Origin of the sequence: Salinicola lusitanus (genome assembly GCF_038648475.1) — a bacterium.
In the GTDB taxonomy this organism is placed as follows: domain Bacteria; phylum Pseudomonadota; class Gammaproteobacteria; order Pseudomonadales; family Halomonadaceae; genus Salinicola; species Salinicola lusitanus.
Map to the genome: position 1 here is coordinate 1,371,850 of NZ_CP151919.1, position 115,343 is coordinate 1,487,192.

The following is a 115,343-nucleotide window of genomic DNA, read 5'->3' on the forward strand; positions in this document are numbered from 1 at the left end:
TTGCGATGCGGGTAGCGCCCGAAGCGCTCGATGATCTCGCGATGACGGTGCTCGTAGTCGAGCTGCGTCTCCATGCCGGGAACGTCGAACAGCGCGACCGCACGGGCATGGATCGCCAGCGACTCGCTGTGCATGAACGGCATGTAGGCGAAGATGCGCTGCGCGACGGGCAGCTCGGTATCCTCCCCGCGGGCGATCAGCTCCTGGGCCAGCGCCAGGGCCAGCGGGTCCTGGGCAAAGGCGCCCGGGGTGTCGCGATGAACGTTGCGCGAGAACTGGTCCAGCACGATGATCTCCGCCAGTCGGCCGGTCGGCGTCTCCCGCCACTGCCAGCATTCGCAATGCGCGGCGGCGGCCAGGGTGTCGCCGAAGCGCTCAGCGATGGTGCGGTCGAGATCGGCGTCCTTGCGGAACCACTCCTTGGGGGTCAGCGTCTCGAACCAGAAGTCGAGAACCTGTTGCGGCGTGGCGATGGTCATGAAGTCGGTCTCCGGGCCGGCGGATGGTGGCATCGAGTCTGGCAGCTTATCGCACTGTGGCCCGGGGCTATAACCGGTGGTCAGCGCGAAGGTCAGGTTGGCACCAGTGCCCGGTCGCGCCGACGGATCTGCCAGGCGAAGCCGAAGCCGACCGGCAGTACGGCGACGGCGGCGAGCGCCAGGGTCGGCGTGGTGCCGGACAGCGCGATGATCCCGCCGCCGACGGCGGTGCCCAGCGACTGTCCGGTGAAGAAGGCGGTGGCGAACAGCGAGACCGCCGCGCCACGCCGCTCCGGCGCCATCTGGGTGGCGGTGGTCTGCAACGTGTTGTGGAGCATGTAGAAGCCCAGCCCGAACAGGTAGCAGCCGATGACGCCGACGCCGGGGGTCGGTCTCAGGCAGATGGCAGCCAGCGCGATCGCGATCAGCACGCAGCCCAGCTGGCACAGCCCGCTCTCGCCGAGTTTCGGCACCAGCCGCCGCGCCAGCAGGGCGAAACTCAAGCCTCCGAGGGCGAACACCGCCAGGATCAGTCCGGCCTCGGTCAGCGGCAGCCCCCCGACGACATGAAGGTGACTGGCGACGAAGGCGAAACCGCAGAATACCGCGGCGCCTTCGCAGAACACCGCAACCAGCACCACCCTCGGCCAGGACTTCTGCAATACGTAGCGCAGGCTCACGCCGAGCGACTCCGGCTTGCGCCCCTGGGGCCGCTCGTGACGCCCGGCGCGGTACCACAGCAGCCCGCTGGCGGCGGCGAACAGTAAGGTGTAGACCAGAAACGGCCACTGCCACCAATCCTGTTCCGCGGCCAGCCCGCCGAACGTCTGACCGCAGGCGAGGCCGCAGATCTGGCCGATCAGAAAGCGCGCCAGCACCGCCTGGCGCTGCTCGTAGGGGACGTTGTCGCCGATCCACGCCATCGCCAGCGGGATGACCGCTGCGCACCCCACCCCCGCCAGCATGCGCGCCGCGATCAGTGTCGCCAGCGTCCCCGACAGCGCACAGAGCAGACTGGCCACGGCGGCGAGCAGCGAGAACAGCGAGATCACGCGTAGCTTGCCGTAGCGATCACCGCTGGGGCCCAGCACCAGCTGCAGGCAGCCGTAGACGATGGCGAAGGCGGTGATGGCCCAGGAGGCGGCGCTCAGGGTGGTGGTGTAGACCTCGGCGAGGCGCGGCAGCATCGGATCGAGGATTCGCTGGGTGGCGGAGGCGCAGAAGGCGGTCATCGCCAGCAGAACGATGGTGGGCCAGGGCGTGGGCGCTGCGGAGGGGGAGGTGGTCGCTGACACGGGCGGCAAGTCCGGGTGAAGGGTGAGGGTTCTGCGATATTAGCATGCTAATTGAGATTCGCCGCCGTTCGCGGTTGGACTCCCTTGCATGTCACCCGCGTCGCCAGGGCAGTCCGTTGGAATGCACAATTCGTGAACACTGTTTTCTTATTGGCCTTTCATGCTGGAAGCATCTCGCCATCGATGGCCATGAGAGGAGAGTCCCATGAAACACCGTATCGTCACCGCCGGTCTCCTGATCGCCGCGCTGAGTGCCGCCGGAATCGCCCAGGCCCATCCGGGCGGCGGCCCCGGCCCCGGAGGGGCGCCGGGCCACGCGCGCCAGCATGACCGCCACCACGGGCCGGCTCACCACCATCATCATTACGACCGGGAGCGCCACCGGGCGCCGCGGGGGTGGCACCCCGGCGGACGGATTGCCGATCGCTACTACCGCGACGACCGCTACTGGGTGCGTGACTGGCACGCGCGGCATCTGCGGGAACCGCCACGCGGGCACCGCTGGCTGAACATCGACGGCGATTACGTGCTCGCTGCGGTCGCCACCGGGGTGATCACGGCGATCATTCTGAACCATTGATCTCGTCGGCCGCCCCGTGCTGGCCGCCCGATGCGTCGTCACCGGCTTTGACCAAAGCGGCAGTGTCTCTGTCCGGGCTTCTGGTAGGCTCGTCGATCCGATGGCCTGGCAAAGTCGACTTCCCATGAATCTCAAGGCGCTCCGACTGTTCCGATTGACCGTGCTGCACGGCTCGCTGTCGGCGGCGGCGCAGGCGGCCAACCTGAGCCAGCCCGCCGCCAGTCGGTTGATCGCCTCGCTGGAGGCGGAGCTCAAGCTGACGCTGTTCGAGCGTACCCACCAGAAGCTGCTGCTGACCCAGGAGGGGGAACGCTTCTACCGCGAGGCCGAGCATATCCTCAACGGCGTCGAGGAGATTCCCACCATCGCCGGCGAGATACGCCAGCAGACGGTCGAGGCGTTGCGCATCATCACCTCCGCCCCCATCGGCGCCACGCTGCTGCCGGCGGCGATCGCCGACCTGCGCGAGCGCTGCCGCGAACTCAACTGCAAGATCGATATCGGCAGCCGCTTCGATGTCGAGCGCCAGGTCGGGTCGCGGCGCTACAACGTCGGCTTGCTGTCGCTGCCGGTGGAGAACACCATCGTCGAGCTGGCGGTGGAGCCTCTGCTGCAGGCGACCACCCAGGTGCTGATGCCGGCCGACCATCCGCTGGCAACCCTCGAGCGGGTGCCGGTCGAGGCGCTGCTGGAGTCACCCTTCGTCACCCTCAAGCCGCAGCAGATCTGGCGTCAGCGACTGGAGCGGCTGTTCGATGGAGTCGGGCGCAAGCCCCGGATCGCGCTGGAAGTCGGTTCGACGCAGCTGGTGCCGCGCTTCGTCGAGGCCGGCTTCGGGCTGGGGCTGCTCGATCTGGCCTGTTGCGGTGCCGCCGTCGGATCGGGCGCAGGAACGGCCGGCACGGTGATGCGGCCGGTCACGCCTGCCACCGAGCTGACCTATGCCTGCATTCTGCCGCCGGCAGGGCAGCGCCCCATCGCGCGGCGCTTCATCGAGACCCTGCGCGAGACGCTCGAGTCGCGCGGCCGGCAGGACCGCGCGTTCCGGGACGGTGTCACCCTGCTCCCCTGAGTCGGAAAGGGCTGCCTGGCGGTGACGGTGTTGGCCGCGTCAGAGCTTCAGGGTATAGCCGAGCAGGATGCGGTTCTCGATGTCGACATCCCGCTCCCACTCCCGCGCCTCGCCGTCGAAGCCGCGGACGCTGGCCTGGTCGCCGGTCGCATACCGGAGCATGAAGGTCAGCCCGGGCAGGCCGAGATCGCTGAAGTCGTAGTCGTAGCGGGCGTGCCAGACCCGCTCGCCGGTCTCGGTGAAGTTGCTGATCTGGTACTGGGAGAACAGGTAGACGTTGGTACCGCTCAGATAGGTGAAAGGGGTATCGCCGAACTGGGACTGGTAGCCGCCACTCCAGGTATGTGCGCCCAGCCGATAGCGCAGCCGCGTGCTGACGGCGCGGTTGTCCACCTCGCCGGCCTCGGCGGCGCCCTGCTCGCTGGCGTCGAAATAGCGGATGTCGGCGCCCAGCCGCCCCGACCCGAGATCGATGCCGTCGCTCAGCCCCACATAGTGCTGGCGGTAGATATCCTCCAACTGCGCATAGTGATAGCCGAGGCGGGCGCGCTTGCCGAGATGGTACTCCCCGCCGATGAACTGGAAGCGGTTACTGGTGGCCCTGCCGTAGGCGCCGCTCTTGCGATTCAGCGCCATCGGCTCGTGCTCGGTCTCGTCGCGCTGGCGGGTGCGGTTGAGCTGGCCTGCCGTCAGCTCCAGGCCCTCGATGTCGGTGGAGGTGATCTGGGTGCCGAGGAACGACTGCGTGAACAGCCGGCTGGCATTGGGCCGCAGCGACGGCAGGCTCGGCTCGAGATAGCCGTAGCGCAAGATGCTCTCACCGGCGCGGATCTTGGCGGTGGCGCCGAACTTGGTGTAGTCGTCCTCGGCGCGGCCGTCGTCGTCGATCTTTAGCAGACCGGTGCCGGCCCGGGACGGGCTCGAGTCGAGCTTCACGCCCAGCATGCTGATGGTGTCGACGCCGAACCCGATCGGGCCCTCGGTGAAGCCGGAGTCGGCCCGGAACAGAAAGCCCTGGGCCCACTCCTCGCGCTTGTTGTCGTCCCGGTTGCCCTCGAGGTAGTCGCGGGTGATGAAGTAGTTCTTGAGCTCCAGCGAGGCGGTGCTGTCCGCCAGGAAATCGGCCTGGGCCGGGGTGGCGATGGCCAGGGCCGATGCCACAGTGCAGGCGCCCGCGAAAGTCGTTATCGATAAAGGTGTCGTCATCGCTAAAGGCGCCGTTATCGACAGAGGCAAGCGTGCGCGTGCGAGTCGGGATCGCCGGGACGTGTGGTGGTGGCGGGGCGTGATCATGGTGAACTCCTGTCGTTTTTCATGTTGTAGGGGAGCTGCTGGCGCGGCCGCTCGAGGCGCGACGTTGGCCCTCGAGCGGACGCAGGTTCCCTGCCTCGCCCGCTGAGCGGACGAGGGGTAGTGGTCGAAAGGGTGAAAGGCGAGTATCGGAAAGACGGACGGAAGCCTAGTCAGGCGTGCTCTCCGGCGCGGTCTCCGGGGTCACGACATCGAAGGCGCCATCGCGCTCGAAGGCGGCGAACTGCTTGGCGGCGAAGGGCGCGATGCCGGCGTTGTCGTGGCCGACACCGGGCACGGTCTGGAACGCCCAGTGGAAGTCGAAGCCGTAGCGGTTGGCCTTCTGCTCGGCGGTCTTGTAGTAGACCCAGGCGCGCTCGACCCGGTTGTTGCCCTGGGCCATCGCCTGATAGCTGCGGCGCAGATACTTGTGCCAGGGATCGGTGTCCTCGGCGCCGACCGTCACCAGCAGGTCGAGACCGGCAAGCTGGCGCTGGGCATCACGATCGACTGCGACCGGCGCATCCTTGAGTCCGTAGGGCCATTCATTGTCGGTATCGGGCAGCGTCCACCATCCCGCCGCCGAGCAGATCGCCGCCTGGATTCGCGACTGTGGCACGAAGGTCAGCATGCGGTGGACGAACTGACAGCCGGCGCTGTGGCCGAACAGGTAGTAGCGCTGGCGCTCGGTCTGGCCGGACTGCTCGAGATCGCTGAAGAGATCGTCGATGACGGTGTAGGACCACGCCTCGGGCGGGTTGGGCTGGCCATCTTTCGCGACCAGATTGCCCAGGTTGTAGCCGGCGACGCCGGGATAGTCCTGCTTGGAGAAACGTGGCACCACGATGGTGAAGCCGTATTCGTCGGCGGCCTTGATCCAGGCGTCGCGATAATCCTCGGCGTTGCGCTTGAGGCCGGTCAGCACGAACACGATCGGCGTCTTGGCATCGGCCCCCTTGGGCACGTAGCTGGCCACCTCGATCTGGCGCTGGCTCTGCGGCAGGGTGAAGGTCGATTCATGGCTGCCCGTGGCCAGGGGTGGGGCGGTCTGGGGCGTCTGTGACTGTGCCAGCGGCGACAGGGCGAGGCCGCCCAGCGCGAGCAGGAGGCCGAGATAGCGTCTTGGTGTTGTTGGCATGATCCTTCCTCTTTTTCTTGTCGATGCGTTCTTGTCGATGCGGCGTTGTGCCACCGATGCGCTTGGCGCATCGGTGGGGTGGTTCTCTTTCCGGGCTGTCAGCGCGCCGACGCGGGTATTTCCGTGAGTTCCCGAGCCAGGCGTGCGGCGAGGTCGCGGGCGGAGGCGGCCATCGCCAGCGCGATCTGGCGGCTCTGGCCGGTGTAGTGCTCGGGGCTGAGCGCACGTTCGAGCGCGTCCCGGTCGCCATAGTGACGGCGCACGGTGTCGTCCTCGAACAGCGCCTCGGCAAAGGTGCGAGCCCCGTCGCGACTGGCGACGATGGCGTCATGGACGAGGTCATGGGCGCGCTGGCGGCCGATCTCGTCGCTCAGTTCGAGCATGATGTGTTCGGACATCAGCGGTGCGGCGTTCGCCATCAGGATCTCGCGCATCCGCTCGGGGTGGGGGACCAGCCGGGTCAGCAGCGTGCGCTGGGTGGCGGCAACGCGATAGGCGAGCGCACCGGCCTGGTCGAGCAGCTTGTAGAGGCGGAAGTTGCACGCCGCATCGCCCTCGTGGGAGGGGCGCGCGGTCTCCAGCGCCGGTGCCACCAGACTGCGCAGCTCGCCGGCCTCGGCCAGCAGGTTGACGGCATACTTGGGGTTGAACTTGTGCGGCATGGTGCTGCTGCCGACCACCTCCTCGCCCTGGTTCTCGCTGACCTCCTCGAACTCGTTGGCCATCAGCGTGTAGAGCTCCTGGCCCAGGCGCTCGCAGCCGGCGGCGTAGAGCCCCAGCGTGGTGATGTACTCGACCAGGCCGTCGACGGCGGCGCGGGAGTGGACCCGCGACACGCCGAGGCCGAGCCGGGCGGCCAGCGCCTGGGCCAGTGCCTGCCCCTCGTCGCCGTAGCTGTGCATGGCGCCGCTGGCGCCGCCGAAGGTGAGCACGAAGGCGCGGGGCTCGACCGCCTCCAGCCGCTCGACGTTGCGCTCCAGCTCCTCGATCCAGCCGGCGACCTTGTAGCCGAAGGTGATCGGCAGGGCGTGGCGGCGATTGGTGCGCGAGACGCAGGGCCACTCGGCGCCGCGCTCGGCGAGATCCGCCAGACACTCGAGCTGGGCGGCGAGCTGCGCCTTGAGCCAGCGATGCGAGCGTGCGAGCTGCAGCATCTTGCCGGTGAGGATGATGTTCTGGGTGGTGGCACCGAGGTGGACATAGCCGCCGGCGTCGCCGTCGCAGCGCGCGGCCAGCGCCCGCACCAGCGACATCACCGGCGACAGGGTGCGTTCGATATCCGCCGCCAGCGCCTCGCGGTCGAGCTGGTCGAGGGTCGCGCAGCGCGCGATCTCGGCGGCGGCGGCGGCAGGGATCATGCCCTGCTCGGCCTGGGTCAGGGCCAGCGCACGCTCGACCTCCAGCCACGCCTGCCAGGTGGCGTCACGCGAGAAGATAGGGTCGGTCGACTCGGGAAGCGGGTCGGTCTTCATGTGGGGTTCCTTGGTCCGGTGCCTGGGCGATCGGGAATCAATTGACGCCGACGAACAGCGCGGTATAGACGAACAGCACCACCAGGCCGCCGATCAGCGGAATCGCGGTGCGCTTGACGATATCGATGGGCGAGCAGCCGGCGGCCTCGCTGACGGCGATGATCACCCCGGAAACCGGCGACAACGAGCGCGCGATCCCGGCGGTGAACTGCAGCGGCAGCAGCAGTGCTACCGGGCCGGCAGCCGTGGCGGCAGCGACGTTGGGCGCCAGGCCGGCGAAGGAGAAGAACGCCGCGTTGCCGGAGCCGGTGAGAATCGCGGTCACCGCCACCAGCAGACAGGTGACCAGGGTCATCCCGAACAGGCCGAAGCCCGCACCCTGGGCGGCGCCGATCATGAAGTCGATGGCGCCGATGGCGGTGAGTCCGGCGGCGAAGAACTCGGCACAGATGATCAGCGAGATGATCGAGGAGAACATCTGGCCCATGCCCTGGAAGAAGGTCATGAAGCCCTTGAACACCGCCTGCAGCTCGCGACGCTTGCGCACCATCTCGCAGAACAGGCCCAGCACCGCACCGATGATCATCGCCGTCACCACGCCGATCTCGATCTGATGGATCAGCAGCTTGCTGAAGACCAGGATCAGCGTCAGCGGCAGGATCGGCAGCAGCGCGTAGAAGCCGGGCACGCGCTGGGCCTGCGTCTCGCCATCGGCGATGGCATGGGCGGTCGGATCGGGGTCGACCACGTGGCCGCTGCGACGATCGAAATACTTGGCGCTGACATAGGTCAGCACGCAGATCACCGGCACGATGAACAGCGACGCCGGGATCTGGTACTGGGCGAAGTAGATCGCCACATCCATGTTGGCGGTATGCGCCGCCAGGTTGGCGGTGCCGGAGGCCGGCCCCAGGTCGAGCACCGAGGTCATGCCGATCATCGCGGCGGCGGAGGCCTTGCTGACGCCGAGGCGCACCAGGGTGGGATAGAGCGTGACCAGCAGCAGCATGGCCAGCCCCGCCGCGCTGGGGATGAAGATATTGAGCACCTGGCCCACCGCATAGCCGAGCGCCAGCACCAGGTAGGGCGCACGCATCCGGGCCAGCGGCCGGGTGCCGATATTGACCATCGCCTGAGTGGCGCCGATATGGTCCATGTACTTGGCGAAGCCGCCAGCGGCCATGATGATCAGCCCCAGCCCGGCCAGGCGGTAGGACATGATCTGGTGGATGAACTCGAAGATATCGAAGCCGGCCCAGCCGCTGGTCTGGGTCTCCTTGAACAGGATCGACTGGGCGGGGAAGAACAGCGCCGTGGCGACGAACAGGGCCAGGCCGGCCAGCAGCAGCACGGTCTGTGGTTGGTATTTCTTGATGACCAGCGTGCCGGCGAAAGCCGTTACCGCCATGGCGATGAGAAACGCGACCATGATCGAATCCCTTGGTGGTTGGAGTCGACACGGTAGTCAGCGGCGACGGCGCGAGACTATTGCGTTGTTGCTATGTCCGCATCGCGTTTTTGCATGATCCTGTAAGATTCTGATTTTACGAGTTTTTATGGATTGCTAAAAAGCGGCGGTAGGGGTCGTTACGACCAAAGCACGACGCCCCGCCCCCTTTGCCAAGGGGGCGGGGCGCCGGGATGGGCGCACCCGTGTGAGGCGAGCGTCGGCGCTGCCGACACCGGCTCAGACCTCGACGTTGAGCGTCACGTCGATATTGCCGCGGGTGGCGTTGGAGTAGGGGCAGACCTGATGGGCCTTCTCCACCAGCGCTTCGGCCTGCTCGCGCGCCATGCCCGGCAGCTTCACCGTCAGCGTGGCTTCGATGCCGAAGCCGTCACCCTTGGGGCCGATGCCGACTTCACCCTGGATCCGGGTGTCTTCAGGCAGCTTGGCTTTCTCTTGCGATGCCACCAGCTTGAGCGCGCCGATGAAGCAGGCGGAGTAGCCAGCGGCGAACAGCTGCTCGGGGTTGGTGCCGTCACCGCCGGCGCCGCCCAGCTCCTTGGGGGTCGACAGCTTGAGGTCGATGGCACCGTCGGCGGCGGTGGCACGGCCGTCGCGGCCGCCAGTGACGGTGGCTTCGGCGCGGTAGAGGACTTTATCGAGTGACATGGAACTGCTCCTTCGGGTTAAAGATCGTCAGCAATTGAATCGTGCACGATCTATTGGGATAAAAAGGGTCTGCGCCAATCGGGCAAACGCTTCACTGAGTGTCGAGTCGCCGACGCAGCCCATGCAGAGCATCGCGCAGTTCGGCGGCTTCTTCGGGCGTGCACTGGCCCGCGCAGCCGGCGGCATGCGGGACCGACTTGGCCCGCTCCCGCAGCGCACGGCCCTTGGCGGTCAAGGCGATCTCCACCTGGCGTTCATCCTGGCGCGAGCGCTGGCGCGTCACCAGCCCGGCCGCTGCCAGGCGCTTCAGCAGTGGCGTCAGCGTGGCCGAATCCAGATACAGGTGTTCGCCGATCTCCGACACCGTCTGCCGATCCCGCTGCCATAGCACCAGCAGGGTCAGATACTGGGGGTAGGTCAGGTCGAGCTCGCTCAGCAGGGCGCGGTAGAGCTTGTTCATCGCCAATTGCGTCGAATAGATCGCGAAGCAGAGCTGCGATTCGAGCGCCAGGGCGTTGTCGGTGTCATCGGGTGTCGTCATGCCGCCAAGATAGATCGCGCACGATTCAATCGCTAATTAGCTTTATCTATGGTCGTTCGAGAGGCCGCCTATGCCTTCATGCCACCGGTCCCATGCCGGCCGTGGCCCCAGCGATTCGCGTAGATAGTCGAGAAAGGCGCGCACCTTGCGCGTGCGCAGGCGGCGTTCGGTGGTCAGCACGTGGATATCGCGGCGACCCGGCATCACCTCGCCGCGCCACGCCTCCAGCAGCGGCACCAGTTCCCCGCGTGCAAGCGCGTCGCCGATCAGCCAGGTGGGAAACAGCACCAGCCCCTGCCCCAGCAGGGCGGCGCGCAGCAGGCTTTCGGCATCGTTGCTGTAGAGGTTGCCGCTGACCTCAAACGGGGTCGAGCCGCTCTGGTCCGGCGCCTGAAAATACCAGCGCTGGCGGCCCATCTCGCCCTGGTAGAGCAGGCAGTTGTGATCGGCCAGCGCCTCGGGGGTCCGGGGTTCACCGTGCGCTTCGAGATAGCTCGGTGCGGCGGCCACCACGTAGTTCATCGGTGCCAGGCGGCGCGCCACCAGCGAGGAGTCGGCCAGGTCGCCGACCCGAAAGGTGATGTCCTGGCCCTCGCGCACCGGGTCGACGACCTGGTCGCTCAGCTGCAGTTCGGCGGTGATGCCTGAATGTTGGCGCTGGAAAGCATGCAGCAGCGGCACGATCTGGCGCTGGCCGAAGGCGACGGGGGCATTGATGCGCAGCACGCCGCTGGGGTCGGCGTCGGGGTAGGCCAGCGCCTCCGTGGCGAGATCGAGCCGCTCCAGAATCTCGCGGATCTCCTCGTAGTAGCGCCAGCCCGCGTCGGTGAGCGCGACGGCGCGGGTGTGCCGGTAGAGCAGCGGCTGGCCGAGCGCCTCTTCCAGCCCGCGAATCTGACGCGAGACCGAGGAGACCGCGCGGTGAAAATGCCGAGCGGCGGCGGTGAAGCTGCCGGTCGCGGCGACGCGCTCGAAGACGCGCAGGGCGTTGAGGTCCAGCGCGTCGAGAGCCAGCGCCTGCCGCGTTGTCGGTCTGCCCGTCATCAAGTTGCGCCTCATGCAATAAAGATTTGCGATGCTTTCGATTGTAGCAACGATCAGGCGCTACCAGACTGCGTTCATCGATCCGGCGCGCCGCCGGATCTTCCTGATTCGATTCCCTGACTGGAAAGGAGGTCATCGACCATGCGTAAAGGAACTGCACTCGTCGTCGGCGCCACCGGCATCACCGGCGGCAATCTGGCGTCTTATCTGGTCGCCAGCGGCTGGACCGTCTACGGCCTGTCACGTCGTGCCACCGAGCAGAGCGGCGTGATTCCCGTCGCCGCGGACCTGCTGGACAAGCCCGCCACCGAGCAGGCGCTGGCCGGCCTGCCGATCACCCACGTCTTCTACTGCACCTGGATTCGTCGCGACAACGAGCGCGCCAATGTCGAGGCCAACAGTCAGATGATGCGCAACCTGTTCGCCGCGCTCGAAGCGGCGCCGCTCGCGCATGCCTCGCTGGTCACTGGCACCAAGCAGTATCTGGGGTCGTTCGAGGCCTACGGCAGCGGGCGGATCGAGACGCCGTTCCGCGAATCCGAGCCACGCGTCCCCGGCGATAACTTCTACTACGCGCTGGAAGACGTGCTGTTCGAGGCCGCCGAGCGCCAGGGTTTTGCCTGGAACGTGCATCGCCCGCACACCGTGATCGGTTATGCCCGTGGCAACGCCATGAACATGGGCACGACGCTGGCGGTCTACGCTTCGATCTGCCGCGAGACCGGGCGGCCGTTCGTCTTCCCCGGCTCTCAGACCCAGTGGAACGCGCTGACCGACATGACCGATGCGCTGGTGCTGGCACGTCAGATGGCGTGGGCGGCGACCACGCCGGGCGCGGCCAATCAGGCCTTCAACACCGTCAACGGAGACGTGTTCCGCTGGCGCCGGATGTGGCGCGAGATCGGTGAGTATTTTGGTCTAGACAGTCAGGGGCCCGAAGCCTCGGACGATCCGGAGACGATGCAGCCGCTGGAGAAGCAGATGGCCGGTGCCGAATCGATCTGGCGCGAGATCGCCGCCAAGCACGATCTGGTCGAGCCGGACGTCGCCAAGCTCGCCTCCTGGTGGCACACCGATGCCGATCTCGGCCGCGACCAGGAGTGCGTCAACGACACCACCAAGTCGCGGGACTTCGGCTTCGACCACTTCCGCGAGACGCGCAGCGCCTTCTTCGACCTGTTCGATCGCCTGCGCGCCGAGAAGATCATTCCCTGATCCGGCCTAGGTGATCATTTTTTGATCGGCCGCGGGTCTTTATCGACAGCTAGACGTTGTCGACGATGGGTCCGTTTCGATCAAAGCAAGAAGACCGGCGCCTTCTCGGCGCCGGTCTTCGTCGTTGAAAACGCCTGGAGCGTGTTCAGACCAGAAAGCTGAACTTCTCGCGCAGCTGCTCCCAATGCGCCCGCGAGCTGGCGGCCAGCACCGTGCCCTGATGAATCGTCGGCCGGTAGGGCGTGCCATCGAGCAGCGCCGAATAGCCACCGGCTTCGGCGTGGATCATCAGCCCGGCGGCGTGATCCCACGGCATCAGCTTGCCGGTGAGCATGAAGTCGACGAAGCCGAACGCCATGGTGCGGTACTCGTGGCAGGCGCAGCCGAACGCCATCATGCGCTGGAAGTCGGGGAAGGTCGCCGCCAGCTGATACTGCTGCGGCTTGGGGAACAGCCGGATCGAGGTCGAGCCGACCATCTCGTCGAACTTGTCGGTATCCGACACCTGCAGCCGGCGCTGGGTGCCGTCGGGGCGGCCAAACCAGGCTCCCTCGCCGTGGCGCGCGACGATCCAGTCGTCCGCCATGGGGTCGTAGAGCAGCCCGAAGATCGTCTCGCCGAAGCTGGTGGCAGCCAGGATCACGCCAAACTGGTTGAGCCCGCGGGCGAAGTTCCAGGTGCCGTCGACCGGGTCGATGATCAGCGCCAGTTCGGCGCCGGCGATATCGTCGAGATTGGCGCTGCCGTCGGCCACCGCCTCCTCGCCGATCACCGTCGCCTCCGGCAGCAGCTCGCGAATCGCCGCCGTCATCATCCGCTCCGCCCCCTGGTCGGCATCGGTGACCAGATCGTCCGGCGCGCTCTTCGCGCGGATCGCCTCTTCGGAGAGGTTGCGAAAACGAGGCAGGATCTCGGTCTTGGCGGCGTCGCGCACGATCTCGATCAACTGCTGTTGCTGCTCGAGGCTGATGGCTCTGGCGGGCATGCGAATCTCCTGGGTCGTGGGTCTCGTCTCTAGGGTAACCGATTCCGGCGGCCCGGTTCGTCGGCGTGTCCGCTTTGCGCCGTCAGCCCACGTCGTCAATCCACACCCTGGGTCGAGGCCACCTGGCGATCGCGGCCGGCACCCAGCGCCATGACCAGGGCGCCCAGCGCAATCGCGCTCACCAGAATGCCCACCACGTTCCAGCCACCGCTCCAGTCGTGCAGCACGCCGACCAGCAACGGCCCCATTGCCGCCAGGGTATAGCCGATGCCCTGGGCCATCGCCGAGAGGCTGGCCGCGGTGATGGCGTCCGGCGCGCGCAGCGCCAACAGGGTCAACGCCATGCTGAAGGTGCCGCCCTGGCCCAACCCCAGGATCACGATCCACAGCCATACGCTACCGATCGGCGCATAGAGACAGCCCAGCAGGCCGACCAGGGTGAGCGCCATCACCCCGACCAGTACCGCCCGCTGATCGCGCATGCGGCTGCCGATCCACGGCGCCAGGATCGCCGTGATCACCTGCAGCAGGATCGACACCGATAGCGCCAGCCCTGCGGCGACCGCCGTCAGCCCGCGATCCTGCAGGATCGTCGGCAGCCAGCCGAACACGATGTACGCCAGCGACGACTGCAGCCCCATGAACAGCGATACCTGCCACGCCAGCGGATCGTGACGCAGGCGCGCACCCCGACGGACGGGTACGCGAACGGGTTTGGTGCCCTTGAGCTGCGGCAGCCAGAACAGGGCAGCGATCACCGCCGGCAGCAGCCAGAACGCCAGCGCGCCCTGCCAGGAGCCATGAGACACCCCTTGAGAAGCACCCTGCCAGATGCCGCCGAGCTGCTGACGCAGCGGCTCGGTGGTGCCCGCGGCAGCGGAGGCGCCGAGATTGAGCGCCACGGTGTAGAGGCCGGTCATGATGCTGACGCGGCGGGGGAAGTCCCGCTTGACGATGCCCGGCAGCAACACCCCGATGATGCCGATGCAGCTTCCGGCCACCGCCGTACCCAGGAACAGCCCCGCCGAGCCGACCGTTGTAACGACATAGGGCCGCGCCAGCAGCGCCACCGCCAATACCAGAAGCGCGGCGAACACGCTGCGTTCCGGGCCGATGCGACGCACCAGTTTGGGCGCCAGTGGCGCCGCCAGACCCAGAAACAGCACCGGCAGGGTGGTCAGGATGCCCTGCCAGCTGGGAGAGAGCGCGAGCGCCTCGGCAATGCTGCCGAGCACCGGCGAGACGCTGGTCAGGGCCGGGCGGAGATTGATCGCTACCAGCAGCAGTGCGACGAGAGTCAGCACGCTCCGGCGGGGCATCGCGGAAGTCGACAAGAGAACCATCCTTGGAAATCGAAAGATATTGCTGCACGGCGGCAAGCCAGGGGAGCAAGGGTAGCCGATCGCGGTCAATATCGGGCGGTTCTACGCCAATAGTCGAGGGTGGTAGTGGTTTTGACTTCTGGAACGGGGAGCTCAAAGACGCCTCGGCAAGGAGGGCTTTCCCGCTCCGTGTACCGAGCTGCCCCATTTTTCATGGTAGGGGATAGATCGTGACATGCCGCTCCAGGTCGGCCGTCTGATGCTGGTATTGGCGTGGCGTCATGCCCTTCTGCTCGCGGAAGTGGCGATTGAAATTGGAGAGATTGTTGTAGCCGACCTGGAAGCAGATATCGGCAACGGAGTGTTCACCCTCCAGCAGTAGTCGGCAGGCGTGGCCGATACGAATACGTCTGAGGAAAGCCACGAAGGTGTCGCCGGTGGCGTGCTTGAAGAAGCGTGAAAACGTGGAGGGAGTCATGCCGTACCGCTCGGCCAGTCTCGACATGCGCAACTCTTCGTGGGAATGGTCGTGGATATAGCGCAGTACCGCATCGACCTGCGCCGAGGAGACACCGCTGGCACCGGGGCCATAGCCACGCCCGGAGAGCGTTCGATAATCGCTCTGCGACAGGCTACGCAGAATCGCCAGCATGCTGAGCAGCCTGCCGGCATTGTCCTGCTCGCCCATGGTGATCAGCAACTCGCTGCAGCGCGCCGCTTCCTCCCCTTCGAACTCCACACCCAGAGCCGAGTCCTCGATCAGCGTCGACAGGCAGTTGAGCTCCGGGCAGAGCTCCATCATGTGCTCCAGCCATTCGCCCTTGAACTGGAGCACGACATCGCGCCCCTCGATGACCGGCCTTGCCTCGTCGGGGTCGCTGAACCAGGCGTGAGGAATGTTCGGCCCTACCAGTACCAGGTTGCCGGGTCCGAAGCGGCCAATGTAATCGCCCACGAACGCATGCCCCTCCGAGTAACGGATGAGATGCAGCTCGTACTCTGGATGATAATTCCAGCGGGCAATGGGCGCGGGAAAATCATGGCAGTGCCAGTAGAAGCTGAATTTCGGGTCCTGGGTGACGCTTTCGAAGACAGGCGCACCAAGACGAGTATCGTTGAGCTGCGCAGCGATCATGAGTTATCGGAGCCTCTTTATATCAGGTCCATCGGGCCTGGATGAGGTCTAGGCTCTACCCGAAAAGCGACTGCACCGGTCCTCCTTTCCAGAGCCACTATATATCCTGGAATAGAGCGAAACAGTGGGCTTTTATACCTTGGTATCAGGGTAGACTTTGGTCCTGCCAAGCCTATTGGATAAGCAGAATATTTTTTCTTATCCCCATGAATATCGATACAAAACAACGGGTTGTAAATTGACCCGGTAAAGTCTGCAAAAAAGTATCACTGCCTCGAAAATTACAGCCTAGCCGCTTTTCCGGCGCGGGGCGTAGGTTCATTGCCACGCCGATAGCGAGGGTGTGGTCGCGCATCGACCGCCTCTCGACCCATGCCAATATCTCCCGGGAAACGCGCCATGAAAGCCAGAGCCCTGGTGCTGGAAAAGCAACGCGAGCTGTCGCTACGCGAGATAGATCTGCCGGACCGACTCGGGCCCGACGATGTTCGCGTCCGCATACATACCGTCGGGATATGCGGCAGCGACGTGCACTACTACACCCATGGCCGGATTGGCCCTTTCGTGGTTCGAGAGCCGATGGTGCTCGGTCATGAAGCGTCCGGCGTGGTCACCGAGGTCGGCGGCAACGTCAACCACCTGCGGGTAGGCACGCGGGTGTGCATGGAGCCCGGCATCCCCGATCTCACCTCGCGTGCCGCCAGGCTGGGCGTCTACAACGTCGACCCCAGCGTGCGCTTCTGGGCCACGCCGCCGGTGCATGGCTGCCTGACCCCCGAGGTCATTCATCCGGCAGCCTTCACCTTCGCGCTGCCCGATTCGGTCTCCTTCGCCGAGGGGGCGATGATCGAGCCGTTCGCCATCGGCATGCAGGCGGTGGTCAAGGCGCGCATGCAGCCGGGCGACGTCTGCGTCGTCACCGGCGCCGGGCCGATCGGCCTGATGGTCGCGCTGGCGGCACTGGCGGGGGGCGCCAGCGAGGTGCTGGTCTCCGATCTGGTCGAGGAGAAGCTGGCGATCGCCGGGCGCTACGCCGGCATTACCCCCGTCAACGTCTCGCGGGAGTCGCTGCGCGAAGCCGTCGACCGGCGCTGCGGCGAGGAGTGGGGCGCCGACGTGGTGTTCGAAGCCAGTGGCAGCCCCCGGGTCTATGACGACGTGCTGGCCTGTGCCCGACCCGCCGGCACGATCGTGCTGGTCGGCATGCCGGTGGAGCCGGTCACCTTCGATATCGTCTCGGCCCAGGCCAAGGAGCTGCGCATCGAGACGGTGTTCCGCTACGCCAATGTCTATGACCGGGCGATCGACTTGATCGCCTCGGGCAAGGTCGATCTCGAGCCGCTGATCAGCGAGACCTTCGATTTCGAGCAGAGCATCGCCGCGTTCGAACGCGCCGCGAGCGCACGACCTGATGACGTCAAGTTGCAGATCACGCTCGATACCTGAATGACACCTAATACCAGCACGCAATCCACCAGAGGCAAACAACAATGACCCAGTTCAAGCGTCGCGACATATTGAAGGGAATGGGCGGGCTCGCCGGCCTGTCGCTGATGGGCGCCGGCGCGCTGCGCACGGCCCTTGCCCAGGGGATGGCCAGCGACGAAGCCTGGAAACAGGCCAGCGGCACCACTATCCAGTTCATCTCCGAGAACACCCCGCCGACGACGGCGATCGCCGCCAACCTGGCGTCGTTCAAGGCGCTCACCGGGATCACCGTCAACATCACCGAGATGCAGCTGGGCGCCCTGGTCCAGAAGGTCGCGCTGGACTTCGGCGCCGGCCGCAGCGCCTTCGACGTGATCTATGCCGACCCCTACCAGGTGCTGGCGCCCTACCATCGCGGCCTGGTGGATCTCAATAAGTTCATCAAGGACGGCCAGCAACCGGTCGTCCCCAAGGGCATCGAGGACTTCATTCCCTCGCAGCTGGCCGCCGCCGGCCGGTTCGAGAACGCGGATGCCCTGTATGCCTTGCCCTACGACTGCCCGACGATGATCTGGATCTACCGCCGCGATCTGTTCGAGAAGTACCGCGACCAGATGCAGCAGGATCTCGGCTTCGACCCGATGCCCACGGACGACACCACCTGGGAACAGTACTATCAGATCGCCGCGTGGTTCAGTGACGGCAACGCCAGCGAGGTCAAGTACGGCACCGGCCATCAGGCCCAGCAGTACGATTCGCTGATGTGCGACTTCTCCAACGTGCTGTTCGCCTACGGCGGTAGCTACTTCGCCAACGGCGAGCAGGTCGGCCTTTACGGCACCGACTCCCCCGGCGCCTGCCAGTTGACCAGCGACGCCTCGCTGGAAGCGGCGCGCTTCTACCAGAAACTGCTCAAGGTCGCCCACCCCGGCAGCACCAGCTGGGACTGGACCGGCGTCGCCAACGCCTTCCAGAACGGCGAGTTCGCGATGATGCCGGAGTGGCACGAATTCGCCGGCTCGTTGGAAGGTTCGGACCTGAAGGGCAAGATCGGCTATGCCCCACTGCCCAAGGGCCCGGCGCGCAGCGCCAACCTGTGGGGCGGCACGGGCATCGGCATCAACGCCAACGCCTCGCCCGAGAAGCAGAAGGCAGCGTGGCTGTTCCTGGTCTGGGCGACCTCGCCGCAGACCCAGTTAATGGGGCTGAAAAGCCAGGTCGGCGGCGGCACCCCGACCCGCCAGTCGGTCTACGATATGCCGGAGGTCAAGGCCGCCAGCAAACCGCCCACCGACATGCCCAACATGCTCACCGCGGATACCATGCTGACCGCATGGCAAGACGATCACATCGGCCTGCGACCCAAGATCCCCCAGTGGAACGAGGTCGACACGGTGATCTTTACCGAACTCTCCAAGATGCTGGCGGGGCAGATGTCCCCCGAGGAAACCATGCAGAGCGCCAAACAGCGCATCGATCGCATCGTGGGGGCGTGAGGCATGGCGCTGCTGACCGGAAAGCCCTCGGCGCGACGACAGGGATTCGAGCTGGCGATGATGTCGCCAGCCCTTTTTCTGCTCGCCCTGATCACGCTGGTTCCGTTCTTCTCGATCATCTGGATGAGCTTCAACGACGTCAGCCTGATGGGCGGGCTGACCTTCGAGTTCTCGGGCCTCGATAACTGGCAGCGGGTGTTCACCGACCCGGACATCCGCTCCAGCTGGCTGATCAGCCTGTTCTACTTCCTGGCCACGGTGGGCCTGGAGATGATCCTCGGCACGATGATGGCACTGCTGGTCTACAGCCTGAGGCGAGGCAGCAACCTCATCATCTCGCTGCTGTTGATCCCGATGTTCATCGCCCCGGTGATCGTCGGGCTGCTCGGGCGCTTCATGCTCGACCCCAGCCACGGCCTGTATGCCTGGCTGCTCAATGAAACCGGCCTGTTCGACGGCAACATCCTCGGCAGCGTCGGCTCGGCGATGGTTGCGGTCATCCTCATGGACGTCTGGGAGTGGACCCCGCTGGTGGCGCTGATCGTGCTCGCCGGCCTCGCCTCGGTCCCCGAGGATATCCTGGAAGCGGCCGAAATGGACGGCGCCAAGTATGGCCAGAAACTGCTCTACATCATCCTGCCATCGATCTCCAACATCCTGCTGGTGGCACTGCTGATCCGCGCCATGGACGCGATCCGCTTCTTCGCGATCATCTTCATCACCACCAACGGCGGTCCGGCGGACTCCACCAAGATCATCCCCATCAGGCTCTACGACATCGCCTTTCGATTCTTCGACCTGGGCTATGCCGCCGCCGTGGGTATCACCATGCTGGCGTTCTCGATCCTGGTCGCCAATGCGTTCATGAAGCTACTCAAGCGTCAGGAGAAGCGCTCATGACCGCTCCCAAGCGCTGGTTCTTCCTCACCGTCAAGCTCGTCCTGCTGACGCTGTTGCTACTGTGGACGCTGGTGCCGATCGGGTGGATGGTGCTCTCCTCGTTCAAGCCGAACAGTGTCATCACGGCCAACACGCCACGGGTCTTCTTCACACCCACCCTGGAGCACTACGTCTCGCTGTTCAGCGGCGGTAACAGCCTCTGGCCCTATCTGACGAACAGCCTGCTGATCGCCGGCACCTCGACGTTGATCGCCGTGGTCCTGGGCTGCATGGCGGGCTTCGGGCTGTCGCGGATCCGGATCAAGGGCAAGCAGCACCTGGCATTCTGGATCATCAGTACCCGCATGGCGCCGATCGCGGCGGTGATCGTGCCGCTGTACCTGCTGTTCCGCTATCTCTACCTGCTCGATACCCACGTCGGCCTGATCGTCGCCTATCTGAGCTTCAACCTGCCCTTCGCCATCTGGCTGATGACCGCCTTCTTCGACGACCTGCCGCCCGATCTGGAAGAGGCGGCGATGATCGATGGTGCCACCAAGTTCCAGGCGTTCCGCTACGTGGTACTGCCGCTGATGACCCCCGGGCTGGTGACCACCGCCATCCTGTGCTTCATCTTTGCCTGGAACGATTACGCCTTCGCCCAGACCTTCTCCGGGCCCAGCACCCAGACCATCCCCATCGCCGCGGCACAGCTGCTGACCCAGACCGGTATCGACTGGGGCAAGCTGCTGGCGATCGGCACCATCGTGGTCTGCCCGATGGCGATCGCCGGGCTGCTGGTCAAGCGCTGGCTGGTCCAGGGGCTGACCATGGGCGCCGTGAAATGACGCCCTGGCAGGCGAGTCCACACTTCAGCAGAGGGAGGAGACCAGCATGAACGTGATGTCGCAGTTCGACCTGAGCGGCAAGGTCGCCGTGGTCACCGGTGGCAACGGCGGGCTCGGCGAGGCGTTCGCCCACGCTCTGGCCGAGGCCGGCGCGAAGGTCGCCATCGCCGCCCGCGGACACGCCCGCAGCCTGGAAGTGGTCAAGGCCCTGACCGATGCCGGGCACCGCGCCATGGCGGTGGAGGTCGACGTTACCCAACCCGAGGCGGCGGACGCCCTGCTCGACGAGGTCGAAGCCGGCCTCGGCCCGGTCGATATCTTCCTCAACAACGCCGGCGCCTGCCAGCATGCGCCAGCACTGGAGGTCACCCCCGCACGCTGGCGCGATATCTTCGATATCAATGTCCACGGCCTGTGGTACTGCGCCCAGGCCGCCGGCCGGCGAATGCAGTCGCGCGGTGGCGTGATCATCAACATCGGCTCGATCTCGGCGATGATCGTCAATCGTCCGCAGATGCAGCCCGCCTACAACGCCTCCAAGGCTGCCGTGCACCAATTGACCAAGTCGTTGGCCGCCGAGTGGGCGCCGTACGGAATTCGTGTCAACGCGCTGGCCCCCGGCTACGTCAAGACCGCGATGGCGCCGGTCGACGATCCCCGCTTCAAGCCGCGCTGGATAGACGACGCGCCCATGCAGCGTGCTGCCACACCCGCCGAGCTCGGCCCCACCATCGTCTACATGGCCAGCAACGCTTCGAGTTTCATGACCGGCTCCATCGTCGTGGTGGATGGCGGCTACACCCTCTGGTAGCGGCGATTCGCATGACCGCCCGCGGGCAGGGGCCGCGCTTCCAGAGTGAGGCGCTCTTCCGGCACATGCGTATCGCGGACGACATGGCTCCAGTCCGCGCGAGCCCACCGCGCCTCGTAAGAGGCGCCTACCTTTCTTCGCCGCTGTAATGCCGCTCTCCCAGCCATACCACCCACGCATGCACTACCACGTAACGGCATTGGGCAGGCGACCCGGCGCGGCGTTACCTTACGCCCAGCGGCGCCGGCAACCCGGTGCCCAGGCCGTTCGAACCCCCTGACTGAAGACGATACCCACCATGATGGCGACCCCGGATCTCGGCACTGACGCCGACGCGATCCCCACCCGTGAAGAGAAGGACCTGCTGGGCGTGCTGCCCGTGCCCCAGAGCGCCTATTACGGCATCCAGACCCAGCGCGCGGTGGAGAACTTCCACCTGAGCGGCGTGCCCCTGGCGCATTACCCCAAGTTGGTGATCGCGCTGGCCATGGTCAAGCAGGCCGCGGCGGAGGCCAATCACGAGCTGGGCTATCTCGACGCCACCCGGCTGGAGGCGATCCGCCACGCCTGCCAGACGCTGATTGCCGGCGAGCACCACGATCAGTTCGTGGTCGATATGATCCAGGGCGGGGCGGGTACCTCGACCAACATGAACGCCAACGAGGTGATCGCCAATCTGGCACTCGAACATCTCGGCCACGCCAAGGGCGACTACGCGCACCTGCACCCCAACAACCACGTCAACATGGCGCAGTCGACCAACGACGCTTACCCCACCGCGATCCGCCTCGGTCTGCTGCTGGGCCACGATGCGCTGCTGGGCAGCCTGGCGCAGCTGCGCGACGCGCTGGCGGACAAGGGCGCGGCCTTCGCCGACGTGCTCAAGATGGGCCGTACCCAGTTGCAGGACGCGGTGCCGATGACGCTAGGTCAGGAGTTCAACGCCTTCGCCACCACCCTGGGCGAGGACCTGGGCCACCTGGAGGCGCAGATTCCGCGCCTGCTGTGCGAGGTCAACCTGGGCGGCACCGCCATCGGCACCGGGATCAACTCCGACCCGCGCTACCAGCGCCTGGCGGTGGCGCGCCTCGGCGCGATCAGCGGCCAGCCGCTGGTGCCGGCCCAGGACCTGATCGAGGCCACCTCCGACATGGGCGCGTTCGTGCTCTTCTCGGGCATGTTGAAGCGCCTGGCGGTGAAGCTCTCCAAGATCTGCAACGACCTGCGCCTGCTCTCCAGCGGCCCGCGCGCCGGCTTCAACGAGATCAACCTGCCGCCGCGCCAACCCGGCAGTTCGATCATGCCCGGCAAGGTCAATCCGGTGATTCCCGAGGCGGTCAACCAGGTGGCGTTCGAGGTGATCGGCAACGACCTGGCGCTGACCATGGCCGCCGAGGGCGGGCAGCTCCAGCTCAACGTGATGGAGCCGTTGATCGCCTACAAGCTGTTCGACTCCATCCGCCTGCTGACCCGCGCCATGCACATGCTGCGCGAGCACTGCATCGAGGGCATCACCGCCAACGAGGCCCACTGCCGCGAGATGGTGGAGCGTTCGATCGGGCTGGTCACCGCGCTCAACCCGCATATCGGCTACGACAACGCCACGCGCATCGCCCGCGAGGCGCTGGTCTCCGGCCGTGGCGTGCTGGAGCTGGTGCTGGAGGAGAATTTGCTCGATCAAGCCTCGCTCGCCGATATCCTGCGCCCGGAGAACATGATCGCCCCCAGGCTCGCGCCGCTGGTGGTATGAATCGCTATCGACGTCCGATCGCGCCTCGGCCCGGGAAACCGGGCCGAGGCGTTCTTTAGAAAGCGGCCTTGCCGATCGAGGCGCCGCCGTCGATGAAGAGCGTCTGTCCGGTAATGAAGCTGGCGTCTTCCGAGAGGAAGAACTCGATACCGGCGGCGATCTCTTCGGGCTTGCCGAAGCGACCCATGGGAACGCCGGAGAGGTAGCGGCGCTCCCCATCGCTGCCAGGCGGGTTGTTGACGCGGAAGAGTTCGGTTTCGGTCGGGCCGGGGGCGATGGCATTGACGGTGATACCGGTGTCGGCGAGTTCGAGCGCCCACGAGCGGCTGAAGCTGACGAGGCCGGCCTTCGCTGCGGCGTAGGCGGTGCGATCGGTGATCCCGAGAATCGTCAGGCTCGAGATATTGACGATCCGCCCCCAGCCTTGCCGGCGCATGGCGGGCAGTGCCGCCTGGGCCACCTGCACGGCGGCGTGCAGATTCACGGAAAACACCGCGTCCATGTCGTCATGCCGGATCTCGCCCAGCCGTTGCGGACGCACCAGGCCGACGTTGTTGATCACGCCATCGAATGCATGACGTTCGGTCAGGTCATCGAGCACCCGTGCCGTCTGTGACCGGTCCGCGAGATCGGTGGTGACGAGTTCGCCGGGGAAATCGGCATCGCTGCGCGCCAATCCCACGACGCGGTGCCCGGCCGAGACGAGCCGACGGGATAGCGCGAGCCCGATACCTTTGGTCGCGCCGGTGATGAGAAACGTGCGTGGGTTCATGACGAACTCCCGTGAGAACGACCCTTGCCAGGGCCGTCATTTCAGGTGGTGGTATCAGGCACTGGTGGGCTGGTGCGCTTCCAGCACGGCGATCAGCGCTTCGGGCTCGGGCCGCCGGGTATAGTCCGGGTTCACGTCCGCGTAGAGGATGGTCCCGTCCTGTCCGATCAGATAGCGCGCCGGCATCGGCAGGGACCAACTGGGATCGTCGTTGAACGTCGGCAGGTCGTTTTTCAGCGTCTTGTAGAGGTCGACCAGATCGGGAGGAAGCGAGAAGCGCAGGCCGAAGGCGGCGCCAATGTCGCCCCGGGTATCCGACAGGATCGGAAACGTCAGCCGGTTCTGCCGCACTGACTTGCGGCTGTTGGGGGCCGTCTGGGGCGAGATGGCGACGAGCGAGGCGCCCAGGCGCTCGAATGCCGGCTTGGCGGCCTCGAGTGCCTGTAGCTCCATGTTGCAGTAAGGGCACCATACCCCGCGGTAGAAGCTCACGATCAGCGGCCCGTACTCCAGCAGATCCTCTGACCTGACGACCCTGCCTTCCGGGTCCTTGAGTTCGAACGAGGGGGCCTTGTCGCCGACCTGCCTGGCGTTTTCGGCAGCGCCGGACTCGATCAGGGCGGCGGTCGCGCGATGCATCGTCGCGATCATCGCCGGTGACATGTTGTAGGGCGGGTTACCGGCTTCGAAGTCCGCCTTGAAAGCGTCCAGTCTGGCTTGAAGTGACATGAGGTTCTCCTGGGTAGTGCGGCGCGTTGTCGTCAGGTCGAGTTGCAGAGGGCGCCGAGTTCAGGCGCCGGCGGTGCCGGGCTTGGTCCACTCGTTGCCTTTCATGAAGTCATCGAGCTGGGTATGGGCGATATGGTTCGTGTAGTTGCTCATCACCTTGGTCGCGACACCGAGAATCACCTCGAACACATTGCGGCGGGTATAACCGGCGGCGAGGAAGGCCTCGGTATCGTCATCGGAGACCCAGCCGCGATGGCGTACCACCAGCGTGGCGAACCGATGCAGGGCTTCGAGCCTGGCGTCCGGCAGGGCGGTGCCGGCGCGCAGCGCTTCGATGACCGCAGGGTCCATTTTCTGCATCTTGGCCAGGGTGCTGTGACCGGCCATGCAGTAGTGGCATTCGTTCTCGAAGTTCGAGCTCATGTAGACGACCTGCTGTTCGTGGGGCGTGAGCGTCGTCTTGCCGAACAGGTCCCACAGGGTGGCGTAGCCCGCCAGCAGTTCCGGCGATTCGGCCATGTTGCCCTGCAGGTTCGGGACGAAGCCGAAAGCGGCTTTGGTGGCAGCCAGCCCTGACCGGGAAGCTTCCGGAGCGGTGTCGGCGGTATACGTGGTAAATGTCGTCATGGGGATTCCTCGCTGTCGTGGCAGACCTATGGGATGCGACAGGTGCAGATTCGAGGATTTGCCCGATGCCAGGTAGACAGGGAGTTGGACTATCGTTTATTCCTCTCAGGAATAGGCCGCTCGTTTGGTCAGGGCCGTTCTCCTGCATCGTCACGAGCCGGATAGCGCCTTACCGGACATCGAGCGGCGCGGCCTTGCACACTTCTGGGGCATGATCATGAATCGCTTTACCGCGATGGAAACCTTCGTGAAGGTCTACGAGTCGGGCTCGTTCTCCAGCGCCGCCCGGCTGTTGCATGTCGGACAGCCGGCAGTCTCGAAGGCTGTGGCGCAGCTGGAAACGCGGCTCGGGGTGCGGTTGCTGCTGCGCTCGACCCAGGGGCTGACGCCGACCCAGGCCGGGCATGACTTCTACGAGCATGCCAGGCTCGCGCTGGAACAGGCCGACGAAGCGGAACGCGTCGCCCAGGGAGACAAGGCCGCCATATCCGGCCGGGTCAGAGTCTGCATGGCGGTCACGTTCGCGCGCTTGCACGTGATTCCTCGATTGCCGCTCTTCTTTGCCCGCCATCCGGATATCGAAGTCGATATCGTGCTCAATGACGGCAATATCGATCTGATCGAGAACGGGATCGACCTCGCCCTGCGGATGGGCGAACTGGCGGACTCCTCGCTGACGGTGCGCAAGATCAGTCAATGCCCTCGCTGGGCGGTAGGCACGCCCGGCTATTTCGAGCGCGCTGGGACTCCCGAACACCCCTCCGCGCTCACCGAACACGATGTCGTGATCCATGACCTTTCCGGTCGTGACCATCAGTGGACGTTCGAACGAGATGGCCAGCGTGTGAACGTTTCCGTGAGTGGGCGGTTGAGAACGAATGCCGCCGAGGGCGTGCGCGAGAGCGTCCTGGCCGGGATGGGGATGGCCATTGCCTCCGAGTGGATGTTTGCGCCGGAATTGTCGGCGGGTACGGTCGTCCCTGTGCTGACCGACTGGCGTCTGCCATCGATCGACCTGTGGGCCGTCTTCCCCAGTGGCCGTCAGAGCAACGCCCGCACCCGAGCGTTCGTCGACTTCATCGAAACCGAGTTTGCCGGCGCCCGTTCCGAGCCGCGGTGAACGGCCTCGGCCAGACGGGTGAACAAGCTCGACGGGGCGTCCACCAGCGCGAAACTGATCAGGCACCTGGAGACCTGATCGTATGCGTCCCATTGAGTCACCGCTACGCATTGGGCGGGGCGTCGTGGAGTCTTTCGTCCCTCACTCCTCGTTTCCGCCCGTGCCAGCATGTCGGCCCATGGGCAGTCAGCCATTGACGTCCACCACGAGCCGGCCGCGCACGGTTCCTGCCAGGAGCCGTTCGGCCGCCTCCAGGGTTTCGCTCAAGCGGATGTCACGTGAGATTTCGTCGAGCAGGGCGGGCTCGATATCCCCGGCGAGTCGTGCCCAGGCGTGCCGGCGCTCCTCGGCAGGGCGGGTGACGCTGTTGATACCGAGCAGGCTGACGCCACGCAGAATGAAGGGGGCCACGGTGGCGGGGAAATCCATGCCCTGGGCGAGGCCGCAGGCGGCGATCAGGCCGTCGGGGCAGGTTCGGGCGCAGACGTTGGCCAGGGTATGGCTGCCCACCGAGTCGATGGCGGCAAACCACTGCGCCTTGGCCAGGGGCTTTCCGGGGCCTGACAGTTCGCTGCGATCGATGATCTCGGCGGCACCCAGCCGCTCGAGAAAGGTCGACTCCTGAGGGCGGCCGGTCGCCGCGACGACGCGGTAGCCGCGTGCCGCCAGCAGGGCGATGGCGTAGCTGCCGACGCCCCCGTTGGCGCCGGTCACCAGTACCTCGCCGCGATCCGGCGTCAGGCCGTGGCGCTCCAGCGCCAGCAGGCTCAGCATGGCGGTGTAGCCGGCGGTGCCGATGGCCATCGCCTGATGCGTGTTCAGCGAGGGCGGCAGCCGGGTGAGCCAGTCGCCGTCGACGCGAGCGTACTGGGCCAGGCCGCCCCAGTGCGCCTCGCCGATGCCCCAGCCGTTGAGCAGGACGCGATCGCCTACTGTCCATTCGGGATGCTCGCTGTGCTCGACGACTCCGGCAAGGTCGATGCCCGGCACCATGGGAAAACGGCGCACGACGGCCCCTTTGCCGGTGATCGCCAGCGCGTCCTTGTAGTTGAGCGTGCTCCATTCGACACGCACCAGGACGTCGCCCGGAGGCAGTGATTCGGGGTCGAGCTGCGTCAGCGCGGCGTGGCTCCGCCGATCGGCTTCGGTCTGCTGCACGACAATGGCGTTGAACACGTGAACCTCCTGAGCATTGAACGGTGATTCGGAGAGGGCGTTTGACGGTGGTGAGATCGATCTCAACGGGGCAATCGAGCGAAGAACTCCTGGCTGAAGAGCTCCAAGGGGGTCGGCTCGCACTTCAGACGAGCTCGCTGTACGGCGCCTTCCCAGCCGATCCAGAAGAAAGCGGCGAGGGTATCGCAATCCGTATCGGCGGCCAGTTCGCCGTGCGCCTGGGCTAGCCGCAGGCAGTCGGCGACCCGGCGTTGCCAGTCCTGGAGGATGGCTTCCAGCCGCTCGTCGAATCCTGCGGGTAACAGGGTGACTTCCTGGCCCAGATTGCCCACCAGGCAGCCTCGCCGATAGTGGTGGCGCGCCATCCCCTCCTGGGCGTCCTGGGTGAACCGGCGGAGCCGTTCAAGGGGCGGCAGCTCGGAAGAGAGCAGCCAGCGGTCGAGCTTGCGCGCGAAATAGTCGGCGTATCGTGACAGCACGGCGTGACCGAACGCCTCCTTGCTGTCGAAGTAGTGATAGAACGAGCCCTTTGGCACGCCGACCCGTTTCAGCACGCCATCGATTCCGGTCGAGACGAATCCCTGCTCGGTGAGCACTTCGACGCCACACCGAATCAGGGCGTCCCGGGTGTCCGGGTTGGTACGCGCCACCTTCGGTGGGCGGCCGCGGCGTCTGCTGGGGGTCGTTGGTGTCTGCATGGACTCCAATTTAGACCGATCGTCTCCAAATATCAAAATCGGATTGTCATCGACATCTGGCGTCTCGCCATGGCTTCCTTGTGCCGGCGCATCGAGACACGCCGATCCCGGCGTGGACTTCTTTCGCCCGGAGGCCGCTGGCGTGAAACCGGTCACCGGACGCTTGAACGGCGGGCTGCCCGAGACCAGGTCCGGGCAGACAGGGGTAACCATCCAGCATCGAGCGTTGGAGGGCGTGATTCTCAGGTTTGATGCAGCACGGGAGAAGAGCGCGTTTCGCCGGTCGAGCGTAGGCCCAGCAGACCAAGATCACGATAGATCTCGTTTTTCATGATCTGAACCGCGCCGCCCAGACTCTCTTCGCCCCCGATGGTGGAGGCGTAGAGAAAGGGACGTCCGATGAAGACGAAGTCGGCGCCGAGCGCCAGGGCTTTGACGACATCCGTGCCGCGCCGAATGCCGCCGTCGACCATGATGACCATGTGGCCGGCCTCGGCTTTGGCCCGCGGTAGCGCTCGGATCGCGGAGATGGCGTGATCGAGCTGTCGGCCGCCATGATTGGACAGCACGACGCCGTCGCAACCGATGTCTCGGGCTAGCGCGACATCGAGATGGGAGAGCACTCCCTTCACGACCAGCTTGCCTTTCCACTGGTCTCGAATTCGACGGACGTGGTCCCAGTTCAGGTGATCCTTGCGACCGAAGTCCCGCGCCGCCTGGCGAGAGACGATGGGCGCGCCGCGCTGGGCGTGGGAGTTCTCGAAATGTGGCATGCCCCGGCGCCGGAGCGTCGGCAGGAAAGTGGTGAGCAGCCAGCGGGGCTTGATGCCGAAATCCCACAACAGTCGGGGCGTGAAGCGCAGCGGAGTGGAGAAGCCGGCACGCAGGTTGTTCTCCCGGTTGGCCAGCACGGCCGTATCCGCGGTCAGGACCAGGGTTCGGTAGCCTGCCGCCGCGACTCGCGCCACCAGCGCCTCGATCCGGTCCTCTTCGCCGGGCACGTAAGCCTGAAACCAGGCTCGGGGGTTGGTCTCGATGACCTCTTCCAGGCGGGTAAGAGACGAACCGCTCAGAACGTAGGGGATGCCTTCACGGTCGGCAACTCGCGCGGCGACGTTGTCGCCGTCAAGCGCCATCAGCGCGCTGATGCCCATCGGCGCAATGCCGAAGGGCGCCGCCCACTCTTCTCCCAGCAGCCGCTGCCGCAGGGTCCGGCCCTCCACGCCGCGAAGCACCCTCGGCACCAGCTTCAGTTCGTCGAGCGCGGCGCGGTTGTCCTCGCGTGCCGCGGCAGTCTCCGACGCACCTGCGACATATTGGAATAGCGGGCGCGGGAGGCGGCGTCGGGCCGCGATTTCATAGTCGTCGAGATTGAGGATCATCGCGCTGGGATCGACCTGTACAGATAGGCTATGGGCATGCGGGCGGGCGCTACTGCCCCCAGCCTGAAGCCATGGGAAGACCGGAAACCGGCAACTCGGCGCACAGAATCGAACCGGAATCCGATTCCGTGATGTAGAGCGTCCGGCCCTCGGGGCCGCCGAAGGCACAGTTGGTGGTGCCCAGCCCCTTCGGCGACCTGACCACGGCGACGGGAACGCCGAGCGCATCGTGAACCCAGACCAGCCCCATGCCGGTCTGGCACACCACGACGCCGTTGTCGCTCGTCAGCGCCAGCCCATCCGGGCCGGCGCGGCCACCGGAGAATTGCAGGAACAGGCCGGCCTTGACCACGCGCTGACTCCGGGAGATCGGCAGTCGCCATACCGCATTGGCTCGGGTGACGGCGACGTAGAGCGTGTGGCCGGACTTGTCCAGCACCAGGCCGTTGGGGCTGGGAACCTTGTCGATCAGACAGTCCAGTCGGCCGCTGTCGGGGTCCCAGCGATAAACGCGGCCACTGGGGTCCTGCAGCCCGGTCTGGCCCTGGTCGGTGAAGTAGAGCATGCCGTCGGGGCCGAAATGGAGATCGTTGCAGCCCTTGAACCCTTCCGAATCGGCGTCTCCCAGTGCGGTTGTGACACTGCCCGTGTCAGGATCGAGCATCAGGATGCCGTGCTGAAAATCGGCGATGAAAATCCGACCCTTGGCATCGATCTTCAAGCCGTTGGGTTGTCCCTCGTACTGCGCGATCAGTTCGATTTCACCCCTGGGGGAGGCACGAAAGATGCGCCCGAAGGGGATGTCGACGAACCAGAGATTGCCCGCCAGATCGAAAGAGGGGCCTTCGATGAAACTGTCCACTGCCGCGCCGCGCCGGTTCTTGTCGGCCCAGGGCGAGGGCTTCCCGGTCTGGCGAAGCGCGGGCGGCAGCGTGGTGAAGACGTCCGCTTCGATCAGGATGGGATCGGGGTGGGGGAACGCCATGGATCAACCTCCGGCAGTCAGATTGGGTAGCCACAGTGCGATATCGGGGAACCCGATCAGCAGGACGAGAAACGCCAGGATGATGGCGAAGAAGGGCAGCACGCCCATGACGACGTCCTCGACCCGGGTTTTCGAATCCGAACTGGCCACCACGAAGAGAATGACCCCGAGCGGCGGCGTCAACTGGCCCAGCTCGACCAGGATCACCACGAAGACGCCGAACCAGACCGGGTCGACACCCATCGCCATGAGGGTGGGGAATATCACCGGCACGATGATGGCGATCATGCCGAGCCCTTCCATGAAGCAGCCCAGAATGGCGAACACCACCATCAGGATCAGCAGCAGCGAGAACTGGGACAGACCCGCGTCGGCGACACGATCGACCAGCGCCTCTCCCACGCCGGAGAGCGCGGTGGCATAGGCAAACAGCATGGAGATGAAGACGATGAACAGGACGTTGCCGCTCATCGTCAGCGTGCGTGACAGCGCCGACTTCAGCATCGCGACGTTGAGTTTGCCGTAGAGCGCGGAGATCAGCGCTGCGCCGATGACGCCCAGCGCACCGGCTTCGGTCGGCGTGGCGACACCGGCATAGATGCTTCCCAGCACGAAGGCGATCAGTAGTGTGAACGGGAAGACGTCGGAGGCGGCCCGCAGGTAATCCTTGAACTGGCGCTGCTGGGTATCCTTGGGAACGAGATTCGGCTTCGCCAGTGCGCGCGCGATGATCAGCAGGCTGTAGCAAGCGCCGAGCAGGATACCGGGCACCAGGCCCGCCGCGAACAGTTTGGCAATCGAGGTCTCGGTGAAGGTGGCGTAGATGATCATGGTGATCGACGGCGGAATCAGGATCCCCAGCGTGCCACCCGCCGCGAGAGAGCCGGCGACCAGGCGTCGGTCGTAACCGCGTGCGGTCAGCGCCGGCAGGGCGACGGTGGACATGGCCGCGGCCGTCGGTGCGCTGCCGCCGGCCACGGCGGCGAAGACACCGCTGCCGACGATATTGGTGTGCAGCAAGCCTCCGGGCAGGCGCTTCATGAATGGCGCGATACCGTTGTAGAGGCGTCCACTCAGGCCGCTGGCCAGCAGGATTTCCGCCATCAGAATGAACAGGGGGATCGCCGCCAGGGTGAAGCTGTTGGCGGCGCCCCAGCTCACCAGCCCGAGCGCCTTCCACCCGGCGGCACCTTTCATCAGCCAGAGATAGATCAGCGAGGCGGCGCCAACGGCAAACTGAACCCACAACCCGCCGACGATCAGAATCAGTAGCACGCCAAAGGCGATGAGCGCGTCCATCAGTCACGTCCCCCGTTGCGCAAGGCGACCAGCCCGCGCTCGACGATGAAGACGGCAACGAAGAGGAGCCCGACTGGCATTACCAGTTGGGGGATCCAGAGTGGCGTCATCAGGAAGGTGGGTGCCACGTTGCCGCGCTGGTAGGAACTCATCACCAGTTGGGCGGTGTACCAGATCAACACGCTGCAAACGGCAAACGAGAGCGTCAGATAGAACAGGTTCAACCCGTGGCGCAGGGCCCGCGGGAGCGCATCGAACAGAAAACCGACCTGGAACAGACTGTTCTTCCTCACGGCCAGGCTCGCGCCGAACAGTGTCAGCCCAACGACGAGATAGCCGGCAAGCTCTTCGACGATTCGCAGCGAATAGCTGAAGAAGAAGCGCGAAACGATCTCCGCGGCGACCAGCGCCACGAGTGCAACCAGCGCGACGCCCGCAATCGCTCGGACGAGAGACGCCACGATGTCGAAAACGGAGCCGGCCGATGCCGGCCCGGGCGGCGTCCGAGAAGAGGGCGCTTGCGAAGAGATTTCTTGCGGATGGGCTTCGCTCATCGTCATGACTCCTGGGTTCACTTACCGAGTGCTTTCAACACCTCGGCCAAGGCCTTCTCATGGTCAGGTCCCGCTTTTTTGGCCCACTCGTGCCACCAGGGCACCATGGCCTCCTGCGCCCGGCGAATATCCGCGGGATCCGCCTCGACGATCGTCATGCCCGCCTGTGCCTGGTTCTGCTTCTGGACCTTTTCGTCCGCGATGAAATCGCGAGTGATCTGCCGGGTCTCTTCATCGACGATCCTGTCGAGGGTGTCGCGAGTCGCCGGATCGAGGTCGTCGTGAGACGAGGTGTTGGCGATGATGGCGCTGAAGGCGTAATTGACCGGCAGGCGGTAGTTGTAGGGCAGAAATTCATGCCAGTTCTTTGCCCCACCGGCGCTGGCGGTCAGCACACCATCGATGACGCCGCGCTCCAGCGCCGTCGGGACCTCCGAACCGGAGAGCGTGATCGGCGACCCGCCGAAAGCCTCGACGAAGGCGCCCTGCTCCGGCGAGGTGACGCGGATCTTGTGGCCCGAGAGATCGTCGAGTGAATCGACCTCGAAGCTCGTGAAGATGACCTGTTGCGGATAGCGGTAGCTGCCGAGATACGTGACGCCCTGTTGCGCGAATCCCTCTTTCAGGTAGGGCTTCATCACGGCGTAGGCCTTGTTCCACTCTTCATCGTCGTTGATGAGCAGCGGCAGGCTGAGAATGCGGGCGATTGGCACGTTGCCCGAGGAGTAGAGGTCCGCGGCGAAGTCGACGATGCCATCACCGGTGGCCTGGGTGATGTCGCTGGAGGCGATCTGCAGGGTCTTTCCCAGGTGGAGGGTGATCGACAGATCATCGTCGGTCTCTTTCTCGACACGGTCGGCGATCCGCTCCATCCCCTTGACGGCGGCCGTGGTGGAAACGGAGGAGTAGGTGTATCCGGTCCAATTGGTGGCGTGGGCCGTGCCGGCTGCCGCGAGTCCCAGCAGTATCAAGCTCGATAGCAGGCGATTCTTGAGAGATTTCATGAGTTGTCCTTCCTGGTGTCGGTCGGCGCTCTTTGAGGGAAAGCCGGGTGGCGAGTTTCCAGCGGCGGCCAGGAAATAGGTTCTGGCCGCGAGCGTGATCGAGGCGAATTTCAGGGAGAGATGACTCGCTTTGAACGCCTCCACTTTTTCAAAGTGAACATGAAATCCTGATGGCACTAAAGCGCGTTTTTCTGGTTGTCGTGATTAGTTATTTTTCACTTAAATCGCTGCTTATAAAGGAGAATTGTCTATAGAACTTTGGTCTCGAGACGAGAGTCGACAGGGCCGATGGAAACCGTGATGCCTGCAGACCCGAGACGAAATGTCCGGTATGTCGTCGTCGGATCGAATGCCATTCCAGGCTGCTGAAATCGATCCGAACGGCGACGCTAGGTGCTGTCTGAAAAGTCGACGAGCGAAGGCCAGGCAAGGCAAAAATCGGCGAAAACGCGGAGTTTGCGGGGTGTAAATGAGTATTTTGAGCCGATTTTTAACGCCGCATGGGCGAGCACAGTACTTTTCAGGCAGTGCCTAGAATCGATAAAGAGCGGCAGGATTACTCGAAAAGCAGGCTTCGAATTGAGCGCTGGTCAACTCACGCTCGAGAAATCTGATCATGGCCGAAGAGCTGGGCAGCGGTGGCGCCGTCATCACATGAGGCCAGTCGCTGCCCCAGAGACACCGATCGGGGTAGCGCCCTGCCAGGTGATGCACCAGTGGGGCGAGATCGTCGTAGCGATCCGGGGACTGGCTGACGCGCGTCGGCGCAAGCTTGACCCAGACGCGGCCGGTGTCGAGCAGGCGGCTCAGGCCGGCGAGATGCTCGATGTCGTGTGGCGATACATGACCCAAGTGGTCGAGTACCAGGGGCTGGTCTGCCGGCAAACTGGCCATCAGTGCCTGCAGCCTGCCATAACGTGCAGGCTCGGTATTGAGCTCGACGTGCCAATCCATGGTCGCCGCCCGTCGAGCGAGCACCGGCAACCGGTCGAGATCGTTCCGACCCAGGCGGGTCCTGTCCTGCACGCGGATAGCGCGCACGCCGGCGGCGGCAAGATCGTCGAGGCCCTCGGTCTGCTCGTCGATGACCGCCACGCCCCTCAGCTCGATGCCGGCCTGGGCACGCAGCGTCTCGACCAGATAGCGATTATCCGTACCATCGATGGAGGCCTGTATCAGCACCGCCCGGCCGATTCCCCGCACCATGCCCTCGGCGCGGAACGCCTCGATGCCCTTGCCGGGAGGCTGGTAGGTCGAGGAGGCGTAGGACTTGTCCCGGTCGAAGACGTGAATATGGCAGTCGCATCGAAGCGGCGTCGACGAGTGGTTCGGCATGGGTCAGTTTCCTTGGCGTCGATGGCGAAGACGCTGTAACGAGGCGCCCAGCGCACAGAGCGCCGTGACACCCAGAAGCCCCAGGGCGATTGGCGAGTCCAGAAAGATATCGACGCTGCCACCGCTGGTCAGTAGTGCCTGCCGCAGGCTCTCCTCGAGAGGGGGGCCGAGGATCAGTCCGATCAGCAGCGGCGGCAGCGGGAAACCGCAGCGACGGAACAGGAAGCCGATCACACCGGCGCCGAGCATGACGCCAACGTCGAACAGCGAATTGTTGACGGAAAACGCACCGAAGATGGCCAGAATCGCGATGGCCGGAAACAGGTGGCGAGGCTGGAGCTTGATCACGTGAACGGCGCCCTTGAACATCATCAGGCCGAACAGGACGCAGGGGATCGACAGCAGGATCAGTGCCTCGAAGATCGCGTAGACCTCGACGCCGTGGTGCTGGAACAGGAACGGCCCGGGCGTCAGTCCCTGCAGCATGAAGGCGCCCAGGATGACGGCCGTGACCGCGTCTCCGGGGATGCCCAGGGAGAGCATCGGCACCAGCGCCCCGCCAGTGACGGCGTTGTTGGCCGCCTCGGGAGCCGCGACCCCCTCTGGCTCGCCCTGCCCGAAGGTCTCCTTGTGTCTCGAACGCGAGCGCGCGAAGCCGTAGCTGACGAAGGCGGGTACCGTCGAGCCGATCCCGGGCAGGATGCCGACGAAGGTGCCAATGAGCGATGACACAAGCAGTGTCACCCGCATCCGCCACATCGCCAGTATTCCGACATGGCCGGAAACGCTGCCCACCTCGGCCGGCGGGCGCGACTGTCGATGGCCGCCGAAGGCCTGCTGCAGCACTTCCGACATCGCGAACAGGCCGATCAAGACCGGGATCAGCTGCAAGCCATCCTCGGCGGCGAAACTGCCGAAGGTGAACCGGGGCAGACCCTCGATCGGATCCAGCCCCACGATGCCGGCGGTGATACCGACGAGCGTCATGAGTGCCGAATCGAGGATGGAGCCGCCGCCGAACAGCACGATGATGGCGAGCGCGAAGAGCATCAGCTCCGCCATCTGGGCGGGGCCGAAATCGAGGGCGAGGGAGGCCAGCGGTTGTGCCAGGAGCATCAGCACGAGACAGCTGAAGACATTGCCGAAGACGCTGGCATAGAGCGCGATGCGCAGCGCCTCGCCCGCCTTGCCCCGGCGCGCCATCGCATGGCCATCCAGTGCGGTTGCGGCCGACGACGGGGTGCCCGGTACGTTGAGCAGTATCGCCGAGATGGAGCCACCGAAGATTGCCCCCTGGTAGACCCCGAGGAGCAGGATGAGGGCAGGAATCGGCGACATCGTGAATGTCACCGGAATCAGCAGCGCGATGGCCATGGTGGGCCCCAGTCCGGGGATCGCGCCGATCACGATCCCCGCGATGACGCCGACCACGGCGGCGATCAAGACCCACACATCGAGCAGTGCGTAGAAGGCGTCCAGCAGCATGACGGGTTCTCTTCGAATGGCCTGAATTCAGGGGAGCGGAAGGTTCAAGAGCTGACGGGCAGATAGCGTGACGAGCGCGGCGACGACCAGCGGCAGGACCACGCTCAGCGAAAGCCGCCGCTCGCCCAGCAGCCAGGAGAGCAGGATGCCGACCATCGCGGCACTGGCGAGAAAGCCGACCAGGTTCATCGCCGCGATGGCGACGCCGATCAGCACGACCGCGAACAGCGTCCGACTCCAGTCTCTGGCTGAACCCAGGGCGGTCTCCAGCGCGTGACGGTGGCGCCATAGCCGCAAGCCGGCCATCAGGGCCAGCAGCGCAAGGACCAGCCTAGGGAAGAAGCGGGCATCCGGGCCGCTGTCGCCGAAATCGAAGACAGTGACCTGGGAAGAGAGCGTGAACAGTCCAGCCAGGGCGACGAGCAATAGCCCCGACGTGATCAGCGTCTGCACTCCGACGCGGCGATCGGCGTTCTCCTGAGATGACTCGATGCCGGGCTTCATTTTTTCAGCTCGCTGGCCAGTTCGCGGTAGTCGGCCAGGTTTTTCTCGATGACCGCTTCCAGGGCCTCGCCGGACATGAGTCGCACCGGCTGGTTCAGCTTCTTCATGACCTTGGCGAAGGCATCCGATGATGCAGCCTGGGTGAAGGCGTCGCGGAGCGTATCGATGCGCCCGGCTGGCGTCCCCCGCGGTGCCATCAGCGCGACGATGGAGGGAAACTCGATATCGTGACCACTCTGCGCGAGTGTCGGAATCGAGGGGAAATCCGGATCCCGCTCGTCATCCAGCACCGCCAGCAGCCGGAGCCGCCCATCGTTGACCAGGTCGCGGTAGGCGGGGACCAGGGCGATGTCGACATGATGACCCAGCAGCGCCGCCGTGGCGCTGGAGGCGCCGTCGAACGGGACATGTTGGAGATCGGCGTGGGTCTCCCGCGAGAGCGCGGTGAAAGAGAGGCGAGCCCCGCTCAGCGCACCGGCGGTGGCGTAGGTCAGCCGCGTGCCGTTTCGCGCCGCCTCGAGCAACTCGTCCAGGGTCCGATAAGGGCTGTCGGCGTTGATCAGCACCCCGTGATAGGGGCCTGAGTAGTTCAACAGCGGCAGGAAGTCCTGGATCGGATCGTATCCCACGTCACGCAGCGCCGGTGTCACGAACGAGGGAGACGAGGTCGTCGCGATGAGGGTGTAGCCGTCCGGGGTGGCTCGAGCGACGGAGCGCATGGCGTTGATGCCGCCGCCGCCAGGGTGATTCTCCACGACCACGGGCTGGCCCAGTATCGGCTCCGCGAGCTTGGCCAGTTGACGCGCCGAGATGTCCGTCGTGCCGCCAGCACCGTAAGGCACCACCAGCGTGACGGGCCGCGAGGGAAAAGGCTCGGCCCAGGCCGTTGTCGCGACGAGCAGCAGCGCCGTGGCGAGGGCAATGGTAATGCGGTGAACTAGCAAGGCATCAGACCCCTGTTGATGGTACGACACCGCCGGCCTCAGAGCCTGAGATGCGCGATGAAACGAACGAATGGCCCCGCTGCTGTATCGACGGCCGATTCGCTGAAATCATAACGAGCCATTTCTATCGGTTTTCATTGGATTTCGGCGTGCTTCCGATAGGAATTTCAAAGACGGTCAGCCTTGAATTCGACAAGGAATACTAGCCAATCCGGCGAGATCAAAGCATTAGACCTTAGTTTTAAAAAATAATATTTATTTCATAAATATCAGTAATTTGTAGTTAATTTCGACATGCAGAAGCCGACCTTCTCCCGTGGGGAGTCGGTCGGCGGATTTCAGCTTTCGTAGCGCTTTGTCGGCGACTGTGGACGCCGGTTAGCAGCGATAGACGTTGTCGATGATGGCAGGTTGAATCCGGTATCCGTGGTCTCAGACCATCTCGCATCCCGCTGCTTTCAACGCGGCATCGACCCAGGATCGATCGTTTTCACCGGCATGAATGGCGGCCATCTGCTTCTCTTCGGCCGCCTGCTTGGCCTGGGCCGCCTCCAGCACCGTTTCGGCATCGTCGTAAGGCACGGCAAGCATGCCATCACTGTCGCCGATGATCAGATCGCCGGGTTCGATGACCATGCCGCCCAGGTTGATCGGTGTATTGATCTCTCCGGGCCCGTTCTTGTACGGGCCACGATGGGTGACACCGGCGGCGAAGGTCGGCAGGTTGGTCTCGCGGAAGCCGTCGAGGTCGCGAAGCGCACCGTTGAGGACGAACCCGGCGACCCCTTTCTTGACCGCGTAAGCCAGCATCAGCTCACCCATGAGCGCATTGGTGGTATCGCCGCCAGCGTCGCAGACGATGACGTCGCCGGGCTCGGCCATGTCGATGGCCTTGTGCAGCATCAGGTTGTCGCCCGGGCGCGTGCGAACGGTGAGCGCAACGCCGGCCAGGTTGCCGTCGCGGTGCATGGGGCGCAGGTTGGAGCCGCCAGCGAAGACGCGCGACATGCTGTCGCTGACCACGGCGACAGGCAGTGCTGCAAAGGCCTTGACGAGGCGCTGGTCGACACTGCGCTTACGCTGGAGGATTCTGTTTCCGACTGGCATGGCATGACTCCGTTGTGGAAAAGCGCCAACGAGATGGCGTTACTGGTAGCAATCGTTCAGGAGAAGATCGACTCTGGCAATTCATTGGCCAGGCGCGCTTTCGGAAGCGCCTTTCCGGCAAGAAAATCGATGATGCCACCGACGGCCAATACGCCGACCCGGGTACCGCCTTCTTCCGTGACGCCCGCGACATGAGGGGTCAGGATGACCCGCTCGGAGTTCGCCAGCGGGCTGATGCCCTCGGGGGGTTCCTGCTCGAAGGTATCCAGGCCGGCGCCTGCGATGTGACCGCTCTCGAGTGCGGCCAGCAGGGCCTTTTCATCGATCAGGCCGCCGCGGGAGGTATTGACGATGTAGCTGTTGGCCGGCATCAGCGCGATCGTTTCGGCATTGAGCAGATGCGCGTTATCTTTGGTCAGCGGGCAGTGCAGGCTGACGATGTCGGATTGACCGAGAAGATCCTCGATTCGATCGGCTCGGCGCGCACCGAGGGCTTCGATAGCCTCGACTGAGGCATAGGGGTCGTAGACGCTGATTTCCAATCCTACCCCCTTCACGATTTTTGCCACGGCAGCGGCAATGGCGCCCGCACCGACCAGGCCCAGGCGCATGCCGGACAGCTCGCGGCCCAGGAACTCGGCTTTTTCCCAACGGCCTGCCCGCATGCCGGTGTCCAGCGGCAGCAGGCGTTTGACGACTGCGAAGATCAGGGCGACCGCATGCTCCGCGACGGAGATGGCGTTGCCCCCGGCGGCACGGATGACCTGCACGCCCTGCCGGGTCGCGGCATCGACGTCGATGTTGTCGACACCCGCGCCGTGCTTGGAGACGACCTTGAGCGACTTTCCGGCCGCCATGGCCTCCGCGCCGAACTGGCCCATGCGCGAGACGATGCCGACGGGATCGTGACGCTGGATGTGCGCGACGAGCACCTCGGTCGTCGGATAGGGCGGGGTATGGAAGATGGCGTAGCCGGCGTCCTCGGCAAGCTGCCTTGCCGGATTCGCCAAGTAGGGGCCGGTGACGAGAATGGCGGGTTGCTTATCCAATGGCGTGTCTCTCTTTGTCTTATCCGACTTGTCTTGTCCAACGGCCCGCCAAGTAGCAGGAGCCGCAAATCGATGAAGCGGTCAAACCAGAATACAGATAGTTTTTCTGTATAAAAGCGACTAATATTGTTCTTTAAGTGAAGTTATTTTAATCAAAGGGGTGGTATGGACACTCGCCAGCTACGCACGCTGATGGCTATCGCCGAGTACGGCACCTTCGCGCGGGCCGCGCGCGAGGTGAACCTGACGCCATCGGCCGTGAGCCAGCAGATCCTCGCGCTCGAGCAGGAGCTGGATACACCGCTGTTCAACCGCGAGACGCGACCCCCGAGCCTCAACCTGCATGGGTTGCAGCTGCTGGAGACGGCCAAGAAGATTCTGGGACTGGTCGAGGAGACTCGGATTTCTTTGAAAGGCAGCCGGATCTCCAGCTCGCTCAGCATCGGGTCGGTTCGAACCAGTACGATCGGCCTGTTGCCACGCGCTATCGTGGCCCTGCGTCAGACCTATCCCGAGCTTCACGTCGACCTGCGCGTCGGGATGTCGTCGAGCCTTCTGAGCGACGTCAACGCCGGGCGCCTCGACCTGGCGGTGGTGGCGGAACACGCGGGGGTGTCGCGCAACCTCACCTGGTCTCCCTTCCTGCGCGAGCCGCTGGTCGTCATCGCGCCGCCGGGAACGCCGCCAATGACGGCGGGTGAGCTGCTGGAGAGCCTGCCGTTCGTGCATTTCGCCAGCGACGTGCCGCTGGCCGCACTCATCAACAACGAGCTGACCCACCAGAGTCTCAAGGTCAAGCACATCGCCGAGATCGACACCATTCCGGCCATCGTGGAGTGCGTGGCGGCCGGGCTCGGTGCCGCCGTGGTGCCGGACATCGCGGTGCGCGAGAACGGTCGTGACATGTTGAAGCTCCCCTTCGGACAGCCCCAGGTCTATCGCCAGATCGGTACCGTGCAGCGCGCCAACTCGGCCAAGTCCGAACTGTTGATCGCCATGCACAACAAGCTCGCTGAGCTTTCCGGGGAGTTCGGCGTCTTTCTCTGATCGTCTGGATCGCTTCAAGCCGCGCCAGATGCCGTGATTCACTTCCACGGCTGGTGCTTCCACAAGTCTCCCGCGATATCGGACTGCGCCTCGGCCAGCCTGCGGTAGTCCTCCCCCACGACGATATCCAGCGAGTTGCCCTGAGCCGCCAGCTCCCGACGAAGATCCGGGTTGTCGGCCAGGTGCCTGAAGGCCGCTTCGAGGCGGGACTCGAGCGCATCGGGTAGCCCCTTGGGCGCGACGAACCCGCGATAGGAGCCCATCTCGACGTCGTACCCCTGCTCCTTGGCGGTCGGCACGTCCGGCGCGTAGGAGGAACGCTGGTCATCCAGCACGGCGAGAACTCGTAGATCGTCCTCGAAGCCCACCGTCTGGCTCAGCGCCATGGTCCCGACCGCCACATGCCCGCCCATCAGCGTCGTCCTCGCCATGGAGGCGCCCTCGAAGGGGATCAGGTTGAAGTCGACGCCGGCAGCCGCTTCCATCAATAGCGCGCTGAAGTGATCGTTGCCGCCCAGTGATGCCAGCGCCACGCTCAGGCTCCCGGGCTTGGCCTTGGCGGCCTCGATCAGCTCGTCGAGGCTGTGGTAGGGCGAATTCCGACTGACGACGAAGGTGTTGGGGTCGTGGACCACATTGGCGATGTAATCGAAACTGTCGGCGTCATAAGCGGCATGGCGATCGAAGGTCAGCGCCAGCGCTGCCGGCAGGTTGAAGGTGCCCAGGGTGTAGCCGTCGGGCTTGGCCTCGGCGACGCTGGTGAAGCCGATCTGGCCACCGGCGCCGGGTTGGTTCTTGACCACGACGCTCGCATCGTCGCCCAACGCCTTCTCCAGGTACTTGCCGACTACGCGGGCCAGCACGTCGGTGCCTCCGCCTGGCGAGTAGCCCACGACCACCGTGATCGGCTTGTCGGGGTAATCGGCGAAGGCCGTGGCGCTCAGCGCGGAGAGCAGTATCGTGGCCAGCGTTCTTTTGAGCATCGTCTCTTTCCTCATGGTCGTCGGGTGACTGCGGCCAAGGCGGCGTCGCCAGGTCCCGGTCACTGTTCACTGCCAGCCAGGGTCGAGGCCGTAGGTCTCGGCGGCCGTGCGCCAGAACAGGCGGTCCCGATCTGCCTGACCCAGGGGTTGGCTCAGTCGTTTGAAGGCATTCCACAGCGCGACGTAGGAGTACATGCCCTTGTCCACGGGGAAATTGCTTTCGAACATGGCGCGATGCGAGCCGAAGGCCTCGAGGCAGGTCTCCACATGGGGCGACCAGTCCGAGGCGAGCTGCGCGGAAGTCGGCGGTTCGGGATTCAGGTGATAGGCGTTGCCGAAAACCGTCAGGCCGAATCCGCCGATCTTGATGCGAGTATTGGGCAGCGCCGCCAGCCGCTGGATTCCCTGGCGCCAGGCCGCGAAATCCGCGGGGGTTCTGCCGCGGAACGGCCCCACCCCCAGCGGGCCGCCGCAGTGATCGATCACCACGGTGAGGTCCGGCAGGGCGCGAGCCAGCGCTTCTACCTCCTGAAGCTGGGTCTGATAGGCCCAGACATCCAGCGTGAGTCCCGCCCGGGCCACTTGCGCGGCGCCCTCGCGGAAGGCCCTGGCGCGCAGCAGGCCATCCGGTGCCGGCCGGGGGTTGGAGCGTACGGCCGGATCGGGATGATAGGCGGTGGTGTTACGAATGCCGCGCACGCTACCGGGCGCAATGGCGCATAGCGCCTCGAGCGTCTCTCGAACCTGGCTGCCGGCCAGCAGATCGGCGAAGGCGACGATGCCGAGCGGGTAATTCGGGGCGCCAGCGCTCCACTCGAGTACCGTTTCGACTTCGCCTAGCGGTTTGAGGGCCTCGGGCCCCGCATCGCGATACCCGGTGCGGCACTGGACGTAGAGGCTCGCGCGAACGTCGTGACCCTGGGCGACATCCGCCAGGAACTCGTCGGTGCGGTAGCGGCCCTCTTCCCGGTCCCAGAGATGGTGATGCGCATCGAGGATCTTTTGCTCGGGCATCAGGATCGGTTCCCGGTGGCGAGCCAGCCACGACTCCCGGATCGTCGCGTGTGGCGTCTTCATCCCGCTACCTTGCTGGCCTTTCTGGCGCGCAGACGTCGCGAGATGAGCGGCGAGACGATGACCAGCAGCACCATGGCGATGAGCACCTTGGCGGTGGGGCTCGACGCCAGAATGCTCCAGTCACCACCGCCGATCCTCAGCGCCAGACGCAGGTTCTGCTCCGCGAAACCGCCGAGGATCAGGCCCAGCACCACCGGCGGCAGCGGGAACTTCAGCTTGTCCATGAAGTAGCCAATGAGGCCGAAGCCCAGCATCAGATAGACATCGAACATGCGATTGTTGATCGAGTAGACGCCGATGAAGACCAGAGCAATGATGATGGCGCCGAGTAGCGGCCGCGGCAGGCGCAGTACCTGAGCGAAGCTGTTCGTCGCCAGGGCGCCGCCCAGGAAGATCAGCAGGATGGCGGCGAACAGGAATTGCCACATGAAGCCGAAGACGATCTCGGGGTTGTCACGGAAAAGCATCGGCCCCGGCTGGAGACCATGGATCAGCAGTCCGCCCAGCATGACGGCGGCGACGGCGGTGCCCGGAATCCCCAGGGTCAGGGCCGGGATCAGCGCGGCGGCGGTATCGGCATTGTTCGACGTCTCGGACGCCGCGACGCCCTCGGGCTCGCCCTTGCCCCAGTCATCCGGGTTCTTGGAGGCACGCCGCGCTTCGTTGTAGCTGAGGAAGGCGGCCATCGATCCGCCGGCCCCCGGCAGGATGCCGACGAAGACCCCGATCACCGACGAGCGAAGCCAGGTCTTCCAGTACTTCAACATGCCGGGTATCGCCTTCCAGATGCTGGTCGTATTGAGGCGCCCGGTGTTCTTGGTGTCGAAGTCACGAACTTCTTCGAGCAGACCGATCGCCGGCGGCAGCGCGTAGAGACCCACCAGCAGCACGACGATGTTGATGCCATCCAGCAGCTCGAGATGGCCGAAGGTGTAACGCTCGTAGCCCGTGATCGTATCGACGCCGATCAAGGAGACGAACACGCCGAAAGCGGCGCTGATCAGCCCTTTGATGATGTCGCCGCCGAGCAGGAACACGATCGCCGACATGCCAAACACGGCAACCCAGAAGATCTCGGTCGGCCCGAATAGGAGCGTCACCTTGGCCAGCGGCGGCGCCAGCAGCATCAGAACCAGCGCCGAGGCGATACCGCCCAGAGCCGACGAGACCACCGCCACCTGCAGGGCGTAGCCGCCGCGCCCTTGTTGGGCCATCGGGTAGCCGTCGAAGCTCGTGGCGACGGCCGCCGGGGTGCCGGGGATGCGCAACAGCACGGCAGGAATCGATCCGCCGTACATGGCGCCGTTGTAGATGCCGGCCATCATGCCGAGCGCGACTAGCGGGTCCATGCCGAAGGTGAACGGAATGAGCACCGAAATCGCCATGGTGGCGCTGAGGCCCGGCAGGGCGCCGACGCAGATGCCGGCGATCACGCCGACCACGACTGCAAGGATATTGCCTAGGGACAGCACTGCCGGCAGTGCGTCGATGAGATTGCCGTACATGGGATGCCCTCGCTAGCGCAGAAAGAGTTCGGTGGGAAGTTCCTGGCCCATCAACAGCACGAAGATGATCGCGATGCCGCCGGTGAATATCAGATCGGCGAGCAGCAACCCCTTCAGGCTGCGATAGCCGAAACACCAGGCCACCGCGGGGATCATCACCGCGGTCGTGGTGTAGAAGCCGAGCAGGGCGACGCCTACGACGTAGAGGGCGATGGACGCTGCGATCCCGAGGAAACGGCGGGCGTTATCGAAAACCTGCGTGGGCGCGTAGGCGTCGCCTTGTCGCTTGAGGCGGATCACGCAGCGGGCGATCAAGAAGACGCCGAGTAGAACGAGCACCGACAGCATCGAGACCGGCAGCAACGCCGTCATCGCCGGCATCCCAGCGGTCCGCAGGAGCAGGGCGCCAGCTGCCAGAACGATGACGATGCCGGCGATCAGGTCCGGATCGAGGCGGCGAGAACGAGGGGACGATGGGGCGTTGGACTCGTGGTTCATGGTCTGTCTCATCAATGGAAGGACGAGGGGCCGACGTGTCTCGCCGCTGGCGCGAGCCGACTACGACTCTCTCGTGGCGAGAGTCGCAGGGATCATCGAGGGGGTGTCGGATGGCGCGGGCGAGTGACGCTTACTTCCAGGGCTGGGTTTCCCAGATCTGCTTGGCGAGCTCCAGCTGTTCGGCGTTGAGCGCCTCGAAGTCGTCACCCAGTGCAAGTTCGGTGGGATTGCCCGACTTGCGCATCGCGGTCTGAAAGTCCGGGTCGTCGTAGGTCTGCTGGAACGCGGCGAGCAGCTTCGACTCGACGTCTTCGGGCAGGCCGGCCGGCGCGACGAAGCCGCGCAGGGCGCCATTGACCAGGTCGTAACCCTGTTCCTGGAAGGTCGGGATATCCTCGGCCATGCTGGAGCGCGCTTTCGAGGCGATACCCAGAACGTTCAGCTCGTCGCGAAAATTGACCACTTCGGAGACGTTGATGATACCCATCGTCACGTGCCCCCCCATCAGCGCGCTGCGCGCCGGCGCCGAACCCGAGAAGGGAACGGTGATGTAGTCGGCGTCCGTGGCGCTGGAGAGCTTCTGCAGGAAGAAATGATCGTCGCCGCCGAGGCTGGACATGGCGACCGTCACCGCGCCCGAGCGGGCCTTGGCGGCCTCGACGAGCTTGTCCATGGTGTCGATGTCACTACTTTTTGGCGTCACGATCACATTGGGATCGTTAACGATATTGGCGAGATAGGTGAAGCTGTCAGCGTCGTAATCCGCGTTGCGGTCGAGGGTTCGTGCCATCGCCCCAGGCAGATTGTAGGTGCCGATCGTATAACCATCCGGATCGGCTTCGGCGACTGCCGTGATGCCGATCTGCCCGCTGGCTCCAGGCATGTTCTTGACGACCACGGACACGCCGTTACCCAGGTACTTCTCCAGATAAGGGGCGATATTTCTGGCCATGACGTCGGTGCCGCCACCCGCGGCGAAGCCGACGATCATGTCGATTTTCTTTTCAGGATAATCTGCCAGAGCGCTCGTGGTAGTGATGCATGAGACGATAAGCGCTGCGGCGACCGAAAGCGATTTGAATCCCATTTTTGTGCCCTCAAGACTCTCAATTCGTCCGGCCAGTTAAGGGCACATCAAAGGGGGGGCTAAAGCGAATATTTTTATTGGGCGTGGTTAATTTTTTTTCACACAAGGAATTAGGGTTGTGAATCGAGACTTTGGTCTAAAGTTTCGCAACTTTACTTAAATGATGTCCGGCATTGTGTCAATCAGACCAATTGTTCGGCGAGTTCGTGCACTACTCCGGGTGTCGAGAGTGTCGGATGCTTCGAATATCTAAATTGTCAGGTTGGCGAGATGCCGCCTGGTGGTCGGTGCCGCCCCAAAGGCGCAAGCACGACATCGCGATACGATTAATCCCCAAGAGACGGGCGATCCGCTGGAGATCGGCGGTATTGGCGGCGATATCGCCGCTGAAGCCGGCCGTCGACAGCTCGGCGAGGAATCGGCGATAGCGCTCGGGCAGCGTCAGCTCGGCGCTGCCCCGGTCAAGGCGTGTCATCATTCCCAAGTCCAGCGCTCGAAATCAAACTATCAGGGTGAGATACCAATCGATTGGGTATTTCGATTGCACGAACATGCTAGGCCGTCGGTCTTGAAAAAAGCCAAGGCTTTCATGCTTTATCGACAAGCCTTCGTTGGATGTTTTCCGAATATCGCATGATAACGCTCAGCGTAAATTGGCCAGGCTTCGGGATTGAGCAAGCGCGGCGGGAATTCACCGTCCAGTGTTTCGATCAGTTGCCGTGTTGCCCAGGTTGCAATATTGCGCCGCGCCTCGTGAGTGACGCCGGCGGTGTGATACGTCGCCATCACGTTGGGCATGGCCAGCAGTGGATGGTCCAGAGGCGGGGGTTCAACGTCCCACACATCGATACCGGCTCCACCGATATGCCCGCTTTGAAGTGCCTCGGCCAGCGCCGCTTCCGAATGGATGCCACCGCGTGCCGTGGTGACGAAGAGTGCGCCGGGTTTCATGGCTGCAAAGGCGGACGCATCAAACATCCCAAGCGTGTCGGCCTTCCTCGGACAGTGCAGCGATACGATGTCCGATTCGGCCAGCAGCGCCGATAGGGACACCGGTTGGGCACCTCTCTCTCGAATCGTGTCCGCATTCAGGAACGGATCATAGGCGATCACCTCCATGCCGAACGCTCTGGCCAACGCGGCGACCCGCTTTCCGATATGGCCGATGCCTACGAGTCCGACTGTCTTGCCTTGCAGCTCGCGTCCCATGAGATCCTCGCGGGAGAAGGTGCCCCCTTGCCTCAGGCGGTGGTCATTCTCCGCGAGTCGCTTGTTGACTCCCAACATCATGCCCAAGGTGTGTTCGGCAACCGATTGGGCGTTGGCGCCGGATTGATTCATCACGAGGACGCCGGCACGGCTGCACGCCTCGATATCGACCGTGTCATAGCCGGACCCTGACGTGGAGACACAGAGGAGATTGGGCGTTCTGGCGAGCAGGGCTTCATTGGCGAACCAGCTCGGAGGGGTTTCATCCTTGGCCGAGGATATCTGGTAGGCGTGTGCCGCCTGCAGCACCTCTGCACAGTCGTCGAGGCGGCTGGCAGCGGGGAGCGTGGTCAGCGTGATATCGGGTCGAGTCTTGTAGATGGCCTGCATCGATTCGTCGTACCAGACATCGAGTCGAAAGACCGACTTGTCGAGAGACCGTTGCCGCGACGTCGTCTCTAGTGGTGTCGGCGCACTGTGTCGATGATTCAATTTTCGCTCCTCGCTTCCTGACGATGATTCTCTCGATCGGTGTGATGATCTCGATGTGACGGATTTTCTGGACTGTCGTGACGACCTGGGTCGCTGTCATTCGACAAGCGGCGCTCCGCCATCGAGGTCAGCGCGACCAGATGATCCCGGCGCAACTGGTTCAGTTGTGTGATGCCCAGTAGTGCCATGTCTCGCCGGATCTCGGCCGACATGAGTTCGATGGCGTGCGCGACGCCCGGCTCGCCGCCGACGGCGGCGGCATAGGCGAACGGTCGCCCGATAAATACGAAGCGCGCCCCGAGAGCCAGGGCTTTCAGCACGTCCGTGCCGCGACGGAAACCGCTGTCGATCATGACCGGTAGGTCACCCACTGCCGCGATGATGTCGGCCAGCGCATGTAACGGCGAGATCGCCCCATCCAGCTGCCGGCCGCCGTGGTTGGATACGATGAGCGCGTCGACCCCGAGTGCCTGGGCTCTTTTCGCATCGGTGGGATGCAGGACACTCTTGAGTACCAGCCGGCCCCGCCAGATGTCGCGAATGAATGCCAGATCGTCCCAGTTCAAATGGCCCCGGTCGGAGATATCTCTGTCGACATGGGGGGAGAAAATAGGGGCGCCGCGGGAAGCGTAGTTGTTCTCGAAGTGCGGCATCCCGTGGCGATGGAGCGTTCTCAGGAAGGTGTTGAACAGCCATCCGGGATGTGAAATGCCATCCCAGGCCAGTCTGACCGACGGCTTCATGGGGGAGGAGAAGCCGGCTCGACGGTTGTTGTCCGGGTTCGTGGCAACCGGCGTATCCAGGGTGATCACCAGCGTGGTGAACCCCGCTGCCTGGACGCGTGCCACCAGCGACCGAATGGCCTCGCGCCCGGCCGGTAGATAGGCCTGGAACCAGGTCGAATCTCCTCGCCCGGCGAGGGTTTCCATACGGATTAGCGATGAGCCGCTCATGATCATCGGGATGCCCGCCGATGCGGCGGCGTCAGCGAGGACGATGTCAGCCCGGTAGGCCCACAGTGCGCCGAGTCCCATCGGTGCGATACCGAATGGTGAGGACAGCGGCAGGTCGAAGAGGGTCGTGGTCTGGCTCACTTGAGAGACATCCACCAACACCCGTGGCATGAAGCCATAATCGCCAAAGGCATGCCGGTTGGCTCTGAACGATTGACCCTCTTCTGCGGCATTGGCGATGTAGGAAAAGATGGAGTGGGGCAGATACCGACGAGCCGCCGCCTCGAAGTCGTGCAGGTTGTGAATACGGGCCAGCCGTCGACGGATTACCGCCGATCGAGCGTCAGCGAGAAGGGGGCGGATTGAGATCGGCATCGAGCGTTCCGTCATTCAGTCTAGCGGGGCCGGCGATCAAGGGGATTGGGTCTTCGCGCAACACCCTCATCCCGCGACGCGCCGGTCATTGACTAGCCAGGCTTTACTTCAAGCCCAGGCGGTCGAGGGTGCCGCGTAGATTCAGTAGATCGAGCGTGCTGGCCCCCTGCTCCAGTTCACGGCGGTACGCCTCTTCCTTCTCCTCGCGCGCCTGGGAGGCCGTGATGACGTCATCGAGCGCTTCGCTTGCCACCACCACCACGCCATCCCGATCGCCGACCACGATGTCGCCGGCACGTATCGCCACGCCGCCGCACTGGATCGTTTCGTTGACCTTGCCCGATTGATGCTTGTGCGTTCCCTTGATCGAGAGCCCGCGGCAGAACACTGGAAAGCGGGATTCGATGATGGTGTCGGCGTCGCGCACCATGCCGTCGATGATCAGGCCGCTGATGCCCGCCAGCGTGGCCGCCAGCGTCAGAATATCCCCCCATGGCCCCCCTTCGGTGAAGCCCTTGGCATCGACGACCAGCACGTCACCCGGCCTTGCCTTGGAGATGGCGTAGTGAATCAGCAGATTGTCGCCGGGCGAGCAGTCCACGGTCAGTGCCCTGCCGGCCACTCTCAGCGTTGGATCCAGCGGCTTGATACCGGAATCCATGGCGCCACGCTGACCTTGAGCTTCATGAATCGTTGCACTGCCCAATGTCTTCAGCGTGTCCATGACGGTCTGTGAGGTCATTCGTTGGCCCTTCCCTGAGTGAGGAGATCGTCCGGTGCGCAAGGTCTCGTCAGCGCAGGACATCGACAAGAACAATAAAAAAACAATAAAGATGGCCTGTCTACAAAATCTTCCTTTTTCCAATGCGAGACAAAAGTATAATGAAGGTAAAATATATTGATATTCAATTATTTGTAGGCCGTACTCGGTTTCTGGACAGAGCGGTTGAAATCGCCGCTTGAGCCAATGAGACACCTGTGATTCGATGATTTTGTTTTTTATTAGAACAATAATCGAAAGACGAACGATATCAGTCGTTTTCGACATCCATCCGAGCACAGCTCGCCAAGCCAGTACGTCCGTTGAGGCGATGGCGGCGAAAAAGGAGAGGCCCATGAAGCCTGGCATGAAGACAAGAACCGTTGCGATCGCCGCCATCATGCTGATGCCGTTGTCGGCCATGGCCGATTATCCCGAGCGCGCCGTGCAGATGATCATCGGCTACTCCGCCGGAGGCGGCACGGATATCGCCGCGCGGACACTGGCTCCCTATATCGAGAAGGAATTGGGCACCGACATCACCGTCATCAACCGCCCCGGTGCCGGTGGTGAGGTCGGCTTCACGGCACTGGCCAACGCCGAGCCCGACGGTTACACCATCGGCTTCATCAATACGCCCAACGTGCTGACCATCCCGATCGAACGTGACACACGCTACGAACTTTCCGATTTCCAGCCGGTGGCCAGCGTCGTCGATGATCCCGATGGCTTCAACGTGGGGCCGGATAGCGAATTCGCCTCGCTCGAGGATCTGGTCGCCTACGCGAAGGAACACCCCGGCGAGATCACCTACGGCACGACCGGGGTGGGCTCGGACGATCACCTGGCCGCGCTGGCGCTGGAGCGCTTGGCGGGGATCGAGATGACCCACGTGCCCTTTCCCGGTGCTGCCGACGTACGTCAGGCATTGATGGGCGGGCACATCGAGATGGGGATATTCAACATTGGCGAAGCGGCGGCGGACGTGAAGGCCGGGCGAATCAAGATGCTGGCCCAGGCTGCAAGTCAGCGTTCGAAGGAATTACCCGATGTGCCGACGACTGCCGAAGCCGGTTACGAGCTGACTATTGGCTCGAACCGCGGCATCGCCGTTCCTGCCGGGGTCCCGGACGCGATCGTTCAGAAACTCTCCAGTGCCATCGAAGCGGCCATGAACAACGAAGAGTTCCAGAAGGCAGCCGCGCAGCAGTCGTTACCACTCGACTACCAGGACCCGACCACCTACCAGCAAACACTTCAGGACCTGCAGGCACGTTTTCAGACGCTTTGGGATGAATCTCCCTGGAGTCAGTGATTGGACGAGCCAGCCCCTGGCTGGCTCGCCACTTTTTATCCATCGCATTTGAGAGGAGCGCGATGATGCGTCAGGCAGCGGTAGAGACAGGCGTGGCACTCGCTGGCGCGATACTCAGCGTCTTCGGGCTTGTCCATGCGCTGGGTTTCACGCGAGATTCCGCCTATTTGCCCACCGTCGTGATGGGATTTCTGACCCTCCTGCTGGTGGTATGGGCTGTGAGGTCTGCGCTTGCCTTGCGTCATGAAGGTGGTGAATCGATGCGATTTTCGCCGGGCCATGTCAGAAGGTTTTTTACCTTGCTGGCAACCTCCATCGTCATGATCGTCGCTGCACCCAGGTTGGGATTCGCCACTACGTTTCTGCTGTTCGTACCTCTGAGTGGAATGCTCCTCGGCTATCGCAGAGGTAAGTGGCTGGTGGTCACGGCAATCATTTTCTCGCTGTTGATCTATGTGATTTTCCAGGTGGTGCTGGATAGACCACTACCTCCCGAAATGGCGCTGCGTCTTTTCACAGGGATATGACTCATGTGGGATTCCATTCTTTCCGCCCTCCCGTTGCTATTTTCACCCGCTGTCCTGCTCGCCATGGCCGGTGGTACGACCATCGGCGTGCTCATCGGTGCCCTGCCTGGGCTTTCGGCGACGATGGGGATCGCCGTGCTGATTCCGCTGACGTTCACCATGGATCCACTGGTTGCGCTCGGCATGATGGCGGGTATCTACAATGGCGCCATGTACGGCGGCGCAATTCCTGCCATTCTACTGCGTATTCCCGGTACGCCTGCCGGTATCGCCACGGTTTTCGACGGCCACCCCATGGCGAAAAAGGGCCAGGGGCTGGAGGCGATGAAGATCGCGTTGACGTCTTCGGCGATCGGCGGCTCGGTCAGTGCCCTGGCGCTGCTCTTTCTGAGTCCGCCGCTGGCCGCGATGGCGTTGAAGTTCGGCCCGGTGGAGGTTTTCTGGCTGGCGATCTTCGGGCTGGCGGCCATCTCCGTACTGCTGAGCGATGCGCCCATCAAGGGGCTCATCAGTGCCTGTCTCGGTCTCGTCATCGGTATGGTCGGGATCGACTCGATGACCGGTAACGAGCGCTTCACGTTCAATGTCATGGATCTCATGGGCGGCATCGACATCCTGGTGCTGCTCACCGGGCTCTATGCCATTCCGCCGGCTCTGACGCTGGCGCAGGAAGCCATGCTGCTGAGCAAGAACAGCATCGGCAGCGGCGGCAGGACGAGAAGCGGTATCGGCTGGAGACGATTGGTGCCGACCTGGTGCCGGGCATCGGTCATCGGCGTGATCGTAGGCATCATCCCGGGCACAGGGGGGAATATCGCAGCCATGCTCTCATGGAACGAGGCGCGGCGTGTGGCGAAGGACAAGTCGCGGTTCGGCAAGGGCGCGCCCGAAGGCGTCGCAGCGGCGGAGTGCGCCAACAACGCTGACAACGCGGCTTCCCTGATTCCCGCGTTGACCCTGGGGATCCCGGGCAGCAGCGTTTCTGCGGTCATCCTGGGCGGCTTACTGGTTCACGGCATGCTTCCGGGGCCGGACCTGTTCACGCGCTCCGCTCCCGTCACCTACGGTTTTATCCTGGCCATGCTGGTGACCTCGATCATGCTGTTCGTGATCGGTCGGCTTGGCGCGAGGCTGTTCATCAATGTGATGTACATGCCGCCGCTGCTCCTGGCGCCGATCATCATTGCCCTGACTACCATCGGCGTCTATGCCATTAACAACAGTCTGTTCGATGTGTGGCTCATGCTGGCGTTCGGGGTCATGGGGTGGGGCATGGAACGACTGAAAATTCCGCTGGCGCCTGCGGTATTGGCCGTCATTCTTGGCCCGGTGGCGGAATCGAACCTGCGCCGTGCGATGCTCATTGGCCGACATGAGGTGAGCTATCTCTTCTCCAGTACCATTGCCATCGTGATGGTGACGATCATTGTGCTGACCGTTCTGGTACCGGTCATTCGGCGGCTGCTGACCCACTACCGAGGGCGGCCGTCGAAACTGGCAATGGCGAGCGACCCCGAGCGGGCCCGTCAACGGTTTGAGCCTTGAGCGTCAGTGATCTGGGATAGGTTGGTCTAGCGCGTCTTTGGTGCGCTCGAGGCGCGCTATGTCTTATCCGCTTTTTCCCAAGGATCCCCTTTCGATTGGGCCGACTGCCTGGCCATGAAAACGCAGTAGGCCATGCGCAGGTGCACGCGCATGAGGTCTTCAGCGTAACTCTCCTCCCGTTGCTCGATCGCATCGATGATGTCCCTGTGTTGCTGCATCGAGCGCTGCATCTCTGCGTCGGAGTAGAGGTAATAGGAGCCTACCGTGATCGGTGAATCGACCAGCATCCTGACCATCTGCTTGAGCTGCGCAGAGCCAGATGCCGTCATCAGGATCTGATGGAATTTCTGATTTTCCGCCTGGATGCTGAACAGGTACTTGTCGGGCTGGTCCCGATAGAGTCCTTCGATCACGTCGGCATGACGATGCAATTGCGCGATCTGCTCCGCCGTCGCACGGCTAGCGGCCAGCCTGGCTGCGCGTGATTCCAACAGGATGCGCAGCTCGTAGATGTCCACGATATCGTCCTGCTGCCAGGGCGAAACGAATGAGCCGCGACCCTTCTCGTGATAGATCAGGCCGTCGTCCACGAGGCGCTGAATGGCTGCTCGAACCGGCGTCCGGCTGACCGCAAGCGTCTCGGCTAGATGGGCTTCCTTGATCTGCATGTCCGAAGATAACTCTCCCGACATGATTTTTCTTCTGAGTGTCGTGTAGACCCGATCTGTGAGCTTTGTCATGGCTTGAATGCGATCACGCTAGACCGTCATGACGGTCGTCCGGAACCCTGGGCTGATGTCGATACCGTGCCAGCATCGCATCGGTGACAGGTAGTGTCATGTGGTGGGGTGATGGATCGTCCTCCGATGGATGGACATCTCACTCCAGATTCTGAATCTTAATATTGAATATGTGAATAATTTCTTTTAAAAACATAGGGTTATCACGACAGCGTTGTCGATTTTTTCCTTTTACTACCCATAGTGCTCCCCAGTTGGCCGTGGTTGGACCTTGGAAAGAATCTCTGGGCCGACTGAAGCTCTATCCATCACCGACGAGGAAGGCCAGCCCTTAACCGATCAGAAGCGTTTGGGAACGGATCCACCCTTTGCTCGTTCGCTCAAGGAGACAAAACGACGAATTTTCCAACCCCCCTCTGGCACAGCCGAGCAGTCTCAACGTGAGGGTCTCATTATTGAAGATAGTTAACCATCTGCCGATATACCTAGCGTAAAACGGCGAGACCCTTAACTTCTCCGAGGTCCTTTGCCGCCCACTGAGATCCAACCTGGGAGTCAGAGATGAGCCAGAAGCAATGGCCGTGCGATGAGGTGTTACTCGAACGGCTGCAAAAAGCCCTCCCCGAGGAAATCGATGTATTGGTCGATGTGATCACTAATTCGGGCAAGGGGCGCACCAGTCTGGCTGCTGAATATAAAAGAGCATTGGTCTTCGCGAGGCAGAACCCCGAACCCGGCCGATACGATGACAGTGTACTCAGTTTGATCGCTTTCGAAGCTCAGGCGTTTGGCGGCCACTCCATCGCGAACGTCACACGTCGAATCCTAAAACGCCCCACAGCCATCTATGACGAGATCGTTGGGGACGTCTTCAAAAAGTTGAATGGTACGGATAATGAGGGCAAAACCAGTGAGCAGAAGGAGCGCGAGATTGCGCTAGCCCTATTTGGCGATGAATGGCGGGATTTGAGCCCGGCCGAGTGTCTGGAAAAAAGCACCAGCACTCGAGTGCTGTCTGGAGCGTTCTTCATTCCCCGTGACATCAGCGACAAAGCGCGCGGATTTACCTCGAAGGTTTTTAACAGCAAGACCAAAACGCTAGCAGCTGCGGTCGGCATGCGGTTGAACCCAGCGGGAGCACTGATCGGCGCAGGTCTCGCTGTCAATAGTGTGCTCTCTGAAGCCTATCGAGTAACCATACCCTTTGTGGCGCAAATGGGATGGATAAGCCTGCGGCAGCAACAGGATGCTGAGAAACCAACGAAAATGGTGCCGTCTCAAAGTTCGCTCTCGACTGCAGACGCCGCCGCGATCAATAGTCTGGAGCTAACCGACGACAACGGCGGGCCCCTCATGAAAATCAGCCTGTTCGACCGTGAGCCCGAAGTGTCAGGTAGTGATTTGTCGGATGAGCAAATCAGTATGCTGAATCCGCTGTTATCCAATATTCCGGGGCTGGCAGCGATGGCAGAACAGCAGCGGGGTAATTATGTGCTATGCAGTTTGCCATTTAGCTCTTTGACTGAAGCCAAAAGTCAGGAAGGAGCGCGAGCTTTTATCACTCATGGAGGGCGCTTTAAGGAACATGCGACCCTGAGCAAGCCGGAGGCTTTACAAAATGTTCTGGTTAGCGGAGCTATATGGAATGTCGTATCTACTGCAGTGGCACAGAAGCACCTACATGACATCAATGAAAAGCTGACAAAAATCATTCGACAGATTGATGCCTTGCAGGCAGATTTCGACAATGAGCGACGATATAAGCTAGAAGGTATGATCCAGTATATTCAGAGCCTTCTGGATCACTATCCTATCGAGGGTATCGATGGGGCTGCTCAGAATCACTTGGAACAGCGGCTTATTGATTTATACGAATTGGAACGCCATTTTAAAGATAGAATCTCAAGAGAAGAAGAGCTCGCTAGAAAAATAGAGCAAGGTAAAATCCTGACTGCCAAGAGCTCACGTCTAAAGCTTGAGGAGAGTCTCGCGAAGCAACAGGAGTGGACGACCGCTTATCTTCAAGTCGTGCAGCTACGTGTCGTCAGCTACGCTCTACTCTATATAGCCAACCCGCTATCTCGTTATCGAACCGAAGCATGTCGAATTATCGATGGCCTAGCCGATCTGCCTGGGGCCGCATCCCGAAACCAACAGATTTTCAGCGCTCAAATGTCGATGAGCCATTCATTTCTTTCCTCTGCACAAGAAGACCAGAAACAGCGTTATGCAGCCAAACTTGAAGCTTTGACTCACTCTTTGAAAGAAGGCCCTACGGTTGCGCAGCAGCTGTACCAACATTTTTTCGATCAATCGGATCGCAGGATGCTTTTGCGGATAGAAGAAGGCAAAGCAGTGGAGGGGCAGTTGCTATAACAGAAGGCGAGTATGAGAAAATCCATGCCTTTTATTGGTCTCGGACGGGGCAAGTGAAAATAATGTGGCCGAACCTTTTAGAATAAATGGCCTTTAAGAGTTGAATGCAAATAAGATCCAAAGGCCGGGTTACGGACGTTGTCCAATGGTAAGGAGCCTCCTTTGAAGATTGCTCTTGTCTCATGCGTAAAGACCAAACAGTCTGTTCCAGCTCCGGCTGGGGAGCTTTATACCTCCAACCTGTTCCGCAGTTTGCGAGCTTACGCTCGTCGGCAGGCCGATTGTTGGTACGTTCTTTCTGCCGAACACGGTCTTCTAGCGCCAGAGACTGTCATCGCGCCCTACGAGCGGACTCTGAATCGTATGCCCATCGCTGATCGACGCGCCTGGGCCGCTCGTGTTTGCCACTCACTGAGCGAAGCAATTCCTTCTGACGCGTCGATTTTGATGCTGGCAGGCGAGCGCTATCGAGAAAACCTGATGCCCTGGTTAGCAGCGAGAGGTCACACCGTGGAAGTGCCTTTGGCAGGCAAGCGTTTCGGTCATCAACTCAGCTGGCTACGGGATCAAGTGGGAAGATCAGTATGACGCGCGATCAGGCCCATCACCATTTTCACGAGCAGTTGGCGAGGTTGCTCACTCAGGAGGGGCAGGGGTTGCCGCTTGCCCACTATAGCGGCCAATCGGCACTTCCTCGTGCAGGGCTCTATCTATTCATCGATCCCCACGAGCAACCTGTACATCCGGCCGTGCCGGGCCGAATCGTGCGGGTAGGAACTCATGGTGTTGCAGCAGGCTCACGATCTACGCTTTGGCAGCGACTGAGGGCCCATAAGGGGGCTCAAGCCGGGAGCGGGAACCATCGAGGGTCTGTCTTCCGCTTGCACATTGGGACGGCCCTACAGGCTCGTGATTGTCATGAGCTGCCTTGGTGGGGACGTGGCAGTTCGCGGCCAGTCGAATTGAAAGCGGATTTGGCCGCACTAGAAAAAGAGAAAGCCCATGAGCAGCGAGTCAGCGCCTATCTAGGAGAGCTGCACCTGGCTTGGCTCGAGGTATCCGGAGAGTCCGAGGCCGGCAACCAGCGCGCTCGGCTTGAACGCTATCTGATTACCCTATTATCTGGTCTGAATGGAGGTAAGCCGGCGATTCATCCGCGATGGCTAGGTCTCTCAAGCCCAAGGGCAGCCATTGCAGGTAGTGGATTATGGAACCTAGAGCACGTCGGCTCGCCTTGGTCGGATGCTGGAGGCGACCTGCTTGAAGAGACCTTTGAAGCTATGGCGGTTCATGGCTGACTAACGGGCAGCTTACAGAAATTCCCATCTCGACTCCCCTCCCGCTGGCTTAGGTTGGGCGCGATCATCTCATTACCATCAGTAGCGAAGTATGCCATTGCACTACTGGCCGGCTAACCAACGGAGATGATGACCATGACAAAAGGCAAGACACCCATGACCCCGGCTGCTGCCTCACGTATCCAGAGCCACTCTGCCAAATCGAACGGGGGCGCAGTATCCAAGGGCTCCTTCAGCTCAAGAGCAACCAGCGCGGGTGCGCGCAATGCTGCAAGTAATCGTGGGAAGAAGTAATCGGTGACTACTATGGCTCAGGCTGGCCCTTGGCCGCCTGGGCCATGGCGTGTTGCCAGTACTCTGGATATTGGGAGAACTTCGCCAAGATCCATTCGAAGTTTATATAGTCGTCAAGTGCGGGTACTTTCTTCACCAATGAGTCTAGATGTACACGTTCATACTCGATCCATTGGGTCCAAGCCGTAGCTGCGCGCGTTATGATAAATGGCAGAAAGGCGCCATAGACCTCTCCGGTCAGTGACTCCAAGAACTTGGTGAGATGGTCAGCCTGGGGTACTGTCCCGGACCTCCATTCCTTCAATTGTCTGCGGCGAGTTTCATCCGCGGCGTCCAGAATATCTTGCAGGCAGGCATTCTCATTGACTCGCGTTCGTGAGCCCTCGGGGCGGGGCAGGTGAAGTGCCATGGCGCGGTAAGATAATGGCCGTTCGTTGGGCGCCGAAAACGAGCCACGCCAGAGCTCGTAAAGCTGATATGTAGGTGTGACCAATTTTCCCTGCTTCAACTTTGGCGTCAGCTGCCCCATAGCGCCATGTACCACCAGAGCATCATCCAAATCAGCTGATAGCTGCAGCGTTTCTCGAAGCGGCAGCATGTCAGCCATGAAGCTGGCCAGAAGCTGATGGTAGAAATCCGTCCGCAGGCTGAACGTCAGCTTGAGCGCGTCGGCTACCAGCTCAAGTGATTTGGATTGCCCTGAACGGTTAGCGTCGACTACGACATTGGAGTAGATCTGAATCTCTTGTGGGGCGAGGAGAGTGTGATGCCGGCAAGTTTCGCAGAAGGCAGTCTGTATCCGAGCAAGTCTCTCTACCTGAGAAACATTCGTGTTATTGGCACGATGAAATGCCAGCATCATTTGACCTTCCGCCACGCTCCGCTGCTCCAGAAAGGCGAAGGTTCGAGGTAATTCCAGCTTAGTTGGCTGATGGCGATTGGCGCCTTCAAGTAAGCCTCGCGCCGCTCGCAACCATTTCGTACCGTTGGTGGCCTTGACGACAGGTTCTGTTGGGACGGCCTCTTCCAGTAGCTCTATGAACCCCTTTTCCCTTGCGCCTTGATGGATATTTGCCTCGATCATCTCGGCAATGCGTGGCGTCACGCCTTCCTGGCAAGCTTTCCTAAGGGTTTTCAGATCAGGCTTATTAAGTCTTAGATCCTGATGCAGCCAGTAGATCGGCGTATGCAGCCCCGTGGGCCCACCAAGCCAACTTAGGAGTTCCGCTATAGGCGGGATGAAAGGAAACGGACTATCGGGGACGTCAAATTTGATCTTCTCCTGCGCCATGTTTCCTCACGGATCCTTGAAATGATGTCCTGCCTCACACATTGCTCGAGGCTCCCTTCCTAAGAGAATGCGTCTTTGTAAAGTCTTGTTCGGCTCCAGCCCTCCTGACTATACTGGCCCGCATTGTACTCTTTTGACAGGCTAGGCGGAGATGACCGAGCAAATCATGACTATCAAGGAGGTAGCCGGCTACCTCAAGGTCCATGAGCGGACTGTCTACCGACTGGCCTCTAAAGGTGAGCTTCCGGCTTTCAAGGTAGCCAACACTTGGCGCTTCCGTTTACAGGACATTGATCACTGGATTCGCCAGCAAACGGGAACGCTGGCGAGCGCCGGTGCGGAGCAGACAGGCAGAAGGGCCGAGTCATGAGCATGGCCAATCACTGGAAACAGATTACGCCGTCGGACTATGCCTGGGAGCGCGAAGCACTTGAGTTTTTGCGCGAGGCGCTGCCCGACCATGACCCCTACCGTGCGTGGTCCAACTTCGAGTTCATCGCCCAGGATGGCTCCATAAACGAGGTCGACCTGCTACTGCTCACTCCGAAGGGTTGTTTCCTGGTGGAGGTGAAGTCGCACAGCGGCGAACTGAGCGGAGATGCCAGTACCTGGGTGCAGATCAAGCGCAATGGTCGTCGGCAATCCTTCGATAACCCTCGCCTGCTCGCGGATCGCAAGGCCAAGAAATTGGCCTCTCTGTTAGGGGGGCAGCCCTCCAGCCGCAAAAGTAAGGATCGCATCCCTTTTATCACTTCCCTGGTGTTCCTCTCGTCGGAGAACCTGATCACACGGCTGGAAGGTCCCGCGCGGATCAACGTCTGCACGCGTGACGATGTGTTGGGAAGTCTGATCGAGATGCACGAGGATCCGCCTCACCGGATCATGTCGCGCCCTGTGGCCAAACTGCTCGCGCGCGCGATGGAAGAAGCCGGCATCAAAGAGTCGAAGCGGTTACGTCGCGTCGGGCAATACGAACTGACCGAACTGCTTGACGAGTCTGACTATTACCAGGAGTGGTTAGCCCGCCACCTTGACGTGGGAATGGCTCGCAAGGTTCGCATCTATCTGACTCAGCACCGCCCGCCGGAGGAGGCACGACGGTTGCAGAAGGCCGCTGAGCTGGAATTTCGCATACTGGAAGGTCTGGAACATCCAGGAATTCTCAAGGCATTGGACCTATTGCAACACGACCATGGTCCAGCACTGGTCTACGAGCACGACCCGGAGGCGTTCCGCCTCGACCTGCTGCTGCGCAACAATATTCGCCGGCTGGATACACTGCAAGCCATCGACTTGGTCCGGCAGATTGCCGAGGCGGTAAAGTACGCCCACGGCCAGCGGCTCTATCACCGCGCGCTCAGCCCCCAGAACATCTACGTCAAGCAACTCCCCGATGGGGGACTGCGCTGCAAGATCGCCAACTGGTCCACTGCCAGTCGAATCTTCGAGAGCGATACCCAGCAGCTGAGTGTGCTGAGCCACCTCACCTATCTCGTGCGAGAAGAGGCGGGGCCCTATGTGGCGCTTGAGGCGCACCAGGGCGGGGCAGACGGTGTGCAGATGGACGTCTTCTCACTTGGGGCCATTGCCTATCACCTGTTTACCGGCAATAAGCCAGCCGAGAGTGATCTTGAGCTTCAAGACAAGCTTAGTAACGGCAAGGGGCTACAGGTCACCGATGCCCTAAACGGTGCCAGCCACGAGATGCAGGCCCTGGTCCAGTATGCTACCCATCCCGATGTCAGCAGCCGCATCGATTCGGTGGATGAATTTCTGGAGGAGCTGGAGAGACTTGAGCAAGTTCTCTCACGCACCGAGGGAGAAATACCTACGGCGCCGACCGAGGCTCAGCCGTCGCAACTGCTGACAGATGGCATGCGAGTCATCAAACGGTTGGGTAAGGGAGCATCCTCGGTAGTATTTCTGGTTGATCACCACGGTCAGCAGCGCGTGCTCAAGCTGGCCGTGACGCCGGATCACAATGCCCGCCTTCAGCAGGAAGCACATACCCTGGCGAGTCTGCGTCACCAAGCTATTGTGGGCTATCACGACAGTGTGGATTTGGGAGGCCACGTCGGTCTGCTGATCGACTTTGCCGAGCAGGGCACGTTAGCCCAACGGTTGCGGCGCGAAGGCGCTGTGCCCCTAGGTATGCTGGAGCGCTTCGGTGAAGATCTATTGGGCGCTTTATTACACCTGGAAGATCACGCCATTTTCCATCGTGACATCAAGCCGGAGAATCTGGGACTGATCAAGCTGGGCGGTAGCCAGCTTCACCTGGTGATGTTCGATTTTTCTCTCTCCCATGCGGGAGCCGACAACATCACCGCTGGCACCCTGGCCTACATGGATCCTTTCATCCGCGATCCGGGCCGCCGCCGCTGGGACGATTACGCCGAACGCTTCGCCGCTGCGCTGACCCTGTACGAGATGGCCGCCGGTAGCCTGCCGGGCTGGGCCGGTGATACCGGTTTACCTGCCCTTATCGAGGGCCAGCTGCAAATCGACAGCAACATGTTTGATCCGCATATCCGCGACCGGTTGACGGCCTTCTTCGATAAGGCGCTGATCCGCGATGTACGCAAGCGCTTTGCCAATGCCGAGGAGATGCTCAAGGAGTGGCGACGGGTGTTTATGAACGCCCAGAAGCCGAGCCTGCAGCCACAGCAGCAGAACACAGGCACCTGTACTTTCGACGAGGCCTCGCTCGATACTCAGATCGGTCTGCTGCCGCTGCGTCCTGCGGCGCTGGATGCACTGACCCGCCGCGGCATCAATACCGTGGCCGACCTGGTAGGCCTCAGCCGCAGCAAAGTTCGCGTCTGGGTCGGCGTGGGCAGCCACACCCGTGCCGAGCTCTCCGAGGCCATTGGCGTCTTGCAGGAGCGTCTGCAGACCGAGCAGCAGGCACGTGAGCGAGCTCAGGGCGATGATGAGCATGCCAGCATTGACCGCCTGTTCGGCATGGTGATGCCTGCCCGGCGTGCGGACCCGCAGCGTCAACAGTTTCTGAACGAGTATCTGGGGCGGCTGGATAATGATAAGCCCAGCGATAGCCATTCAGTCCACTGGCCCACGATGCTTAGCATCAGCGCCCATACTGGGCTCGACACGACCGAGGTACGCTCCTTCCAGGACAAAGTGATTACCCTGTGGAGCAAGAACAAGGCGATCACCGAGGCCAGGGACGAGATAGCTGAGATCCTGGCTGATAACGGCGGCGTGATCACCGCACTCGAAGTGTCGGAAGCTTTGCTGTTGCGCCGCGGCTCGCTGCAGGAGAGCCCGCTGCGTGAACGCTGGGCCCAGGCCGTGGCACGCGCCGCCGTGGACACCGAATTGGCTAAGCAGGAGCCGCGCTGGATCATTCGCCGCATCGGGCATCGCCTAGTGCTAGCAGATAACATTCAAGGGCGAGGCGAGGAGCTTGCCGACTATGCAGAGGCGCTGGGCCAACTGGCTGATGAATGCGTGGCGCAGGAGGCCCTGCTCTCCCCCAGTCGAACCTTGGAAAAGATCCGCAGCGTACCCGCGCCGGAAGCCTCGCTAGGCCTGAGTAATGCCCGCCTGCTGCGCCTGGCCGCCGCGACGTCACAGCGCGCCGCTCTTTCTAGCCGTGCCGAATTTTACCCCATCGGGATGAAGGCCCAGCGGGCCTTGGAACTGGCTCAGGGGGCGCTACTGGGCAGCAAGGCGCTCACCGTGAGAGAGGTACAAGAGCGTGTACAGGGCCGCTATCCCATGGCCGAAGCTTTGCCACCCAGGCCTAAGCTGGATGATCTGGTGCACAGCTTGGACATGGGCTTTAAGTGGGATGGCGACTTCGAGCTTGCCAATAAGAAGCGAGGCGCCTACTGCCTGCCGCTCGCCAGTCTATCGACCAGCGGTGGTCGTAGCCTGACCCAGAGCCATTCCAGCAGCGGAGACGAAGGGCAAGGCACCACTCTCCAGGATGTTCAATCGCTTGAGCAGTCGATTCGCAATGCTCTCGACAGCGCCCGCTTCCTGGCGCTGACCGTACGTCCCCGCCAGTGGGAGCAGGCCAAGGCCAAGTTGCGTGCCAACTACTCGTTGATGCTGATCAGCTTCGATGAGCTGCTGCTGCGCCATCTGCACAGGCTATGCGCTGGCATGTCACGCCCCCCGGACTGGTCGGTGGTGCTAAAGGCCGACGCCGCCGAGCACACCAGTCGAGATTGGCAAAACCTGCAGCGCCTGGTTGCTAGAGTGCTGCCAGCGATGGCGGAAGAGATTCGCGAGGCTGGCCAACCGGTGCTGCTCACGGAGCCCGGCCTGATGGCCCGTTATGAGCTGGTCACCACCTGGCTCAATGAGTTGCGTCAGCATCTGGTGATCTCCACTGGCGATGGGACAACGTCCCACGCGTTGCTGCTTTTGATCGCTGCCGACGCCCAGCAGGATGGTGCTACGATCGATGGCGTGACAGTGCCGCGAGGAGCTGGCACGCGCGAATGGGCACGGATTCCCAGCGTCTGGCTGGAGAACGACACCATGGCCAGTGTGGCGTGACCACTCACCAGGCCAGTGCTCTAGAAACCAAAGGATAGCCGGCCAGCCGTTCGAGACGGCCATCCGGCATCTGCTGATGACGCGCTGAGCACCGTAAATACAATTAATACGCAAGGGATAATGATGATTGATCGCGAGCATCTGCTGAGCGACCTGAAGGCTGAGCTACCCAAGATCGAAGCGGATATTCTTCAGTACAGCGAAAGACACGCCGAGCTAGGACGGCACCTAAAGGGGGAATACGACAAGGCCGTGGAGGCCGGCCGCACGGCCGAGCACTTCGTTGCCTGGCGGGAGGCACAAATCACCCAGGCCGCCGCAGCTTGGGTGCTGACCTGTGTGTTCGTGCGCTTCCTGGAGGATAACGACCTGCTGGATGAGCCGGTGCTCTCCGGCCCTGCAGAGCGCGAAGATGCCAGCAGCCCCCTGGCCCATGCCAAGGAGCGCATTACCCACCACTTCAACGAGCACCCGGCCCACGGCGAGCGCGAATACCTGCTGGCATTGTTCCGCGAGCTTGACCAGTACCCGGTGATCGATGCCTTGCTCGACCCGCGGCATAACCCGCTGTGGCAGATTCCGGTCTCCGACGACGGCGCCAAGCGCCTGGTGGACTTCTTTCAGCGCATCGATCCTGAGACGGGCGAGCTGATCCACGACTTCACCGATCCCGAGTGGGATACCCGCTTCCTAGGGGACCTTTATCAGGACCTTTCGGAGTCTGTGCGTAAGCGCTATGCGCTGCTGCAAACGCCGGAGTTCGTCGAGGAGTTTATCCTCGACTATACCTTGACCCCGGCCATCGAGACCTTCGGCCTGGAGGGGCTGCGGCTGATCGATCCGACCTGCGGCAGCGGCCACTTTCTGCTCACCACCTTCGAGCGGGTGTTTAACGCCTGGCTACGCCGCGAGCCGGCCACCAATGCTCGTCACCTAGCTCAAAGGGCGCTGGATGTGGTGCACGGGGTGGACATCAACCCCTACGCCATCGCCGTGGCCAAGTTTCGCCTGCTGATCGCGGCTCTGAGGGCGGCGGGCTCGGATAAGATCCGCAACGCCCCGGATTTCGACTTCCACTTGGCGGTGGGCGACTCCCTGCTGCATGGCAAGCGCCATGAGTCTGGAGGAGAGGGGCTTCAAAAAGATGCTTTTGATGATTCGCTTCGTCACGTTTTTGAGTCGGAGGATTTGTCTAAACTCAACGCCATCTTAGGGCAGCGCTATCACGTTGTGGTGGGTAACCCACCATATATCACCGTAAAGGATAAAGCGCTTAACGCAGCTTATCGCACCCTATATCCAACTTGCCACCGCAAGTATTCGCTTGGTGCGCCTTTCACTGAGCGTTTCTTTGACTTGACACATCTTGGTGAGGATAACCAGGCGGCAGGTTATGTAGGTATGATTACTTCTAACAGTTTTATGAAAAGGGAATTTGGAAAAAAGCTGATTGAAGAGTACCTGCCAAGTAAAGACCTTACTCATGTAATTGACACTTCGGGGGCTTATATCCCGGGGCATGGCACACCTACGGTTATACTATTTGCGCGTAATAGACTCCCCAAGCATGATAAGGTGCGCGCAGTTTTAGGTATCCGGGGAGAGCCGAGTACACCAAAAAACGCCGCTTATGGTAAAGTTTGGCGCTCTATTTTAGGTTTATTAGAGCGCCCAGGTGAGGAAGATTCTTTTGGTAGTTCAGTCGATCAAGATCGTGAGCTTTATAAGGTGCACCCTTGGAGTCTAGTAGGTGGGGGAGCAGGGGATGTAAGAGCATATCTGGAAGGTAATAAAGAGACACTATCTAAAATAGTAGACCTGATAGGTTTCGGTGTTATACTTGGAGATGACGAAGCATTTAGTTTGCCGAAAGAGAAAGCTTTTTCAGCAGGCTTTCCTCAGCAAAGCAGATATGTAATTGAAGGTGAAGCTATTAGAGACTGGGATGTTGGCTCAGATGAAATAGCTATTTTTCCTTATGATAAAAAAATATGTTTTAATCCAAGTGAGGAGTCGCTTAGGTACTTATGGCTATTACGAACTCATCTTTGGAAACGCGATACTTTTGGGAAAAAGAGTTTCAAAGAAGCTGGCAGGGGATTCGCCGAGTATCATCAGATTCCTGTGGAAAGGAACCGTCGCGCCCTTTCTTTAGCTTTTGCTGAGGTAGCTAGCCATAATCATTTTGTTTTTGACCGAGGGGGGAAAATATTTAAACAGACTGCGCCAATGATTCAGCTTCCTGATGGGACGTCGGAGAATGATTACCTGTTTCTTCTCGGGTTGTTGAATAGCTCTACTATATGTTTTTGGATGAAGCAAGTAAGTCATCAAAAACAAATGACTGGTGGAGATGGGGTCCGTGTTGATTCAAAAGCGAAGGTGCCCTATCAATTTTCGGGAACACAGCTGAAAAAGTTACCATTGCCAGATGTTTTTAATGATCAGGGTTTTAAAAATAACTTGCTAGGCTTGGCTAGAGAAGCGGATGAGATTTCCTCAATGCTTCATGGGCTTTCTGCTGAGAAGGTGCTGAATGAGGCACTTGGTACCGGCAATTCACCTAAAAATGCATTAAAAGAAATCCTGAAGAAACGCACTGCTTTGCGTAGCCGGCTGGTGCTGATCCAGGAGGAAATTGACTGGAGAGTCTACCATGCTTATGGTATCTGTGACTCCTCACTGTTGGCTGATATTGATGGCTGGATGAAGCAGGGAATAGCGCCAGGTCAGCGGCCTTTTGAAATTATTTCCGGTTTTAATCAAGACGGATTCGATGTGCCGAACAGTGTGCCAAGCGATTGGCCTGAAGCTATGCAGAAAAAATGGCATCAGCGTATGCAGGCAATCCGTGATAATAGCACAATAAGCATTGTTGAAGACTCTAATTACAAGCGTCGTTGGATTGGACGCCAAGGTTTATTTAATCATTCTTCCCGTTCAGATGAGCTTAAAAATTCTTGTAAAAATTGGCTGTTGGTCTGTCTGGAGACTGCTGCCAAAAACAACGACTCCGAGCTACTGACTGGCGCTCAGCTGGCTGACCGCGTGCGCCACGATGATAAGTTTCAGCAGGTCGCCGAGCTCTACACCGACAATCCGCTATTTGACGCCCAGCAGCTGGTTACCGAGCTGATCACCATCGACGAGGTACCACAGATGGCCCCGGCACGGCTCAAGCCCACGGCGATCAAGAAGTTCCGTGCCTGGCAGGAGACCTGGGACAAGCAGCGCCAGGAAGATGCTATCGACGCTGAGTTCGGCGTGGCCGAGCCGCTCAGCCCCGAAGATGCCGAGGACGCCGAGAAGGTGAAGGGCTATGAGGCGGCCAGGAAGCAGGCCGAGGCCAAAAAAGCCGCCGAGGTAGGCGCCATCCCGGTGCCCCCCAAGTATGCATCCACCGACTTCCGCAAGAGCAGTTATTGGCCGCTGCGCGGCAAGCTTGACGTGCCCAAGGAGCGCTTCTTCAGCCTGCCCGGCTGCGAGAAGCCCGGCGACAGTACCCGGGTGATCGGCTGGGCTGGCCTCGATCATCTGCAGCGTGCCCAGGCCATCGCCGGCTGGTACATGGAACGCAAGGAGCAGGACGGCTGGGAGCCTGACAAGCTGATGCCCATGCTGGTGGCTCTGGAGGAGCTGATCCCTTGGTTGAAGCAATGGCACAATGAGCTGAACCCAGAGTTCGGCGAGCGCATGGGCGAATTCTACGAAAACTTCCTGTTCGAGGAGTTGCGGGAGCTCGAGCTCACCCGTGATGACCTACTGGCCTGGCAGCCCTCGGTGGCTCGCCGTGGCCGCCGTCGCAAGACCGCCACCAGCGCCTGACAGGGAAGGAAAGAATACCGATGACATTGATCAAAGAGCTGATCGAGATTCCCGAGAAGGTGCAGCGCGGTGATTTCGTGCTCAACCTCTCTCACGGGCTGGAAGGCGACGCCATTCATCAGACCCTGGCGCAGTACGTGGTGACCCCCCAGCTGGCCAAGGCCTTCGAGGATGCGCTGAGCTTTATCAAGAGCACGGTGGTGGGCAGCCAGAACCGTCAGAAAGGCGCCTACCTGCACGGCAGTTTCGGTAGTGGTAAGTCACATTTCATGGCGGTGCTGCACCTGCTGTTGCAGGGCAATCCGGAGGCCCGGGCCATTCAGGAACTGGCGCCGGCAGTCAGCAAGCACGATGAATGGCTGCAGCAGCACAACATCTTGTTGGTGCCCTACCACATGATCGGCGCGCCCAGCATCGAGGCGGGCATCCTAGGTGGCTATGTGCGCTACATCAAGAAGCGCCATCCGGAAGCCCCCCAGCCGGGCTTCTACTTGAGCGACCGTCTGTTCCGTGATGCCGAGGGGATGCGTAGTACGCTGGGGGATGACAAGTTCTTCGAGATCCTCAACCAGGAGGGCGCCGCTCCGGCGGAAGATGACGGCTGGGGAGAAGTGGGCGACGAGCGCTGGACGCCGCAGAGCTTCGAGGCGGTGCTAGAAGGCCGCGCGAGCATGGAGGACCACACCGCCCTAGTCTCGGCGCTGGTGGGCACCTTCTTCCAGTCGATGAGCGACCTGGCCAACGCCTCCAGCGATGAGCTGAAGTCGGGCGAGAAGGTCGGCTACGTCGATTTCGACGAAGGCCTGCGCATCATGACCCAGCACGCCAAGTCGCTGGGCTATGACGCCGTGGTGCTGTTCCTCGATGAGCTGATACTGTGGCTGGCCAGCCATATCTCCGATCACCAGTTCATCGCCAACAACATCCAGAAAGTGGTCAAACTGGTGGAGCCTAGCGAGCCGCGGGCACTGCCCATGGCCAGCTTCATCGCTCGCCAGCGTGACCTTCGCGAGTTCGTCGGTGACCAGACGGTGGGGGCGAACCAGGTCGCACTGAGCGATTCTCTAAAGTACTGGGAGGGACGCTTCCACACCATCACCCTGGAAGACCGCAACCTGCCGGTCATCGCACAGCGACGCCTGCTCAAGCCCAAGGACGAGGCCGCGCGTCAGCAGATCCAGCAGTCCTTCGACGCCATCGACAAGGGCCTGCGCGAGGACGTGCACAACATCCTGCTGACCACCCAGGGCGACCGGGAGATGTTCCGCGCCCTCTACCCCTTCAGCCCGGCGCTGATCCAGGCTCTGGTCGCACTTTCCTCGGCGCTGCAGCGTGAACGTACGGCGCTGAAGGTGATGCTGATGCTGCTGGTGGAGCAGCGCGACACCCTGGAGCTGGGTGGCGTGATTCCGGTCGGTGACCTCTACGATGTTATTGCCTCCGAGGCCGAGCCCTTCTCGGAGCAGATGCGCGCCCACTTCGAGAACGCCAAGCAGCTGTTCGAGCGCAAGCTGATTCCTCTGCTGGAAGCCGAGCATGGCATTACCCTGGCGGAGGCCAAAGAGCAGTCAACTAACGATACCAAGGCCAGAGCCTTCAACAACGACCTGCGTCTGCTCAAGACCCTGCTGCTGGCCGCCCTGGTGCCGGAGGTTGAGAGCTTCAAGCAGCTGACCTCCCACAAACTGGCCGCCCTCAACCACGGCACCATCAAGTCGCCTATTCCGGGGCGCGAGGCCTCGGCAGTGATGGGTCGCTGCCGCCGCTGGGCCGGCCAGGTCGGCGAGATCAAGATCAGTGAGGACAGCAGCAATCCGACCATCGCTGTGCAGATCTCGGGAGTCGACACCGAGAGCATCCTTGAGCAGGCCCAGATCCACGATAATCCCGGTTCACGCAGCAAGATGATCAAGGACCTCGTTTTCGAGGCCTTCGGCATCCACGACGATGGCCAGCTGTTCATCGAACATCGCTGGCTATGGCGCGGTACCTGGCGACATGTCGATGTGCTGTTCCAGAACATCCGCGAGATCGACGACTTCAATATTTTCGAGGCCAACGGCGACGACTGGAAACTGATCGTCGACTTCCCGTTCGATACCGGTAACCATTCGCCGGCGGATGACCGGGCACGCGTTCAGGAGTATCTCGATACCGGCAATACGACGTGTACGCTGTGCTGGCTTCCCTACTTCCTGAGCCAGTCGGCCCAGCGTGACCTCGGTATTCTGGTGCGACTTGACTATGTGCTGAAGAGCGATGACCGTTTCAGCTCCTTCAGCAAGCACCTCACCCCGGTGGATCGCGCCCAGGCGCGCACCCTGTTGGAGAATCAGCGTAGTCAGCTACAGCAGCGCTTGAAGGATTGCCTGCTGGGAGCCTACGGCGGCAGCAGCGCCATTCCGGGTACCCTGGATGACTCCGTGACCATTGACGAGCAGGTGATGTCGCTGGAACCCAGCTTCAAGCCGCGCCTGCCCCACGGAATGAATCTCGGCCAGGCTTTCGAGCAGCTGCTCGACCAGGCACTACGCTTCCAGTTCCCCGAACATCCCGAATTCAAGACGGAAGTCCGCATCAACGATCTCGGCAAGGTGCTGGCGGAGATGCGCCGTGCGGTACACGCCACCAATGGGCGAATCGATATCGAGGGATCGCTGCGCGGCCTGATGGAGAAGATCGCCGAGCCGCTGGGGCTGGGCACCATGCACGAGCGCCACTTCGTCTTCCAGGACACCTGGCCCAATCGTTTGCGCACCAACTTGGCCAAGATGGGCCAGGGCACCACGTCGCTGACCGTTGCCCAACTGCGCCATGCCATCGACCATCCTGAACCGCGGGGACTGACGAGTGAAGTAGAGAACCTGCTTATACTGGTGTTCATGGAGCACGGCCACTACGCCTGCCAGCTGCATGGCCAGGAGTACGATCCTGGCCTCAAGGACCTGCCGGATAATCTGGTTCTCAGCAAGCAGGAACTGGCGGAGCCCGGCGCGTGGGCACGTGCCCTGGAGAAGGCCGGCGCCATCCTAGGGGTGACTCTGCGCAGCACGCTGCGAACCGCCAACCACCAGAACGACTTGGTCAGGCAGGTGCGGGACGAGGCGGAAGCCTATCTATCCAGTTCGGAAAACCTGGCGGAGGCGCTTCGTCGACAGCTCTCACAGCTCGGCGTGGCGGACCAAGGCCAGCGCCTGGCCACCGCAGAATATGCCGTCAGCCTGATGGATAAGCTGCGCTCGTTGGAAGGCACGGCACTGGTACAGCACCTGGCCGATAGCCAGCCGCCCAGTTCCGATCAGGCATTGGGCCGCAGCCTAAAAACCGCTCAGGAAGTGGCCAGCCGAATCAAACACAACAACTGGGCCTTGCTGGAGAAGGTCTGGAAGGGCGGCAATGCCGAGGCACAGGCCATCAAAGAACGGGTCATCGAGGCACTGAAGGCAGATGAGCTGGCCAAGCCGATTGGCCCGGTGTTGGATCGCGCACAAAACGATGCCACGGCACTGATTGCGCCTACGCCCTCTGTCGATCCACCGCCGCCTACCGGCGGGGAGACTGGCACTGGTACCGGTGGGGCCAGCCGTGTGGTGCGTCGCGATCGGCGCCATGGACTGTCCCTCCAACAGGCGCGGCAGCTATTTGCTGAACTCGAAGCCGAACTGGCCGACGACCAGATTCTGGATGTGGACTTTACTATCACGACCCGTGAAGGACGCGATGCCTGATGCCGACCACGCGATCCACCCGTCACGCCGATAGCATGCCAGGAGCGATCTACAACCAGCTTCAGGCGATTCTGCAGCGTGATCCCGAGGCCGACCGGATTGCTCTGAAGTGGAGTGAACCCCTTCAGCCCGAGGTGCAGAGCCGTGGCATCGGCGCGCGGGATGTAAGACTGATCTGGTGCCCTTCCGAATTGGCCATTCGCGAGGTCTTGGTGACCCATCGCGGGCCAGAAAAGCTGGTTATCCTGTCGCCGTTCGACCAGAGCCAACTGGGCAAGGATGTTCTGGCTCGCCTGTGGAAGAACGAGCCGCAGCGGATCAGCCCGTGGCGAACGTTGGAGCAGCTGGCCCATGTGCAAACCATCGACCCACGGCTGACCCGGCATCAGGGGCGCTGGATGGCGGAGGCTTTGCTGGATGGCTTCGACCGATTCCAGGGGCATATCGTCTTTGGTGAGGTGCTGGACCTGGAGACCGCCTGGCAGGCGTTGGCGTGGGGCTATCTGGATTACACCGCCCCAAGCCTGGAGCTGCCCTCGCTGTTTCGCTGGTCATTGCAGGAGAATGCGGCACGGCGTATCGCGGCCCTGCCAGAGAATGTTTGTGAGCACTTGGGTGAATGGCTCAGGCCTGCGTTGCCACGCACGGGGTCGCTGATCGAGAACCTGCTGCGTGAGGGCCACGCCCACCATCTGCTGGCCGTTGGCCTCGCCTGCAGCGTGATGTATGCCCCTGAGCTGGAGGCCTCCGGTCATCTGGAAGCTCAGTCCATCTACTCGGGGCGCGGCCGGTTCATCGAGCGTTACTTGAATGGGTATAAGGTCGGGAGCGACGTGCTGGCTGAGTTCGGCAAGGGCGCGCTGGAGACCACGCGAAGCCTCCTCCGGGAGCAGGGGCAGAAGGCCATCAGCCAGAGCTTGAGCCAGGCGGAGCAGATTCTGGCCAGCCTTGATTTCATGCCGGTGGTAGGCCTCTCCCCGGTGCTGCCGGGTGGTTTGATGCAGCGCCTGAGCACTCTGGCCCAGGCCTTGGAAGAGGGCTGCGAGAAGCGTCGCGTAGATACCGCCGAGCTGGCCTGGCAAAACCTTCGGACACACTGGTTGACGCATGAGACCCAGCGTCATGACCAGATGCAGCGCGCTGAGATGGCCCTGCGCCTGTTGCGCTGGCTGGTACAAGGGACGCCTTCCTTGACGGGGACCGCCCACCAGATGCTGAGCCACTACGTAAGTGATGGCAGTTTCGTCGACTGGGCACGCACTCAGTTATGGGCGGGAGAGGACCACGAGGCACTGGCTCGCGTCTATGCCACTCTCTCGGAGTTAGCGACACAGCGCCGAGAACAGCAGAATCGCGACTTCGGGCGCCACCTCCGCGCCATTGCGCGCGGAGATACGCTGGCCGAATCGTTGGTGCCGGTAGAGCAAGCCCTAGATCAGGTGGTCAAGCCCATCGTGGCGGCGAAGAAACCCGTACTGCTAATAGTGATGGATGGCATGAACGAGGCGGTATACCGCGAGCTTCAGGAAGACCTGGTGGCCTATGGCTGGATCGAGACCAGTGAAAAGGCTGAAGCCCCGCCCCGCTGCCTGGTATCGGCTCTGCCGTCAGCGACGGAGTTCAGCCGCTGCTCGTTGCTGTCGGGCTCCCTGAGCCGAGGCAGCGCCACTCAGGAGAAACAGGCCTTTGCCGGTCATACGGCGCTGCGGCAGCTGCTGTCGACGCGCTTCCCCCCGTTGCTGTTGCACAAGCAGGACATTCAGCAACCCGGTAGTGGAGGCCTTGCAGCTAGTGCACGGGCACAGATTGCAGGCACCGAGTACAAGGTGGTGGGGGTAGTGATCAACGCCATTGATGACCAGCTCTCCAGCAGTTCCCAGGTGGTGGTGAAGTGGAGCCTGCAGTCGATTCCCATGCTACGCCAGGTACTGGAAGCGGCACGAGAAGGCGGCCGAGCCGTGATCGTCACCAGTGACCATGGTCACGTGCTCGATCATCATTCCCAGTACGCCCAGACCCAGGAAGACACCCATAACGGTGAGCGCTATCGCGAAGAGGGGGCGATCCCCTCGGAGCTGGAAGTGGAGGTAAGCGGACCACGCGTGTTGACGGCATCTCAGCGTGCGGTCATTCCCTGGTCGGAAAAGCTTCGTTATACCAAGGGTCGCAACCATGGTTACCACGGCGGCGGCAGCCTTCAGGAGGCGGTGATTCCCCTTGGGATCTACATCAGTGCCAGCGACCCGGATAGGATATCAGGGTGGACAGAGCTGCCCCGCCGGTTTCCTAATTGGTGGGCAGCCGACAGTTCAGCAAGCACCATTGTCGAAGAGCGCCCCCAAGCTGGCATGTCGCCTTCAAGGCCAGCCAGCAAGAAGAAAAAAAAGGCCGTGTCCGACGACAGAGTTCCCGACCTGTTTGCCGGCGATACGCCCCCCGACAGTTCGGCGCCTAGCGTCGAGCAGGACGCTACCCATGAGATGGAGGAGACGCACCCTGACTCATGGATCGAGGCCCTGCTGGCCTCACCGATTTACCAGCAGTCGCTTCAGCGCGCAGGGCGATCAGCCGTCAGTGCCGAGCAGATGCGTCAGCTTCTTGAGCTGTTGGAACAGGGCAAGGGTACCGTCATGGAGACTCAGATCGCGCAGCATCTGGCCATACCGAGGATTCGCCTGCGTGGCTTCCTTTCGTCTGCCCAGAAGCTGCTCAACCTGGATGGTTATCCGTTGCTGAAGACTGACCGGGAAAGTCGTACCGTGATGCTGGACAAAGCATCGCTCAAGGTACAGTTCGAGCTGTAAGGAGCCTCTTGTGAGTATCAGTCGCCAGCGCCGCCAGGACATTATCGACGCACTGCGCCGTGGCACCGTTCCCCAGTATGGCCTGGACGCCCTGGCGGTGGGTCTGGGCCACTTGACGCCGGCATTCGACGAGGAGCTTGGCAAAGTCACACGCGGCGGCGGCGTCTTCAAAGCGATCCGCGGCGAATATGGTAGTGGCAAGACCTTCGTCAGCCGCTGGCTGCGCGAGCGTGCCCATGGATTAGGCTTTGCCTGTGCCGAAGTCCAGGTCTCCGAGACGGAAACCCCGTTGCATCGTCTGGAAACCGTTTATCGGCGACTCATGGAGCGCCTGACCACGGCTGACTCACCCACTGGCGCTTTCCGCAATATCATCGAGTCCTGGTTCTATACACTGGAAGAGGATGTGCTGTCGCAGCAGACGATCGATCCGGATGATGTGGAAGCCTTGGTGCAGGCCACCGACACGCTGATGGAGCAGCGGTTGGGAGAGGTGGTTCGCTCGGCACCCGCCTTTTCGCTGACCCTGCGTGCCTACCGGCAAGCCCTGCTGGAGGGAAACGAAGAGATCGCCGATGGTCTGCTGGCGTGGATGGCAGGCCAGCCCAACATTGCTGCCAGCGTGAAGCGCTATGCGCGCATCAAGGGCGATATCGATCACTTCGGCGCCTTGAGCTTCCTGCAGGGCATCCTGACGATACTTAAGGACTCCGGCCACCCCGGCCTGCTCCTAGTACTCGACGAGGTCGAGACACTGCAACGCATGCGCGGGGATGTACGTGACAAGAGCCTCAACGCTCTGCGTCAGTTGATGGATGAGATCGACAGCGGCCGCTTCCCGGGGCTCTATCTGGTAATGACCGGCACCACTGCCTTCTTCGAAGGGCCGATGGGGGTTCAGCGCCTGCCGCCTCTGGCACAGCGCCTGGCCGTCGATTTCACCACCGACGCACGCTTCGACAACCCGCGTGCCGTGCAGATCCGCCTCAAGGGCTTCGATACTGAGCTGCTTCAGGAGGTCGGCTGTAAGGTGCGTGACCTCTATGCCGCCAATAGCGATGTTCCGGAACGCATTCGCGCCAAGGCCGATGACACCTACGTGGCGAACCTGGCCCAGGCCGTTACCGGCGATCTGGGTGGCAAGATCGGCATCGCTCCGCGCATCTTCCTCAAGAAGCTGGTGGGGGAGGTGCTCGACCGCATCGACCAGTTTGAAGACTTCGACCCTCGCCAGCATTACGCCCTGACGATCTCTGATATCGAGCTGACGTTGGTTGAGCGTGCAGCGCGAGGGGCCGAATCGACGGATGATATCGAGCTGGATCTATGAGCGCCTTCGACCAACTTCATCCGGCGCTTCAGCACCATATCGTCAATAGCCTGGGCTGGCCTCGGCTTCGGCCCTTACAGGAAGCCACCATTGAGCCGGTGCTCCGTGGTGAGAATGCGATATTGTTGGCCCCGACAGCCGGGGGCAAAACCGAGGCGGCTTGCTTCCCGGTGCTCTCTCGCATGCTCTCGGAGGGGTGGGGCGGGATCAGTGTCTTATACCTCTGTCCGATCAAGGCGCTGCTCAACAACCTACTGCCACGCCTGGAATATTACGCCGGCCTACTTGGCCGGCGTGTTGCTCTCTGGCATGGGGATGTCAGTGCCTCACGCAAGGCCAAGATCATCGCCGATCCGCCCGATATCCTGCTGACGACGCCGGAGTCGCTGGAGGCGATGCTGGTATCGTCTCGCATTGATCATCGTTGGCTGCTTGGGGGAGTACGTAGTGTCATCGTGGACGAGGTTCATGCCTTCGCTGGCGATGACCGAGGCTGGCATTTGCTTTCCCTCGTTGAACGTATCCAGGGCCTGGCGGGCCAGGAAGTCCAGCGGCTTGGCCTCTCTGCGACGGTCGGCAACCCCGAAGCGCTGTGTGATTGGTTGGCCGGGGGCTGTCAAGCCAGACGCAGTGTCATCAATCCGTTGATCGAGGGAGCGAAATCGTCAGACGTTCAGCTCGACTGGGTCGGCTCACTCAAGAATGCCGCCATCGTCATCTCTCGCTTGCACCGGGGTGAGAAGCGGCTGGTATTCGTGGACAGCCGTTCTCGGGTGGAGCTGCTGGCCATGGAGCTGCGTGGCTTAGGCGTCAATACCTTCGTCTCGCACAGCAGTCTCAGCCTGGAGGAGCGCAAGGCAGCAGAAAGTGCCTTTGCTGAGGGCTCGAACTGCGTCATCGTGGCGACCAGCACCCTAGAACTGGGCATTGATGTAGGGGACCTGGACCGAGTGATCCAGGTCGACGCGCCTTATAGCGTCAGTTCGTTCCTGCAGCGTATCGGCCGCACCGGGCGCAGAGCCGATGTGGCCCGGAACTGCCTGTTCCTTGCGACTACCGAAGAAGCCTTTCTCAGAAGCATGGGACTGCTTTCCCTCTGGCGTTCCGGTTTTGTGGAGCCCATTGAGCCACCCGCGTTGCCCCTGCACATTTATGCTCAGCAGATCATGGCGCTGTGTTTGCAGGAACAAGGCATCATCGAGGCAGATATCGAGCGCTGGATTAGCAAGATGCCTGGTTTCAAGCTGATTGACGCCAAACAGCGCAACGCTGTGCTCTACTACATGCTGGAGACCGGCATCCTGCATAGTGACAGCGGCTTACTGAGCATTGGCGAGCGTGGCGAGCGCACTTTCGGTTACCAACACTTCATGGAGCTCGTCTCGGTCTTCACGACACCACCGATGGTGAAGGTCTTCCATGGCAAGCAGGAGCTGGGTGAGGTTCACGAGCTAACGTTTGCCGTGGGCGAGGAAGGCAGCCCGGCTTTGCTGACCCTGGGTGGCAGGAACTGGTCCACTACCTACGTCGACTGGCCGAGGCGACGAGCCTACGTGGAGCCTACTGAGCTCAAGGGTCGCTCACAATGGTTGGGTTCAGGCCAGCCCATGCACTTTGCCCTTTGCCAGGCAATCGAGGGAGAGTTGCTTTCTCAAGATAAACCTGTGGGATATTCGAAACGAGCAGAGGCGCTGCTCGAACAGCTTCGTGAAGAATTCGGCTGGCTTGAACCAAGCCAGACAGTGGTACTCATCGACGGTGAGCGGAGCGCCACCTGGTGGACCTTCGCGGGTGCTGTGTTCAATGCTGCAATGGCCGATGCGCTGGGAGGTCTGGCTGATAAGATCAGTTCCGATAACCTGGCGATATCGCTCAGCAAGGTCGGCGATACGACTCGGTTGAAGCATCGGATCAGACGGTTGATGGATGCGGGTAGCGATGAGTTAGTACAGGTGCCGTTGGATACCAAATTCATCCAGGAACTGAAGTTTTCAGAATGTATGCCTCAACAGCTTTTAGATACTGAGCTACGAGCGCGCTACTCCTGTGACAAACAGTTTATGGCTATACGCGAATCTAGCCTGAGCTTAATTAATATTGTTTAGTTGTGCTGGGAATGGTTTTTCGCCAATTCATACAGAGCAGTGAGCCGAGTTTCTTTTGCTTTTATGGCGAAATTCCATTGTTGTGCTGAAGGGCTCAGTTAGTTGTAGCGTATCGTCAAGTGTAAGCTGATATCGTGCTACTCCTCAGGGCTGCCACGTAATTGATGAATGAGTATTCTACTCACTTTGATAAGTTTGAATTAGGCAGTCTATTAGTGTATTGCTACAGGCAGTTTTCGTCCCGAGTCATCGTATGCGGTAACGTTACCGCCTCTAATGGAAGACGATTCGCATGATTCACCATAAAGTGATTAGAGAAAGCGTGCTTTTAGCATCTAAAATAAAACAGAAGCTAACTATAAGTTAGTCGGCTGGCTATATTGGATCTCAGATGCGACTGGTATTGAATACCTGAACTCCCTGACTAAAGGGCTTGGTATGAGCCTTGCAAAGATAACTGACCCTGAAGAAGGCCTCGTCCTGGGCCATCCAATCATCACGATGCAGACACGTATCGAAGAAGTTCCCTTCAAATGCTTTTCTTCCTGGCTCGACCAGCCCCTCTACATCACAAGACATAACGCTCAGCGCCTTTGCCCACGAACGGGCGATGCGGTGATACATGCAGTTGCCTTCGTAGCCTCCACCGTAGGAAGGCTTTATTCGACCTATCCTACTGAAAGCATTGTAGTTCAGATAAAGCATGACATGGTAATGCGGCTTGCCGCTGCCTTCCTGCTCTCGACACCAAACGTATCGGACTGTCGTCGGATACTTGGTGCGTGCTTTATCGATTTCCTCGTTGAGGTGGCGAAAGAAAAGGCTGATCTTTCGGTTATCATTGCCGAGCTCACCATCAGGCATCCAAAAAGGAAAGCGAAGGTCGAAGCGTAGTGCGAGAACTCGCTCATACTGATTTAAAGCACGCCACTGGGTTAGATACGCACGCTCCAGATAATTCTCGATTAACGGGCAATCGCCGTTGTAAGAAATTTCAAAGTTTCGGTAGTGAGTTCCATAGAAGCACTTGAGTTTCGTGTAAAGTGGATGACGCTTGGGCTGTGTCTGAAACATGATGCACCTTATAGCTAAAGAGATTTACGTATCATGCCTTATGGCATGATCGTCGGTTGAGCGAGGGAGGGGTGCAGGATGGCTTTGTTAATCTCTTGGTGAATTAAGAAAAGTATAATTTACATATTACTGTCTCCGTCATCGAGCATGTTCGAGAATCCCAGTCTGGGCTACGGTTTGTCGCATAGATCATCGGCTAGATTGAGGGTCGCTGACTTCTTCTTCTTCTAAAAAAAGTTCATTTCCGAAGCTTTGTGTGATTGTTGTTCATTCAATTCGTGAGCCATGTTAAAAATAACGTCACTGGTGGGTTTTTATTTTAGGTAGGATGGGTTTTAGCGCTGGCGTCGTATATGTAAAGACGCCGACTTGGTCAGAAGTCAATTTAAACAATATTCAAACCTTTACTATCTCCATGAAGTCGGGAAGCAATGGTTTAGTTGATGCTTCTTTCCCCAATCAGGAGGTTTATATGAAGAATATTTGTCCGAGCTGCGGCTCAGCCGAAGTTCTGCTTCGCCATCAGGGGCGAAAAGTCTGTAGTAGCGCGGGTATCGCCGCGGGGTCCGCTGGCGGAGCGGCAGGGGCTTGGAGTGGAGCCCAAACTGGTGCGCTGCTGTCGGCTTGGGCCGGCCCCGTAGGAATCACTGTTGGCAGCGTAGCGGGTGCCGTGTTCGGCGCGCTGGCCGGAGGTGCAGCGGGTGGTATGACCGGTGCGCGTATCGGCAGCGAGCTCGACGAGCGGGTACTCGATAACCGTGAGTGCCACGCTTGTGGGTATACCTTCCGTGTCGAGGCTGTCCCCCCGAAATCATCGCTGTAAATCACTCAACGCCTTCTCGCATAGGGCTCGTCATCCACGGATGGCGGGCCCTATGTCGTTTATATCCTCTCAAAACAGGAGATATCCCATGGCACACGAACTCGAAACCATGGCCTACGTGGGCGACACGCCCTGGCATGGACTGGGTAATCGCCTCTCACCCGCTCAACCATTGGAAGTGTGGCGTCGCGAGGCCGGTCTCGATTGGCGCATCCAGGAAGCGCCGGTTCGCTACGTCGACGGCGAAGAAGAGCGACTCGGCACCATCCACGCGTTCCCCGAGCAGAAGGTGCTCTACCGATCCGATACCCGCGCGCCACTGTCGGTGGTGTCGCAACGTTATCGGGTGGTCCAGCCGGAGGAGATTCTGGAGTTCTATCGTGACCTGACCGAACATGCCGGGTACGAGCTCGAGACGGCTGGTGTGCTGAAGGGCGGTCGGAAGTTCTGGGCATTGGCGCGTAGCGGGCTGACGACCTCGCTCAAAGGCGTGGATGCGATCGGCGATTACCTACTGCTGGCCACTTCCTGCGATGGGTCGTTGGCCACTGTGGCCACGCCCACCACCGTCCGTGTGGTCTGCAACAACACCCTGAGTATCGCGGTGGATGGCGCCAGCCAAAGCGTGAAGGTGCCGCACAGCACCCGCTTTGACGCCCGTCAGGTAAAACGGCAGTTGGGGATCTCGGTCTCGCGTTGGGACGACTTCATGGTGCGTCTCAAGACGTTGGCCGAGCGGCGGGTCACCCAGCGCGAAGCAGAAGGCTGGTTCCAATCGGTGCTGTGTGACATCTCGACGCCGATCAGTGATACCGCAACGCTTTCCAATCGGCGGGCACTGGAGCGGGTGACGGCGCTGTACAACGGCAAGGGGCGGGGTTCCGAGCTATGCACGGCTAGGAACACCGCCTGGGGGCTGGTCAACGCCGTTACCGAGTACGTCGATCATGAGAAGCGCGCGCGGAGCAACGACTATCGCATGGACTCTGCGTGGTTTGGCCAGGGCGCACAGCTGAAGCAGAAAGCGCTGAATGCCGCACTCGAGCTGGTGACATGAGTTTTCGCCAACGCAAGGTTCATTCCATCACGAAGCAAGAGCGATGGCGTATTCGTCCTGAGGAGCGTCGCCGTTGCCAGCTTTTACCTTGGGGGCAACCACTATTCCTGGAGACCCGCTCATGACGACAGTGACAAGGCACTGCTTGATTTGTGGCTCACGGGTGTTGATATCGCGAGAGGAGGCAGGTGGCGTTGTGGTGGTGCTTGGCATCTTCGCTGGTCTGGCTCGGGGCATCCGGCGGGTCGCCAGAACCCAGTCCAAGGAAACATCCTCGGCTAAGAGCGAAGCCGGACTTCCCGAGTTGGAAGTTTGCCTGGCCGGCGTGAACGAAGTATCTGCGTCGAAAGACAGCGTGGCGTCGTTTCGGGATGACGTGATCCGACATCACTTCGTGGGGCAGCAATACCTCTGCCTGCGTTGCGGGGCGCGACAGAATCGAACGAACTGATCCTCACTTGGCCCCGCGAGTCTTCGGATGTTGAAGGCGCGTGCTTAACTGCTCTATGAGACCGGTCACCAACTCGCGGTCTTCCGCGCTTAGCGGTTCCAGCAAGTTGGCCAGATGCTTGGCGCGATCCTGGGCGAGCGGGCTCGTTTCGCTCAGCAGGTCGCCGACCTCGCAGTCAAAGACCTCGGCAAACTGGAATAGCCGTTCCAGCCCCGGAAGCACGATGCCACGTTCGATGCGGGAGACGGCCTCGTTGCCCAATCTCATCCGTTCGGCGACATCGCTCTGCTTGAGATCGCAGCGCAAGCGCTCTCGGGCAATGGCACGGCCAATTCGCTTGGCCAGTGCTACTGAATCCTCGTCCGTCATGAAGCCCTCCATCCAACCTGAATGGTTGGGTATCATCGCCTTGACATGAACACCCTGTTGGGTTGTCATCCGACCCGTAAGGATGTGTAACGTTGTCAGGGATCAGACTTTCAAACGAAAAATCTCATTCAGGGAACTACCAACCATGAAAAACCCATGGCTTTGGGTGCCGCTACTTTGTGGCGCCCTGGGCAGCCCCGCGTTTGCCGATAACTACGAGTGGAATAGTGGTTTCGGCATGGGGGCCAGCGAATACTGGGTCGACGACGGCAACAACAATGCACTGCTCGTCTCATGTCCGAAGCTTTATGAAGGAGAGCCCTCGACGGAAGGCTACGTGAGCGCTGAAGCCACGATCGACGGTCAGCGCTACGGCTCCGATACGCTTTCGGGTGACCCAGGTTTCGACGTCATCGTCGATGGTGAGCGCTGGTCCAACCCCTTCTTCACCGATTGCCGCGCCTGCGGTTCCAACTTCCCGGCCTTTTGGGAGGCGCTGCGTCAGGCCAACAATCTCTACATCAGCGCGGACGGCGTCCGCTCGAAGTTGCCCACGGCGGGACTGGAGCGTGCGCTACCGCCGCTCGATAGCCCCGAAAACAACTGTCGCAGCGCCTGGTAATGAACTGGGCGCCTTCACACTAAAAAACGCAATAAGGAACTCGTATGAAAACCGTTAAAGTCATGTCCCTCATCGGAATAGTGTTCTTTTCCCTTTGTCTCTTGTTTTTGCTGGCCTGCATGGAGAGCGATGTCGAGGCCGCTGCCGGGTGGGGCATGTTCGCGACTCTCTACGGTATCGGCTTCGCCATCACGGCGTTCGTTCAGGCAAACAAGCGCGTCAAGGCAGGCGTGGAGTAACCTCGAACCATCTGACTGCTGCTGGCGATCACTAGGTATCGAATTTAACGACCGCTTGCTGCGTGCGCCTCTCATCATGACCCGGCTCCTTCTGGCCGGGTTTTTTTATGCCCGGAGGAAGGACCGATGAACCAACCATCACTGACACTCGATCTCTGCCAATCGCTGACACGCCTAACTCGACAAATGCTCGAGACCGACCAGTGCAAGACCCAAACCCACGTGTTGGGCCGGGGCCGCATCTACCGCATCACCGTCGAGCTCACCCCGGTTCCGCCAGAGCAGATCGACGACGTGATCAAAGCCTACCAATAGAGGAGTCTCATCATGCCAAGACAGTCATCCACGACGGCTGCCAAACCCGTCGCCGTGAGCAAGAGCGAAGACCATTCCGCCATTATCCAGGTCATCGAGCGCGCGGCGCTCAACCCGGATGTCGATATCGACAAGATGGAGCGGCTCCTGCAGATGCAGGAGCGGGTGCTCGATCGCCAGGCGCTGATGTCTTATAGCGCCGCCATGGCGGCCATGCAGACCGAGCTACCCAGTATCGAAGAGCGGGGTAGAACCAACAACGGCCAATACGCCACGCTCGAGGATATCGTCGACACGGTGCGGCCCATCCTTCAGCGCCACGGTTTCGCGGTGAGCTTCCGGATCCAGACGCAGGAGCGGGGGATTCAGGTGACGGGGGTGCTGATGCATCGCGAGGGGCATCGTGAAGAGACCAGCATGCTGCTGCCGGCGGACGTGAGCGGCAGCAAGAATGCCGTGCAGGCCTTCGGCTCTTCGACCAGCTACGGCAAGCGCTACGTGCTCTGCGCCTTGCTCAACATTACCACTCGGGGCCAGGACGACAACGGCCTCTCCGCGGCGACGCTGAAACTCGTCACCACCTTCCAGGCCGCTCAGATCAAGAAGCTCATCGCCGACTGCCCGGCCGCCACGCAGGAGTGGTTCGCCGGCAAATATGGGGACGCGGGCCGAGTCCCCCGGAACGACTTCGACAAGCTGCGCGCCTCCCTACAGAAGCGCGTGAAGTCCAGCCGTTCACATCACTGATCAGTCGGCGGGCACGGCCTCGCCGAATAGCCTGTATTTCGAGGAGGAAAAGATCATGCAGATACTAACAGTAGAGCAGGGCACGCCGGAGTGGCATGCCGCGCGTCTCGGCATCGTCACCATGTCCGAGCTCAAGACGTTGCTGGTCAAGGGTAAAGGGCCTGGTGGATTCGGTGCCGGCGCCGTCAGCTATATGCATCAGCTGATCGGTGAACGCATCACGGGAGAAGCGGCAGACGCTTTCACGGGCAATGCGCACACGCAGCGTGGCCACGAACTGGAACCGGTCGCGCGTGAGCTCTACCAAGAAGCCATTGGGCGATCTCGTCTGGAGCAGGTGGGCATCATTCTCAATCATGGGGTGGGCTATTCGCCTGACTGCCTCGTGGGTAACGATGGCTTAGTCGAGATCAAGACTAAACTGCCCAAATATCAAATCGAATTGCTTCTAGCTGGAGAAATACCCGCTGAGCACATTGCTCAGTGCCAGGGCGGCTTGTGGGTTAGTGAACGAGAGTGGATTGACTTCGTCAGTTACTGGCCGGGAATGCCGCTGTTTGTGAAGCGGGCCTATCGGGATGAGGCGTTGATTCAAACCATAGCGGAGCGCGTGGAGGTGTTTCATGATGAGATGGAGCGAAGGTTAGGTTCAGTAATGGCAGCTTGAGTTAGTCTGAACTTAGCCTTTGGAAATTCCGACTGGTGTTTTAGATGAAAGTCTATGCCGGTTCTAAACCTCAATGCGATATTTGGCGCCGCCTGCGGGTGGCGCCGAGTCCGGAAACTGTTTCTTATTTTTTTGATGTCATGGCTTTGAGATAGGGGGGGCTTTCTATGATAATTCCAATAAGTGGATTTTAATGAGTTGTTATCCTGGCCCGTTATGAAGGGCTATGAGGTGTTTAACAGAGACGAGGGCTATCCAGCAGCTACTGTCTTGGTTGGAGTGAGTGTTAGATTAGGTTGCCTCTTCAGCTTAGTTGCCGTTTTGAGTGTCGATGGAGGGTAGATAATCTCCTGGTTGCGATATGAAGCCTGTGCCTACAGGTTGTAGCCTTTTTTCTCTTAGTCTGTATCTTCCCTACCTAGTCGTGTTCTTCAAAGACCTTTAGCCATCCGCGAAGTAAGTTTAATTTTTTGTGGTGGTGCATTGCTGAACTTTCAATAGCATTTGCGAAACATGATCGATTGCTGTTTTTCGAATCACTCGCACACTTCGTCTCTTTCCATGATTTTAGAGGCTATCCAGTCTTCAACTTCCCTTTCTACCCAAGCGACATTTCTTTCTCCTAAAGAAACTGGCTTTGGAAACCTGTTTTCAGAAATGTATTTGTAAACAGTGGACCGCGCCAGGCCAGTTTGAAACATCACGTCTTTCAGTTTGATTAATCTCATGTCTACGAGGCTCCATATTCGTCTCATGAGATTCGCCATGCCTGTAATATTTAACTTTACCAATTTCATTGGAGCCTAGGGCGTGTTCGCCTTTTTCACTGAATGGGGTTGGCCGGCAGGTTCGAGTCGAGAGGGCGGGCCACCATGTGCGTATTCTGATACCAGCTCCTGACATGAGGCCAAGCATGATTCTGGCAATGTCAGGTACCGGGATCATTGGTAACTTATTGATTTTTTTGTCTCCTGGTAAATTATGGCCATCATGCTCCTCTGAAAATCCTTCGCAAAGCTGACGAAAAAATTACTCAATTGGATTGAAAAAATGCCGATAAAGCTACGAGAGGGTTACGTAGTTCTATAGCGATTCAGAGGGTGGAGGTTTACTTTGGCGGCATTGAATAGAGGTTCTGTTTTTAATCGACTGACATTAAGCTGTGCTAGACATTGTCGTGGCTATGCGAGTGTTATAAACAATGATGAGTCGGGCTCATTTAAGGTTGCGCCGACGCGAGAGTCGATTGAAAACTACTTTTTCGAAATAGATCCGGCATTGGTGCCGGAGAAAATAGAAAGCTTGTTGTTATGGGAAAATAGCAGGTTACTACCAGGTGATGAATTTCTGTGGCTGAGAAATAATTCCAGAGCGTGTGTGTTTGTTTGGTTGTTGCTCAAGACTTCGTCTAATGGCCAGCTCAATCAGCTGTCTGGCAACACTTGGCTGACTTCTATTAAGCCGGAGGAGGCTGATGGCTTTTTTGATAGCGTCTTAAGTGAGGGAGGTGTTGACGTAGTGGGTACGCACTATGATGAGATAGTTTTTTTCTTCGATTCATGGAATGGGCTAATTCAACACAAGGCAAAATTAATGTTAAGCATGCACTCCACATGGTCGGAAGTGTATGAGAATAGAGAGAACTTGTCTTGGTTTAATCAGCAAGATACCGAACAATGTCAATGGGTTTGGATGTATTTGAGACAAAATCTAAATGTTTGCAGTCATTTTTATCCTGAAAATTCTGATGACGAATATCGGTACGCATGTGCTGTCTTAGACTTTTGGAATCCTGTAAAAAGTGAGAAAGTGCTTTTTATGATGAGGCTTAAGAAGGCATGGGGCCAGAAGCTCTACAGAAGAAATCAGGCTGGTAAAAAGCCATTGAATACCTACATTAGCCAAGACGCTAAAAAGAAGTTGAAGTCTCTATCCAAAAAGAGAGAAGAAAATATGAAGGCGACCTTAGAAGCCATTATCATGGAGGCTTACAGAAGAGAGTTCTAAGGTTATATTCAGTTGAGTTTATGAATTAAGCCGCTATTTGAAACTTCGAAGGTCGGTTGTAACCGACTTTCGAAGTTAAATGTTTATTTAGTTAGTTAACTGTAGGGTCCCGGATGATCAGATCGCCTATAGAAGTTATCCTCTGCTAGCAGCGAGGGAGCTTCTTCAGCAATTCATCCGGGAGCAAGTTCATGGACATCAAGCTGCATAAACAAGCGACCACGACACCGAAGATCCGTGCCGAGATCCAGGCAGCGCCCTCCAGCATCACGGATAGCAAGCTGGCCCGCCAGTATGGTGTCGCCACCACGACCATACGGCGCTGGCGGTACCGTGACGATGTCCATGATCGATCGCACACGCGTCACAACCTGCTGGCCACGCTCACGCCCGAGCAGGAGGAGGTGCTGATCGCAGCGCGCGAATTCCTTCGCCTCGGTCTGGATGATCTCCTCGTCGTGGCGCGTGAGTTCCTGAACTCCCGGTTGTCTCGCTCCGGCCTGCATCGCATGCTCCAGCGGCGCGACGTGCCGACACTAGCGGAACTGGCTCGGCAGGACGTCGGAGATGACGAGAAGCCGAGGCACAAGCCCTTCAAAGACTACGAACCGGGGTATGTGCACATCGACATCAAGCACCTGCCTCAGATGCCCGATGAGGAGCAAAAACGCTACCTGTACGTCGCCATCGATCGCGCCACGCGTTGGGTGTATCTGGAGATCCGAAGCAGTCAGTCCGCGAAGGATGCTCGCGCGTTCATGAAGCAGGTGGAAGAGAAGGCGCCCTTCAAGATCCAGACGGTGCTGACTGACAACGGCAAATCCTTTACCGATCGCTTCACACGTGCAGGTGAGCGCAAGCCCAGCGGCCGGCATCCATTTGACCAGGAGTGCCAGGCACATGACATTGAACACCGCCTGATCAAGCCGGGAAAGCCGCAAACGAACGGCATGGTGGAGCGCTTCAACGGCCGCATCAGCGACGTGCTGGCGACTCGGCGCTATGCCTCAGGCGAGGACCTGGAACAGACGCTGAAACGCTATACCTGGCTGTACAATCACCACATCCCGCAGAAGGCACTGCACCATCAATCACCTATTGCGATGATGAAAGAATGGCAGACTAAACGGCCTGACTTATTTACCAGGCGGGTGGTTAATCACACGGGACCCGACAGTTAACGGCTCAACTAGCTTGGCAACCTTTTTGTGAGCCAGCTTGCGCTCTTCGAAATAGTCGTAGCGGTCGTATATGCCCTCTACTCCTTTGATTTTATGATTGAGACATCGCTCAGCAACATGCCCGGGAGTACCCACTGAGGCTAGTAAACTTCGACATGTGCGGCGTAGGTCATGGACCGTGAATACGGGTATGTCGCCCATTCGGTTCTCTGGCTGCTGCTTGCCTGGTTCCCGACCGAAAAGCTTGGCAATAGCGTGGTTCAAAGTGTCCTTCCCCATGTGAGGGAGCTTGCTGCTGCGCCGGTTGGGAAACACGAACTCAGAGCCGCAGGCGCGAACTTGAAGCTCTTGAAACCAGTCAACGGCTTGGGAAGGCAACGGTACGATCATACCGACGCCCGACTTGCTGCGCGCTCCAGGTAGCTCCCACTGACTTTGCTCCAAGTCGAACTCCTCCCACTTGGCTTCGGTAAGCTCGGTTTTTCTCGTTCCTAATACGATCAGTAGAGCGCAGGCGAGATAGTTCTCCCGAGTAAAGCTCGAGCGATTTTCGCGAAATACCGCAAAGACTTTGCTTATCTCATCCAGCGTCAGTGCGCGGTCACGGCTCTTCTCTACGCCGCCAGCATCATTGACGTTAAACGCTGAGGCCGGATTGTAAGTGATCAGCCCGAGCTTAACGGCATGATTGAAGAGCTGCTTCAGATACATCAGCGTGTCGTTGGCAGTGGTGGGCCGTCCACTGGCTGAGACTTTCCTGATGATGTCTCGAACATCCATCGGAGTGACCGCGTCGATCTCCCGCTCTCCGATGCTGGGCTCCACCTCCTTACGGTACACGCGCTTTGGGATGTGGGGATGCTTGAGACGTTTCTCCAAATCGGGATACCAGTCAGCGAACAGGTCGTTCACGGTTCTGATCGAAACCTGCTGCACCCGTTTACGCGACTCGATGGGATCGACACCTGCTTGAAGCGACCGTTGGTGCTCCAGCGTCGTCGACCGAGCATCGGCCAGTGAAAGATGCGCATGCTTACCCAGTGACATTTCACGACGCTTACCAGATAGCGAATAGCGCAGCATCCAGTAAGCGGCTCCCTTTTTGGGAATCATCAGGTACAAACCGCCGCCATCACTATATCGCCCAGAAGATCCATCCTTGACGAGCGACTGTACTTTTTTGGCGTTGAGGCTTCCCACTGTCGTTAGTCCTTCCCCGGTAAGGTATCTGATCTCTACCCATCCCCTTCTCTAGATGCAGTCCGCGCCAGGCTGGGGCTCACCGTTTGAGCTTGGCGAATACGGCGGCATTAAGAGAGTGGGTGGGTAGTACCTCCGATTGTGAAGGAGGGTTTTTGGGGAGGCAACAATTTTACTCCCCATATTACTCCCCGGTGAGAGATGGATTTAGCGGGATGCCAATAGACATTCATGGACAGGTGTTGGAGAAAAACAACGTAAATTCAGCGGTATATGGAATATCTGAGAGCTGTGTGGATGTTACTCTATATTCTGAATCTGCTCCCGCATCTGCTCGATCAGCACCTTCAATTCCACCGCGCAGCGGGTGGTGTCGGCGACGACGGCCTTGGAGGAGAGGGTGTTGGCTTCGCGGTTGAGTTCCTGCATCAGGAAATCGAGGCGGCGGCCGATCGGCCCTTTCTGTTTCAACTGGCGTTCCACTTCGGTGACGTGGGTTTCCAGCCGGTCGAGTTCTTCGGCGACATCCGCCTTGTGGGCCAGCATCACCATTTCCGCTTCCAGGCGTTGCGGGTCGAGTTCGGTCTTGGCGCTCTCCAGTCGTTCCAGTAGCTGGGTACGCTGGCGCTCGAGAATCGTCGGCAGGTGCTCGCGCACGGTCGCTACCTGTTCGCGGATGCCGCTCAGACGCTCGCGAATCAGTTCCGCCAGGCGCTCGCCTTCGCGGGCGCGGCCGGCATCCAGATCCTCGAGTGCGGCGTCGAACAGCGCGAGTCCGGCGGCTTTGACCTGATCGATATCCAGGCGCTGGGTGGCCATCACGCCAGGATGGGCGAGCAGCTCCAGTGCGTTGGGCATCGGCGCTTCCGGGAGCTGGGCGCGGATCTGCTCCAGCGCCTGGGAGAGGGCGGCGAGCTGATCGGCGTTGATCCCGGGGGCGGCGCTATCCTCGGCGGGGTCGAAACGCAGCGAGCACTCCACCTTGCCGCGGGCGAGGCGCTGGCGCATGGCATCGCGAAAGTGCGGTTCGAGATCGCGCAGGGTATCGGGAAGGCGGAAGTGGGGCTCCAGGTAGCGCTGATTCACCGAGCGCAGTTCGAGCTGCAGGCTGCCCCAGTCGGCATCACGGGTCTGGCGTGAGAAGGCGGTCATGCTGTGGGGCATGGAAGTTCCTTGGGTCGTCGAGCTGATCGATCGAGTGTAACCCATCCGTGAAGCCGTTGGCCGCCGCTCGCCAGCGGTGAATGTGCAGCCGAGCCGTGTAGAATGGCCGGCCTGCTGTGAAGCGTCGAAGGCGTGGCGCTTCTGTCATTGATGTTTTGGATCGAGAGGCTTTCATGCGCCCGAGTGGACGACAACCCGATCAGCCCCGCGAGGTCACGCTGACCCGCGGTTTTACCCGTCACGCCGAAGGCTCGGTGCTGGTGAGCTTCGGGGATACCCAGGTGCTGTGCAACGCCAGCGTCGAAGCCGGTGTGCCGCGCTGGTTGCGCGGCAAGAACCAGGGCTGGGTGACCGCCGAGTACGGCATGCTGCCGCGGGCGACCCATACCCGCGGCGGCCGTGAGGCGGCGCGAGGCAAGCAGGGCGGGCGCACGCTGGAGATCCAGCGCCTGATCGGCCGCAGCTTGCGCGCGGCGGTGGACCTGAAGAAGCTCGGCGAGTTCACCATCACGGTCGACTGCGACGTGCTGCAGGCCGATGGCGGCACCCGTACCGCGTCGATCACCGGGGCCTGTGTGGCGCTGATCGAGGCGCTGCAGTACATGCAGCGCAAGAAGATGATCAAGACCGATCCGTTCCGCCAGTTGGTCAGCTCGATCTCGGTGGGCGTCTACAAGGGCACGCCGGTGCTCGATCTGGACTATCCGGAAGACAGCGCCGCCGACACCGACATGAACGTGGTGATGACCGAGGACGGCAAGCTGATCGAGGTGCAGGGCACGGCGGAGGCCGAAGCGTTTTCCCGCGCCGAGCTCAACGGCATGCTCGACCTGGCCGAGAGTGGCTGTCAGGCCCTGTTTGCCAAGCAGCATGAAGCGCTGGGCATTCGCCGCTGATTCGCTGCCGTGATGGCGGCCGCATGGGCCGCCATCCTGGGTTTCTCTCCGATTTTCTCTTCTCTTTTCGCGGTTCTCTCTCAGGGATTTCGACTTCCGGCTGACTGGCTGGTCATTGTCGCTCGGCGGGCTCAGGCCCGGCGGCAGGGCCCGGTATTTCTACTAGACTAAAGTCCAAGCACTGGGGCCTCGGCTTGGAGGCTCCATTCGCTGTTCTCTTCAGTCATCGGGGCTGCCCGGCATCTGACCTCGCCGGGAGTCCAGTCAACCCAGGGAGACTCTCGTGGCCGAACCGAATATTGCGGACCTCATCATCGAGACGCTGGACCGCGCCGGCGTGCGCAACATCTGGGGGCTGCCGGGCGACTCGCTCAATGGCCTGACCGAGAGCCTGCGACGCCAGGAGCGGATTCGCTGGCGCGGCGTGCGCCACGAGGAGGTGGCGGCACTCGCGGCCAGCGCCGAGGCCGATGCCACCAAGCGTCTGTCGGTCTGCGCCGGCTCCTGCGGCCCGGGCAATCTGCATCTGATCAACGGTCTGTACGAGGCCCAGCGCGCCAATGTGCCGATGCTGGCGATCGCCGCGCAGATCCCCTCCAGCGAGATCGGCCTGGGCTACTTCCAGGAGACGCATCCCGAGAACCTGTTCCGTGAGTGCAGCGACTACTGCGAGCTGGTGTCGTCGCCGGCGCAGATGCCGCGGGTGCTGGAGACCGCCATGAACGTGGCGATCACCCAGCGCAGCGTGGCGGTGATCGTGATACCGGGGGACATTGCGCTGCAGCCGGCACCGGTCAAGGCCTCGAGCTGGTCCGATCCGGTGCGCGCCGTGCCGGTGCCGCCCGCGCCTGCACTCGATGAGCTGGCCGAATTGATCAATGGTCAGGAGCGTGTGGCGATTCTCGGCGGCTACGGCTGCGACGGCTATCACGATCAGGTCGTCGCCCTGGCCGAACGACTGAAGGCACCGGTCGTCCATGCGCTGCGCGGCAAGCAGTCGCTGGAGTACGACAATCCCTATGACGTCGGCATGACCGGGCTGATCGGCTTCAGCTCCGGCTATCACGCGCTCAAGGATTGCGACTTCCTGCTGATGCTGGGAACCAACTTTCCCTATCGCGACTTCTTCCCCGAGCACGGCAGGATCGTCCAGATCGACGAGCGTGGCCCTCACCTGGGCCGGCGCAGTCCGTTGCTGAAGGGACTGGTGGGCGATATCGGCGCTACCCTCGAGGCGCTGCTGCCGCGTCTGACCGAGAAGACCGATCGGGATTTCCTCGACGATGCCCAGAAGGATTACCGCAAGGCGCGCAAGGGGCTCGACGACCTCGCCACCCCGCGCGGCAGCGGCGAGCCGCTGCATCCGCAATACCTGACCGCGCGAGTGAGCGAGCTGGCCACCGGCGATGCCGTGTTCACCTGCGACGTCGGCACGCCGACGGTGTGGGCGGCGCGCTACCTGGCCATGAACGGTCAGCGAAGGCTGACCGGCTCGTTCATGCACGGCTCGATGGCCACCGCGGTACCCCAGGCGATGGGTTGGCAGGCGACCTTCCCCGAGCGCCAGGTGGTGGCGCTGGCCGGCGATGGCGGTGTCAGCATGCTGATGGGGGATCTGATCACGCTGGTCGAGCATCAGTTGCCGGTGAAGATCGTGGTCTACAACAACCACACGCTGGGCTTCGTGGCGATGGAGATGAAAGCGGCGGGCTTCGTCGACGAAGTCACCAACCTGCCGGCGGCGGATTTCGCCAAGGTCGCCGAGTCGCTGGGCATGTTCAGCGTCCGTGTCGAATCCTCCGACGCCATCGACGCTGCGTTGCGCGAGGCGTTCGCGCATGACGGCCCGGCGCTGGTCGACGTGCGCACCGCCAAGCAGGAGTTGTCGATTCCGCCGCGTATCCAGGCCGAGCAGGCCAAGGGCTTCAGCCTCTACACCATGCGCGCGGTGATGAGCGGTCGCGGCGACGAAGTGGTCGATCTGGCCAAGACCAACTGGCCGTGGCGGCGCAAGAAGTAGACGACGACAACCGCGATGATGCCGTCGCCCGGCCCTCTCGCCGGCGGGCGACGGCGATCTCCGATCAGCTCGGGCTGGTGGAAGGGCCGAGCGCCAATAGCCCCGAGGCCAGTTGGCGGAAAGCGTCGGTGGCCCTGTCCAGCACGTCAGCATCATCGCTGGCGGCGACCCAGAGCGCGGCGTTGAGCGCCGCGCCATTGATCAGCCGGGCGGCGGCTTCCACGTCCACCGGCTTGACGACTCCCTCCCTGCTCAACGCCTCCAGCGTCGTCATCGTCGCCAGCAGGCAGCGGTTCTGGCTCGGCCACTGGGAGGGATCTCCCAGCACCGCCGGGCCATCCAGCAGCACGATGCGCTGGATCTCGGGATCGCGCGCCAGCTCGATGTAGGCACCACCCTCCGCCAGCAGTGCCTCCCAGGCATCGGTATGGCGCTGCCCGATCTCGTGGGCACGGGCGGCCATCTCGCTGTCGAGTCGATCGACCACGGCGGCGAGCAGGCCCCGCTTGTCACCGAAGTGATGATAGAGCGCGCCGCGGGTCAGGCCGGCGCGGGCGGTGAGCTCGTCCATCGAGGCGCCGGCGTAGCCCTTCTCGGCGAAGGCCGCTCGCGCGGCATCGATCAGCTTGGCGCGGGTCTCTTCCAGCATTTCGGCGCGACTACGTCGGGTCATGATCTCTCCTGTGTTCAAGACGGCTTCGTCCGTTCCGCCGCAAGGGTATCGCGAGACGACGAGTATTGGCATACGCAGCGTATATTAATTTGACATACATCGCGTATGTGTCGTTAATATACGTGTCGTATGTCAATTCTCTGGCGCTCTCGCGCGTCGCGCTGTCCCAAGGAGTCAAACCATGTTGCAAGCTCAGCCTACCCAGTCGCCGCAGCCGGTCTTTCCCGCCAACCGTAGTGCGCTTTACGAGAAGCACGGCTACTCGGCCGCGATTCGCTCCGGGGATCTGCTGTTCGTCTCCGGCCAGGTCGGCAGCCGCGAGGATGGCTCGCCGGAGCCCGATTTCGAACGCCAGGTCGCGCTCGCCTTCGACAATCTAAAAGCGGTGTTGGCCGCCGCCGGCTGCGGGCTGGAGGATCTCGTCGACGTCACCACCTTCCACACCGATCCGGAGCATCAGTTCGATACGGTGCTGGCGACCAAGTCGCGCCACTTTCCGGCGCCGCCCTATCCCAACTGGACCGCCGTGGGCGTGAACTGGCTGGCCGGATTCGATTTCGAGATCAAGGTGGTGGCGCGGATTCCGAACGGCGCCTGATACCAGTTGCCCCCAACGACGAACGCCCCGCGATGGCGGGGCGTTTTCATCTCAGCGGCAAGATCCTGCCAGCGAGGCGCCGGGATTACGGCGGGTCAGGCGATCAGGATTTTTCCTCGATCATCTTTTCGCGCGCCAGACGTGCCTGCTCTTCCTCGTAGGTGGGGAAGTCGACATAGCCTCGGGCGTCACCGCCGTAGAAGGTATCCGGGTCGAACTCGGCCAGCGGCCAGTCGTGCTGCAGGCGCTCGACCAGGTCCGGGTTGGAGGTGAAGTAGCGACCGAATACCGGCAGGTCGATGGTACCTTCATCGACCAGCTTCTGCGCTTCCGCCTTGTCGAGATTGCCGGCGAACAGCAGCGTGCCGCGATAGGTGTCGCGGAACTGACGCAGGAACTCCCGCGGCAGGCCATCCTGCCCCTGGGCGCCCTGGTCCATCAGGTGGACGTAGGCCAGGCCACGCTTGCTCAGCTCGGCGGCGAGATAGAGATAGGTCCCTTCGATATCGTCGTAGCTCGGCATATCGAACAGGGTGCCGTAAGGCGTCAGGCGCACGCCGACACGATGCGCGCCGATCAGCGCGATCGAGGCGTCGATCGCCTCGAGCAGCAGCCGGCAACGGTTCTCGCGCGAACCGCCGTAGTCGTCGGTGCGGTCGTTGAGGCCGGCGTTGATGAACTGCTCGAGCAGGTAGCCGTTGGCCCCGTGCAGTTCGACGCCGTCGAAGCCGGCATTACGCGCGTTCAGCGCCGCCTGGGCGAAGTCGTCGACGAGCCGGCGGCACTCTTCGGTGGTGGCCGCGCGCGGCGTCGTCGCCGCCAGCATGTCGGGCTGACCGTCTTCGTTGTAGCCGAACGCCATGCCGCCCTGCTTGGCGCTGCTGCTGATCGGCGCGGCGCCGTTGAGCTGGATCGAGGTGTGCGAGACACGGCCGACGTGCCAGGTCTGGCAGAAGATGACCCCGCCGCACTCGTGAACGGCCTGGGTCGCTTTCTTCCAGCCGGCGATCTGGTCCGGCCCGTAGATGCCTGGATTGAACAGGTAACCCTGGCCCTCGCGGGAGATCGGGCTGCCCTCGGAAATGATCAGCCCGGCGCTGGCGCGCTGACGATAGTAGAGGGCGCCCATCTCGTCGGGGATGTCGCCCTTGGCGCGGGCCCGGGTCATCGGGGCCATGACGATGCGATTGTTGAGGCGCGTACCGGCAAGATCGAACGGTTCGAATAGCGATGTCATATCGTGAACTCCTTTTTATGCCGACATTCGGCCGCGGTAATGGCCGGCCAAACGCAGAGCGAGCCCGAAAGGGCTCGCTCGAATAGACCAAAGTCTAGGCAACGATTAGCCGACCAACAATGAAGCCTGACGACCGGGTCGATAGAGGGAATCTATCGCGGGCCGGGCCGAATCGCCGGCCGGTTCACACCACCGAGGTCATGCCGCCATCGACGAACACGTTCTGCCCGGAGACGAAGTCGGACGCCCCGGAGCAGAGGTAGACCAGCGTGCCGACCAGCTCCTCGACCTGGCCCCAGCGCTGGGCCGGCGTGCGCTTCTCGATCCAGGCGTTGAAATCGGCGTCCTGCCACAAGGCCTGGTTCATGTCGGTCTGGAAGTAGCCGGGGGATAGGCAGTTGACCTGGATGCCGTAGCGCGCCAGGTCCGCCGCCATGCCCTGGGTCAGCAGCGCCACGCCGCCCTTGGAGGCGGCGTAGGGCACGATGGTTTCGCGGGCCAGCTTCGACTGCACCGAGCCGACATTGACGATCTTGCCGCTGCCGCGCTCGGACATCGCCGGACTCAGCGCCCTGGAGACGTAGAAGGCGCTGGAGAGATTCGTCGCCAGCACGGCGTCCCAGTCGGCGGGGTCGAAGTCGTTGAAGGGCGCCCGCTTCTGCAGGCCGGCGTTGTTGACCAGGATGTCCGGCACGCCGAGTCGTTCGATCAACGCGGCAGTGGTGGCTTTCACGGCCTCGGCATCGGTGACGTCGAAGGCTACGGCGTCGACCTGGGCCCCGGTCTCTGCCGCCAGTATCCGCGCGGCCTCGTCGGCGGCTTCCTGGCGGCGTCCGTGAAGGATGACATGAGCGCCGCGCTCGGCCAGCCCGCGGGCTAGGGCGTTGCCCAGGCCGCGGGTCGAGCCGGTGACCAGCGCCAGCCGGTCGCGAATGTCGAAAAGGTCTTTCATCGATACTCCTTGCCGCCAAAAACGGATCTGGCGGGTCAGTGGCCTAGAAAATCAGATAGACGATGCAGGCGAGCAGGAAGCCCACCACCGATTCCAGCGCCTGCTGCACGGTCCAGGTCATCAGCGTGGTCTTGACGTCCATGCCCAAAAGCCGCCCCACCAGCCAGAAGCCGGAGTCGTTGACGTGGCCGGCGAATACCGAGCCGGCAGCGGTGGCGAGGGTGATCGCGACGATCTGCATGGCCGAGAAGTCGCCGCTGGCGACGGCGGGCGCCATCAGCCCGGCGGCGGTGACCAGCGCCACCGTGGCCGAGCCCTGGGCCAGGCGCATCACCACCGCGACCAGGTAGGCGGCGACGATCACCGGCATGCCCAGGTCGCTCATCGAGTCGGAGAGCGCATCGCCGATGCCGGAGGCCTGCAGCACCCCGCCGAACATGCCGCCGGCGCCGGTGATCAGGATCACCGAGCAGATCGGCCCCAGCGAGGAGTCGACGATCTTCTCCAGCGCGCTGCCGCCTTCACCGCGGCGGCTGCCCAGCACGTAGATCGCCACCAGCACCGAGATCAGCAGCGCGATCGGCGTCTCGCCCAGTGAGGAGAGGAACTGGAACCAGGTGGCGTCGCTGTCGGCCACGCCGGCAGCGCGGGCGAAGTCGAGCCCGGTATTGAGAAAGATCAACGCCAGCGGCAACAGCAGTAGCGCAATGACCGTACCCACGCTGGGCGGATTCTCGATCGTGTCGTTGTCCTGGCCGCCGAACAGGCTGACTTCCAGCTTGAAGTCGAAACGGCTGGCGGCGAAACGCCCCCACAGGTAACCCGAGAGGTACCACATCGGGAAGGCGATGAGGATGCCCACCAGCAGCACCAGGCCCAGGTTGGCGCCGTAGAGCTCGGTGGCGGTGACCGGGCCGGGATGGGGCGGCACGAACACGTGCATCACTGAAAACGCCGCCGCCGCCGGCAGGGCGTAGAGCAGCACCGGGCCGCCGAGGCGTTTCGCCACCGCGAAGATGATCGGCAGCATCACGATCAGCCCGGCGTCGAAGAAGATCGGGAAGCCCATGATCAGCGAGGCGATACCCAGCGCGAACGGGGCGCGGGACTCGCCGAACAGCGACACCATCCGTTCGGCCAGCACCTGGGCGCCGCCGGAGTGCTCCACCAGCTTGCCGAGCATGGCGCCGAAACCGACCAGCAGCGCCACCGAGCCCAGCGTGCCGGCGAAGCTGTCGGTCATGGTATCGACGATGGCACCGGCCGGGATGCCGGTGGCAAAGGCGGTCAGCAGGCTGACCAGCACCAGGGTGGGAAAGGCGTGTAGATGAAAGCGGATGATCAGTACCAGTAGCAGGGCGATCGCGGCGGCGGCGATGCCGAGCAACGGCCCTGCGGTCAGGGTTTGCGTCCAGTCGTCCATGAAGCTCTCCCGGAAGGGGTGGTTACCGTCCCACGGTTGCATGAAGTCATATGTCTAAAAATACGACATTGGTTTGCCGCTCTCGCCCTCTGCTCGTTCGATGGCGCCGGAGGCTCGTCGCCTCCGTATCGGTGACGTGGTTTATTTACTACGTCGGTAGCCGGCGGGCTCGATAATTTGAACAATCCTCAGGTGCGATCAACACTTGAAGGGTCACCCTCATCGTCGGACAGCCAACCATGTATCGCCAATGTTTTTATTTTCTGACGGCCGCGTTGATCGCGGCCACTCTCGTCATCGGCATTTTCTGGTCCCCGCTACTGTGGTTGCTGCTTCTCTGGATACCGCTGGCCCTCGTCGGCTGGCGGGATCTGCGCTCGCCACACAACGTGCTCTACAACTACCCGCTGATCGGTCATCTGCGCTATATGCTCGAGTTCGTGCGCCCGGAGCTCCGTCAATATTTCTTCGAATCCGAGACCAGCGGCCGGCCGTTTTCGCGCGAGCAGCGCAACCTGATCAATGCGCGCGCCGACGGTACCGGGGATACCTCGCCGTTCGGCACCATCCGCGATGTCGATGCGCCCGGCTACAACCTCTCCTACCACTCCATCCAGCCCGGCAAGGTGCCGGATGAGGCGCGCTGGATCACCATTGGCGGGCCCCAATGTACCCGGCCCTATCGCTCGTCGCGGCTCAACATCTCGGCGATGAGTTTCGGCTCGCTCTCGGGCAACGCCATCGAGGCGATGAACCTGGGTGCCAAGCAGGGCGGCTTTGCCCACGACACCGGCGAGGGCGCGATCAGCCCCTATCACGAGAAGCATGGCGGCGATCTGATCTGGGAGCTGGGTACGGCCTACTTCGGCTGCCGCCACGACAATGGCCGCTTCGACGCCGAGACGTTCCGGGAGAAGGCGTGCCGGGACCAGGTCAAGATGGTGGAGATCAAGATATCCCAGGGTGCCAAGCCCTCTCATGGCGGGTTGCTGCCGGGGGCCAAGGTCAACCAGGAGATCGCCAGCACGCGCCAGATCGAGGCGGGGCAGGATTGCGCCTCCCCCTCTTCACACCCTGAATTTTCCACCCCGCGCGAATTGATGGCGTTCGTCGCGCGCCTGCGTGAACTCAGCGATGGCAGGCCCGTCGGGATCAAGCTCTGCCTGGGCAAGCGCAGCGAATTCCTGAGTATCTGCAAGGCGATGATCGAGACCGGCACGCTGGTCGATTTCATCGTCATCGATGGTGCCGAGGGCGGTACCGGGGCCGCGCCGCAGGAGTTCTCGGACAGTCTCGGCGTGTTCATCGACGACGCCGTGCCGTTCGTCGACAATGCCCTGCGCGGCGTCGGCCTGCGCGACAAGATCCGCCTCGTCGCCAGCGGCAAGGTGGCACTGGGCTACGACATGGTGGTTAAGACCGCGCTCGGCGCCGACATGTGCAACGCCGCGCGCCCGTTCATGTTCGCGGTCGGCTGCATCCAGGCCCGTCGCTGCCATACCAACAAGTGCCCGACCGGGGTGGCGACCCAGGACCCCAAGCGCTCCCGGGCGATCAACGTGCCGGAAAAGGCCGAGCGGGTGGCCCGCTATCATCAGGCCACGCTGGATGGTTTCGCCGCGCTCACCGGTGCCATGGGACTCTCGCACTTCGACGAGCTGACCCCGGACCACATTCGCCATCGCAGCGGTTACGCGCCGGCTCGCGGCTACAGCGATTTCGAAATGCCGGCGCTGGAGGCCGGCCAGTTGCTCGGCGACGACGTGCCCGAGGTGTGGCAGGCCGAATGGCGGGCCGCCGGCGTGGATCGGTTCTAAACTCGCCTTGCCGTCGACCGACGCATGCTAGGCTCGACGGCACCCTGATGGTCTGGAGAACGCCATGCTTCGCTTCCCCCCTTATCGTTATCGCTCGGCCGATCCGGATATCGCCGGTTCGCCGGGCGAGGATTCGTATCGCTGGCTGGAAGCGGTCGACAGCCCAGAGGCGCTGGCCTGGGTCGAGGCGCAGAACCGGCGGACGCTCGCACGCTTCGAGGACGCCGAGTTCGACGCCTTGCAGACGGGATTGCGCCAGATTCTCGACGCCGACGACCGGATTCCGTTCGTGGTCAAGCGCGGCGAGCACTACTACAACTTCTGGCAGGACGCCGAGCACCCGCGCGGCCTGTGGCGGCGCACCACGTGGGCGTCCTACCGTCAGTCACGGCCGGCGTGGGAGGTGCTGATCGACGTCGACGCGCTCGACGCCGCCGAGGGCGAGAACTGGGTCTGGCATGGCGCCAGTTGCCTGGAGCCGAAGACGCCGGACGCTCCCTGGGAGCGGGCGCTGGTATCACTCTCCCGCGGTGGCGCGGATGCCGACGTGACCCGCGAGTTCGACCTGGTCGACAAGCGCTGGGTCGGGCACGACGGTCACGGCGAGGCCGGTTTCGAGCGCCCGGAGGCCAAGGGCGGCATGACCTGGATCGATCGCGACACGGTGTTCGTCTATACCGATTTCGGTGCGGACTCCCTGACCAGCTCCGGCTACCCGCGCTGCGTCAAGCGCTGGCGGCGGGGCCAGCCACTGAGTGCTGCCGAAACGCTGTTCGAGGCGGACCGCCAGGACCTGATGGCGCTGGCGTTCCATGACAGCACCCGCGGCTTCGAGCGCGATTTCATCCATCACGCGCTGGCCTTCTACGAGCAGCGCCTGATCGAGCTCATGCCCGACGGCGAGACCTTCCCCATCGAGGTGCCGCTGTCAGCGCAGGCGGTGGTGCATCGTGAGTGGTTGCTGGTGCATCTGCGCGACGACTGGCGACTCGAAGAGAACGACCGGAGTTTCCAAAGCGGCGCGCTGCTGGCGATCGACTACGACACCTTCAAGCGCGGTGGCCGGGATTTCACCACCCTGTTCACGCCGGATGCACACCGCTCGCTGGAAGGGTTCGAGTGGACGCGCCATTACCTGGTGCTGGATATCCTCGAGGACGTCAAGCACCGGCTGCAGGTGCTGACGCCGGGGCAGGGCGACGGCTGGTCGCCGCGTCCGCTGGCCGGCTTGCCCGCCACCGGCGAGATCGGCGTCGCGGCGGTGGACGATGAAGAGAGCGACGAAGTCTTTCTGATCGTCACCGACTATCTCACCCCGACATCGCTGTTGAAGATGGATCTGGCACGGACCCCGTCGGCTCGGCCGGAGAGCGACGCGGAAACGATCAAGCGCGCGCCGAGCTTCTTCGAGGCCGACGGCATGCAGGTGACGCAACGTTTCGCCACCAGCCTGGACGGCACGTCGATTCCCTATTTTCTGGTGCTGCCGGCGGATGTGGGGCGGGAGAGGCCGAATGCGCCCTTGCCGACGCTGCTCTACGGCTACGGCGGCTTCGAGATCTCGCTCACGCCGCACTACATCGCCGGGGCCGGGTGCAGCTGGCTTTCGCGCGGCGGCGCCTACGTGGTGGCCAATATCCGGGGCGGTGGCGAATATGGCCCGCGCTGGCATCGCGCCGCGCTCAAGGGCGAGCGCCACAAGGCCTTCGAGGATTTCGCCGCCGTCGCCGAAGATCTGGTGGCGACCGGCATCACCACGCCGCGTCAGCTGGGCATCCAGGGCGGTTCGAACGGGGGACTGCTGGTCGGCAACATGATCACCCGCTATCCGGATCACTTCGCCGCCGCGGTGTGTGAAGTGCCGCTGCTCGACATGCAGCGTTATCACCAGCTGCTGGCGGGCGCCTCGTGGATGGCCGAGTACGGCGATCCGGACAGCGACGACTGGGAGCGCTTCCTGAAGGACTACTCGCCCTATCACAACCTGCGCGAGGGCGTGGACTATCCTGCGGTACTGTTCACCACCTCGACCCGCGACGACCGGGTCCACCCGGGCCACGCCCGCAAGATGATGGCGCGCATGGAAGCGATGAACGCAGGGGACGTCTTCTACTACGAGAACACCGAAGGCGGCCACGGCGGCGCGGCGGACAACGCCCAGCGGGCGAAGCTGAGCGCGCTGGCGTGGCGGTTTCTGTGGGCTCGACTGGGCAAGGCCGGATAGGGCGTTGTTGCAATCGACTGCCGCCATCGCGGCGGCAGTCAGCCCGCCATGGCCGGCGCCGGGAGCCGATACCAGCGGACAGCGTTGTCGTGGAGGATCGGCTGGCGTGCGTCCGCTGCGGCATCGGCGATGGCCTGCTCGATCATGGCGAGCCAGGTCGCATAGCTGGCATTGAGTCCGGTAACCGGAAAGTTGCTGGCGAAGAGACAGCGTCGGGGCCCGAAGATACCGATCGTTTCGGCGAGCAGGGCGATATTCTGGCGCTCGTCCCAGTCAGCCATGGGGCTTCCCAGCTCCGAGAGCTTGACCGCGACATTGGGATTGGCCGCCAGCGCCTGCATCCCCTCGCGCCAGCTTGCCAGCCCCGGCTCGCTGCGATCCCAGGGCAGGCCGGTATGGTTGAGAATCACCCGCAGGTTCGGGGTGGCTTCCAGAGCCCTGGCAGCATCCGCGAGATGCCAGGCCGGCACCCGCAGATCCCATGACAGGTCGCGCTCTTCCAGCATTCGCAGCCCGCGGGCCCAGCCGGCATCCTGCAATGAACCGGGCGCGCCGAGCGTATCGTCGTATCGGTCGGGGCGCGCGGCCGTCACCGGTTTGGCGCGCACGCCACGAAACAGCGGCGAATCCATCTGACGATCGAGTTGCGTTTCGCAGGCCGGATCGGCGAAGGCCGCCCAACCCACCAGTGCCACCGGCAGCCCCTGCTGCTCGGACAGCTGCGTCAGCCAACGGGTCTCCACCTCCGGCGCCTGGCGAGTCGATTCGGCCTCGCAGTGCACCGTGCCCGTCAGGTGGTAGCCCGGGGGGATCAGCGCTCGGATGTCCGCCGGCAGGAACGGTTGGCGAATGGCGGCGTAATCACCGAGGAAGAAGTGGTCGTCGATCTCATCCTCGAGCCATGGGTAGTGCACGCTGCCATCCAGCGCCCAGAAGTGGTGATGGCTATCGATCAGGAGCTGTTCGCTCATGGGGATGACCTCAGCTTGCCAGCCAGTAGAGCGGCATGGTGATGATTTGCGGGAACGCCACGAACAGCAGCAGCAGTAAAACGTAGGCCGTGACGAAGGGCAGTACGCCCATGACCGCTTTCTCGAACTTGATCCGGCCCACGCTGGTGATGACGTTGAGCACGTTGCCCACCGGTGGCGTGATCAGGCCGATGGCGCAATTGAGTACGAACATGATGCCGAAGTAGACCGGGTCGATGCCGGCGATCTTGACGATCGGCATCAGGATCGGCGTCAGCACCAGGATCGTCGGCGTCAGGTCCATCACCATGCCGACGATCAACACGATGGCCATGATCGCCAGCATCAGCAGGCGGGGATGGTCGGCCAGCGGCGCCAGCAGACCGGCCACCATCATTGGCAGCTGGGCGATGCTGATCAGCCAGGAGGCGACGCTGGCCGCCGCCACCAGGAACATCACCACGGCCGTGTTGCGCGCAGCCTGCGTCAGCACCTCATACAGCTCGGCGAGATTGAGCTCCCGGTAGATCAGGGTGGATACCAGCATGGCGTAGACCGCCGCGACCACGCCGGCCTCGGTGGGGGTGAAAATGCCGGTCTTGATACCGCCGATGATGATCACCGGCAGCAGGATCGCCCAGAAGCTCTGGCGCAACGCAGCCAGCCGCTCGGTACCGGACGCCTTCTCGGCGACCACCAGCGTTTCCTTGCGCGTGATGAACATCCACATCAGCACCAGGGTCGCGCCCATGATCAGCCCGGGCACGATGCCGGCCAGGAACAGCTTGCTGATCGAGATGCTACCGGCCACCCCGATGATGATCAGCGGAATGGAGGGCGGGATGATCGGGGCGATGATGCCTCCCGCCGCCATCAGCCCGGCCGATCGACCCTGGGGGTAGCCTGCCTGGCGCATCATCGGCAGCAGCATCGAACCCAGTGCCGCGGTGTCGGCGACGGCCGAACCGGACAGGCTGGCCATGACGATGGCGGCGAAGATGGCGACGAAGCCAAGCCCACCCTTGCGGTGCCCCACCAGGCTCATCGCCAGCAGCACGATGCGTTTCGACAGGCCGCCGCGCGACATCACCTCGCCGGCCACCAGGAAGAAGGGAATCGCCAGCAGCGTGTAGCTGTCGGCGCCGTTGATCAGGTTCTGGGCCAGGATCTGCGAATCGAACAGCCCCAGATGCAGCATCAGCACCACGGCGCTGACCAGCAGGGCGAAGGCGATCGGCAGGCTGAGCCCGATCGAGGCCAGCAGCGAGGCGAGAAACAGACCTATCGTCATGGTGCCATCTCCCGGCGGTCCGGCATCGACGTCAGCGGGGCCGGCAGCAGCAAACGCAGCGTCAGAATCAGCGACATCAGAACCCCGGCGACCAGCCCGGCCAGATAGAAGACACCCACGGGGATGCCGCTGATCGGGGAGAGATCGCTCCAGTTGAGCAGGGTCTGGGCGTAGCTGCCCTTGACCAGCATCAGACAGCAGACCAGCATCACCAGCGTCACCAGCCGCCGCAGCACGGCCTGGGCCCTGCCCGGCAGGCGATCCGAGAACGTCGTCACGCTGAGATGCTCGTGTCGCATCAGGCCCACGACGGTACCGAGAAAGATCACCCATACGAACAGGAACCGCGACAGCTCGACGCTGATCGAGATGCCGCTATTGAAGCCGTAGCGCAGCACGACGTTGGCGAACACCAGCGCGATCATTGCCACCAGTGCCAGCACCATCACCAGGTTGAGCACCTTTTCGGTGAGGTGCGACAAGCGACATAGCGTGGTCTGGAGCGAGCCATGGGGCGTGCGGACACTCGCTTGTGCCGGTCGGGACATGATGGGCCTCTTCTCGCAATCGGTGGTCGATCGTGTTGGGCAGTCGCCGCGGCGCCGATCTATTCCGTGCCGGGCCTTGCCGCCTCGATGGCCTCGATCAGCTCGCTGCCGTACTGCTCGGCGAAGCTGGCCTGTACCGGTGCGGCGACGATATCCCGCATCGAATCGCGATCCGGCTCCTCGACGATCTGCATGCCCTGCTGCTTGAGAAACTCGAGGTCGCCGGTCAGGCGTCGGGCGAGCTCCTCGCGCTCGAACGTCGCCGAGTCGATGGCGGCCTGGACCAGTAGTTGCTGGTTTTCCGGACTCAAGCTCTCGAACTTGGCCTTGTTCATGACCAGGGGCGCCGCGGTATAGGCGTGCGCCGTGAGCGACAGGTAGTCCTGAACCTCATAGAAATTGGCCGAGCGGATCAGGCTGACCGGGTTCTCCTGCCCATCCACCGTGCGGGTCTCCAGCGCCGTGAACAGCTCGGTGAACGGCATCGGCGTCGGGTTGGCGCCGAGGGCCTTGAAAGCGGCGATATGGGCCGGGTTGGGCGTGGTGCGCAGCGTCAGTCCCTTGATGTCGTCCGCGGTCTCCACCGGGTGTTGGGAGTTGGTCAGGTTGCGAAAGCCGATCTCCCAGAATGCCAGCCCCTTGAGGTCGTGATCGCCGAGCCTGGCGAGCAGGGATTGGCCGATATCGCCATCCAGCACGGCATAGGCATGGGCGTAGTCGTCGAACAGAAACGGCAGGTCGAGTACGTTCAGCTCGCCGACCAGTCCGGTGTAGTAGGGGTTGCCGGTCAATACGATATCGACCTGGCCGCCGCGGGCGCTGGCCACCAGGGCGGTGTCGCTGCCCAGCTGTCCGCTGGGGAAGACGCGGATCTGCAGGTCGCCACCGCTGCGCTCGTCGACGAGATCGGCAAAATGCTCCGCGGCGAGATGCTGGGCGTCCTCCACCGGATGGGTGTGGGCGAAGTTGAGTGTCGTGGCGGCCTGGGCGCTGGCGAAGGGCACGAGCACCGTCGCAGCGGCCGTCAGGATAGCGAGAAGAGGGCGGGACGTTGGGTTCTGGACGGTCATGCAGGCGATCTCCGATTGAGGGCATCCAACTGACGCGTCGATCCAGCGATCAACACGCCGTGGCACGGTGGAAAGGCGCCGTGCCTGAAGAGATCGCTTTCGAAACCGGCGTGCGCTGTACCGAGACGCCCCTGGTGCCGGGCGATATCGGCCAGAGATGGACCCTCGCGGCCGCCGCTCCCTCGATGCTCTTCAAGAGAGAGATTGCGCCCAATCGGGCAATGTATACATTATACGTTGGTCGCTTCGGAGCACCGGGGGCCTTAACCTTTAGTCCCGTCGGTTGCCGTCAGCGGCTATCGAAAGCGTGGGGCTTGGGCGCTGCGACGGATCGCCCGAACTTCGGTTTCCCCGCCCCCTACAGATGAGACGTGGGCTGCGTCATACTGCGACCCATTCAATCTCTCTTTGGGAAGATCTGATCGATGAGCCAGAAAACGGCGAAGCTTGGCGTGGTGATGGACCCCATCGCCGACATTACCTACAAGAAGGACACCACGCTGGCCCTGCTGTGGGCGGCGGAGGCGATGGGCTGGTCGCTCTACTATCTCGAGCAGGAGGATCTCTATCTCTACGAGGGGCGCGCCATGGGCAGCGTGCGCCCGCTCAAGGTGTTCCGCGATCCGGCGCACTGGTTCGAGCTGGGCGAGCGGGAGGCGATGCCGCTGGGCGAGCTGGACGTGATCCTGATGCGCAAGGACCCGCCGGTGGATGGCCACTTCCTCAACGCCGTGCACCTGCTGGCGTTCGCCGAGCGCGAGGGTACCCTGGTGGTCAACCCGACCCGGGCGCTGTTCGAGTGCAACGAAAAGCTGTTCGCCCAGCAGTTCGCCCACTGTATCCCGCCGACGGTGGTCTCCTGTCGCGACGCGGTGCTGCGGGCCTTCCAGGCCGAGCATGGCGATACCATCTTCAAGCCGCTGGATGGCATGGGCGGCACCGGCATCTTCCATATCGGCCCGGAGGGGCGAAATCTCGGCGCGGTGATCGAGCAGCTCACCGAGCGCGGCCAGCGTCAGATCATGGCCCAGCGCTATCTGCCGGAGATCAAGGATGGCGACACCCGCATTCTGCTGGTCGACGGCGAGCCGGTGCCCTACGGGCTGGCGCGCATCCCCAGCGCCGGCGAGACTCGCGGCAACCTGGCCGCCGGTGGCCGCGGTGTCTCCCGGGAGCTGACCGATCGCGACTACTGGCTGGTCGAGCAGGTGCAGCCGATGATTCGCGAAAAGGGGCTGCTGTTCGTCGGCCTCGACGTGATCGGCGACTACATCACCGAGATCAACGTCACCAGCCCCACCTGCGTGCGCGAGATCGACGACCAGCGCGGCACCGACATCGCCGCGCAGTTGATGGCCGCGATCGCCAGACGGCTGGACGCCCAGGGCTGATCCAGCCCGACGGGGCAGAGATGTTACAATAAGCCCATTTCCTCTATGACCGGCGCTCGCGGCTCGAGCGCCGGATCGCTGCGCGATGTCCGATGGAGTCCTATGCCAACGACCAGGCCAACATCCATGCCCACGCCGATGCAGAGCCTCAAGAACTACTTCCTGATGGCGATGCCGCATCTGGAAGACCCCAACTTTGCCGGGACGCTGACCTATCTCTGCGACCATGACGACGACGGCACCCTGGGGGTGATCGTCAATCGGCCCTCCGAACTGACCCTGGACGGGCTGTTCGAACAGCTCGATATCGAGTCCGAGCCCGGCCCGCACAACGACGTGCTGGTCTACAACGGCGGGCCGACCTACCGCGATCGCGGTTTCATCCTGCATCGTGGCAATGCCAGCGACTGGGACTCCAGTATCCAGGTCGCCGACGGTCTGGCGCTGACCACGTCGATGGACATGCTGCAGGCGATCGCCCAGCGGCGAGGCCCGGAGCAGTATCTGGTCACGCTGGGCTGCGCGGGGTGGAAATCCGGCCAGCTCGAGGACGAACTCAAGCAGAACACCTGGCTGATCGCCGAGGGTGACGCCGCGATCCTGTTCGATCGCCCGCCTGAGCAGCGCCTGGGCGCCGCCGCCGGCATCCTCGGCGTCGATCTCAACCTGATGACCCGCGACGCCGGACACGCCTGATGGCATCGGCAACCGGTGACCGGGTCGGTCAGCGCCTGGTGATGGCGTTCGATTACGGCACCCGGCGGATCGGCGTCTCGGTCGGCAACGAGATGCTGCGCTCCGCTAGTGGCCTGGAGCCGCTGCCCGCCCGCGACGGCATCCCCGATTGGGTCGTCGTCGAGAGGTTGTTGAAGGAGTGGCAGCCGGATCTGCTGGTGGTCGGGCTGCCGATCCACGACGACGGCAGTGAATCCGACATGAGCGTGCGGGCGCGCAAGTTCGGCAATCGGCTGCATGGCCGTTTCGGCAAGCCGGTGGAGATGTTCGACGAGCGCGGCACCACCCGCGCCGCCAAGCAGATCGCCCTGGAGCAGGGCCACAAGGGCAACTACCGTGATCGTGGCGTCGACGGCATCGCCGCCCAGTTGATTCTGGAGAACTGGTTCAACCGCGAGTCGCTCCCGTCCGGGGCCCCCGACGTAAGCTGACCATCGCTTGAGGAAGAGAACGGATGTCTGATGATGTCGGCGCCCGCCTGCGAGCTCTGAGAACCTTTCGCGGCATCTCCCAGCGCGAGCTGGCCAAGCGCTGTGGCGTGACGCACTCCAGCCTGTCGCTGATCGAGCAGGGCAAGGTCAGTCCTTCCGTCAGCTCGCTGAAGAAGATTCTCGACGCCATTCCGATGAGCGTGGGGGATTTCTTCACCATGGATCTGGAGAATCGGAATCAGGTCTTCTTCGGTGCCGACGAGTTGACCGACGTTGGCACCGGAGACGTGATCTACAAGCTGGTGGGAGCCAACCGGGAGTCGCGGGCGTTGTCGTTCATGGTCGAGACCTATCCGGCCGGCAGCGATACCGGGCGCGAGATGATCGCCCATCAAGGCGAGGAAGCCGGGGTCGTGCTCGAAGGGGAGATCGAGATCACGATCGGTGCCCAGACGCGGATACTGGCGCCGGGCGAGGCTTACTACTTCAATACCAACGTCCCGCACCGCTTCCGCAACCCCGGCAAGTCGGCCTGCCGGCTCGTCAGCTGCGCCACTCCCGCCAAGACGTTCTGATCCCCCGCGGCGATCTGCCAAGCGCGATCCCGGCTCACGACGAAAGCGACATCCACACACTCTTGAGCTCGGAGTACTCCTCCAGCGAGTGGTGCGACTTGTCGCGGCCGTTGCCGGACTGCTTGACGCCGCCGAAGGGCACGGTCTGGTCGCCGCCGGCCCAGTTGTTGACGAAGACCTGGCCAGACTGGAGGCGCCGGGTGACCCGCATGATGCGGTCGATGTCCTGGCTCCAGAAGCCGGCCGCCAGCCCGTAGTCGCTGTCGTTGGCCATCGCGATCGCTTGCTCCTCCGTGTCGAAGCCGAATACCGACAGCACCGGACCGAAGATCTCCTCCCGGCCGATGACCATGTCGTCGGTGACGCCGTCGAAGACGGTTGGGCCGATGAAGAGGCCGGGCCCAGTTTGTGGCTTGCCGCCCATGCGCAGCCGCGCGCCTTCTGCCACGCCCTGGCGGATATAGTCCAGCACCCGTTCGTACTGGGTGCGGTCGACGATAGCGCCCATGAAGCTGGCGGGGTCCAGCGGATCGCCCGGTTGCATCGATTCGGCGGCGGCGAGCAGCCTGTCGATGAAGGCCTCGCGCACGCTGTTTTCCACCAGCAGGCGTGACCCTGCGATGCAGACCTCGCCCTGGTTGTAGAAGATCGCCTCGGCGGCGTGGCGGGCCACGCTGTCCAGGTCCTTGCAGTCGGCGAAGACGATATTCGGGCTCTTGCCGCCACACTCCAGGTACACCCGCTTCAGGTTGGACTGCCCCGCGTACTGCAGCAGCTGCTTGCCGACGCCGGTCGAGCCGGTGAAGGCGAGGCAGTTGACCTCCATGGACAGCGCCAAGGCCTTGCCGACCGTGTGGCCGAACCCCGGCAGTACCTGGAAAACGCCGCTCGGCAGGCCCGCCTCCCGCGCCAGCGAGGCCAGATACAGCGCGGAGAGCGGCGACTTCTCGGAGGGCTTGAGGATGACGCTGTTACCTGCGGCGAGCGCCGGACCGATCTTCCAGGCCGTCATCATCAGCGGAAAATTCCACGGCACGATGGCGGCGACGACGCCCAGCGGTTCGCGCAGCACCAGCGCGAGGGTATCGTCGCCGGTCGGCGCCACCTCGCCGTAGAGCTTGTCGATCGACTCGGCCTGATGGCGAATGCAGCCGATGGCGCCGCTGACATCGCTCTGGGCGCTGCTGATCGGCTTGCCCATGTCCAGCGTGTCGAGCAGGGCCAGCGTATCGCGATGGCGCTCCATCAGCCCGGCCAGGCGTAGCAGCGCGTGCTTGCGTGCGGTGGGCGCCAGCCGTGCCCAGCTACCGCGGGTGAATGCCGCGCGGGCCACGGTCACGGCCTTGTCGGCATCGGCGGCGTCGCAGCTCGCCACCTTGGCCAGGATTGCCCCCGTCGCGGGATTGATCGTGGCGAAGATCTCGCCGCTCTCGGCCGCGACGAACTCATCGTCGATGAAGGCGCGTGTCTCGAGATTGGCGGTAAGGGCGGCGGCTTTGGCCTGCCAGTCTGCCAGCGTTGGCGTCGGGCTCATGTGGGTGTCTCCTTCGTTGCCGAAATGGTGGCCCCTCGGGCCTGCAGCCGTCGAGCCGTCTCGTCCAGCGCGGCCGTCGCCAGCGCGATCAGTTCGTCGATCTGGGCCTCGGTGATGACCAGCGGTGGGGAGATGATCATCGTGTCTCCCACCGAGCGCATCACCAGCCCGAACTCGAAGCAGATCTCGCGACAGGTTTCGCCCGCCTTGAGGGTCTTGTCGAAATGCGTACCGGCTGCCTTGTCGGCGACGATCTCGAGCGCGCCGATCAGCCCCAGGGAGCGGGCCTCGCCGATGAGGGGATGCCGCTCGAGCGCCTTCCAGTGCTTCGCCAGATACGGCCCTGTCACTCGGCGCACCTGTTCGACGACGCCTTCGGCCGCCATCAACCTGAGGTTTTCCAGCGCAACGGCGGCGCAGGTAGGGTGCCCGGAGTAGGTGAAGCCGTGGTGGAATTCCCCGCCATCGTCGATCAGTGTCCGGGCAACCCGGTCGCCGACCAGCACGCCGCCGATCGGCAGGTAGCCGGACGACAGGCCCTTGGCGACCGACATCAGGTCCGGCGCGAGATCGTAGTGAACGCTGCCGAACCATTCGCCCAGGCGACCGAACCCGCAGATGACTTCGTCGACGACCAGCAGGATGTCGTGGCGCGACAGCACCTCCTTGATCGCCGGCCAGTAGCTCTCCGGCGGGATGATTGCGCCGCCCGCGCCCTGCACCGGTTCGGCGATGAAGGCAGCGACCTTGTCCGGCCCCAGCGCCTGGATGCGCGCTTCCAGTGCGTCGGCACAGACCTTGCCGAACGCCTCTGGCGACATGTCCCGCCCTTCATCGAACCAGTAAGGCTGACGGATGTGGGTGATGCCCGGTACGCAGGGCCCGCCCTGGGCCTGCATCGGCGCCATGCCGCCCAGGCTCATGCCGGCCACCGTCGAGCCGTGATAGGCGTTGTCGCGACCGATGATCCACTGCTTTTCGGGCTGACCCTCGAGCGCCCAGTAGCGGCGCACCATGCGCAATGCCGTGTCATTGGCTTCGGACCCGGAGCCGGTGAAGAACACGCGGTTGATATGATCCGGCGCCAGGCCGCAGAGGGTCTCGGCCAGCTCGGCCGCTGGTGGATTCGTGGTCTTGAAGAAGCTGTTGTAGTAGGGCAGCTGCTGCAACTGGCGGCTCGCGGCATCGACCAGTTCCTGTCGGCCGTAGCCCAGGTTGACGCACCACAGTCCCGCCATCGCGTCCAGGAACCGCCGGCCTCCGTCGTCCTCGATGTAGATGCCGTCGGCGGCGGTGATGAGTCGACTGCCTTCGTCACCCAGCGCCTTGAAGTCGGTGAAGGGGTGCAGGTAGTGATCGCGGTCGAGCGCTTTGAGTCCTGCGGCGTCTGACGGTGTCATGGCGTACTCCTCTGGAGCGGGCGTACCCGATTTGGTGGCTCCGGCAATGTCCTCCTGGTGTCGCTCAAGGGATCAGACGTGGCGCAGATACCAGTCGTACTCGAGCCGGCTGACCACTTGCATGGCGGATGCCCGTTCGGCACGGCGGTTCGCCAGGAACACGTTCAGGAACTCCTGGCCGAGCGCCTCGTTCAGCACCTCGGATTGCTCGAGCAGCTCCAGCGCTCGAGACCAGCTGTTGGTCAGTATCGGGTCGAACTGCTCGTAGGCGTTGCCGGTGACGATCTCCTCGGGGGGGATCCGGTGGGTGATGCCGTGGATGATCGAGGCGAGCAGGGTCGCTAGCAGCAGGTAGGGGTTGGCATCTGCACCGCCGACACGGTGCTCGATCCGTCGCGCGGCATTTGGCCCGGAGGGAATGCGCAGGGCCACGGAGCGGTTGTCGAAGCCCCAGGTCGGCGCCATGGGAACGTAGAGCCCCGGCTGAAACCGGCGGAAGGAGTTGAGATTCGGGGCCATCAGGGCGACCGATTCCGGCATCAGTCTGAGCAGGCCGCCGATGGCGTGGCGCAGCGTTTCGGTACCCAGCGGGTTCTCGTCATCGGCGGCAAAGACATTGCGACCGTGGGCATCGAGCAGGCTGATGTGGACATGCATGCCGTTGCCGGCTTCCTCGTCGTAGGGTTTGGCCATGAACGTCGCTTCGAAGCCATGGTTGACGGCGATGCCCTTGATCAGGCGCTTGAGCAGCACCGCGCTGTCGCATGCCTTGAGTACGTCGCTGCCGTGCAGCAGGTTGATCTCGAACTGGCCCGGCGCGCACTCCTTCAGCGCCGTGTCCAGCGGCAGGTTCTGGGTCGCGGCCGCGGCCTGGATGTCGCCCAGGAGCGCGGCATATTCGTCGAGCTCCGAAATCGAATACACCTGGCTGGTGGTGGCGCGTTCGCCGGTCTCCGGCGAGCGGGGCGGCTGCACTCTGCCCAGCTCGTCCCGCGTGCGATCGACGATATAGAACTCGAGCTCCAGCGCGACCGCGGCGGTGAACCCCATCGTCGCCAGGCGCTGTACCTGTCGGGCCAGGACGTTGCGCGGGTCGGCGAAGAAGGGGCCATCATGCTCGTTGCGCATGGTCATCAGCAGTTGCCCCTGGCAGCCGTCCCGCAGCCAGGGTGTCGGCATCAGGGTGCCGGGAATCGGGCGGCAGACCTGGTCGCAGTCGCCGATGTCCAGGCCAAGGCCCGTCGCTTCGATCGTATTGCCGGTGATGTCCAGCGCGAAGACCGAGCCGGGGAGGTTGATACCGTTGACGTAGGCCTTTTCGAGATTTTCCCGGGGAATCCGCTTGCCGCGAAACACCCCATTGAGGTCGCTCAGCAAGAGATCGATGCTATCGATAGCGGGGTTGCGCGCCAGGAAGTCACGAGCCTCGTCGACGGGAAGGGAGGACATGATGTCACCTGAGATCGTTTGTTATGGTCGTTGATAGTGTTTCGTTCGCCCGGTATTGTTGTCAAATTGTTTACGTTTTATTCGTTTTTTCTTCGGCTGAAAATTGATGGAATATTATTTTTTTTTCGTATAAATAATTGTTTTCATGATTTTTATTTGTTTTTCACGGTCGCTGTCTGGCAAGAAAAATAGATCTGTGCGTGTTGATGAAAACATGACGGATTTCGGTTTCGAGGAGGCATCATGCAGAAGCGTCCCCTGGTGGGTGTCATTGCCTGCCGCCGTGAGGTGGAAGGCCACCCGGCCCACATGGTCACCGATAAATACCTTAGCGCGCTGCGGGCGTATGGGCTGGAGCCGGTCATCCTGCCGGTCTGGCGCGACAGCGATGCCGACGTTGCCAGCGCGCTGCTGGATCGCCTCGACGGCCTGATGCTGACCGGTAGCTACACCAACGTGCTGCCGAGTCGATACCATGCGGCACGGGCGCCTGAAAACACGCGGGACGACCTGGATCGCGATCACGCCGCCATGCTGTGGGTGCCGTTGGCACTGGAGCGCCGGCTGCCGCTACTGGGGATCTGCCGCGGCTTCCAAGAGTTCAACGTGGCCCTTGGCGGGACGCTGCATCAGGCCGTCCAGCGTGTGCCCGGCCTCATGGATCACCGCGAGCCGGAAGGGTCGAAGGCCCAGCAGTATGCGCCGAGCCACGAGGTCGAGATCCGGTCCGGCGGCCGCCTGGCCAGCCTCTATGGCGAGTGCCGGAAAGGGCTGAAGGCACGGGTGAACTCGCTGCATCAGCAAGGTATAGACCGGTTGGCGGAGGGCCTGTTCGTGGAGGCGGTGGCACCGGATGGTCTGGTCGAGGCGGTTTCGCTGCCGGAAGCGCCTGGCTTTACCCTGGCGGTGCAGTGGCACCCCGAGTGGGAACCCGGGAACAACGCGCTCTACGACGCGATCTTCCGAGGGTTTGCCCGCGCCTGTCAGCCGCAATGACGGACGCCGCCAGCGCTCGCCCGAACCTGGACGGTAATCCCTGCGCGCTCCCGGCGGCATCGGGATGTCGAGCCACCTAGATGCCGAGTCGGTCGCGCGCCTCGTAATACCAGGCTCCCAGTGCCGAGAGCGGCACGCGCAGCATCCGGCCGCCGGGAAAGGGCTGGTGCGGCAGCCCGGCGAAGGCGTCGAATCGATCGTCGCGCCCCGTCATCACTTCGCTGATCAGGCGCCCGGCAAGATGCGTGCAGGTCACGCCGTGGCCGGAGTAGCCCTGGGCGTAGTAGACGTTGTCGTTGATCACGCCGAACTGCGGCAGGCGATTCAGCGTCATCAGGAAGTTGCCGCTCCAGGCGTAGTCCACCTTGACCTCTTTCAACTGCGGAAACGTCTTGAGCATCTTGGGGCGAATCACCGCCTCGATATCCGCCGGCCCCTCGCTGCCGTAGTTGACGCCACCGCCGTACAGCAGCCGGTTGTCGCGAGTCAGCCGGTAGTAGTCGAGCAGGTAGTTGCAGTCCTCCACCGCCATGCCGTTGGGCAGCAGGCGCCGGGCAAGCTCGTCCCCGAGGGGTTCGGTGGTGATGATCTGCGTCCCGCAGGGCATGGACTTTCGCTCGAGCTCCGGCATGACCCCGTGCAGATAGGCGTTGCCGGCCATGACGACGCGGTCGGCCCTGACGGTGCCATCAGCGGTCTTCACCGTGACCGGAGCGCCGTGCTCGAGGGTGACGACCGGGCTCTGCTCGTAAATTACGCCGCCCCTCGATTCCAGGGCGGCAGCCTGGCCCAGCGCCAGGTTGAGCGGGTGGAGATGGCCGCCGGAATGATCGATCAGCACGCCGGTGTAGCGGTTGCTGCCGACCTCACGCTGGTAGGCGTCGCCTCCCAGCAGTTCCAGGCTGTCGTTGCCGTAGCGCTGCCACAGGGTCTGGTGATGCCTGAGGGCCTCGAGCTGCTTGGCGTTGCAGGCGGCGAACAGGTTGCCGTCGCGGAGGTCGCACTCGATGCCGTAGGTCGCGATTCGCTCGCGGATTATCCGGTTGCCCTCGAAGGCCATGTCGCCCAGCGCCCGGCCGGTTGTCTGGCCGTATTTCGATTCGATCACGTCGATGTCGCGGCTGTAGCTGTTGACGATCTGGCCGCCGTTGCGTCCCGAGGCGCCATAGCCGACGCGCGCGGCTTCCAGCACGATCACCTTCAGACCCTTCTCGGCCAGATGCAGCGCCGATGACAGCCCGGTGAAGCCGGCCCCCACCACGCACACGTCGCAGCTGACATCGGCCGACAGTGCCGGTCGCGCCGGCGCGGCGTTGGCCGAGGCCGCGTACCAGGAGGCGGTGTGCTCGAGCTTTGACGGGGGCTTTGCGTCGGCAGGCGCGGACATCCTGGACTCCATGAATGAAAGGACGATTGGGAGGATAAAGGCCGATCAGCGAGATCGGGCTTCCGACCACAACTGCTGCAGCAGCTGCAACTGCTCGCCGTCGACGGCGGGCGTCAGCGACAGCCGTGCGCGGGTGTCGGCATCGGGCATCACCGGCGGCTCGCGAAGTTCGGCGGACAGCATCGGTTGCGCCGCTGCGTTGGGCGAGGTGTACAGGTTGTAGTTGGAGAGCCGGGCCGCGACCTCGGGGCGCAGCAGGTATTCGATGAAACGGCGTGCGTTGTCCGGATGCGGTGCCCGGGCCGGGATGACCATCACGTCCACCCAGCGCTGCGAGCCTTCCCTGGGCACGAAAAAGCCGATGTTGCCGTAGAGCTCCGGATCTTCGCTCTGCTTGCCGGCCAGGTCGCCGTTGTAGGCAATGCCGGCGTGGATCACGCCGCTGGCGA

Annotated in this window: 99 protein-coding genes (2 of these 99 only partly in view); 42 read left to right on the top strand and 57 right to left on the bottom strand. The window is 62.2% G+C overall.

All coding sequences use genetic code 11. From position 1 onward, the window contains the following. Together AAGT95_RS06305 and AAGT95_RS06310 are read right to left on the bottom strand one after the other, a co-directional pair. Positions 1–479, bottom strand: the 5' portion of a protein-coding gene (locus AAGT95_RS06305) for a DUF924 family protein (protein WP_342595913.1). Its footprint begins 70 nt before the window's first position; 479 of the gene's 549 nt are visible here — the first part of the coding sequence; the start codon lies at positions 477–479; the stop codon falls past the left edge of the window. Positions 480–571: 92 nt separating this feature from the next. Then, complete coding sequence (locus tag AAGT95_RS06310; RefSeq protein ID WP_110601854.1) at positions 572–1,774, bottom strand: MFS transporter; 1,203 nt, start codon at positions 1,772–1,774, stop codon at positions 572–574. 205 nt (positions 1,775–1,979) lie between these two features. Between AAGT95_RS06310 and AAGT95_RS06315 the strand changes: the two genes are divergently transcribed. Together AAGT95_RS06315 and AAGT95_RS06320 are read left to right on the top strand one after the other, a co-directional pair. Next, the gene (locus AAGT95_RS06315) at positions 1,980–2,354 is read left to right on the top strand and encodes an RcnB family protein (protein WP_342595914.1); all 375 of its coding nucleotides are present in this window, start codon (positions 1,980–1,982) and stop codon (positions 2,352–2,354) included. Positions 2,355–2,478: 124 nt separating this feature from the next. Continuing rightward, positions 2,479–3,426, top strand: coding sequence for a LysR family transcriptional regulator (locus AAGT95_RS06320; RefSeq protein ID WP_342595915.1), 948 nt, complete (start codon positions 2,479–2,481; stop codon positions 3,424–3,426). A gap of 39 nt (positions 3,427–3,465) precedes the next feature. On the opposite strand, the gene AAGT95_RS06325 is transcribed toward AAGT95_RS06320, so the two are convergent. From AAGT95_RS06325 to AAGT95_RS06355, 7 genes are all read right to left on the bottom strand, one after another. Beyond that, entirely contained in the window at positions 3,466–4,587 is a 1,122-nt protein-coding gene (locus AAGT95_RS06325; RefSeq protein WP_342595916.1) for an OprD family outer membrane porin, read from the bottom strand. A gap of 298 nt (positions 4,588–4,885) precedes the next feature. Continuing rightward, a complete protein-coding gene (locus AAGT95_RS06330) occupies positions 4,886–5,854 on the bottom strand; it encodes an alpha/beta hydrolase-fold protein (RefSeq protein ID WP_342595917.1) in 969 nt (322 codons plus the stop codon). Between the two features lie 98 nt (positions 5,855–5,952). Further along, entirely contained in the window at positions 5,953–7,326 is a 1,374-nt protein-coding gene (locus AAGT95_RS06335) for a lyase family protein (protein ID WP_342595918.1), read from the bottom strand. A 37-nt stretch (positions 7,327–7,363) separates the two neighbouring features. Continuing rightward, positions 7,364–8,755 carry a C4-dicarboxylate transporter DcuC gene (gene dcuC, locus AAGT95_RS06340; RefSeq protein ID WP_342595919.1) on the bottom strand — a complete coding sequence of 464 codons (1,392 nt, stop codon included), beginning with the start codon at positions 8,753–8,755 and terminating at the stop codon, positions 7,364–7,366. Between the two features lie 258 nt (positions 8,756–9,013). Further along, entirely contained in the window at positions 9,014–9,442 is a 429-nt protein-coding gene (locus AAGT95_RS06345) for an organic hydroperoxide resistance protein (protein WP_342595920.1), read from the bottom strand. A gap of 91 nt (positions 9,443–9,533) precedes the next feature. Next, the gene (locus AAGT95_RS06350) at positions 9,534–9,983 is read right to left on the bottom strand and encodes a MarR family transcriptional regulator (protein ID WP_342595921.1); all 450 of its coding nucleotides are present in this window, start codon (positions 9,981–9,983) and stop codon (positions 9,534–9,536) included. Between the two features lie 42 nt (positions 9,984–10,025). Continuing rightward, positions 10,026–10,982, bottom strand: a complete 957-nt coding sequence (locus AAGT95_RS06355; RefSeq protein WP_342596520.1) for a LysR family transcriptional regulator — start codon at positions 10,980–10,982, stop codon at positions 10,026–10,028. 186 nt (positions 10,983–11,168) lie between these two features. Between AAGT95_RS06355 and AAGT95_RS06360 the strand changes: the two genes are divergently transcribed. After that, entirely contained in the window at positions 11,169–12,242 is a 1,074-nt protein-coding gene (locus tag AAGT95_RS06360; protein WP_342595922.1) for an SDR family oxidoreductase, read from the top strand. A gap of 145 nt (positions 12,243–12,387) precedes the next feature. On the opposite strand, the gene AAGT95_RS06365 is transcribed toward AAGT95_RS06360, so the two are convergent. From AAGT95_RS06365 to AAGT95_RS06375, 3 genes are all read right to left on the bottom strand, one after another. After that, on the bottom strand, positions 12,388–13,227 hold the full coding sequence (locus AAGT95_RS06365) for an inositol monophosphatase (RefSeq protein WP_342595923.1): 840 nt from the start codon (positions 13,225–13,227) through the stop codon (positions 12,388–12,390). A 95-nt stretch (positions 13,228–13,322) separates the two neighbouring features. Further along, a complete protein-coding gene (locus AAGT95_RS06370; RefSeq protein ID WP_342595924.1) occupies positions 13,323–14,570 on the bottom strand; it encodes an MFS transporter in 1,248 nt (415 codons plus the stop codon). 190 nt (positions 14,571–14,760) lie between these two features. Continuing rightward, positions 14,761–15,684: an AraC family transcriptional regulator gene (locus AAGT95_RS06375; RefSeq protein WP_342595925.1), complete on the bottom strand. Its 924-nt coding sequence runs from the start codon at positions 15,682–15,684 to the stop codon at positions 14,761–14,763. Between the two features lie 399 nt (positions 15,685–16,083). Here AAGT95_RS06375 and AAGT95_RS06380 point away from each other — a divergent pair, with 399 nt between their 5' ends. The 6 genes from AAGT95_RS06380 to AAGT95_RS06405 all read left to right on the top strand — a co-directional run bounded on the left by AAGT95_RS06380 (position 16,084) and on the right by AAGT95_RS06405 (position 22,896). Next, a complete protein-coding gene (locus AAGT95_RS06380; protein WP_342595926.1) occupies positions 16,084–17,130 on the top strand; it encodes an NAD(P)-dependent alcohol dehydrogenase in 1,047 nt (348 codons plus the stop codon). 44 nt (positions 17,131–17,174) lie between these two features. Beyond that, entirely contained in the window at positions 17,175–18,608 is a 1,434-nt protein-coding gene (locus tag AAGT95_RS06385; protein ID WP_342595927.1) for a sugar ABC transporter substrate-binding protein, read from the top strand. 3 nt (positions 18,609–18,611) lie between these two features. Then, complete coding sequence (locus AAGT95_RS06390) at positions 18,612–19,508, top strand: sugar ABC transporter permease (protein WP_342595928.1); 897 nt, start codon at positions 18,612–18,614, stop codon at positions 19,506–19,508. Next, positions 19,505–20,335 carry a carbohydrate ABC transporter permease gene (locus AAGT95_RS06395; RefSeq protein ID WP_110601878.1) on the top strand — a complete coding sequence of 277 codons (831 nt, stop codon included), beginning with the start codon at positions 19,505–19,507 and terminating at the stop codon, positions 20,333–20,335. Before AAGT95_RS06390 ends, AAGT95_RS06395 begins: the two co-directional genes overlap by 4 nt. A gap of 46 nt (positions 20,336–20,381) precedes the next feature. Beyond that, on the top strand, positions 20,382–21,146 hold the full coding sequence (locus tag AAGT95_RS06400) for an SDR family oxidoreductase (RefSeq protein WP_110601879.1): 765 nt from the start codon (positions 20,382–20,384) through the stop codon (positions 21,144–21,146). Between the two features lie 298 nt (positions 21,147–21,444). Further along, entirely contained in the window at positions 21,445–22,896 is a 1,452-nt protein-coding gene (locus AAGT95_RS06405; RefSeq protein ID WP_342595929.1) for an aspartate ammonia-lyase, read from the top strand. A 55-nt stretch (positions 22,897–22,951) separates the two neighbouring features. Here AAGT95_RS06405 and AAGT95_RS06410 read toward each other — a convergent pair whose 3' ends face one another. From AAGT95_RS06410 to AAGT95_RS06420, 3 genes are read right to left on the bottom strand one after another with little or no spacing between them, the layout of a single operon-like run. Continuing rightward, a complete protein-coding gene (locus tag AAGT95_RS06410) occupies positions 22,952–23,668 on the bottom strand; it encodes an SDR family oxidoreductase (RefSeq protein ID WP_342595930.1) in 717 nt (238 codons plus the stop codon). A gap of 54 nt (positions 23,669–23,722) precedes the next feature. Further along, a complete protein-coding gene (locus tag AAGT95_RS06415; RefSeq protein WP_342595931.1) occupies positions 23,723–24,397 on the bottom strand; it encodes a peroxiredoxin-like family protein in 675 nt (224 codons plus the stop codon). A gap of 60 nt (positions 24,398–24,457) precedes the next feature. Beyond that, positions 24,458–25,024: a carboxymuconolactone decarboxylase family protein gene (locus tag AAGT95_RS06420; RefSeq protein WP_342595932.1), complete on the bottom strand. Its 567-nt coding sequence runs from the start codon at positions 25,022–25,024 to the stop codon at positions 24,458–24,460. Positions 25,025–25,241: 217 nt separating this feature from the next. On the opposite strand from AAGT95_RS06420, the gene AAGT95_RS06425 reads away from it, so the two are divergent. Beyond that, the gene (locus AAGT95_RS06425; RefSeq protein ID WP_342595933.1) at positions 25,242–26,144 is read left to right on the top strand and encodes a LysR family transcriptional regulator; all 903 of its coding nucleotides are present in this window, start codon (positions 25,242–25,244) and stop codon (positions 26,142–26,144) included. 186 nt (positions 26,145–26,330) lie between these two features. Here the strand turns inward: AAGT95_RS06425 and AAGT95_RS06430 are convergent, their stop codons facing one another. The 13 genes from AAGT95_RS06430 to AAGT95_RS06490 all read right to left on the bottom strand — a co-directional run bounded on the left by AAGT95_RS06430 (position 26,331) and on the right by AAGT95_RS06490 (position 39,666). Next, entirely contained in the window at positions 26,331–27,320 is a 990-nt protein-coding gene (locus tag AAGT95_RS06430) for an MDR family oxidoreductase (protein WP_342595934.1), read from the bottom strand. Positions 27,321–27,382: 62 nt separating this feature from the next. Continuing rightward, positions 27,383–28,018, bottom strand: a complete 636-nt coding sequence (locus AAGT95_RS06435; RefSeq protein ID WP_342595935.1) for a TetR/AcrR family transcriptional regulator — start codon at positions 28,016–28,018, stop codon at positions 27,383–27,385. 242 nt (positions 28,019–28,260) lie between these two features. Then, on the bottom strand, positions 28,261–29,400 hold the full coding sequence (locus tag AAGT95_RS06440; protein WP_342595936.1) for an alpha-hydroxy acid oxidase: 1,140 nt from the start codon (positions 29,398–29,400) through the stop codon (positions 28,261–28,263). Between the two features lie 49 nt (positions 29,401–29,449). Then, a complete protein-coding gene (locus AAGT95_RS06445; RefSeq protein WP_110601885.1) occupies positions 29,450–30,385 on the bottom strand; it encodes an SMP-30/gluconolactonase/LRE family protein in 936 nt (311 codons plus the stop codon). A 3-nt stretch (positions 30,386–30,388) separates the two neighbouring features. Further along, a complete protein-coding gene (locus AAGT95_RS06450) occupies positions 30,389–31,684 on the bottom strand; it encodes a TRAP transporter large permease (RefSeq protein WP_110601886.1) in 1,296 nt (431 codons plus the stop codon). Beyond that, positions 31,684–32,238: a TRAP transporter small permease gene (locus tag AAGT95_RS06455; protein ID WP_342595937.1), complete on the bottom strand. Its 555-nt coding sequence runs from the start codon at positions 32,236–32,238 to the stop codon at positions 31,684–31,686. The genes AAGT95_RS06450 and AAGT95_RS06455 overlap by 1 nt, the downstream gene beginning before the upstream one ends. 17 nt (positions 32,239–32,255) lie before the next feature. Beyond that, positions 32,256–33,242, bottom strand: a complete 987-nt coding sequence (gene dctP, locus AAGT95_RS06460; RefSeq protein ID WP_342595938.1) for a TRAP transporter substrate-binding protein DctP — start codon at positions 33,240–33,242, stop codon at positions 32,256–32,258. 531 nt (positions 33,243–33,773) lie between these two features. Then, positions 33,774–34,577: an amidohydrolase family protein gene (locus AAGT95_RS06465; protein WP_342595939.1), complete on the bottom strand. Its 804-nt coding sequence runs from the start codon at positions 34,575–34,577 to the stop codon at positions 33,774–33,776. A gap of 3 nt (positions 34,578–34,580) precedes the next feature. Next, on the bottom strand, positions 34,581–36,062 hold the full coding sequence (locus AAGT95_RS06470; RefSeq protein WP_342595940.1) for a tripartite tricarboxylate transporter permease: 1,482 nt from the start codon (positions 36,060–36,062) through the stop codon (positions 34,581–34,583). A gap of 27 nt (positions 36,063–36,089) precedes the next feature. After that, positions 36,090–36,566 (bottom strand): tripartite tricarboxylate transporter TctB family protein, encoded by a 477-nt coding sequence (locus AAGT95_RS06475; protein WP_342595941.1) that lies wholly within the window; start codon positions 36,564–36,566, stop codon positions 36,090–36,092. Next, positions 36,563–37,510, bottom strand: a complete 948-nt coding sequence (locus tag AAGT95_RS06480; protein WP_342595942.1) for a tripartite tricarboxylate transporter substrate binding protein — start codon at positions 37,508–37,510, stop codon at positions 36,563–36,565. The genes AAGT95_RS06475 and AAGT95_RS06480 overlap by 4 nt, the downstream gene beginning before the upstream one ends. Positions 37,511–37,942: 432 nt before the next feature. Next, on the bottom strand, positions 37,943–38,617 hold the full coding sequence (locus tag AAGT95_RS06485; protein WP_342595943.1) for an RraA family protein: 675 nt from the start codon (positions 38,615–38,617) through the stop codon (positions 37,943–37,945). Positions 38,618–38,673: 56 nt separating this feature from the next. Beyond that, positions 38,674–39,666: a hydroxyacid dehydrogenase gene (locus AAGT95_RS06490; RefSeq protein ID WP_240612421.1), complete on the bottom strand. Its 993-nt coding sequence runs from the start codon at positions 39,664–39,666 to the stop codon at positions 38,674–38,676. 165 nt (positions 39,667–39,831) lie between these two features. Here AAGT95_RS06490 and AAGT95_RS06495 point away from each other — a divergent pair, with 165 nt between their 5' ends. After that, positions 39,832–40,713, top strand: coding sequence for a LysR substrate-binding domain-containing protein (locus AAGT95_RS06495; protein ID WP_342595944.1), 882 nt, complete (start codon positions 39,832–39,834; stop codon positions 40,711–40,713). Positions 40,714–40,751: 38 nt separating this feature from the next. Here the strand turns inward: AAGT95_RS06495 and AAGT95_RS06500 are convergent, their stop codons facing one another. The 9 genes from AAGT95_RS06500 to AAGT95_RS06540 form a co-directional block, all read right to left on the bottom strand. Continuing rightward, positions 40,752–41,696, bottom strand: a complete 945-nt coding sequence (locus AAGT95_RS06500; RefSeq protein ID WP_342595945.1) for a tripartite tricarboxylate transporter substrate binding protein — start codon at positions 41,694–41,696, stop codon at positions 40,752–40,754. Positions 41,697–41,762: 66 nt separating this feature from the next. Then, the gene (locus tag AAGT95_RS06505) at positions 41,763–42,773 is read right to left on the bottom strand and encodes an amidohydrolase family protein (RefSeq protein WP_342595946.1); all 1,011 of its coding nucleotides are present in this window, start codon (positions 42,771–42,773) and stop codon (positions 41,763–41,765) included. After that, positions 42,770–44,278: a tripartite tricarboxylate transporter permease gene (locus AAGT95_RS06510; protein ID WP_342595947.1), complete on the bottom strand. Its 1,509-nt coding sequence runs from the start codon at positions 44,276–44,278 to the stop codon at positions 42,770–42,772. The genes AAGT95_RS06505 and AAGT95_RS06510 overlap by 4 nt, the downstream gene beginning before the upstream one ends. Before the next feature lie 12 nt (positions 44,279–44,290). Beyond that, positions 44,291–44,776, bottom strand: coding sequence for a tripartite tricarboxylate transporter TctB family protein (locus tag AAGT95_RS06515; protein WP_342595948.1), 486 nt, complete (start codon positions 44,774–44,776; stop codon positions 44,291–44,293). Positions 44,777–44,906: 130 nt separating this feature from the next. Continuing rightward, entirely contained in the window at positions 44,907–45,767 is an 861-nt protein-coding gene (locus AAGT95_RS06520) for a tripartite tricarboxylate transporter substrate binding protein (protein ID WP_342595949.1), read from the bottom strand. Positions 45,768–46,074: 307 nt separating this feature from the next. Further along, positions 46,075–46,341 carry a hypothetical protein gene (locus AAGT95_RS06525; protein WP_342595950.1) on the bottom strand — a complete coding sequence of 89 codons (267 nt, stop codon included), beginning with the start codon at positions 46,339–46,341 and terminating at the stop codon, positions 46,075–46,077. A 116-nt stretch (positions 46,342–46,457) separates the two neighbouring features. After that, complete coding sequence (locus AAGT95_RS06530; protein ID WP_342595951.1) at positions 46,458–47,564, bottom strand: hydroxyacid dehydrogenase; 1,107 nt, start codon at positions 47,562–47,564, stop codon at positions 46,458–46,460. Next, complete coding sequence (locus AAGT95_RS06535; protein ID WP_342595952.1) at positions 47,561–48,892, bottom strand: alpha-hydroxy acid oxidase; 1,332 nt, start codon at positions 48,890–48,892, stop codon at positions 47,561–47,563. Before AAGT95_RS06535 ends, AAGT95_RS06530 begins: the two co-directional genes overlap by 4 nt. A 103-nt stretch (positions 48,893–48,995) precedes the next feature. Next, the gene (locus AAGT95_RS06540; protein WP_342595953.1) at positions 48,996–50,075 is read right to left on the bottom strand and encodes a 4-carboxy-4-hydroxy-2-oxoadipate aldolase/oxaloacetate decarboxylase; all 1,080 of its coding nucleotides are present in this window, start codon (positions 50,073–50,075) and stop codon (positions 48,996–48,998) included. On the opposite strand from AAGT95_RS06540, the gene AAGT95_RS06545 reads away from it, so the two are divergent. From AAGT95_RS06545 to AAGT95_RS06555, 3 genes are all read left to right on the top strand, one after another. Next, positions 50,020–50,967 carry a tripartite tricarboxylate transporter substrate binding protein gene (locus AAGT95_RS06545; RefSeq protein WP_232822129.1) on the top strand — a complete coding sequence of 316 codons (948 nt, stop codon included), beginning with the start codon at positions 50,020–50,022 and terminating at the stop codon, positions 50,965–50,967. The genes AAGT95_RS06540 and AAGT95_RS06545 overlap by 56 nt on opposite strands. Positions 50,968–51,029: 62 nt before the next feature. Further along, entirely contained in the window at positions 51,030–51,494 is a 465-nt protein-coding gene (locus tag AAGT95_RS06550; protein ID WP_110601915.1) for a tripartite tricarboxylate transporter TctB family protein, read from the top strand. Positions 51,495–51,497: 3 nt separating this feature from the next. Then, positions 51,498–53,039 (top strand): tripartite tricarboxylate transporter permease, encoded by a 1,542-nt coding sequence (locus AAGT95_RS06555; protein ID WP_342595954.1) that lies wholly within the window; start codon positions 51,498–51,500, stop codon positions 53,037–53,039. A gap of 56 nt (positions 53,040–53,095) precedes the next feature. Here the strand turns inward: AAGT95_RS06555 and AAGT95_RS06560 are convergent, their stop codons facing one another. Next, positions 53,096–53,707, bottom strand: a complete 612-nt coding sequence (locus AAGT95_RS06560) for a GntR family transcriptional regulator (RefSeq protein ID WP_232822128.1) — start codon at positions 53,705–53,707, stop codon at positions 53,096–53,098. Between the two features lie 633 nt (positions 53,708–54,340). On the opposite strand from AAGT95_RS06560, the gene AAGT95_RS06565 reads away from it, so the two are divergent. Beyond that, on the top strand, positions 54,341–56,155 hold the full coding sequence (locus AAGT95_RS06565; protein ID WP_342595955.1) for a hypothetical protein: 1,815 nt from the start codon (positions 54,341–54,343) through the stop codon (positions 56,153–56,155). Positions 56,156–56,317: 162 nt separating this feature from the next. Further along, positions 56,318–56,743: a DUF6884 domain-containing protein gene (locus AAGT95_RS21640; protein WP_425356048.1), complete on the top strand. Its 426-nt coding sequence runs from the start codon at positions 56,318–56,320 to the stop codon at positions 56,741–56,743. A gap of 1,014 nt (positions 56,744–57,757) precedes the next feature. Here the strand turns inward: AAGT95_RS21640 and AAGT95_RS06570 are convergent. Beyond that, on the bottom strand, positions 57,758–59,038 hold the full coding sequence (locus tag AAGT95_RS06570) for a hypothetical protein (protein ID WP_342595956.1): 1,281 nt from the start codon (positions 59,036–59,038) through the stop codon (positions 57,758–57,760). A gap of 151 nt (positions 59,039–59,189) precedes the next feature. Between AAGT95_RS06570 and mads1 the strand changes: the two genes are divergently transcribed. From mads1 to AAGT95_RS06605, 7 genes are all read left to right on the top strand, one after another. Then, on the top strand, positions 59,190–59,408 hold the full coding sequence (mads1, locus tag AAGT95_RS06575) for a methylation-associated defense system helix-turn-helix domain-containing protein MAD1 (protein WP_342595957.1): 219 nt from the start codon (positions 59,190–59,192) through the stop codon (positions 59,406–59,408). Continuing rightward, complete coding sequence (pglW, locus tag AAGT95_RS06580) at positions 59,405–63,568, top strand: BREX system serine/threonine kinase PglW (protein WP_342595958.1); 4,164 nt, start codon at positions 59,405–59,407, stop codon at positions 63,566–63,568. Before mads1 ends, pglW begins: the two co-directional genes overlap by 4 nt. A 120-nt stretch (positions 63,569–63,688) precedes the next feature. Beyond that, positions 63,689–67,393, top strand: a complete 3,705-nt coding sequence (pglX, locus tag AAGT95_RS06585; protein WP_342595959.1) for a BREX-2 system adenine-specific DNA-methyltransferase PglX — start codon at positions 63,689–63,691, stop codon at positions 67,391–67,393. Positions 67,394–67,413: 20 nt separating this feature from the next. Further along, the gene (locus AAGT95_RS06590) at positions 67,414–71,121 is read left to right on the top strand and encodes a phage resistance protein (RefSeq protein WP_342595960.1); all 3,708 of its coding nucleotides are present in this window, start codon (positions 67,414–67,416) and stop codon (positions 71,119–71,121) included. Continuing rightward, positions 71,121–73,925: a BREX-2 system phosphatase PglZ gene (pglZ, locus tag AAGT95_RS06595; protein WP_342595961.1), complete on the top strand. Its 2,805-nt coding sequence runs from the start codon at positions 71,121–71,123 to the stop codon at positions 73,923–73,925. The genes AAGT95_RS06590 and pglZ overlap by 1 nt, the downstream gene beginning before the upstream one ends. 10 nt (positions 73,926–73,935) lie before the next feature. Beyond that, complete coding sequence (gene brxD / locus AAGT95_RS06600) at positions 73,936–75,255, top strand: BREX system ATP-binding protein BrxD (RefSeq protein ID WP_342595962.1); 1,320 nt, start codon at positions 73,936–73,938, stop codon at positions 75,253–75,255. After that, the gene (locus AAGT95_RS06605) at positions 75,252–77,360 is read left to right on the top strand and encodes a DEAD/DEAH box helicase (RefSeq protein WP_342595963.1); all 2,109 of its coding nucleotides are present in this window, start codon (positions 75,252–75,254) and stop codon (positions 77,358–77,360) included. The genes brxD and AAGT95_RS06605 overlap by 4 nt, the downstream gene beginning before the upstream one ends. Positions 77,361–77,747: 387 nt before the next feature. On the opposite strand, the gene AAGT95_RS06610 is transcribed toward AAGT95_RS06605, so the two are convergent. Further along, complete coding sequence (locus AAGT95_RS06610; RefSeq protein WP_342595964.1) at positions 77,748–78,434, bottom strand: YagK/YfjJ domain-containing protein; 687 nt, start codon at positions 78,432–78,434, stop codon at positions 77,748–77,750. Between the two features lie 911 nt (positions 78,435–79,345). On the opposite strand from AAGT95_RS06610, the gene AAGT95_RS06615 reads away from it, so the two are divergent. Both AAGT95_RS06615 and AAGT95_RS06620 read left to right on the top strand, forming a co-directional pair. After that, positions 79,346–80,314: a DUF932 domain-containing protein gene (locus AAGT95_RS06615; protein WP_342595965.1), complete on the top strand. Its 969-nt coding sequence runs from the start codon at positions 79,346–79,348 to the stop codon at positions 80,312–80,314. 121 nt (positions 80,315–80,435) lie between these two features. Further along, positions 80,436–80,765, top strand: coding sequence for a hypothetical protein (locus tag AAGT95_RS06620; RefSeq protein ID WP_342595966.1), 330 nt, complete (start codon positions 80,436–80,438; stop codon positions 80,763–80,765). A 3-nt stretch (positions 80,766–80,768) separates the two neighbouring features. On the opposite strand, the gene AAGT95_RS06625 is transcribed toward AAGT95_RS06620, so the two are convergent. Beyond that, positions 80,769–81,134, bottom strand: a complete 366-nt coding sequence (locus AAGT95_RS06625; protein ID WP_342595967.1) for a helix-turn-helix transcriptional regulator — start codon at positions 81,132–81,134, stop codon at positions 80,769–80,771. A gap of 145 nt (positions 81,135–81,279) precedes the next feature. On the opposite strand from AAGT95_RS06625, the gene AAGT95_RS06630 reads away from it, so the two are divergent. From AAGT95_RS06630 to AAGT95_RS06650, 5 genes are all read left to right on the top strand, one after another. After that, a complete protein-coding gene (locus AAGT95_RS06630; protein ID WP_342595968.1) occupies positions 81,280–81,756 on the top strand; it encodes a hypothetical protein in 477 nt (158 codons plus the stop codon). Between the two features lie 44 nt (positions 81,757–81,800). Continuing rightward, positions 81,801–81,995: a hypothetical protein gene (locus AAGT95_RS06635; protein ID WP_342595969.1), complete on the top strand. Its 195-nt coding sequence runs from the start codon at positions 81,801–81,803 to the stop codon at positions 81,993–81,995. Positions 81,996–82,121: 126 nt separating this feature from the next. Further along, positions 82,122–82,310 (top strand): hypothetical protein, encoded by a 189-nt coding sequence (locus tag AAGT95_RS06640; protein WP_342595970.1) that lies wholly within the window; start codon positions 82,122–82,124, stop codon positions 82,308–82,310. Positions 82,311–82,322: 12 nt separating this feature from the next. After that, positions 82,323–83,057: an ERF family protein gene (locus tag AAGT95_RS06645; RefSeq protein WP_342595971.1), complete on the top strand. Its 735-nt coding sequence runs from the start codon at positions 82,323–82,325 to the stop codon at positions 83,055–83,057. 55 nt (positions 83,058–83,112) lie between these two features. After that, positions 83,113–83,724, top strand: a complete 612-nt coding sequence (locus AAGT95_RS06650) for a lambda exonuclease family protein (RefSeq protein ID WP_342595972.1) — start codon at positions 83,113–83,115, stop codon at positions 83,722–83,724. A gap of 536 nt (positions 83,725–84,260) precedes the next feature. Here the strand turns inward: AAGT95_RS06650 and AAGT95_RS06655 are convergent. Continuing rightward, positions 84,261–84,452: an AlpA family transcriptional regulator gene (locus tag AAGT95_RS06655; protein WP_342595973.1), complete on the bottom strand. Its 192-nt coding sequence runs from the start codon at positions 84,450–84,452 to the stop codon at positions 84,261–84,263. A 385-nt stretch (positions 84,453–84,837) separates the two neighbouring features. Between AAGT95_RS06655 and AAGT95_RS06660 the strand changes: the two genes are divergently transcribed. After that, on the top strand, positions 84,838–85,731 hold the full coding sequence (locus AAGT95_RS06660) for a hypothetical protein (protein ID WP_342595974.1): 894 nt from the start codon (positions 84,838–84,840) through the stop codon (positions 85,729–85,731). A 191-nt stretch (positions 85,732–85,922) separates the two neighbouring features. Then, positions 85,923–86,912, top strand: coding sequence for an IS481 family transposase (locus tag AAGT95_RS06665; protein ID WP_342595975.1), 990 nt, complete (start codon positions 85,923–85,925; stop codon positions 86,910–86,912). On the opposite strand, the gene AAGT95_RS06670 is transcribed toward AAGT95_RS06665, so the two are convergent. Both AAGT95_RS06670 and AAGT95_RS06675 read right to left on the bottom strand, forming a co-directional pair. Further along, on the bottom strand, positions 86,868–88,112 hold the full coding sequence (locus tag AAGT95_RS06670) for a tyrosine-type recombinase/integrase (RefSeq protein WP_342595976.1): 1,245 nt from the start codon (positions 88,110–88,112) through the stop codon (positions 86,868–86,870). The two genes, AAGT95_RS06665 and AAGT95_RS06670, sit on opposite strands and share 45 nt — an antisense overlap. Before the next feature lie 300 nt (positions 88,113–88,412). Further along, the gene (locus AAGT95_RS06675; RefSeq protein WP_342595977.1) at positions 88,413–89,276 is read right to left on the bottom strand and encodes a YicC/YloC family endoribonuclease; all 864 of its coding nucleotides are present in this window, start codon (positions 89,274–89,276) and stop codon (positions 88,413–88,415) included. Between the two features lie 173 nt (positions 89,277–89,449). Between AAGT95_RS06675 and rph the strand changes: the two genes are divergently transcribed. Beyond that, entirely contained in the window at positions 89,450–90,172 is a 723-nt protein-coding gene (rph, locus tag AAGT95_RS06680; RefSeq protein ID WP_110601922.1) for a ribonuclease PH, read from the top strand. Positions 90,173–90,455: 283 nt separating this feature from the next. Next, positions 90,456–92,192 carry a ubiquinone-dependent pyruvate dehydrogenase gene (poxB, locus tag AAGT95_RS06685; protein ID WP_342595978.1) on the top strand — a complete coding sequence of 579 codons (1,737 nt, stop codon included), beginning with the start codon at positions 90,456–90,458 and terminating at the stop codon, positions 92,190–92,192. Positions 92,193–92,256: 64 nt separating this feature from the next. On the opposite strand, the gene AAGT95_RS06690 is transcribed toward poxB, so the two are convergent. After that, positions 92,257–92,865: a TetR/AcrR family transcriptional regulator gene (locus tag AAGT95_RS06690; RefSeq protein WP_110707231.1), complete on the bottom strand. Its 609-nt coding sequence runs from the start codon at positions 92,863–92,865 to the stop codon at positions 92,257–92,259. A gap of 181 nt (positions 92,866–93,046) precedes the next feature. Between AAGT95_RS06690 and AAGT95_RS06695 the strand changes: the two genes are divergently transcribed. Continuing rightward, positions 93,047–93,463, top strand: coding sequence for a RidA family protein (locus AAGT95_RS06695; RefSeq protein WP_110601927.1), 417 nt, complete (start codon positions 93,047–93,049; stop codon positions 93,461–93,463). A 103-nt stretch (positions 93,464–93,566) separates the two neighbouring features. On the opposite strand, the gene AAGT95_RS06700 is transcribed toward AAGT95_RS06695, so the two are convergent. The 3 genes from AAGT95_RS06700 to AAGT95_RS06710 form a co-directional block, all read right to left on the bottom strand. After that, positions 93,567–94,700 (bottom strand): alkene reductase, encoded by a 1,134-nt coding sequence (locus AAGT95_RS06700; protein WP_342595979.1) that lies wholly within the window; start codon positions 94,698–94,700, stop codon positions 93,567–93,569. 184 nt (positions 94,701–94,884) lie between these two features. Continuing rightward, on the bottom strand, positions 94,885–95,652 hold the full coding sequence (locus tag AAGT95_RS06705; protein WP_342595980.1) for an SDR family oxidoreductase: 768 nt from the start codon (positions 95,650–95,652) through the stop codon (positions 94,885–94,887). 43 nt (positions 95,653–95,695) lie between these two features. Then, positions 95,696–97,075, bottom strand: a complete 1,380-nt coding sequence (locus AAGT95_RS06710) for a GntP family permease (RefSeq protein WP_110601933.1) — start codon at positions 97,073–97,075, stop codon at positions 95,696–95,698. Between the two features lie 239 nt (positions 97,076–97,314). Between AAGT95_RS06710 and AAGT95_RS06715 the strand changes: the two genes are divergently transcribed. Both AAGT95_RS06715 and AAGT95_RS06720 read left to right on the top strand, forming a co-directional pair. Further along, positions 97,315–98,892: an FMN-binding glutamate synthase family protein gene (locus AAGT95_RS06715; RefSeq protein ID WP_110707226.1), complete on the top strand. Its 1,578-nt coding sequence runs from the start codon at positions 97,315–97,317 to the stop codon at positions 98,890–98,892. Between the two features lie 64 nt (positions 98,893–98,956). Beyond that, complete coding sequence (locus AAGT95_RS06720; protein WP_342595981.1) at positions 98,957–101,116, top strand: prolyl oligopeptidase family serine peptidase; 2,160 nt, start codon at positions 98,957–98,959, stop codon at positions 101,114–101,116. A 38-nt stretch (positions 101,117–101,154) separates the two neighbouring features. On the opposite strand, the gene AAGT95_RS06725 is transcribed toward AAGT95_RS06720, so the two are convergent. Genes AAGT95_RS06725 through AAGT95_RS06740 form a run of 4 tightly spaced genes read right to left on the bottom strand, consistent with a single transcriptional unit; the run spans position 101,155 to position 104,996 of the window. Further along, positions 101,155–102,087 (bottom strand): amidohydrolase family protein, encoded by a 933-nt coding sequence (locus AAGT95_RS06725; protein ID WP_342595982.1) that lies wholly within the window; start codon positions 102,085–102,087, stop codon positions 101,155–101,157. Positions 102,088–102,097: 10 nt separating this feature from the next. After that, entirely contained in the window at positions 102,098–103,378 is a 1,281-nt protein-coding gene (locus tag AAGT95_RS06730; protein ID WP_110707223.1) for a TRAP transporter large permease subunit, read from the bottom strand. After that, positions 103,375–103,926: a TRAP transporter small permease gene (locus tag AAGT95_RS06735; RefSeq protein ID WP_198655636.1), complete on the bottom strand. Its 552-nt coding sequence runs from the start codon at positions 103,924–103,926 to the stop codon at positions 103,375–103,377. The genes AAGT95_RS06730 and AAGT95_RS06735 overlap by 4 nt, the downstream gene beginning before the upstream one ends. A 59-nt stretch (positions 103,927–103,985) precedes the next feature. Then, the gene (locus tag AAGT95_RS06740) at positions 103,986–104,996 is read right to left on the bottom strand and encodes a TRAP transporter substrate-binding protein (protein WP_342595983.1); all 1,011 of its coding nucleotides are present in this window, start codon (positions 104,994–104,996) and stop codon (positions 103,986–103,988) included. Positions 104,997–105,421: 425 nt separating this feature from the next. Here AAGT95_RS06740 and gshB point away from each other — a divergent pair, with 425 nt between their 5' ends. From gshB to AAGT95_RS06760, 4 genes are all read left to right on the top strand, one after another. Beyond that, positions 105,422–106,387 (top strand): glutathione synthase, encoded by a 966-nt coding sequence (gene gshB, locus AAGT95_RS06745; protein WP_342595984.1) that lies wholly within the window; start codon positions 105,422–105,424, stop codon positions 106,385–106,387. 138 nt (positions 106,388–106,525) lie between these two features. Beyond that, a complete protein-coding gene (locus AAGT95_RS06750; RefSeq protein ID WP_110602123.1) occupies positions 106,526–107,083 on the top strand; it encodes a YqgE/AlgH family protein in 558 nt (185 codons plus the stop codon). Next, a complete protein-coding gene (ruvX, locus tag AAGT95_RS06755; protein ID WP_342595985.1) occupies positions 107,083–107,553 on the top strand; it encodes a Holliday junction resolvase RuvX in 471 nt (156 codons plus the stop codon). The genes AAGT95_RS06750 and ruvX overlap by 1 nt, the downstream gene beginning before the upstream one ends. A 23-nt stretch (positions 107,554–107,576) precedes the next feature. Continuing rightward, the gene (locus AAGT95_RS06760) at positions 107,577–108,128 is read left to right on the top strand and encodes a cupin domain-containing protein (protein WP_342595986.1); all 552 of its coding nucleotides are present in this window, start codon (positions 107,577–107,579) and stop codon (positions 108,126–108,128) included. 34 nt (positions 108,129–108,162) lie between these two features. Here AAGT95_RS06760 and AAGT95_RS06765 read toward each other — a convergent pair whose 3' ends face one another. The 3 genes from AAGT95_RS06765 to AAGT95_RS06775 all read right to left on the bottom strand — a co-directional run bounded on the left by AAGT95_RS06765 (position 108,163) and on the right by AAGT95_RS06775 (position 112,511). Continuing rightward, positions 108,163–109,662, bottom strand: a complete 1,500-nt coding sequence (locus tag AAGT95_RS06765; protein ID WP_342595987.1) for an aldehyde dehydrogenase — start codon at positions 109,660–109,662, stop codon at positions 108,163–108,165. Further along, positions 109,659–111,062 carry an aspartate aminotransferase family protein gene (locus AAGT95_RS06770; RefSeq protein WP_342595988.1) on the bottom strand — a complete coding sequence of 468 codons (1,404 nt, stop codon included), beginning with the start codon at positions 111,060–111,062 and terminating at the stop codon, positions 109,659–109,661. The genes AAGT95_RS06765 and AAGT95_RS06770 overlap by 4 nt, the downstream gene beginning before the upstream one ends. Positions 111,063–111,134: 72 nt before the next feature. After that, a complete protein-coding gene (locus tag AAGT95_RS06775; RefSeq protein ID WP_342595989.1) occupies positions 111,135–112,511 on the bottom strand; it encodes a glutamine synthetase family protein in 1,377 nt (458 codons plus the stop codon). A gap of 243 nt (positions 112,512–112,754) precedes the next feature. Between AAGT95_RS06775 and AAGT95_RS06780 the strand changes: the two genes are divergently transcribed. Continuing rightward, positions 112,755–113,507, top strand: a complete 753-nt coding sequence (locus AAGT95_RS06780; protein ID WP_342595990.1) for a gamma-glutamyl-gamma-aminobutyrate hydrolase family protein — start codon at positions 112,755–112,757, stop codon at positions 113,505–113,507. Between the two features lie 76 nt (positions 113,508–113,583). Here the strand turns inward: AAGT95_RS06780 and AAGT95_RS06785 are convergent, their stop codons facing one another. Next, entirely contained in the window at positions 113,584–114,894 is a 1,311-nt protein-coding gene (locus tag AAGT95_RS06785; protein WP_342595991.1) for an FAD-binding oxidoreductase, read from the bottom strand. Positions 114,895–114,939: 45 nt separating this feature from the next. After that, on the bottom strand, positions 114,940–115,343 hold the final stretch of the coding sequence (locus AAGT95_RS06790) for a spermidine/putrescine ABC transporter substrate-binding protein (RefSeq protein WP_342595992.1). 670 nt of this gene lie beyond the right edge of the window; the window shows 404 of its 1,074 coding nt (coding positions 671–1,074); its start codon lies off the right edge, out of view; its stop codon occupies positions 114,940–114,942.

Bases quoted from the DNA above. Each gene is read 5' to 3' on its own strand.
- AAGT95_RS06315 (WP_342595914.1), top strand. From the start codon at position 1,980: ATGAAACACCGTATCGTCACCGCCGGTCTCCTGATCGCCGCGCTGAGT.
- AAGT95_RS06320 (WP_342595915.1), top strand. From the start codon at position 2,479: ATGAATCTCAAGGCGCTCCGACTGTTCCGATTGACCGTGCTGCACGGC.
- AAGT95_RS06330 (WP_342595917.1), bottom strand. From the start codon at position 5,854: ATGCCAACAACACCAAGACGCTATCTCGGCCTCCTGCTCGCGCTGGGC.
- AAGT95_RS06335 (WP_342595918.1), bottom strand. From the start codon at position 7,326: ATGAAGACCGACCCGCTTCCCGAGTCGACCGACCCTATCTTCTCGCGT.
- dcuC (WP_342595919.1), bottom strand. From the start codon at position 8,755: ATGGTCGCGTTTCTCATCGCCATGGCGGTAACGGCTTTCGCCGGCACG.
- AAGT95_RS06345 (WP_342595920.1), bottom strand. From the start codon at position 9,442: ATGTCACTCGATAAAGTCCTCTACCGCGCCGAAGCCACCGTCACTGGC.
- AAGT95_RS06350 (WP_342595921.1), bottom strand. From the start codon at position 9,983: ATGACGACACCCGATGACACCGACAACGCCCTGGCGCTCGAATCGCAG.
- AAGT95_RS06360 (WP_342595922.1), top strand. From the start codon at position 11,169: ATGCGTAAAGGAACTGCACTCGTCGTCGGCGCCACCGGCATCACCGGC.
- AAGT95_RS06365 (WP_342595923.1), bottom strand. From the start codon at position 13,227: ATGCCCGCCAGAGCCATCAGCCTCGAGCAGCAACAGCAGTTGATCGAG.
- AAGT95_RS06370 (WP_342595924.1), bottom strand. From the start codon at position 14,570: ATGGTTCTCTTGTCGACTTCCGCGATGCCCCGCCGGAGCGTGCTGACT.
- AAGT95_RS06375 (WP_342595925.1), bottom strand. From the start codon at position 15,684: ATGATCGCTGCGCAGCTCAACGATACTCGTCTTGGTGCGCCTGTCTTC.
- AAGT95_RS06380 (WP_342595926.1), top strand. From the start codon at position 16,084: ATGAAAGCCAGAGCCCTGGTGCTGGAAAAGCAACGCGAGCTGTCGCTA.
- AAGT95_RS06385 (WP_342595927.1), top strand. From the start codon at position 17,175: ATGACCCAGTTCAAGCGTCGCGACATATTGAAGGGAATGGGCGGGCTC.
- AAGT95_RS06390 (WP_342595928.1), top strand. From the start codon at position 18,612: ATGGCGCTGCTGACCGGAAAGCCCTCGGCGCGACGACAGGGATTCGAG.
- AAGT95_RS06395 (WP_110601878.1), top strand. From the start codon at position 19,505: ATGACCGCTCCCAAGCGCTGGTTCTTCCTCACCGTCAAGCTCGTCCTG.
- AAGT95_RS06400 (WP_110601879.1), top strand. From the start codon at position 20,382: ATGAACGTGATGTCGCAGTTCGACCTGAGCGGCAAGGTCGCCGTGGTC.
- AAGT95_RS06405 (WP_342595929.1), top strand. From the start codon at position 21,445: ATGATGGCGACCCCGGATCTCGGCACTGACGCCGACGCGATCCCCACC.
- AAGT95_RS06410 (WP_342595930.1), bottom strand. From the start codon at position 23,668: ATGAACCCACGCACGTTTCTCATCACCGGCGCGACCAAAGGTATCGGG.
- AAGT95_RS06415 (WP_342595931.1), bottom strand. From the start codon at position 24,397: ATGTCACTTCAAGCCAGACTGGACGCTTTCAAGGCGGACTTCGAAGCC.
- AAGT95_RS06420 (WP_342595932.1), bottom strand. From the start codon at position 25,024: ATGACGACATTTACCACGTATACCGCCGACACCGCTCCGGAAGCTTCC.
- AAGT95_RS06425 (WP_342595933.1), top strand. From the start codon at position 25,242: ATGAATCGCTTTACCGCGATGGAAACCTTCGTGAAGGTCTACGAGTCG.
- AAGT95_RS06435 (WP_342595935.1), bottom strand. From the start codon at position 28,018: ATGCAGACACCAACGACCCCCAGCAGACGCCGCGGCCGCCCACCGAAG.
- AAGT95_RS06440 (WP_342595936.1), bottom strand. From the start codon at position 29,400: ATGATCCTCAATCTCGACGACTATGAAATCGCGGCCCGACGCCGCCTC.
- AAGT95_RS06445 (WP_110601885.1), bottom strand. From the start codon at position 30,385: ATGGCGTTCCCCCACCCCGATCCCATCCTGATCGAAGCGGACGTCTTC.
- AAGT95_RS06450 (WP_110601886.1), bottom strand. From the start codon at position 31,684: ATGGACGCGCTCATCGCCTTTGGCGTGCTACTGATTCTGATCGTCGGC.
- AAGT95_RS06455 (WP_342595937.1), bottom strand. From the start codon at position 32,238: ATGAGCGAAGCCCATCCGCAAGAAATCTCTTCGCAAGCGCCCTCTTCT.
- dctP (WP_342595938.1), bottom strand. From the start codon at position 33,242: ATGAAATCTCTCAAGAATCGCCTGCTATCGAGCTTGATACTGCTGGGA.
- AAGT95_RS06465 (WP_342595939.1), bottom strand. From the start codon at position 34,577: ATGCCGAACCACTCGTCGACGCCGCTTCGATGCGACTGCCATATTCAC.
- AAGT95_RS06470 (WP_342595940.1), bottom strand. From the start codon at position 36,062: ATGCTGCTGGACGCCTTCTACGCACTGCTCGATGTGTGGGTCTTGATC.
- AAGT95_RS06475 (WP_342595941.1), bottom strand. From the start codon at position 36,566: ATGAAGCCCGGCATCGAGTCATCTCAGGAGAACGCCGATCGCCGCGTC.
- AAGT95_RS06485 (WP_342595943.1), bottom strand. From the start codon at position 38,617: ATGCCAGTCGGAAACAGAATCCTCCAGCGTAAGCGCAGTGTCGACCAG.
- AAGT95_RS06495 (WP_342595944.1), top strand. From the start codon at position 39,832: ATGGACACTCGCCAGCTACGCACGCTGATGGCTATCGCCGAGTACGGC.
- AAGT95_RS06500 (WP_342595945.1), bottom strand. From the start codon at position 41,696: ATGCTCAAAAGAACGCTGGCCACGATACTGCTCTCCGCGCTGAGCGCC.
- AAGT95_RS06505 (WP_342595946.1), bottom strand. From the start codon at position 42,773: ATGAAGACGCCACACGCGACGATCCGGGAGTCGTGGCTGGCTCGCCAC.
- AAGT95_RS06510 (WP_342595947.1), bottom strand. From the start codon at position 44,278: ATGTACGGCAATCTCATCGACGCACTGCCGGCAGTGCTGTCCCTAGGC.
- AAGT95_RS06515 (WP_342595948.1), bottom strand. From the start codon at position 44,776: ATGAACCACGAGTCCAACGCCCCATCGTCCCCTCGTTCTCGCCGCCTC.
- AAGT95_RS06520 (WP_342595949.1), bottom strand. From the start codon at position 45,767: ATGATCGTCGGCTTCGCCGCGGGTGGCGGCACCGACGTCATGGCCAGA.
- AAGT95_RS06525 (WP_342595950.1), bottom strand. From the start codon at position 46,341: ATGATGACACGCCTTGACCGGGGCAGCGCCGAGCTGACGCTGCCCGAG.
- AAGT95_RS06535 (WP_342595952.1), bottom strand. From the start codon at position 48,892: ATGCCGATCTCAATCCGCCCCCTTCTCGCTGACGCTCGATCGGCGGTA.
- AAGT95_RS06545 (WP_232822129.1), top strand. From the start codon at position 50,020: ATGAAGACAAGAACCGTTGCGATCGCCGCCATCATGCTGATGCCGTTG.
- AAGT95_RS06540 (WP_342595953.1), bottom strand. From the start codon at position 50,075: ATGGCCGACAACGGCATCAGCATGATGGCGGCGATCGCAACGGTTCTT.
- AAGT95_RS06550 (WP_110601915.1), top strand. From the start codon at position 51,030: ATGATGCGTCAGGCAGCGGTAGAGACAGGCGTGGCACTCGCTGGCGCG.
- AAGT95_RS06555 (WP_342595954.1), top strand. From the start codon at position 51,498: ATGTGGGATTCCATTCTTTCCGCCCTCCCGTTGCTATTTTCACCCGCT.
- AAGT95_RS06560 (WP_232822128.1), bottom strand. From the start codon at position 53,707: ATGCAGATCAAGGAAGCCCATCTAGCCGAGACGCTTGCGGTCAGCCGG.
- AAGT95_RS06565 (WP_342595955.1), top strand. From the start codon at position 54,341: ATGAGCCAGAAGCAATGGCCGTGCGATGAGGTGTTACTCGAACGGCTG.
- AAGT95_RS06570 (WP_342595956.1), bottom strand. From the start codon at position 59,038: ATGGCGCAGGAGAAGATCAAATTTGACGTCCCCGATAGTCCGTTTCCT.
- mads1 (WP_342595957.1), top strand. From the start codon at position 59,190: ATGACCGAGCAAATCATGACTATCAAGGAGGTAGCCGGCTACCTCAAG.
- pglW (WP_342595958.1), top strand. From the start codon at position 59,405: ATGAGCATGGCCAATCACTGGAAACAGATTACGCCGTCGGACTATGCC.
- pglX (WP_342595959.1), top strand. From the start codon at position 63,689: ATGATGATTGATCGCGAGCATCTGCTGAGCGACCTGAAGGCTGAGCTA.
- AAGT95_RS06590 (WP_342595960.1), top strand. From the start codon at position 67,414: ATGACATTGATCAAAGAGCTGATCGAGATTCCCGAGAAGGTGCAGCGC.
- pglZ (WP_342595961.1), top strand. From the start codon at position 71,121: ATGCCGACCACGCGATCCACCCGTCACGCCGATAGCATGCCAGGAGCG.
- AAGT95_RS06605 (WP_342595963.1), top strand. From the start codon at position 75,252: ATGAGCGCCTTCGACCAACTTCATCCGGCGCTTCAGCACCATATCGTC.
- AAGT95_RS06610 (WP_342595964.1), bottom strand. From the start codon at position 78,434: ATGTTTCAGACACAGCCCAAGCGTCATCCACTTTACACGAAACTCAAG.
- AAGT95_RS06615 (WP_342595965.1), top strand. From the start codon at position 79,346: ATGGCACACGAACTCGAAACCATGGCCTACGTGGGCGACACGCCCTGG.
- AAGT95_RS06620 (WP_342595966.1), top strand. From the start codon at position 80,436: ATGACGACAGTGACAAGGCACTGCTTGATTTGTGGCTCACGGGTGTTG.
- AAGT95_RS06625 (WP_342595967.1), bottom strand. From the start codon at position 81,134: ATGACGGACGAGGATTCAGTAGCACTGGCCAAGCGAATTGGCCGTGCC.
- AAGT95_RS06630 (WP_342595968.1), top strand. From the start codon at position 81,280: ATGAAAAACCCATGGCTTTGGGTGCCGCTACTTTGTGGCGCCCTGGGC.
- AAGT95_RS06635 (WP_342595969.1), top strand. From the start codon at position 81,801: ATGAAAACCGTTAAAGTCATGTCCCTCATCGGAATAGTGTTCTTTTCC.
- AAGT95_RS06640 (WP_342595970.1), top strand. From the start codon at position 82,122: ATGAACCAACCATCACTGACACTCGATCTCTGCCAATCGCTGACACGC.
- AAGT95_RS06645 (WP_342595971.1), top strand. From the start codon at position 82,323: ATGCCAAGACAGTCATCCACGACGGCTGCCAAACCCGTCGCCGTGAGC.
- AAGT95_RS06650 (WP_342595972.1), top strand. From the start codon at position 83,113: ATGCAGATACTAACAGTAGAGCAGGGCACGCCGGAGTGGCATGCCGCG.
- AAGT95_RS06655 (WP_342595973.1), bottom strand. From the start codon at position 84,452: ATGAGATTAATCAAACTGAAAGACGTGATGTTTCAAACTGGCCTGGCG.
- AAGT95_RS06665 (WP_342595975.1), top strand. From the start codon at position 85,923: ATGGACATCAAGCTGCATAAACAAGCGACCACGACACCGAAGATCCGT.
- AAGT95_RS06675 (WP_342595977.1), bottom strand. From the start codon at position 89,276: ATGCCCCACAGCATGACCGCCTTCTCACGCCAGACCCGTGATGCCGAC.
- rph (WP_110601922.1), top strand. From the start codon at position 89,450: ATGCGCCCGAGTGGACGACAACCCGATCAGCCCCGCGAGGTCACGCTG.
- AAGT95_RS06690 (WP_110707231.1), bottom strand. From the start codon at position 92,865: ATGACCCGACGTAGTCGCGCCGAAATGCTGGAAGAGACCCGCGCCAAG.
- AAGT95_RS06695 (WP_110601927.1), top strand. From the start codon at position 93,047: ATGTTGCAAGCTCAGCCTACCCAGTCGCCGCAGCCGGTCTTTCCCGCC.
- AAGT95_RS06700 (WP_342595979.1), bottom strand. From the start codon at position 94,700: ATGACATCGCTATTCGAACCGTTCGATCTTGCCGGTACGCGCCTCAAC.
- AAGT95_RS06705 (WP_342595980.1), bottom strand. From the start codon at position 95,652: ATGAAAGACCTTTTCGACATTCGCGACCGGCTGGCGCTGGTCACCGGC.
- AAGT95_RS06710 (WP_110601933.1), bottom strand. From the start codon at position 97,075: ATGGACGACTGGACGCAAACCCTGACCGCAGGGCCGTTGCTCGGCATC.
- AAGT95_RS06715 (WP_110707226.1), top strand. From the start codon at position 97,315: ATGTATCGCCAATGTTTTTATTTTCTGACGGCCGCGTTGATCGCGGCC.
- AAGT95_RS06720 (WP_342595981.1), top strand. From the start codon at position 98,957: ATGCTTCGCTTCCCCCCTTATCGTTATCGCTCGGCCGATCCGGATATC.
- AAGT95_RS06725 (WP_342595982.1), bottom strand. From the start codon at position 102,087: ATGAGCGAACAGCTCCTGATCGATAGCCATCACCACTTCTGGGCGCTG.
- AAGT95_RS06730 (WP_110707223.1), bottom strand. From the start codon at position 103,378: ATGACGATAGGTCTGTTTCTCGCCTCGCTGCTGGCCTCGATCGGGCTC.
- AAGT95_RS06735 (WP_198655636.1), bottom strand. From the start codon at position 103,926: ATGTCCCGACCGGCACAAGCGAGTGTCCGCACGCCCCATGGCTCGCTC.
- AAGT95_RS06740 (WP_342595983.1), bottom strand. From the start codon at position 104,996: ATGACCGTCCAGAACCCAACGTCCCGCCCTCTTCTCGCTATCCTGACG.
- gshB (WP_342595984.1), top strand. From the start codon at position 105,422: ATGAGCCAGAAAACGGCGAAGCTTGGCGTGGTGATGGACCCCATCGCC.
- AAGT95_RS06750 (WP_110602123.1), top strand. From the start codon at position 106,526: ATGCAGAGCCTCAAGAACTACTTCCTGATGGCGATGCCGCATCTGGAA.
- ruvX (WP_342595985.1), top strand. From the start codon at position 107,083: ATGGCATCGGCAACCGGTGACCGGGTCGGTCAGCGCCTGGTGATGGCG.
- AAGT95_RS06760 (WP_342595986.1), top strand. From the start codon at position 107,577: ATGTCTGATGATGTCGGCGCCCGCCTGCGAGCTCTGAGAACCTTTCGC.
- AAGT95_RS06765 (WP_342595987.1), bottom strand. From the start codon at position 109,662: ATGAGCCCGACGCCAACGCTGGCAGACTGGCAGGCCAAAGCCGCCGCC.
- AAGT95_RS06770 (WP_342595988.1), bottom strand. From the start codon at position 111,062: ATGACACCGTCAGACGCCGCAGGACTCAAAGCGCTCGACCGCGATCAC.
- AAGT95_RS06775 (WP_342595989.1), bottom strand. From the start codon at position 112,511: ATGTCCTCCCTTCCCGTCGACGAGGCTCGTGACTTCCTGGCGCGCAAC.
- AAGT95_RS06780 (WP_342595990.1), top strand. From the start codon at position 112,755: ATGCAGAAGCGTCCCCTGGTGGGTGTCATTGCCTGCCGCCGTGAGGTG.
- AAGT95_RS06785 (WP_342595991.1), bottom strand. From the start codon at position 114,894: ATGTCCGCGCCTGCCGACGCAAAGCCCCCGTCAAAGCTCGAGCACACC.